Origin of the sequence: Kocuria salina, from assembly GCF_013368965.1 — a bacterium.
Classification (GTDB): Bacteria; Actinomycetota; Actinomycetes; order Actinomycetales; family Micrococcaceae; genus Kocuria; species Kocuria rosea.
This window is the reverse complement of the sequence record NZ_SSSF01000001.1, coordinates 392,155-503,216: the sequence shown is the minus strand read 5'-3', so window position 1 is coordinate 503,216 and position 111,062 is coordinate 392,155. Positions and strand designations below refer to the sequence as shown.

Below are 111,062 nucleotides of genomic sequence, written 5' to 3'. Positions count from 1 at the left end.
CCGCCCGCCGCACTCCGGCCGGAGCCGGGCGGGTCTGCCCGGTGGCCGTCCCGCTGCGGTCCAGGAAGCTCCCGGGAAAGGTGTGCAGCAGGACGGTGGCGAGGGAGCGGGCGGCCTCGGAGCGGATCAGGGGGCTGCTCATCGCCCGGGAGTCGGGCAGGAGGTCGCGGGCGAAGTGGGAGACCGTCCCGCGCCAGTACTGGGTCATGGCCGGCGACACCGGGCGGGTCCCCGTGAACTCCAGCCGGAAGCCCTCGTTCCCCAGCAGCCGCCGGGCGTGGTCCTCCACCGCGGCAGGGTCCAGGGACACGGTGGTCGCCTCGAGGTCGTCCCACCAGCTGGTGAAGGTGCGCTGCGGGAACAGGAAGGGCCCGGTGCGGGGGAAGCGGTCGCCGGCGCTGGTGGCGCTCAGCACGCCCGCCGTCACGTGGCACACCCGCAGCACGCCGGCGCCGTCCGTGCGGCCGGTGCACGAGGAGCCCTTCAGCCGGACGCGCTCGTAGGCGACGAAGTCGATCCCGGTCGAGGCCAGGGTCATGTCGAAACTGCCGTCCGGGGAGCGGCGCACGCCCCGGATGGCGAAGACCTCGTCGTGCACCGCGATGCCCTCGGCCGGGTCGCGGGTGCTGAACACGGCCCGCTGCACCTGGGAGTCCATGGTCCGCAGGCTACGCCCGACCGCCGAGGGAGTCGACCGCGGACCGCCGGCGGTCCGCCGGGACCCTTGCCCGCGGCGCCCGCCCGGGCGTACCTTGGTGGGCATGTTCCTGTCCTGATGCCCCGGCCCGCGTCCGCGGCCGGCACCGTCGATCCGAGCCCAGAGGGCTCCGCGCATCCGGTGCCGCACTCGCCCGGCGGGCCCGACCCCCAGCTTCGACAGGACCGCACCGTGACCACCACCGCCCCCTCGGCGGCGACCGCCGCCCCGCACCGTCCCGCCCACCTGCGCCTGGACGGCATCGGTGTCAGCCACCCCGGCCGCCGGGTCCTCACCGACGTGTCCCTGACCGTCGCCGCCGGTGAGCGCACCGGCCTGATCGGGGAGAACGGCGCCGGCAAGACCACCCTGCTGCACGTGGCGGCCGGGCTCCTGGTGCCGGGCACGGGCACCGTGCACCGGCCGGAGCGCACCGGACTGCTGCACCAGGAGCTCGACCTCCCCGCCGCCACCACCCTGGAGCAGGTCGTCGAGCGAGCCGTCCGAGAGGTCCGCGCCCTGGAGCGCCGGCTGGCAGCGCTCGCCGTCGGCATCGCCGCGGCGCCCGACGACCCCGCGACGGCGGACGCCTACGACACCGTGCTCCGGGACGCCGAGCGCCACGGGCTGTGGGCCCTCGACGCCCGCATCGAGACGGTCCTGAGCGGACTCGGACTGGCCCGGCTGCCGAGGAGCCGGGCGGTCGGGGAGCTGTCCGGCGGGCAGCGGCGCCGCCTCGCGCTCGCGGCGCTGCTGCTCGCCCGGCCCACGGCGCTGCTGCTCGACGAGCCGACGAACCACCTCGACGACGACGCCGTCGACTTCCTCGCGGCCGAGCTGGCCGGCTGGCGTGGCCCGGTGCTCCTGGCCAGCCACGACCGGTGGTTCCTGGACGAGGTGGCCACCGGGGTGGTCGACCTCGACCCCGCCCTGGGGCCCGACGAGTCCGCGGGCGGCCCGCCCCGGCAGGGCACGGCGTCCACGGGCGGCTACAGCTCCTACCTCCGGCAGCGGGAGCTCGCCCGCCGCCGCTGGGCCGAGCGCTTCGCCGCCCAGGGGCAGGAGCGGGAGCGGCTGCGGGAGATCGCCGAGGTCTCCGGCCGGGAGATCTTCCACACCACGGCTCCGAAGTCCGAGGGCCGGATCACCCGGAAGTTCTACAGCGACCGCGCCGCCAAGACCATCGGCGGCCGGGTGCGCTCGGCCCGCCACCGGCTGGCCGAGCTCGAGCGCACCGCGGTCGGCGCCCCGCCGGCGCCCCTGCGCTTCGCGGGCTTCCACCGGGGCACGGACACCGGGGCCTGCGCCGACGTCCCGCTGGTCCGGCTCACCGGGGCACGGGTGGACGGACGGCTGGCGCCGACCGACCTCGAGCTGCGCGCCGGGGACCGGCTGCTGGTCGAGGGCCCGAACGGCACCGGGAAGTCGACGCTGCTGGCCGTGCTGGCGGGGGAGCTGCGCGCCGACGGCGGGACCGTGGAGCGGCAGGGCCCCGTCGTCGTCGGCCGCCTGGCCCAGGACGACTCCTGGCCGGACCTGGCGTGCCCGGCCGAGGCGGCCTTCCGCTCCCGGCTGCGGGACGGCAGCGGCGCTCCGACGCTGGAGGAGCTCGGCCTCCTGCGCGCGGACGACGCCTGCCGCCCCCTCGGGGAGCTCTCCCCCGGGCAGCGCCGGAGGGTGGCGCTCGCGGCCCTGGTCGCGGAGCCGGCCCCGCTGCTGCTCCTGGACGAGCCCACCAACCACCTGTCGCTGGCCCTGGCCGAGGAGCTCGAGCGGGCCCTGGAGGACTTCCCGGGCACGGTGGTGCTGGCCACGCACGACCGGTGGGTCCGGCGGCGCTGGCGGGGCCGGGTGCTCCGGGTGCGGTCCGGGACGGACTGACCGCCCGGAGCGCCCGCCTACGGTGCCGCGGCCGGGCGGGGGGAGGTGCCGGTGTCCTCCCGCACGTACGCCTCGATCTCCCGCCCGGCGTCCCCGAACCAGGGCGCCGACTCCTCGTAGTCGGACCACCCGTCGGTCAGGACGGCGACGACGTAGTCGTGCCCGCCGAGCTCGACGATCCCGGCGTCGTGCGAGACGTCCACCAGCAGGCCGGTCTTGTGCGCGAAGCCGACGTCCGGGGAGAAGCCCGAGGAGAGGGCGTAGTCGAGGTGCTGCTCCTCGAGGAATCCCATGAGCAGGGCGGTGGAGGAGCCGGAGAGCAGCTCACCGCGGCGCAGCCGCTCCAGGAGGGCGGCGACGTCCGCGGGAGTGGTGGTCATCGCGACGACGTCCTGCGAGCCGGTGTCGGGGTCGAAGGTCGTGGCCGTGAAGCCCTGCCCGTGCGCGAAGGCCTCGACCTGCCCCCACCCGAGCCACTGGCCCAGTGCCGCACCGGAGGCGTTGTCCGACCAGCTGATCATCACGTCGAGGGCCTGCTCGACCGTGAGGCCCAGTCCCGGCACGACGTCCGAGAGGGCGAGGGCGCCCCGGTCGGCCCGGTCGAGGACCGCATGGGCCAGGAAGAGCTTGTAGAGGCTCGCGCTCGTGAACGGACGGTCCGCGTTGCGGGCCACGACCTCCCCGCCCTCCGGGTCGAGCAGCACGACCCCGAGCTCCCCGGGCACCTCGGCGGCGAGCTCCTCCAGGTCCGCCGCCAGGCCCGCGGCGGCGGCCTCGGCCGTCGGGGCGGCGACCGGCACGGCGCCGTCCCCGTCCCCGCCGCAGGCGCCGAGGAGGAGGGCGAGGGCGAGGCCCAGCGCCGCGGCGCGGCCGGATCGGGCCCCTCGACAGCTCGTGCGCACGGTGCGCCTTTCGTTCCCGGACGGGGACGCGGGCGGTTCGCCCCGGCGGCAGGCGCCGGTCCCGTTCCCGACCGTACCGGCGCCGTCCTGGATTTCTGCTGAGCATCTTCCGTCAATCCTGTCCCCACTGTTGCAACGGTTTGTGAAGCGTGCTTACCTTTGATGCTCATGCAGAAGCACGGAGGAGGGGTCATGACAGCAGCTGCGGGTGAGAGCTGGTGGCGCAGGACGCTGGCGATCGGGTTCCTGTCCTTCGCCGCCCTGGGACTCGCGGGGTGCGACGACCCCGGTTCCGGCGGCGAGGAGGGCACGGAGCAGGAGGCCCCCGCCGGAGGCGAGGAGACCGCCGAGGACGAGGCCACGGACGCCACCGAGGAGGAGAACACGACCGGGCCCATCAGCCCCACCGAGGGCGAGGGTCCCATGGAACAGGATGACGAGCAGGAGGACGGCTGATCCGGCGGCTCCCTGGCCGGCGGCGCCGGGGCTCCCGCGCCCCCACCTGATGGACCAGCGCTGGGAGGACGCCGTCTTCCTGCACTGGCGGATCCCCGTGTCCGCCGCGGCGGCGCGGATGCCGCCGGGCGTCCGGGCGGACGTGGTCGACGGCTCCGCCTGGGCGGGCCTCGTCGGCTTCCGGATGCAGCGGATCCGGCTCGGCGCCGCGGTGCCCCTGCCCTACTGGGGAAGCTTCCCCGAGATCAACGTCCGCCTCTACTCCCGCGAGCCGGACGGCACGCGCGCAGTGGTGTTCCTGTCCCTCGACGCCCCACGGCTTGCGGTCGTCCTCGGCGCCCGCGCCGCCGGCCTGCCCTACGTGTGGTCGCAGTGCCGGGCCGCCGCCCCCGACGGGCCGGATCCCGCTTACGGGTACGACGTCGTCCGGCGCCGCGGACGGACGACGTCCTCCTTCGCCGTGCACCCGGACCGCGCTGCCCGCGCCGACGACGAGCTGTCGCTGGAGCTCACCGCGCGGTTCGGCCTGCACAGCCGGTTCGCCGGCCGCACGGTGCACGTCCCCGTCTCGCACGAGCCGTGGCCGCTGCACCCCGCGGCGGTCGCGCACCTCGAGGACGGCCTGCTGGCCGCGGCCGGTCTCGACGTCGACGGCCCGCCCGAGTCCGTGCTGTTCTCGCCGGGCGTCCGGACCCGGATCGGGCAGCCCCGGACGGTGCCCGGCACCTGATCCGCGGATCCCGCACCGTCCGCCGGACCGCGCCTGCCCGCGCACCGTCCGCGGCCGTCCGGGTGCTCCGTCCCCCGGATCGCGCCGCCCGGTACCCGACAGCCCCACAAGAGTGGGCAGGCCCGGAGCGCGCGGGAGGTCCAGGATGGAACCAACTCCCGCAGGAGCGACCGGGGGGACTCCGGTCGAGGTCGCTCCCGGAGCCGCTCACCGCCGGGACCGTTCCACCGGGGGAGCCGCACGCGAAAGGCCCGCCGTGACCACTCCGCTCGTTCCCGAGCTGCCCCAGCTGCCCGACTTCTCCGGCCGGTCCTCGGCCGAGCCCGGGGCCGCCCGCCCCGGCCGCGCGTTCGAGTCCGCGGCCACGGGCGCCCTGCTCCTGCTCCTCGCGCTGACCGTGGTCCTGGCCGTCCTCGTCCGCGCCGTGCCCCTGGGGCCGCTGCTCACGGTGGTGCTCCTGCTGCTCGTGTCCGTCGGTGCGCTCGCGCTCGGCGCCCGGGGCGGCGGCGCCCTCCCGGCGGAGCCGCCGGAGGACCCCGCCGACGGGACACCGGAGACGCAGGGGGTCTACTACTACGACCGGCACGGCCGGCCGGTGGCCATCGACGACGCGTTCTGAGCGGCGCCCCGTCCGGCGCCCCGTCCGGCGCCTCCCGGTCCGGGCCGGTGCCCGGCGGCCGCGGTGGCACCGGCACCGTGTCCGAATCGTGTCCGTCATCTTCACGCACGGTGGCCGATGCACCCTGACCTGCGCCTACGTTGGTGACGTCGTACCAGACACGGGGCCCGGGGGCGTTCGGGGGAATGCGCTGCGGGCCGGCACCAGTCGCGAAGCGCTTCTCGCTTCTCCACCGGATGGGACAGAACCATGAGAAGAACCACCAGGGCAGTCACGGCCGCCGCCTTCGCGGCAGGAATCGGTCTCGTCGCCGCCGCACCGGCGCAGGCGATGGAGATCTACGAGATCAGCGACGCCACGCGGATCGCCGAGGGGGCGGCCGTCGAGGGCACCTACAAGGTCTCGTGCACGGCGGGGAGCAACATCTTCGTCTCCCTCAGCGTGACCCAGCGGGTCTCCGAGGGGCGGATCGCCAACGGCAGCTACTTCCAGCAGTGGGTCTGCGAGGGCGGCGAGGTCGAGCTGGACTACCAGGCCGTGGCCTTCAACATGGCCTTCGACGAGGGACCGGCCGTGCTCTCCGGGTTCATCCAGGAGTGCCAGGCGGAGTTCTGCGGGACCGGCACGAACCTGCCGCTGCAGGTCATCGAGATCGCCGACTAGCGGGACCGGTGGACGGGCCCGTTCCTGCGCCGGCGCAGGAGCGGGCCCGTCCCGCGTCCCCGGCTGCGGAACTCTGCCCGAAAGTCCAGTGACCGGCACCACCCCCGGTCCTATAGTCGAAGTCATCGACCGCACATCTCTCCCCCCACGCCCCCCGCAGCGGCTCCACGACCGCGCCGTCCCCGTCCTCCAGGAGGAGGTCCTCACGAGGCGGCCGGCGCGCGTCGACGTCGTGAGCGGCGCCGCCCCCGCCGTGAAGGGCTACCGCACGGTCTGCCGGGAGCTCCTCGAGCGGGCCGGGCTGTGAGCGCCCCCGCCGTCGAGCTGCGCCGCCCCGAGGGCCGGTGGCACCGCCACCGGGAGCCCGTCTGGGGCACCTCCGTGACCGTCGACGTCCGCGCCGGCGAGCAGGGGCTGCCCCCCGAGCCCGCCGTGCAGCACGCGCTGGACACGGCCGTGGCCAACATGCGGTGGGTCGACGCCGTCTTCTCCACCTACCGCCCCGACTCGCTCGTGACGGCGCTCCGCTCCGGCCTGCTCGACGAGCGCCGGCTCAGCCGGTGGGACGCCGCCCAGGGCGCCCTCCTGGACGTGCTCCGGCGCTGCCGCGAGGCCCGGGAGCTGACCGACGGCTGCTTCGATCCGTGGGCCGTGCGCGGCGGCTTCGACCCCTCCGGCTACGTCACGGCGTGGGCCGTGGAGCGGATCGCCGACGACCTCGTCCGCGCCGGGTGCGCGAACGTCTGCGTGGAGGCCGGCGGGGACGTTGTGACCCGCGGGTCCGCCGGACCCGGGAGGCCCTGGACCGTGGGCATCCGCCACCCCGACGACGCCGGCGCGGTGACCTGGACCGTGCTGCCCGGCAACGGCGCGGTGTCGACCTCGAGCACCGCCGAGCGTCCGGCGCACATCGTCGACCCGCGCACGGGGCGGCCCGCGGCGGGCGCCCGGTCCGCGACGGTCGTCGGCCCGGACGCACGGCTCGCCGGAGTGCTGGCCACGGCCCTCGTGGTCGCCGGCCGGGACGGGGCCCGCTGGTTCGCCGGCCTGGACGAGTGGTCCGCCTGGGGCGTGGACTCCGCCCCCGCGGACACGGCCTGGTCGATCGGCCGGGAGCACCACCTGGCCCGCTGAGTCCGCCCACGGCCCCGCCGGTGGCTAGGGTGGAGGCGGTGAGCACCCACCCCGACACCGCCCCGACCGCCGCCTCCGACACCACCCGTACCGGCATGGTCCGCGTCCGGGGAGCCTCCGAGAACAACCTGCGCCACGTGGACGTGGACGTCCCCCGCGACGCGATCGTCGCCTTCACCGGCGTCTCCGGGTCCGGGAAGTCCTCCCTGGCCTTCGGCACCATCTACGCCGAGGCGCAGCGGCGCTACCTCGAGTCCGTGGCGCCCTACGCGCGGCGCCTGATCCAGCAGGGGCACAACCCCGCGGTCGAGGGGATCACCGGGCTGCCGCCCGCCGTGGCCCTGCAGCAGCGGCGCGGCGCGCCCAGCTCGCGCTCCACCGTGGGCACCCTCACCACGCTGTCCAACTCGATGCGCATGCTCTTCTCCCGGGCGGGCACCTACCCGGACTCCGCCGCGGGGAGCCTGGACTCGGACGCCTTCTCGCCCAACACCGCCGCCGGCGCGTGCCCCCGGTGCTCGGGCCTGGGCACCGTGCACGACGTCACCGAGCCCTCCCTGGTCCCGGACCCGGGGCTCAGCATCCGGGACGGGGCCGTCGCGGCGTGGCCGGGCGCGTGGCAGGGCAAGAACCTGCGCGACATCCTGAGCCACCTGGGCCACGACGTCGACGTCCCCTGGCGCGAGCTGCCGCGGGAAGAGCGCGACTGGATCCTGTTCACCGAGGAGCAGCCCGTCGTGGAGATCACCCCGCAGCGGGACCGGGTGGCGAAGCCGTACAAGGGCCGGTTCTGGAGCGCGAAGAGCTACGTCCTGCACACCCTGGCGGACTCCGCGAGCCAGCAGATGCGCGAGCGCGTGCTGCAGTACGTGGTCACGGGACCCTGCCCCGCGTGCGCCGGCAGCGGCCTGCGCCCCGAGGCGCTCGCCGTGACCTTCGCGGGCCGGAGCATCGCCGAGCTCAACGGGGCGTCCCTCGGCGAGCTGGCCGAGGTGGTCCGGCCCACCGCCGCCCTGGAGCACGCCGGGACCGCCTCCCGGGCGGTGTCCTCGGGGGAGCGCAGCGAGGCCGCGGTGACCATTGCCAAGGACCTGCTCGCCCGGCTGCAGGTGCTCCTGGACCTGGGACTCGGCTACCTGAGCCTGGACCGGTCCACGCCCACGCTCTCCCCGGGGGAGATGCAGCGGCTGCGGATCGCCACCCAGCTGCGCTCCGGGCTCTTCGGCGTGGTCTACGTGCTCGACGAGCCCTCGGCGGGCCTACACCCGGCCGACGCCGAGCCGCTGCTGGCCGTGCTCGAGGAGCTGAAGGTCTCCGGGAACTCGGTGTTCGTGGTGGAGCACGACATGGCCGTGGTGCGGCGCTCCGACTGGGTCGTGGACGTGGGGCCCCAGGCCGGGGACCGCGGCGGCGCGGTGCTGTACAGCGGCCCCGTGCCCGGCCTGGCCGACGTGGCGGAGTCCGCCACGCGCCCCTTCCTGTTCCCGGACGGCCCCCCGCACGGCTCTTCCGACGGCTCGCCCGACGACCCTCCGGGCGGCACGACGGCGGAGCGCACGCCGCGCCCGGTCGAGCGGCGGCTGCGGCTGCGCGGCGTCACGCGCCACAACCTGGTGGACCTCGACGCGGAGATCCCCCTGGGCGTGCTCACCGCCGTCACCGGGGTCTCCGGCTCGGGCAAGTCCACGCTGGTCAGCCAGGTCCTGGCCGAGACGGTCGGCCGGCACGTGCACGGCGGGGCGGCGCCCGCCGACGCCGAGGACGACGCCGCGCCCGCCGCCGGGGCACGGGTGGCTGCCGTCGAGGGCCTGGAGCACCTGGACCGGCTGATCCGGGTGGACCAGCGGCCCATCGGCCGCACCCCGCGCTCCAACCTGGCGACCTACACGGGACTGTTCGACGCGGTCCGCAAGCTCTACGCCGCCACCGACGAGGCGCGGGCCCGCGGCTACGGGGCCGGACGGTTCTCCTTCAACGTGACCGGCGGCCGGTGCGAGACGTGCCAGGGCGAGGGCTTCCTGGCCGTCGAGCTGCTGTTCCTGCCCGGCACCTACGGGCCCTGCCCCGACTGCCAGGGCGCCCGCTACAACCCGGAGACCCTGGAGGTGACCCACCGGGGGCGGAGCATCGCCGACGTCCTGGGCATGCGCGTGGAGACCGCCGCGGAGTTCCTCGCGGACGTCCCGGCCGCCGCGCGCAGCCTGCGCACCCTGCTCGACGTGGGGCTCGGCTACCTGCGGCTCGGCCAGCCGGCCACCGAGCTCTCCGGGGGTGAGGCGCAGCGGATCAAGCTGGCCACCGAGCTGCAGCGGGCCCGCCGCGGCCACACCCTGTACCTCCTGGACGAGCCCACCACCGGCCTGCACCCGCAGGACGTGCAGCTGCTGCTGCGCCAGCTGAACCGCCTGGTGGACGCCGGCAACACCGTGGTGGTGGTGGAGCACGCCATGGACGTGGTGGCGTCCTCGGACTGGGTGATCGACATGGGCCCGTCCGGCGGCGAGGCCGGCGGGCGGATCGTGTGCGCCGGCACCCCGGCCGAGGTCGCCGCGTGCCCGGCCAGTCGCACGGCGCCCTACCTGGCCGCAGCGCTGGCCTGACAGGCCGCGGCCCCGCGCGCCGGGAGGCGGGCGGGGCCGCGGTCAGCGGGCGCGGATCAGTTCTGCTGCTGGTCCTTCTCGTCGGCGCCGAGGAAGCCGCCGGCCTTCTCCTGGGCCTGGTCCACCTGGCCCTCGTACTTGTTGCCGGTGCGCTCGTCGACGGCGTCGCCGCCCCGGTCGATGCCCTGCTGCACCTTGTCCGGGTGCTGGTCCGCAAGGTCCTTCGCCTTGTCCGCGAATCCTCCCATGTCCACCATGATCGTTCCTCTCGTCGAACGGTTCCGGCGGGCGCGGCCCACCGGGGGTACCCCTCCATCCTGGTCCCCGGACGGGGCCCCTGGCCACCCCGCGCCGAGGTTGCGGCTGACGGCGACGCGGCCGGGCGCGGTGCCCGTCAGCTGCCACCTCGCGGGTCGGTCCGGATCAGGTGCAGCCGGCGGTGCAGGTCGCGCACCGCCGGCGCCAGCTCGAGGCAGGGGCCGTCCACGGGCACCCCCGGGGCCACCTGGGTGATCGGCAGCGCCGCGACGGGGGCGGGCGGGGCGCCGAGCTCGTCCAGCCACCGGCCGAGCTGCGCCGAGGAGGAGGCGTGGACGATGCGGCCCAGCCCCACCCAGGCGTGGGCCGCCGAGCACATGGGGCAGTGCTCGCCCGAGGTGTAGACCGTGGCCGCGGAGCGCTGCTCCGGGGTCAGGTGGGCGGCCGCCCACCGGGCGATCTCGAACTCGGGGTGGCGGGTCGCGTCACCGCCGGCCACCCGGTTGCGGTCCTCGAACAGGACCTCCCCCCGCGCCGAGACCAGCACCGAGCCGAACGGCTCGTCCCCGGCGTCGAGGGCCTCGCGGGCCAGCTCCACGCAGCGTCGCAGGTGTCCGCGGTCGGTCTCCGAGATGCCCATGGGCCCAGCCTACGGGCGGGGGCGCCGGCTCACAGGAACGCGCGGGCGGGCGGGCGCCTGCGGGAGAGGTCCCGGGCCACCGGACGGTAGGCCAGGACCAGCAGCAGCAGGGCGACCGGCACCAGGAAGGAGAACCCCGCGGCCAGGTAGCCGACCGTCCCGGTCACGCCGCCCAGGAAGAACAGGCCCACGAGGGTGGTCAGGACCCGCAGCTTCCTGCGGTCCGCCCGGACCGGTTCCGGACCCGGTGTGCGGTGGGGGTAGAGCATCCTGCCGAGCTCGATCGCGATGTCGGTGACCATCCCGGTGACGTGGGTGGTGCGCACGGGGATGTCGGCGACCTTGCTGAGGAGCGCGTTCTGCATCCCCATGGTGAAGCACAGGACGGCGACGGGCACGAGGCCGCGGTGGTCGTCCTCGACGGCCTCGGCGGTCAGGCTGAACACCAGGATCAGCGCGCCCTCGAAGGCGAGCACGTTCGCGAACCGGCACCCGAGCCCGCGCCGCCGGCCCCAGGTGAAGAGCAGCGAGCACCAGATGCCGCCGAGCACGAACGCGCCCAGTCCCACCGCGCCGAGGGACAGCAGCTCCACGTCCCCGTCCACGAGGTGGTCGGCCATGGTCGCGGTCAGGCCGGTCATGTGGGAGGTGTAGAGCGCCACGGCCACGAAGCCCGCAGAGTTGAGCATGCCGGCCACGAGGATCAGCAGGCAGGCCAGGTGGAGGTCGTAACGGGGGCTCCGGCGGGGCCCCGAGACCCGGGACAGGTAGCCGGTGACGGGTGTGGCCATGCGCTCAGCCTAGGAACGGCGCGGCCCGGGCCCAGCAGACCATCGGCCAGATCAGGCGGTGTTCTCCGTCACGTCGACGACCCCCTCGAGCACCTCCACCACCACGGCGCGCGCCCGCGCCTCGGCCTCGGCCGCGTTTCCGGAGGCGACGGCGGCGGCCGTGGCCTCGTGGTCCTCGAGCGCGCCGGGGTCCGGGGAGCGGGGCATGAGCCCGAGCGCCGTGCGGCCGGAGAGCACCTCGGCCACCACGTCCTGCAGGGCGGCGAGCATCGGGTTGCCGCTCGCCTCCAGCAGCAGCGCGTGGTAGGCGGTGTCCACCTCCAGGTACTCGGGGTCGGTGCCGCGGCGTGCCTCGCCGAGCTCCCGCAGCCGGGCGGCGAGCTCCACCAGGCGCCGCCGGGTGGGCCCGTCGGCCCGGACCGCGGCCAGCCGGGCGGCCACGGGCTCGATGGCGGTCCGCAGCTCGGTCAGGCTCCGCAGCTGCTCGTCGCGCCCCGGGCCGCCGAGCCGCCACCGGATCAGCCGGGGGTCGAACGGGTTCCAGTCCCGCGGCGGGCGGACGGTGACGCCCACCCGCCGCCGGGACTCCACCATCCCCATGGACTCGAGCACGCGCACCACCTCCCGCACGAGCGTGCGGGAGACTCCGAACTCCTCCTCGAGGGCCGCGAGCGTCAGGACCGTTCCCGGCGCCCGCGCCCCGGAGGCGATGCTCTCGCCGAGCCGGTCCAGCACCCCGCTGTGCTGCTCCACCCCGTGCATGGACGCTCCGTCCGTCATGTGCGGCGCGGTCGCGCCCACCCTGTTGCCAAAAGTATGATCTTTCTGTCAGCCTAGCGTGTGTCGTGGCTCACGACGAGACCCCAGGGCCTGCCCGCAGGCACGAGATCAACGGAGAAACTCAGTGGAAGACTGGACACAGACCCTCGGCACCGCGCCGCTGCTGACGATCGCGGCAGCCGCCATCGCACTGATCCTGGTCCTGGTGATCAAGTTCAAGCTGCACGCCTTCCTCACCCTGATCCTGGTGGCGCTGCTGACGGCATTCGCCACGGGCATCCCCACGGGGATGATCGTGGACACCGCGGTCACCGCCTTCGGCGGCACGCTCGGCTCGGTGGCCCTGCTCATCGGCCTCGGCGCCATGCTCGGCAAGCTCGTGGAGCACAGCGGCGGCGCCCGGGTGCTCGCGGACAAGCTCGTGGACATCTTCGGCGAGAAGCGCGCGCCCTTCGGTCTCGGCATCGCCTCCCTGATCATGGGCTTCCCGATCTTCTTCGACGCCGGCCTCGTGGTCATGCTGCCGATCATCTTCGCCGTCGCCCGCCGGGTGAGCGGCAACAACGTGCTCCTGTACGGCATCCCCGCCGCCGGTGCGTTCTCGGTCATGCACGTCTTCGTGCCGCCGCACCCCGGTCCCGTGGCCGCCACGGAGCTCTACGGCGCCGACCTCGGCATGGTCCTGCTCATCGGCCTGCTGCTGGCGTTCCCGCTCTGGTACGTCTCCGCGTACCTCTGGGGCAAGCGCGTGGGCACCAAGTACGTCCTCCCCGTCCCGGGCTTCTTCGGCGACGTCGACGACGACCAGCCCGCCAACCCGCCGCGGGTCGGCACCATCATCGCCCTGCTGCTGCTGCCCCTGGTGCTCATCTTCATGAACACCGGCCTGGACTTCCTGCGCGCCGCCGGCGCCGTCTCCGAGGACGCCGAGTGGTTCCAGGTGCTCTCCGCCCTCGGCGAGTCCCCGGTCGCCCTGCTGATCTCGGTCCTCGTGGCCCTGTTCGTCCTCGGCACCCGCCGCGGCGAGCACGGCACCGCCCTGGAGAAGGTCATCGACTCCTCCCTGGGCCCGGTCGCCTCCGTCATCCTCATCACCGGCGCCGGCGGCATGTTCGGCGGCATCCTGCGCGCCTCCGGCATCGGCGACGCGCTGGCGTCCTCGCTGGACGGCATCGGGCTGCCCGTCATCTTCGCGGCCTACATCATCGCCGTGGTCCTGCGCCTGGCGCAGGGCTCGGCCACCGTGGCCCTCGTCACCGCCGCCGGGCTCATGGCACCGGCCGTGGCCGCGGGCAACTTCAACTCCGTGGAGGTCGCGGCCGTGGTCCTGGCCACCGCCGCCGGCTCGGTCTTCGCCGGGCACGTCAACGACTCCGGCTTCTGGCTCGTGGGCCGGCTCATGGGCATGGACGTCAAGACCACGCTGAAGACCTGGACGGTCCAGCAGGCCCTCGAGTCCGTCCTCGGCTTCGCCGTCGTCCTCGTCATCTTCTACATCGCCTGAGGCCCCGGATGCGAAACGTCTTCGACATCACCGGCCGGCTCGCCCTCGTCACCGGCTCCTCCCGGGGGCTGGGGCGGGCCCTGGCCACGGGCCTCGCCGAGGCGGGGGCCCGCGTGGTCCTGCACGGGCGCGACGCCGACGCCCTCGCCCGGGTGCGCGACGAGATCGCCGCCGGCACGGGCACCGCCCCGGTCACGGCGGCCTTCGACCTCACCGACGCCGAGGCCGTCCGGACGGGGATCGACGCGGTCCTCGCCGAGCACGGCGTCCCGGACATCCTGGTGAACAACGCCGGGATCCAGCGCCGCGCCCCGTTCGCCGAGTTCGCGGCCCACGACTGGGAGGACATCGTCGCGGCGAACCTCTCGAGCGTGTTCCACGTGTCCCGGGCCGTGGTCCCCGGCATGCAGGAGCGCGGCTCGGGCAAGATCGTCAACATCGGCTCCGTGCAGTCGGTGCTCGCCCGGCAGACCATCGCCCCGTACTCGGCCACCAAGGGCGGGGTGGTCATGCTCACCAAGGGCATGGCCGCGGACCTCGCCCGGCACAACATCCAGGTCAACGCGATCTCGCCCGGGTACTTCGCCACCGAGATGAACCAGGCGCTGATCGAGGACGAGGCGTTCAACCACTGGGTGGTCGAGCGCACCCCGGCCCGGCGCTGGGGGCAGGTCGAGGAGCTCGTGGGCACGCTGGTCTACCTGTGCTCGGACGCCTCCAGCTTCGTCTCGGGGCACAACGTCCTGGTCGACGGCGGCATGACCTCCGTCCTCTGACCCGGGTCCGCCGCACCACCCGCAGTCCCACCCGGCACGCGCCGCACCGCGGCGCCCGGGGACGCACCAGGAAGAGAGCTCATGAAGGCCATCGTGATCCACGGCAAGGACGACCTGCGCGTCGAGGAGGTGCCCACCCCGGAGCCCGCCGAGGGGCAGGTCCGGCTCCGGATCGCCTACGGCGGGGTGTGCGGGTCGGACCTGCACTACTGGGCCGAGGGCGCCAACGGCGAGTACGTGGTCCGGGAGCCCCTCGTGCCCGGGCACGAGGTCTCCGGGACGGTGGACCTGGACCCCGCCGGCGAGCTCGCCCCCGGCACCCCGGTGACGGTCCACCCGGCCACGTTCGGCACGCCCCAGCCCGGGATCGAGGACCGGCGCCACCTGTGGCCCGGCGGGGCCTACCTGGGCAGCGCCTCCACCCGGCCGCACACCCAGGGCGGGATGAGCGAGTACCTGCTGGTCCGCCGGGACATGGTCCGGGTGCTCCCGGCCGGCCTGCCGCTGCGCCGGGCCGCGCTCGCCGAGCCGCTGGCCGTGGCCCTGCACGGGCTCACCGTGGCCGGGGACGTGACCGGCCGGCGCGTGCTCGTCTCCGGGTCCGGGCCGATCGGCCTGCTCACGGCCGCGGCGGCCCTGGCCCGGGGCGCGGCCGAGGTCGTGGCCACGGACGTCCTCGAGGGCCCGCTCCAGCGGGCCCGGGCGCTCGGCGTGCACGCCACCGTCCGGGTGGGGGCCGAGCAGATCCCGTCCGGGGCGTTCGACGTGGTGCTCGAGTGCTCCGGCGTGCCCGCGGCCGTGAGCCCCGCGCTGGTGGGCGCCCGCCGCGGCGGCGTCGTCGTCCAGGTGGGGATGGTGCCGGACGAGGCGCGGCCCGTGAACCTGGCCCCGCTGGTCTCCAAGGAGCTCCAGCTGCGCGGGTCCTTCCGGTTCGACGACGAGATCGACGAGGCGATCGGGCTGCTCGCCGACCGCCCCGGGATCGAGGACGTGGTCACGCACGAGTTCCCCGCCGACCGGGCCGTGGAGGCGTTCGCCACGGCCCGCGACTCCGCGGTCTCCGGCAAGGTCCTAGTGTCCCTGGCCCCCGGGGAGCCGCGCTGATGCCGGGGCCGGCCGGCACCGGGCACCCGGAGCCCGTGGTGGTGGGCGTCGACATCGGCACCACGAGCACCAAGGCCGTGGCCTTCGCCGTGGGCGGTGAGCAGCTCGCCGCCGCCTCGGCCGGCTACCCCCTGGAGGAGCCGCACCCCGGCCACGCCGTCCAGGACCCCGAGCTGATCCTGCAGGCGGTGCTGGACACCGTCCGCGCGGTGGTCGGGGAGGTCGGGGCGGAGCGCGTGGCCGGGCTGTCCTTCAGCGCCGCGATGCACAGCCTGCTCGGGCTCTCGCCCGAGGGAGAGCCCCTCACCCCGCTCGTCACCTGGGCCGACACCCGGGCCAGCATCCAGGCGGAACGGCTGCGCGCGAGCGCGGGCGGCCTCGCCCTGCACCGGCGCACGGGCACCCCGGTGCACCCCATGTCGCCGCTGCCCAAGCTCGTCTGGTTCCACGACCAGGAGCCCAAGCTGTGCGAGCGCGTCGCCTTCTGGGCCGGCATCAAGGAGTTCGTGCTGCTGCGGCTGTGCGACGCGCTCGTGGTGGACCACTCGGTGGCCTCGGCCACCGGTCTGATGAACATCCACGAGCTGGCCTGGGACGGCGAGGCCCTCGCCCACGCCGGGATCCTGCCCGAGCAGCTGCCCGAGCTGGTGCCCACCACCCACGTCCTGCCCGGGCTCACGGACGAGGGCGCCCGGGCCACGGGGCTGCCCGCCACCGTGCCCGTGGTGGTGGGGGCCAGCGACGGCCCGCTGGCCAACCTCGGCCTGGGCGCGGTCCGGCCCGGGGTGGCGGCCTGCTCGATCGGCACGAGCGGCGCGCTGCGCGTCGTCGTCGACCGTCCCGTGGTGGACCCGCTGGGACGGGTCTTCTGCTACGCCCTGACCCCGGGGCGCTGGGTGGTCGGCGGGGCGATCAACAACGGCGGCGTGGTCCTGGGCTGGGCCGGGGACGCCCTCGCCCCCGACCTGGGGGAGGAGCCGGAGGAGGAGCTGCTCGCGCTCGCGGGGAGCGTCCCGGCCGGGTCCGGGGGGCTGCTCATGCTGCCCTACCTGCTGAGCGAGCGCGCCCCGCACTGGAGCTCCCTGCCCAAGGGCGCCTACGTGGGGCTGACCCGCGCCCACCGCCGCGCACACCTGGTGCGCGCGGCCCTGGAGGGGGTGTGCCAGCAGCTCGGCCTGGTCCTGCAGTCGATGCGCTCGGCCGGTCTGGCCGTGGAGCAGATCCGCGCCACCGGCGGCTTCGCCCGCAGCCCGCTGTGGCGGCAGCTGCTCGCCGACGTCCTCGGCACGGACATCTCCTTCGCCTCGGGCCACGAGGGCTCCGGGTTCGGCGCCGCGCTGCTCGGGATGCAGGCGCTCGGGCTGATCGAGTCCGTCGACGTGGCCGCGGACCTGGTGGAGGTCGAGTCCGTGGTGCGCCCGGACCCCGCCGACGCCGCGGTCCACGCGTCCCTGCAGCCGGTGTTCGAGCAGCTCTACGAGGCCCTCGTGCCCACGTTCACGTCCCTGCGCCGGCTGGCGCCCGCCCTGCCGCTCGAGCGCGACTGACCCTCCCCGCGGCCCCGCCCCGTTCCGGCCGTGCCTACCGGGCCGTGCCCGCCGGCGCCCCGTGACGATTCCGTGCACGGCCCGGAGGGCGCATCGGCGGGCCCGCGTGGGAGAATGGACCTGTTCTGCGGCGCCTGCGGGGCCCGAGCGGCCCCGCACCGCGGATCACCGGTGCCGAGGGGGCCCGCGATGATCTCGAGAACGGACGTGGAAGAACTCCACCGGCAGGTCCGCGGCCCGGTGCTGCTGCCGGACGAGGTCGGCTTCGCGCAGGAGGTCGCCGGCTTCAACCTGGCCGCCGTCCACCACCCGGACGCGGTGGCGGGCGTGACCGACGCCGCCGACGTGGTGGCCGTGATGCGGTGGGCCGCCGCCCACCACGAGCCCGTGGGGGTGCAGTCCACGGGCCACGGCGCGGACCAGCCCATGGAGGGCGGCGTGCTCGTCACGACCCACCGGATGCAGGAGATCGAGGTCGACCCCCGCCGCCGGACCGCTCGGATCGGCGCCGGCGTGCGGTGGCGCCGCGTGATCGACGCGGTCGCGCCCCACGGCCTCGCGGTCCTCACCGGTTCGGCCAGCGACGCCGGGGCGGTCGGCTACACCCTGGGCGGCGGGCTGCCGGTGCTCGGGCGGATCTTCGGCTTCGCCGCCGACCACCTGCTGGGCCTCGAGGTGGTGACCCCCGACGGGCGGCTTCGCCACGTGGACGCCCGGCACGAGCCGGAGCTGTTCGCCCTGCTGCGCGGGGGCAAGGGCAACCTGGGCCTCGTCACCGCGATGACCATGGGCCTCGTCCCCCTGGAGGAGCTCTACGGCGGCGGGATCTTCTACCCCGGCACCGACGCCCAGGAGGTGCTGAGCGCGTTCAGCCGGTGGGCGCCCACCCTGCCGGAGCGCGCCTCGACGTCCGTGGCCCTGCGCTGGATGCCGCACGACCCGACCGTCCCCGAGCAGCTGCACAAGCGGATGCTCGTGCACCTGCGCTTCTGCTGGGTCGGTCCGGAGGAGGAGGGCGCCCGGGTCCTCGAGCCGATGCGGGCGGTCTCCCGGCCGGTCCTGGACCTGGTGGGGCCCATGGACTACCGGGACATCGACCAGGTGCACATGGACGCCACCGAGCCGGGTCTCTACGTGCTCACCGGGGAGTTCCTGCGGGAGTTCGACGCCGCCGCGGTCATGACGCTGCTGCAGAGCGCCGGGCCCGGCAGCCGGTGCCCGCTGCCGGAGGTGGGGATCCGGCTGATGGGCGGAGCCTTCGCCCGGACCGACGGCGTCGAGGACGCGGTCTCGGGGCGGGACGCGGCGTTCTTCCTGGAGCTCATCGGCTGGCTCGCGCCCCACGTGGCCGCGGCGACGCCCCGGGCGCTGGCCGAGATCCTGCAGGCCATGGCCCCGTGGTCCACGGGCCGGGCCTTCGTGAACATGCACGGGGTCCCGGGCGGGGAGACCGAGCACGCCCGGGCGTGGTCCGAGGAGGTCTACGTCCGTCTGGTCCGGGCCAAGGCGCTCTACGACCCGGACAACCTGCTGCGCTTCCAGCACGTGGTCGGCCAGGAGCGCCGGCCTCCCGGCCTCGGCCAGCCGGCGGACAGCTCCGCGTGATGGACTGGCGGCAGCACCGCGGCGCTCCCGCGCGCGGTGACCACTCTCGGAAGGAGACGTGATGGTGAACTTCAAGGGGCTCACGGCCAAGGCCAAGCAGCTCGCCCAGCGCAACCCGGACAAGGTCGACAAGGTCCTCGACCAGGCTGGCAGCTTCGTGGACAAGCGCACCGGGCGCAAGTACGAGCGCCACGTGGACACGGTCCAGCAGAAGGCCCGCCAGTTCCTCGGCGGGGGCCGCGCCCCCGGCGACCGGACCTCCGGCGGCCCGGCGACCGGCGGCCCCAGCACGGGCGGCCCGGCGACCGGCGGCCCGACCACGGGCGGCCCCGCCGCCGGCGAGCGCCCGGACGGGCAGCCGGGGGGACCGGCCGGGACCGACCGCCCCGGTGACGTGCCCGGCCACGAGGGCCCCCGCCACTGAAAGTTCCCGGGCCCCGGGAACGGAGCGGACCCCGCCCGCCGCGCCTCGAGCGCACGGCAGGCGGGGTCCGTCGTCGTCCGGCGGAGGGCCGTCCCGCAGGGGGCGGGTGCGGCTACCGGGCGAGGAAGTCCAGCAGCGTCTCGTTGACCTCCGCGCCGTGGGTCCAGAGCAGCCCGTGCGGGGCGCCCTCGATCTCCACGTACTCCGCCTGCGGGAGGGCCTGGTGGAACTGCCGGCCGGTGGCGTCGATGGGCAGGATGTTGTCCGCGGTGCCGTGCACGATCAGGGCCGGCACGTCGATCTTGGGGATGTCGGCCCGGAAGTCGGTCAGCCAGGTGGGCTGGGCGGCCACCGACGCCACGGCTCCGGAGCGGGCGGCGATGTTCCGGCAGGCGTCCACGACCTCCTGGCTCAGCCGGTCCGTGCCCAGGAACGTGTCCGTGTTGAAGAAGTTGCCGAAGAACTCGGCGAAGAACGCGTAGCGGTCGGCGGTCACGGCCGCGGCCAGGCCGTCGAAGACGTCCTGGGGCACGCCCGTGGGGTTGTCCTCGGTCTGCAGCAGGTACGGCTCGAGCGAGCCCAGGAAGGCCGCCTTGGCCACCCGCGAGGATCCGTAGGTCCCGAGGTAGCGCCCCACCTCCCCGGTCCCCATGGAGAAGCCCACCAGGACCACGTCGTTCAGGTCGAGGGTGCTCAGGACGGTGTCGAGGTCGGCGGCGAAGGTGTCGTAGTCGTAACCCGTCGTCGGCCGGCTCGAGCGGCCGAAGCCGCGGCGGTCGTAGGTGATCACGCGGTAGCCGGCCCCGAGCAGGGCGGCGGTCTGCTTCTCCCAGGACGAGCCGTCCAGGGGGTACCCGTGGATGAGGACGACGGGCTGACCGCTGCCGTGGTCCTCGTAGTACAGCTCGATGTCGGTGCTGTTCTCGGTGCCGACGGTGATGTGACCCATGGAGGCTCTTCCTCTCGCTGGTGCGACCTCTCGCTGGTGCGACAGATGCAGAGAACGGTCGTTCTCTGCGCAGAAGCCTAGGGAAGGGTCGTTCTCCGCGCGAGGCCGGGGCGGTGCGCACCAGCGCTCGTTCCCAGGGCTGCGCCGCTCAGGGCACCAAGGACGCGTAGACCACGTAGTTGTCGTCGAACTCCCCGGTGGCCGGGTCGAAGCCGTCGCAGGTGATCAGCCGCAGCTCGGACCCCTCCGTGTTGCCGTAGACCTCGAGGGTGGGGAAGTCGTCCTTGCCGTACTGCTCCCCGCGGTCGACGGCGAAGACCGCCGTGGACCCGTCCTCCCGGGCCACCTCGATCGTGTCGCCGGGTTCCAGGGTCCGCAGCCCGGCGAAGACCCCGGGGCCGCCGCCGGTGGCGTTGACGTGGCCCAGCAGCACGGCCGGGCCGCGCTCGCCGGGGGTGGGGGACCCGGTGTACCAGCTCGCCGGGGAGCCGGGACCCTCGGGCGGGACCTCGAGCGAGCCGTCCTCGCGCAGGCCCAGGTGCAGCAGCTCGGACTCGGTGCCGGTGGCCGGGACGGACAGGGCGACCGGCTCCGACGCGCCCAGGACCGCCGGGCCGTCCGCGGGGCCGTCCGCTGGACTGTCAGTTGCGGCGGCGGTCGGCCTCCCCGTCGCGGACGGGGCCGATCCCGCGCCCGAGGGCGCGGAGGTGCTCGACGGCGAGGCGGTGCTCGAGGCCGCCGGCGGGGTGCTGCCGGCAGCCGGTGCGGCGCCGTCGTCGGACGCGGCGCAGCCGGTGGCGAGCAGGACGGCGGTCGTCGCGGAGGCCAGCAGGCCTCCGCGACGACCGGTGGTCGATCCCGTCACAGCAGGAACCGTCCCGTCGGATCAGCCGCGCGCGGCGCGGCGGCGCAGGGCCCACGCGGCGCCGGCCGCGGCGGCCAGGACGCCGCCGCCGAGGGCCGCGGCCTGGGCGGTGGACCCCGTCTCCTGGGCCACGCCGGTGTCGGCGCCGCCCTCCGGCATCGCGCCCATCTGCGAGGCGGTCAGCGTGCCGCACGCGGCCGGGAGGGTCGCGGCCGCGGGCAGCGCCGGGTCGAGGTCGCTCATCTTCTCGGCGGCCGCGGCGGGCATCTTCGCCGGGTCCACGCCGTGGACCACGACGACCGCGGTGCCGTTCTGCAGGGACTCGGCGGTGGCCTCGTCCAGCTGCAGGGTCCGCTCGTAGGTGTACGCGGAGCCGCCCGGGAAGCGCTCCACGGACAGGCCGGAGTCGGGGCTGGTGTCGCCCTCGGTGGTCAGCGAGGTGCCGATCATGCCGTAGAAGGGGTGGCCCTCGGTGGTGTTGACCACGCCGTCGCCGTCCGCGTCCGCCTCCGGGCCCGGGCAGGTGCCCTGGCCGTGGATGTGGATGTGCTGGGCGTGCGGGAACGGGCCGTCCATGAACGTCTCGGCCGCGCCGCTCACGTTCATCGTGACGGTGGCCTCGGTGCCGTGGACGTCGACCATGACGTCGCCGGTGGTGCCGGAGTTGTTCAGGGTGCTCAGCGCCGCCTGGGCGGACCACATGTCGGAGTCGTGGGCGGCGGCGGGCGCGGCGGCCATGGTGAGCGCGCCGAGGGCCAGGGTGGGGACTGTGAGGAGCATGGACTTGCGCATCAGATTCTCTCCTGTGTCGTACCGGGGGGTCGTGCCGTGTGCGCACTTTCGGTGTGCGCACGGACAGTTCGGCGCCGGAACGGGTCCGGACGGGTGCGGGGGCAGAAAAGTTCCCGGCGCGCCGGAACGGCGCGCGGACCCGTCCGGTGCCGGCCCCGCGACGAACAACGGTCATGGAGACGACGAGTGTGTCGATGGCATCACATCGACCCGGTGTGGCAAGGTGCAGTGCGACACTGCTCCCGCCCGGACCCCGGGCGGGGTGCCGCTCTCCGAGGGAACAGCGAGACCGCGTGAGCACAGGACCGACCGGCCGGAGCGGGAGAGCCGGGGCACCGGTCCCCGCTCCAGGGCGGACCGAACAACAGGTCGAGCTGCTGCGCCGCGTGGCGGGCGGTGACGAGGACGCCTTCGCCGAGCTGTACGACGCGACGTCGTCCACGGTCCACGGCCTGGTGCTGCGGCTGCTCCGCTCCCCCGAGCTCGCCGCGGAGGTGGTCCAGGAGGTCTACCTGATGGCCTGGCAGCAGGCGGAGCGCTTCGACGCCGGCCGCGGCACGGTCCTGGCGTGGTTGTGCACCATGGCCCACCGCCGCGCGGTGGACCGGATCCGGCAGAGCCAGCGGGAGCGGGACCGGGACCAGCAGTACGAGGTCCGGCGGGCCGAGACGCCCTCCGACTCCACCTGGAGCGAGGTGGAGCAGTCCCTGGACTCCGAGGAGGTGCGGGCCGAGCTCGGCGGGCTCAGCCCGCTCCAGCGGGAGGCCGTCTGCCTGGTCTACTACCGGGGGTACAGTCACCGACAGGTCGCGGAGCACCTGGACGTCCCGCTGGGCACGGCGAAGGCCAGGATCCGCGACGGACTCACCAATCTGAGATCGGCACTGGGGGTGCGGCAGTGAAGGACATCCAGGGGGACGACCGGGCCGGCGACGTCCACGCCGACGCGGCGCTCTACGCCGTGGACGCCCTCGAGCCCGGCGAGCGCGCCGCGTTCGAGCTCCACCTGCGCGGCTGCGCCGCCTGCCGGGAGGAGGTGGCCGCGTTCGGGGAGGTCGGGGCGCACCTCGCCGCCGCCGTGGCCGAGCCGCCGCCGGCGGCGCTGCGCGGGGACGTCCTCGCGGCCGTGCGCGGGACGCCCCAGGAGCGGCGGCCGGAGGAACGGGCCGAGGACCGGGCCGGGGACGCGCCCGTGTCCCTGGCCCAGCGGCGCCCGCCCCGGCGCCGCTGGCTGGCCGCCGCCGCGGCCGCCGTGCTCCTGCCCGGTGCGGCCCTGGGCGGCTGGGCCGGGGGCACGCAGGCCGAGCAGCGGGAGCAGCAGCTCGTGGCCCAGGAGCAGGACCGGCAGAACCGGCTGCTGAGTGCCCCGGACGTCACCACCCGCCAGCTCGACGTGGACGGCCGCCCGGCCACCCTGGTGGTCTCGGCGCAGGCGGACGCGGCGCTGTTCGTCGCCTCCGACCTCGCCGGACCGGGGGAGGGCCGGGAGTACCAGCTGTGGCTCGTGCAGGACGAGACCCCGGTGCCGGACGTGCGCTTCGGCGGCGGACAGGTGCAGGTCTGGCTGGACGGCGACATCGACCGGGCCGGGGCGGTGGCCATGACCGTGGAGCCCGCCGGCGGCTCCGAGACGCCCACCCTGCCGGTGCTGGCCGCCGCGGAGATCTGAGCGCGGCTCCTGCCAGAATGAGTTCATGACCGAGGCAGAACCTTCCGGCGGCGGCGCGGCCCGGGCGGCCCCGGCACGCCCGTCGTGAGGCCCCGGCCGGGCGGGAGGCGCCGGCACCCCCTGCGGTGGGTGCTGTCCCGGGAGCTGGTCCTCGACTGGCTGCGCTCGTTCCGCACCAGCCGCAGCGCCCTGCACTTCCGGCTCCGGAACCGCTTCTCGGACGCGCCCGTGCGGGGGGACGCGCCCGTGGTCGTGAGCCTCACGTCCTACGGGAGCCGGATCCGGGCGGTGCACCTGGCCGTCGAGTCGATGGTGCACGGCACCGTGCGCCCGCAGCGGCTGATCCTGTGGCTGCGCGAGGCCGACGTCGTGGCGGACCCGCCCGCGCCGCTGGCCCGGCTGGTGCGCCGGGGCCTCGAGCTGAGGTGCACCGAGGACTGGGGCCCCCACCAGAAGTACTACCCCTACGTCCGGTCCCGGGCGCGGCACGAGCTGCCGCTGGTCATCGCGGACGACGACGTGCTCTACGGCCCGGCGTGGCTCGAGGAGCTGCTCGCGGTCCACGCGCGGCACCCGCACGACGTGGTCGCCCACCGGATCCGCCTCGGCGGAGGACGGATCCTGCCCTACGCGACGTGGAGCCCGGCGCCCCGGCGGGAGCGTCCGTCCGCACCTTCGCCACGGGCACCTCCGGCGTGCTCTACCCGCCGCACCTGCTCGACGCCCTGCGCGAGCTCGGCACCGCGTTCACCGCGTGCGCGCCGATGGCCGACGACGTGTGGCTGCACGCCGTCGCCCTGCGCCACGGGACCGGCGTCCGGCCCGTCCGGGACGGCCGCACCGCCTACCGGCCCATCCCCAGGACGCTCTTCCGGGGTCTCAGCACCCGCGATGTCCTGCGCGGAGGCAACGACATGCAGATCGCAGCCACGTATTCGGCCTCGGACGTGGAAGAGTTGGAGCGTGCACGGGTGGCCGAGGGCCCCTGAGCACGTGGACGGGCAGTTCCCCCGCTTCCCGTCCGCCGGCCGTCCCCCCACGGCCGCTGTCCGCGCTCCCATCCCCCCAGGAGTTCCCATGCCGAAGAACTACCGCCGCCCGGACTCGCCGGACCACGTCGCAGCCGACGTGCCGGCGCGCGCAGCAGGGCACTCGATCGTCTTCGACTCGCCGGCCGAACTGGCCGCCTACACCCGCCACGACCGCCTGTCCGCCGACGGGCCCCTCCTGCTCGCCCGCCGCGCCGGGTTCCACCCCGACGGGTCCTGGCCCTGCTCGGCGCTCGAGTCCGCCCAGAACGTCCTGGCCACCCGGGCGCGCACCATGATCGAGATCGAGCTGCGCACCACGGTCGACGGCCGGTGCGTGGTCCTGCACGAGGCCGTCATGGGGCACGGGAGCACCGGCGCCGGCCCGGTGAGCGAGCAGTCGGCCGACTACGTGCTCAGCCAGCACCTGGTGGACAACTACGGCGAGGTCACCCGGTTCCCCATCCGGGAGGCCGGCGAGTTCCTCACCTGGGCGGTGCTGGCCGGGGCGGTGCTGTGGCTCGACGTCAAGAACGTGACCCCGGAGGCCGTCGTCGAGCTCGTCCGCACGCACCGGGCCGAGGGCCAGGTGGTGGTGAGCGTGCACGGGCTGACGGAGCTGGCCGTCTACCGCAGGATCGCCCCCGACCTCGTCTACTTCGTCCCGGCCCACCCGGACGGCCTGCCCACGGTCGACGACGTCCGACGGGAGGTGCCCGACCTCCGCCGGGTGATCGGCTTCGCCGGCCACTACGTCCCGGACATGGAGGAGAGCCTGCGGATGCGGAGCTGGAACGTGCCCATGCGCCTCGAGCTGCACCGCTACGACGAGAACCTGTCCGCCGACGCCCTGGACGTGCACTACTACCGCCGCGCGGTCGAGGCCGGCTTCGGGATCCTCTCCACCAGCCACTACCGCGAGGTGGCCGACCTCCTCGGCCTGTCCGCGTGGGCGCCGAAGAACGCCTCCGCCCGGGACGACCGGGGGCTGACCCGGCACTGATCCCGGGCGCGTGCCGCTCTCGGCGGGGCGCCCGGGGCCGTCCGGGCCGGGGATCAGTCGTCGCCCGGCGCGTCCTCGGGGGCGTCCCCCTCGGCCTGGGAGGGCTTGTTGTCGTCCGGGTCGACGGCCGACTGCACGCTTTGGTCCTCCGGCACGTCTCCCTCGGCCTGGGAGGGCTTGTTCCGGGCCGGGTCCGGGGTCGTCTCGCTCATGCCGCTCCTCGTGCGCTCAGCAGGGTGATGGTCCCGGCTCACGCTACGCCGGGCCCGGGGCCCCGACAAGAGGATCCCGCTACGCGGCCCGGCCGGCGCGGATCGCGGCGTAGAGCTGGGCGGGGATCAGCCCGGTCCGGTGGGCGCGCTCGACCGCGGCGAAGCCCTCCTCGGTCTCCTCGTACGGGAAGTGGATGAGGTCCGCCGCGAGCTCCCAGTGGTCGATCATCCCGCCGGCCCAGAGCTGGCAGATCGCCCACGGGGTGTCCGCGGAGAAGGCGGGGGCGTCCGGCAGGACGTACTCGTCGGCCGGCACGCGCCAGGCCTCGAGGCTGTCCAGGTCCGCCGCGAGGTCCTCGAGGGTGTCGTAGTGGCCCGCGCGGTCCGGGTCCACGGAGCCGTTCGGGTTGGCCAGCTCGACGTCGTAGCCGCCCTCGGCCGCGGCGAACACGGTGGTGGGCCCGGGCTCCCCGCCCACGCCGGCGTCGAGGGGCAGCTGGGACGGCAGCCACTCCCAGCCGTCGCCGAGCTGGTCCATCTCCAGGTCCCGGTAGGCCACCCAGCCGCGGGCGACGAGCAGCTCGTGGGCGTCGTCGTCCCAGGTGCCCTGGGCGGCGCCCTCGATGTCGACGGCGCGGGCGCCGGCCGCGGCGTGGAACTCCCGCCGCTGCTGCTTCTTCTTGGCGGCGGCCTTCTTGCGGGGCTTGCTCTTGGGCACGGATCCTCCTGACGGGCGGGGACGGACGCGTGCGCGGTCCCTCGGACCTCCCATGATCGCGCATCCGGCGGGATCCGGGGACGCCGGGCCCGCTCCGCCCGGCCGGGACCCCGCGGGGCTAGTCTGGCCGGGACCGTCCGTCCCGACCGCGAAGGATGCCCCCATGACCTCTCCCCGGACCGCCCCCTCGACGAACGGCCCCGTGCGCTACGCGGTGGTCGGGCTCGGCCAGATCTCCCAGCAGGCGTTCCTGCCCGCCATGGCCCGGGCCGGCAGCTCCGTGCTGGCGGCCCTGGTCACCGGCACCCCGGACAAGGCCCGGGAGCTCGCGGCCGAGTACGGCGTGCCCGCGTACTCCTACGAGGACTACCCCGCGCTGCTGGCCTCCGGCGACGTGGACGCGGTCTATGTGGCCACGCCCGTGTTCCGGCACCGCGAGTTCGCCGAGCCGGCGCTCGAGGCGGGCGTCCACGTGCTGGTGGAGAAGCCGATGGAGACGTCCGTGGAGGACTGCCGGGCGATGATCGACGCCGCCGCGCGCGGCGGGGCCCGGCTGATGGTCGCGTACCGGCTGCACCACGAGCCCGGCACGCTCGAGCTGATCACCCGGGTCCGGGACGAGGGGCTGGTGGGCGACCCCCGGCTGTTCACCGCCGTCTTCACCCAGGACATCGACGAGGCCAACCACCGCGGGCACTCCGGGTACTGGGGCGGGCCCATCCCGGACATGGGCAGCTACCCCCTCAACGCGGTGCGCCACCTGTTCGCGGCCGAGCCCCTCGAGGTCCACGCGATGGGGGTGCGGACCCCGGGGCGCGGCTTCGACTTCGACGACACCGTGGCGGTGACGCTGCGCTTCCCCGGGCAGCGGGTGGCGCAGTTCACCATCAGCTACGCGGGCGAGGCCACCGAGCAGTTCACGGTGGTGGGCACCGGGGGCGTGGTCGCGGCGCAGCCGTGCTTCGGCTTCGGCCCCGAGGTGGGCATCAGCTGGACCGTGACCCGTGACGGGCGCAGCGAGACCCGTGCCCACGACCCGGTGGAGCAGTTCGCGGGCCAGACCGAGTACTTCTCGGACTGCATCCTCACCGGCACCGATCCCGAGGCCGGCGGGGAGGAGGGGCTGATGGACATCCGGGTGCACGAGGCGGTGCTCACCTCCCTCGAGACGGGCCGGACCGTGCGCCTGGAGCCCGCGGACCGCGCGGTGCGCCCCGTCGCGGAGCAGGCCCGGACCCTGCCGCCCGTGACGGAGCCCGGCGACGACGAGCTGGTGGCCCAGGTCCCGCAGAACGGCTGAGCCCCGGCCGGCGGACCGGGCCCGGTGCTTGTCCCGCACCCCGCCCGGGAGTAGCTTGCGGGCATGACCAGCAGCAGCACGGACGTCGTCCGGCGGCTCTTCGCCGCCTACCTCGCGCAGGACGAGGCGGCGGCCCGCGGGCTCGTCGGGGACGGGTTCCGGTTCACGTCCCCGCAGGACGACCACATCGACCGGGCCGCGTACTTCGAGCGGTGCTTCCCCACGGCGCAGCGGGTCTCCCGGCAGGACCTGCTCCAGGTGGTCGAGGCGGAACCCGGCCTGGTGCTCGTCCGGTACGAGTACGAGCTCCGGACCGGGGGGACCTTCCGGAACATGGAGGCGATCACCGTGCGCGACGGGCAGGTGGTGGACGCCCAGGTCTATTTCGGCGGGCCGCCGCGACCGTAGACTCCGAGGACCATCCGACGCCCAGGAGGCTCGCCATGAAGCACTACCTGCTCAGCATCGAACAGCCCGACGGCGGACCGGCGGCCCCGGAGGTCCTCGAGCCCGTGATGCGGGACGTCGCCGCGTTCAACGAGGAGCTCAGGGCGGCCGGGGCGTGGGTCTTCGCCGGGGGCCTGGACCGGGCGGAGGCGTCCGTCGTCGTGCGCTTCCACGGCGAGGACGTGGTGACCACGGACGGTCCGTACGAGCGCGAGGACGAGCACGCCGGGGGCATCTGCATCGTGGCCGCCCCGGACTACGACGCCGCCATCGAGTGGGGCCGCAAGCTGGCGCAGGCGACCACGCTCCCGGTGGAGGTGCGCGAGTTCCAGGGCGAGCCGGAGGAGCACCTGGCGTAGGGCCCGCCCCGGTCCCGGCGGCTCACCGGCCGATCTGCTCGGCCTGCGCCTCCCACGCGGCGTGCGCGTCCCGCGGCCGGGCCGGCCGGCGGGTCTCCCGCAGCGCCCGGAGCGCGGCGTTGCGCTCGCGCGCCAGGGAGTCCGCGGCGGCCCGGGCGGCCGCGTCCTCGCGGACCTGGGCGCGGACGGCGGTGATGGTGCCCATGATGGCCTCGACGCCCTGCGAACCGCCCGCCAGGTAGGCGGCCCGGACCTCCCGGTCCGGGTGGTACAGGTAGCGGTCGTCGATCTGGCCGCGGTGGGTGTCGAACTCCTCGTCGGTCAGCTCCGAGAGCATGGCGGCCACCCGGTCCAGGCGGGCCTCGACCTCCCCGTGCAGGGGCGTCCTGGCGGCGGCGTCCCGGACGGACCACAGGGCCTGGCCGTGCCGCCGCAGCCGGGTCGCGTCCCAGTCCGCGTGCGGGACCTCGGCCAGCCGGACGGCGATGAAGCTCGCGTCCCCGTGCCGCTGCTGCGGCGGCAGGACGCCGAGCTGCCAGCGGATCCACGCGGTGCGCATGTCCTCCGCGGCCGTCAGCCGGGCCTGCTCGGCGGTCCTCACGATCGACTTCCCGCTGTTCTTCCGGGGGCTCTTGCCCGGAATCCTCGCGGTGGCCCTGCAGGCCGTCCGCGCACCGGACGCGGCAGGGCTTCGCGACGTGCCGTGCAGCCGCTCCCGCGCGCGCTCCGTCAGGGAGCGGGCGAACTCCCGCACGAACATGCCGAGCAGCCACAGGACGGCCCCGGCCAGCAGGAGGAGAAGGATCGTGCCCAGGTTGACGAGGACGAACGAGACCACCGACAGGACCACCGCCCCGGCGATCAGGAGCACGATCCCGGAGACGTCGTTGTTCTCGGTGTTCTGCACGGCGGATCCTCCCGAACCCCTCACACCACTGGACATCCACTCTAGCCGCCGGGGCGGGATCTGTGACCGGTCCCACAGGAAACTCCCGGCATCCCGGGGCGGCCGCGGAGGGGCCGGCGACAGGGGCCGCCCCGATATCATGGACCCATGCGATCCGCCGTGCTGTCCGTGTCCGCCGCCGTCCTCCTCCTCGTCTCCGGCTGCGCCGGCGGGGGCTCCGAGCAGGACGACCTGCTCCGGGCGCACGGGCTCGAGGGCGCGAGCACGCAGGAGGTCGTCGAGCAGCTGGACCGCACGCACGAGGACCGCGACGCCGGGCTCGCCGGCTCCGTGACCTACGACGAGGTGGTCCTCGACGACGGCACCGCCGAGACGACCCTGCCCATGCCGGAGGACCGCTTCTACCTGGCGGTCGCCCCGTATGCCACCACGACCCACGAGTGCTTCTTCCACAGCCTCTCCGGGTGCCAGGGCGAGCTCGTGGGCGAGGACTTCGACGTGCGGATCACCGACGGCTCCGGGGCCGTGCTCGTGGACGAGAGCGTGACCAGCTACGAGAACGGGTTCGTGGGCTTCTGGCTGCCCAAGGACATCACCGGCACGCTCGAGATCAGCTCGGAGCGGGGCCGGGCGGTCCAGGAGTTCGAGACCTCCCCGGACAGCCCGACCTGCCTCACCACCCTCCAGCTGGCCTGAGCCCGGCGCGAAGGAAGGGTGACCGGATGAGCATCAGCATGGCCCTGACCTCCCAGGCGGTCCGGCTGCGGGCGCGCCTGCAGCCGTGGACCCCGGTGGAGCAGCTGCACGGGCGCCGGTACCCGGAGCCGGCCAGGATCCCCGCCGACCTGCGGCGCTCGCACGCCGTGGAGCGCACCGAGGTGGCCGGGCGCCCGCTGCTGCGCCTGACCCCGCGCGCCGGGGCGGACGGGTCCCACCTGATCTACCTGCACGGCGGGGCGTTCGTGAACCCGCTGCTGCCGGCGCACTGGTGGATCGTCCGCGAGCTCGTGAAGGACACCGGGACCACGGTCACGGTCCCGCTGTACCGGCTGGCCCCGGAGGGCCACGTGGACGAGGGCTACGACTTCCTCGCCGCGGCCTGGGCGGACCTCGTGGCCCGGCCCGCCGCGGACCGGATCGTGGTGGCGGGGGACTCGGCCGGTGGGTGCCTGGCGATCGGGCTGGCCATGCGCCTGCGGGACGCCGGGCAGCGGATGCCCGACCACGTGGTGGGCTTCTCCCCGGCGGTGGACGTCTCCGCCACGCACCCGGCCGTGCGGGAGATCGATCCGCACGACCCCATGCTGAGCACCGACCGGGTGGTGCCCATGGCCGCGGCCTGGGCGCGGGACCGCGAGCTCACCGACCCGCTGGTCAGCCCGCTCTACGGGGACGTGGCCGGGCTGCCGCCGGTGCACGTGGTCCAGGGCGGCAAGGACATCCTGGCCGCCGACGTCCTGGCCTTCGCGCGGGACCTGGCGCGGGCAGGCAACCCGGGGAAGCTGATCTACGAGCCCGGCGCCTTCCACGTCTACGTGGGCGCCTGGTGGACGCCGGAGGCCCGGCGGGCGGTCCGGCACGTGCGCTCCCTGCTCGGGGAGCACGCCCCGGCGGCGGGGCGGGCCCAGGAATAGCTCGGCACCCCCGGCCGTTCCCTGATTGGTGATACATCAACCAAAAAGGGGAGCGGGCATGAAGGTCGTGGTCATCGGGGCGGGACAGGCCGGGCTGTCGGCGGCCCACCACCTGCGGCGCCGGGGACTGGTCCCCGAGGAGGACTTCGTGGTCCTCGACGCCAATCCCGGCCCCGGGGGAGCGTGGCGGCACCGCTGGCCCTCGCTCACCTTCGGCGGCGCCCACGGGATCCACGACCTGCCCGGGCTGCCCCTCGGGGTGCCGGACCCGGCCGAGCCGGCCTCCGCCGTCGTCGCGCGCTACTACGGCGAGTACGAGCGCCGCTTCGCGCTGCCGGTCCACCGTCCCGTCGCGGTGCGGCGGGTCGAGGCGGCGTCCGACGACGGGCTGCTCGAGGTGGTCACGGACACCGGCACCTGGCGGACGGAGCTGGTGATCAACGGCACCGGCACCTGGGACCGCCCCCACTGGCCGTACTACCCCGGGCGGGAGTCCTTCCGCGGGCGGCAGCTGCACACCCACGACTTCCGCTCGGCGGAGGACTTCCGCGGCCGGCACGTGGTGGTCGTGGGCGGCGGCACCTCGGCCGTGCAGTTCCTGCTCCAGCTCGCCGCGGCGGGCGCCACCACCACGTGGGTCACCCGCCGGCCCCCGCGCTTCACGGACCGGGAGTTCGACCCGGACTGGGGGCGGGACGTCGAGCGCCGGGTCGACGAGCGGACCCGCGCGGGCCTGCCGACGGCCAGCGTGGTCTCGGCCACCGGGCTGCCCCTGACCGCCCAGTACCGGGCCGGGATCGAAGCCGGGATCCTCGTCTCGGCCGGGCCGCTGGGGGCGGTGACGCCCGAGGGCGTCCGGCTCGCCGACGGCCGGGAGGTTCGGGCGGACGCGATCCTGTGGGCCACCGGCTTCCGGCCCGCCCTGGACCACCTGGCACCCCTGGGGCTGCGCGAACCCGGCGGCGGCATCCTGATGGACGGGGTGCGCGTGCTCCGGGATCCGCGGGTGCTGCTGGTCGGCTACGGCGCCTCGGCCTCGACCCTCGGCGCCACCCGCGCGGGGCGGGCGGCCGCCCGCGAGGCCGTGCGGCTGCTGTCCGCGGCTCCGGACGGGAAGCAGCGGCCCGCAGCACGTGTTGGCACTGTCAGCACCTGATCCGAGACCCTCGGGAGGGACCGCCATGGTCCGCATCGGCATCATCCTCGGCAGCACCCGGCCGAACCGCAACGGCGGGGACGTGGCCCGCTGGGTCCTCGCCCACGCCTCCGGGCGCGGCGACGCCCAGTTCGAGCTCCTCGACCTGCGGGAGCACCCCCTGCCGCACTTCGACGAGCCGGTGCCGCCCTCGGCCGGGAAGTACCAGAACGAGCACACCAGGCGGTGGGCGGCCACGATCGATCGCTTCGACGGCTTCGTGGTGGTCACCCCCGAGTACAACCACGGCGCGCCCGGGGTGCTGAAGAACGCCTTCGACTACCTCTACGCCGAGTGGAACAACAAGGCCGTGGGCTTCGTCTCCTACGGCACCGCCGGCGGCGTGCGCGCCGTGGAGCAGCTGCGGCAGGTGGCCGGGGAGCTGCAGCTGGCCGACGTGCGCCAGCAGGTGTCGCTGTCCCTGCGCACCGACTTCGAGCACTACCGCACCTTCGCCCCGGCCGAGCACCACCGGCGCTCGCTGGCCACGATGCTGGACCAGGTCGTGGCCTGGTCCACCGCCCTCGCGCCGCTGCGCGCCCCGGCGGAGGACGCCGGCTGAGCAGGGCGCCGTCGTAGTCTGGGGAGACCGCGCCGATGCGGCGCACGCCATCCCGACGAAGGAGCACCCCGTGAGCGAGCAGCCCACCTCCAGCCCGGACCCCATCGAGGACGCCGCCTCCAACGACGACGCCGACATGACCACCGAGATGACCCCGATCCCGCACGAGCACGGGGACGCCAAGAACGAGGAGTCCGAGCAGCGGGACTGAGCCCGTCCCCCGGCCCTCTGGGGCTCAGAGGTCGTCGGCCGAGGTCCGCACCACGATCTTCCGCATGGCCAGCCAGTGAAACAGCCCGCCGAGGGCCGCACCGATCACCCAGGCGAAGCCGCTGAGCTGCGCCAGCTGCGGCAACCACACGGCCAGGACCGAGAACACCGCGGCTGTGGCGAACGCGACCACTGCGCGCCGGTTCCAGCCGCGGGTGAACCAGTAGGCGCCCTGCGGGTCGGCCGAGTACAGGTCGTGCAGGTGCAGCCGCTGCTTCCGCACCACGTAGTAGTCGGCCACGATGATCCCGTACAGCGGCGCCAGTACCGCGCCCAGGGTGTCCACGAACGCCGGCAGCCCGATGGTCGAGATCACCGCGACCCACAGCGCCCCGATGACGAAGCCCGCCGCCGCCGTTATCGTGCCCGCGGTGCGGAACGAGATCCTCGCCGGGCTGATGTTGGACAGCGAGTAGGACGGCGGGATGAAGTTCGCGACGACGTTGATGCCCAGCGTCGCCAGCAGGAACGTCACCGCGGCGAGGACCGTGAGCGCGGTGTTGTCCACGAGCCCGACGATCTCCGCGGGGTTGGTCAGCGGCTCGCCCTCGCCGTCCTGGTAGAGCAGGTACGCCCCGGCCGTGATGAACACCGACAGGAACGTGAACAGGGCGAGGCTCAGCGGCAGGCCGGTGAGATTGCCGAGGCGCATGGCCCGCTCGGTGCGGACGTTGCGGGCGAAGTCCCCGAAGTTGATCACCACGGCGGCGAAGTAGGCGATCATCGTGCCGGTCACCCCCGCGAACGCAGAGACCGCAGCCCAGCCCGTGACCTCCGAGGAGGAGAAGACCGTTCCGACCGCCCGCGGCAGCGCGGAGCCCAGTTGCACCCAGATTGCCACCAGGAGGGCGATCATCACGAGATAGACCGCGGGGCCCACCACGTTGAGGAAGGTGGCGATCCGCTCGATGCCGCCGAGGAACAGTGCCACCTGCAGGACGGAGGCCAGCACGTAGGAGAACCACGCGACCCCGTCCATCCCGAGGAGCAGCGGGCCGCCGGGGGAGTCGAGCAGGGCGTTGAGGGCGAGCGCGATGGCGGTCGAGGCGAAGTAGGTCTGCGCCCCGTACCAGAAGACGGCGACGACGGCGCGGACGATCGCGGGGAACTGTGCCCCGCGCACACCCATCGAGGCCCGGGCCAGCACCGGGTAGGGGAAGCCGTACTTCACGCTCGGCCGGCCGCTGAGGTCCACGAGCACCTTGATGATGAACCCGGCCAGCAGGATCGCGGCGAACACGAACCAGCCGTTGATGCCCGCCGTGATGAACAGGCTCGCCGCGAGGGTGTAGCCGGCGAGGCTCTGGATGTCGTTGGACCACACGTTGAAGACGGCGAACCATCCCCACGTGCGCCGTGATGCCGGCAGGGGCGCGAGGTCCTCGTTGTGCAGGGACGGATCGGGGTTGCGGACGGTCAGGTCGGCGTCCCCGAGATCGTGCTGCTGGGCGGTCATGGCCGTCGCTCTCCCGCGCCGGTGAGCCGGCACGTCTGCCGTGGCGCGGGGCGGTGCCCCGCGCCGTGTCCGTGGGATGCATGGCACCCCGTCGATGACGGCAAAGGTATGAAACACGCATTGCAGCGACGTTTCGTGACGGGACGTGTCGTCCCGCGGCGGTGGAGCGCGGTGACCGCTGCGGTTAGGCGGCCGTTCCGAAGAGCGAGGCGCGAAGAGCGGACAGGGGCGGGGCGTGCTCGGCCAGCTCCTGGAGGTAGCCCAGGTCGTCCAGGTCGCCCAGGGCGGCCGCGAGCTCCGCGCAGGTGAGCTGGGCGTCCTCGGCGACGACCTCGAGGGCGGGGGCCTCAGCGGCCGTGACGTGCTCGGCCAGGGCGTCGAGGACGACGACGGCGTCGACGCTGACGTGCTCGTCGTGGATGGCCTCGACGAGCAGCCGCTCGGCGGCGTAGACGGGCGCGGCGAACATGTGGGGAACGGGGGACTGCATCGGTGACATCACTGCCGGAACACTACCCCCGGTTCATAAGAATTCTCTGAGACCGGACGGCGGGCCGGGGGGTCACCGGGAGATCGGCAGGTCCTCGTCGCGGCGATCGCGGCGGGCCCGGCGTCGCGCGCGGATCCTGTGGCCGAGCAGCAGGAGGAGCACAGCGACGACGAGCGGCGCGACCACCCACGGCTGCTCCAGCCACGCCCAGACGACCGCCATGCCCACGGTGCCGTAGATGACGCCCCAGATGAGGGTGCCCACGAGCATCGCGGGGATCCAGCGGCGCAGGGGCATGCCCGTGACGGCCGTGGTGAGGATGACGGCGGTCTGCAGGCCCACGGTCAGGAAGCAGGCCGGGACGGCCAGGACGCCCCAGCGGTGCACGAGCCGCTGGGCCCGCCGGTAGACGGCGGTGTCCATGAGCTCGCGGACGCGGTCGGAGCGCCGGCTCCCGCCGGTGGCGGCGGCGCGGCCCAGGGCGAAGATGGTGGTGGTCCGCACGACGGCCCCGGCCCAGAAGAACAGAATCGCGGCCCCGAGGGGGAGGGACTCCAGCCAGGCCTGCACCCGTCCAGTCTAGGGAGCAAGCCTGACAACCGCTGACGACAGGGTGTCACTCCGGCACGAGGTGTGCCCGCCCGGGTGGCGCGGATCCGGCCGGCAGAGGGTCTCCTCCGGTCCTGCCGTGCCGCCCGGGGGTACTCTCGCCGTACGGCCGGCCCGCTCCGGAGGCCGGAGCCCCGACCGAGGAGGACGCATGAGCGTGGAGATCGACGAGCGCGGGACCGTGACCGCCGACGGGCGCCCCGTGGACTACGCGACGGCCTACGCCTGGTGCGTCGACTCGCCCGAGACGATCACCGAGCTCGTCCACGACACGAAGGCGTTCGCCACGGTGATCGCCGCCGCCGAGCACGCCGGTCCCGAGGAGCAGGCCGAGGCCGTCCGGCAGGCCTTCGCCGCCGGGACGCCCCGGGAGCCCGGCGCCTCCTGGACCGAGGCGGCGTCGGCGGAGCCGATGACCGAGGAGCCGGCCGCCGAGGAGCCCACGACCGAGGAGCCGTTGACCCAGGAGCCGCCGCTTACCGGGGAGCCTGCCGCCGAGGAGTCGGTCACCGAGGAGCCGGCCGCGGGCTGAGACCGCGGGATCAGCCCCGCACCAGGTTGACGGCCAGGGCGAGCATCACCACGCCGATCACCAGGTCCACCACCCGCCAGGTGCGCGGGCTGCTGAGCACCCCGGACAGCGCCCGGGCGCCGTAGCCCAGGGCGGAGAACCACACCACGCTGCCCACCACGGCACCGAGGGCGAAGATCCACCGGGCGTCGGTTCCGTGCTGGTTGGCGAGGCTGCCCAGCAGCACCACGGTGTCGAGGTAGACGTGGGGGTTCAGGTAGGTCAGGGCCAGTGTGGTGGCGATGACCGATCCGCGGGAGCGCGGGGCCTCGGCGGTCAAGGAGGACGGCTTCAGGGCCGAGGCGAAGGACCGCACGGCCCACCACGTCAGGTAGGCGGCCCCGCCCCACCGCAGCACGTCCAGGGCCTCCGGGAACCGGGAGACCAGCGCCCCGATCCCGGCCGTGCCGCCGAGGATCAGCACCGCGTCGCTGACCGCGCACAGTGCCACCACCACCCCCACGTGCTCGCGGCGGATGCCCTGCCGCAGCACGAACGCGTTCTGCGCGCCGAGGGCGACGATCAGCGCCAGCCCGCTCATCAGCCCGGTACCCCAGATGCTCCACATGGCCTCGACGGTAGCCAGCTCTCGCGATGCAGACAAACGAAAGAATTGACGGGTGCGTTAGCTTTGCTTCATGAACTTCGAGCATCTGCGCGCCCTGACCGCGATCGTCGACGAGGGCACCTTCGAGGCCGCAGCGGACGCCCTGGGGATCACCCCGTCGGCCGTCAGCCAGCGGATCAAGGCCCTGGAGGCCTCCGTGGGCCAGGTCGTGGTGCGCCGCGGCGCGCCCTGCACTCCCACCGAGGCCGGGGCCGTGCTGCTGCGCACCGCCCGCCAGGTGCAGGTGCTCGAGGCGGAGGCCCTGCACTCCCTCGGCCACGGGGTCTCCTCCCGGACGGTGACCCCGGTGGCCGTCAACGCCGACTCCCTGGCCACCTGGTTCGTGCCCGTCCTGCAGGAGGCCGCCGGCTGGTCGGACACCACCCTGGACCTGCACGTGGAGGACCAGGACCACAGCAGCCGGCTCCTGCGCCAGGGGGACGTCATCGGCGCCGTCACCGGCGACCCCGCCCCCGTGAGCGGGTGCCGGCTCGAGCGGCTGGGCTTCATGCGCTACGTCCCGGTCGCCACCCCCGCCCTGCGCCGGCGGTTCACCACCGAGGCCGGCGTCGACTGGGCGGACATGCCGGTGCTCCGGTTCAACGCCAAGGACGACCTGCAGCTGCGCGCACTGCGCGCCCGCGGCGTCGACCGGTCCCCGCCCACCCACACCGTCCCGTCCGCCGAGGGCTTCCTCGCCGCCGTCCGGGCGGGTCTGGGCTGGGGCATGCTCCCGGAGCTGCAGCTGGGCACGGACCTCGCCGACGGGTCCCTGGAGCTGCTCGAGGACCACGCGCACCACGACGTCGCCCTCTACTGGCAGAGCTGGGCCCTGGACTCCGAGCGGCTGCACCGCATCACCGAGTGCGTCCGCCGGGTCGGCCGGGAGCACCTGCGCGCCACGGCGCAGGACGGGCCCGGGGCCGGCCCGCCGGCGTAGGGCCCCCGGCCGGTCAGCGCGCTCGTGGTGCGGGGAAGGGGCCGGTGCTCGACCGCCTGTTGAACAGACGGTCTGCGGACTAGTGTGATGTGCGTCTCGTTGCAGCCTGCCCAGGAGTCCTGATGTCCTCTCGAGAACGTCCCGTGTCGCGTCGTACGGTGCTCGGCGGTCTCGCCGCTGCCGGTGCTGTTCCCCTGCTCGCGCCGGCCCCCGTGGCTGCGGCGGCGGCCGGCACGCCGTTGCGTTCCGATGCACGGACTAAGATCGTCCTCCTGGGCACCAGCGGCGGCCCGGGCTGGGGCGCCACCGAGCCGCCGCGCACGGGCATCGCCAGCGCGCTGGTCGTCGGTGACCGCTACTACCTCGTGGACACCGGCGAGGGCGTCGGATTCCGGCTCATGGACGCCGAGCTCGGGAACTGGCAGGCCAGGGCCGCGCTGAGCGATCTGCGCGCAATCTTCCTCACCCACCTGCACTCGGACCACATCAACGACCTGTCGAACATCCTCAGCCTGGGCGCCTACAACGGTCTGGTGGCCGCGGACCGACCTGTCCCGGTGTGGGGCCCCGGCAACCGCGGGATCCTGCCGCCGAAGACCGGCACCCATCCGATGCCGCCCATCACCGCCCCCGACAACCCCACCCCGGGCACCGCGGAGATGGTCGGGCTGCTCGTGCGTGCCTTCGCCACGGACTTCAACGATCGCGCCATCGACGGCGGCATGCCCGCTCCGCAGGACATGTTCGCCGGTCACGACATCCCGCTGCCGGAGCGTCTCCTCGACGACCCGAACGGCGATCCGCACCCGCGGATGAAGCCGGTGGTCTTCTACGAGGACGACCGGGTGAAGGTCTCCGCGACCCTGGTCCAGCATGCTCCGGTCTTCCCCTCCTTCGCCTTCCGCTTCGACACCGAGGACGGCAGCGTCGTCTTCTCCGGCGACACCGGACCCAGCGAGAACCTCGTCCGGATGGCACGGGGCGCGGATGTGCTGGTGCACGAGGTGATCGCCACCGAATGGGCGGCCCAGCGCTATCCGGAACCTCGCAGTTCCGAGGACGAAGCGGCTTTCCAGCACCTCATCAAGTCCCACACCCCTGTCGAAGAGGTGGGCGCCATCGCCGAGAAGGCCGGCTTCCCGACGCTCGTGCTCAACCACTTCGTGCCCGGCAGCTGGCCGCTCGAGAAGTGGCAGGCGGCGCAGCAGGGGTACAGCGGTCGGCTGATCGTCGGGGCCGACCTGGACGAGATCGGTCTGTAGCCGCCTCCCACGCGTTCCTCCGGGCGCTCCTGGTACTCCCGGACCGGTCTTTTCGTGCTGCGCCCCGGCCTCGACCTCCTCGGTCCCGCCGGGCCGTACGCCCGTTGACCCGGGAACCTGCTCCGGGAGATCAGCGTTCCATGAGGGCGAAGACTCCCCAGCCGAGGTGCTCACGCGTGGAGCGCGCGTAGCGGGCGGGCTCCGTGGTGAGTTCTTCGCGTACCTCGGTAGCCAGATCGTCGTCCGGGTTCTGGTCGAGCCAGCGGCGCAGGTTGAGCCACTGGGCCGCGGCGTAGCGGTCCCAGCTGTCCTGGTCGGCCAGCATCATCTCCACGACGTCGTATCCGAGCTGCTGGAACTGCTCGATCAGTTCCGCCAGGAGCAGGAAGTCGGCGAGGCCGGTGGCGTGGCATGCCCGGGCGGTCTCCTCGTCCGGAGGAGTCCGCCGCCAGTAGGGCTCGCCGATCAGCATCAGTCCTCCGGGGCGGAGGCTGCGCTCGAGCAGCTCGGCGGTTCCGGCGACGCCGTTGCCGATCCACGTGGCGCCGATACAGGCGGCGAGGTCGACCGGCTGGTCCGCGACATGGCCGGCGGCGTCACCGTGGACGAACTCGACCCGGTCCGCGACGCCGAGTTCGACGGCGCGGGCCCGGGCCTGCTCGGTGAAGACCGTGCTGATGTCCACCCCGGTGCCCGTGAAACCCAGGTCACGCGCCCAGGTGCACAGCATCTCGCCCGAACCGCTGGCCAGGTCGAGCATCCGTGTCCCGGGGGCGAGGTGGAGCGCCTCGCCCAGGGCCGCGAGCTTGCCCGCGGTCAGCGGGTTGTGGATCCGGTGGGTGCTCTCGCGGATGGTGAAGATGCGGGGGAGGTCCATCACCAGATTTTTCTCCGTCCTGCCGTGCGATGGGAAGATCCGGGGGATCGCCGCGCCACCCGGTGCCAACTGATCCTGCCCCAACGCCCTTCCGCTTCACACATGGCCGGTTTCGGGACACTGACCCACGGGAGTTCTCGCGCCTGGTTTCTCAACTGCTCCGATCAGTTGTCCAGTAGCCGCTTGGTGTGAAGTGCGGCGATGACCGTCGCGGCGTCCTGCGGACTGGCCGGATCGTATCCGGTGAGCTTCGCGAAGCGGGCAAGCCGGTTCAGCACCGTGTTCCGGTGGCAATACAGCTCTCCAGCAACGTCGGACACCGACCCCGAACGGAGATACGCCTGGACCGTTTCGATCAGCCGCTCCTTTTCATGCGCCGAGATGGTGGTGAGGGGCCCGAGTACCGAGTTCGCCAGAACCGTTCCGTACTCTCCCAGCCGGGTGGCCGCCACATGTCCCCATGTGTGCCCCACGGTCCGCTGGCCTGGTGTCTCGGGCGTGATTGCCGGCAGCGACTCCAACGCGATCCGGAGCATGAGAGGCACCTCGGCCAAGGACTGCGCGCGGGGTGCCACGAAACAGTCGAGTGGGGCGAGCCAGGGGCGCCCCTCTGCTGGCTCCTGTCCGGGCCGGGCCGGAGTGTCCTCGAGAATGAGAATCAGCGCGCCGTCGCGCTCGTGCAGAAATTGGTCGGCGCCGGCGCGATGAACCCCGGTCCTGAAGGATTTCTGCGCGTGTTCAGCCGCGACGGCGACAACGAAGCTGCTCTCCGGATTCACGCCCAGCGCACGGGCGGCCTGGCCCAGCAACTGCGAGTCCTTGCCATCCGAGTTCAGAAGCCGTGACAGGAGGAATGCGCGCTGCGCTTCCTTCTCCTGGGCCATGGTGGCCAGCTCATCGAGATAGCCCGCGTGCACTCGGATGGTGTGGAACTCCACTGCTTCCCACACCCGGACCGCGTCCTCGGTGAATTTCGGCAGGGACGCAACGGGGACCTTCTTCAGCATCGCGGTCCACAGGATGCGGAAGTCCATGCGCACCGCGCGCAGCAGGGACTCGAGCGGAATTCCCTGTTGTGCGCGGCGGTGGCCCAGAGCCTCAGACATCCCTGCCAGCCGGTCGGGTATCGGGAGATCCCCCACGAGCCGCAGCAGCAACTCCATCGAGGCCACCGCGGTCTCCTGCAGGTCCTGGGCTACTACGGCGGAGCTCGAGTAACCCTCGATCTGCTCGACTTCCAGCAGGAAGTCCTGCGCGATCTGGTCGATGTCGGCCAGGCAGCCGGCCACTACATCCGCCACGACCGACCGGGAGTCCGGCCCCTCGGCAGGGTCTCCCGCATACACCGCTTCCTCATTGGGCATTTGCCCATTCTAGGGCCATAGTGCGCTGTCTTCATCCATTGTCTGGAGTCGTGATCCGGGCCACGATGGGAAGGGATACGCCTATCTGGTCATCAAACTGTGGAAGAGATCCCTGGAGGATCATGCTGGATCTAAAACTTGTCAATGCCCGTATCTTCACGATGATCGACGGGGCTCCCGTGGCGCACGCCCTGGGCGTGCTGCACGGACGAATCATCGGTCTCGATGAGGACGTCCTCCAGCTCCCCGCACGGCGCACATTCGATTGCGAGGGCGCCGTCGTGGTCCCCGGTTTTGGCGATTCACACAATCACATGGCCTGGTTCGGACAATCTCTCGCCGAGCTGGACCTGTCCGGCTGCCGGACGTTGGACGAGCTGTACGACGCTGTCACCGGATTCGCGTCCGGCCTCGCTGAAGACGCGTGGGTGGTGGGGTCTGGCTATGACGACACGGTCATGGGTGGACATCCGCACCGGAGCGATCTTGACCGGTGCTCGAATGGCCGTCCGGTCTGGCTCAAGCATCGGTCGGGACACATGTGCACCGTCAACACCGAGGCGCTCGAACGCACGGGCGTGCTGGACGGTTCGGCGCCCACCCCCGAAGGCGGCACCGTGGTCCGAGATTCTGAAGGGCCAACGGGTCTGCTCGAGGAACAGGCCCAGAAGCTGGTCACCGCGCTGATGGTGCCCTACCCGGTGGCGGACCTGGTCGAGGCGATCGGAGCGGCCAGCTCGGTCTATGCCTCGGAGGGCTTGACGCATGTGGTGGAGGCGGGCATCGGTGCGGGGTGGATCGGACGCAGCGCCGTGGAACTTGCCGCCTACGTGGAAGCCCGGCGCCAGGGTCTGCTGAGAACTCGGGTCCAGCTGATGGCCTCCAGTGATGCCCTGCACCCGCTGCATTGCCATGCCGCGGACCGGAGGACCTTCGGCTTGGACCTCGGTATCGCATCAGGATTCGGTGACGATCGTGTCCGGCTCGGCGCCATGAAGATCTTCATCGACGGTTCCCTGATCGGTCGCACGGCTGCCGTGACGGAGCCGTTCTGCGACCACGACCACGGCACCGGCAGTTTTCAGCTCTCCATCGAGGAACTGACCCAACGAATCGTGGACGCGCACTGCTCGGGCTGGAACATCGCAGCACACGCGATCGGGGACTCCGCCGTCGATGTCGCCCTGGACGCCTTCGCGGCTGCCCAACAGGACCTGCCAAGATCTGAGGCACGACACCGCATCGAGCACGCCGGCATGGTGCGGCCGGACCAGCTGCACCGGTTCGCCTCCTTGGGGGTCACCCCGGTTCCGCAACCGCACTTCCTGTACGAGGTGGGTGACACGATGGCCGACGCTGTCGGCGCGGAGCGGGAACCGTGTGTGTACCGTCACCGGTCCTTCCTCGATCTCGGGGTGCGAGTACCTGGCAGCTCGGACCGGCCGGTGGCAGCCGGGGCGCCGTTGCTGGGCATGCAGTCCATGGTGCTGCGCCGCACCTCCGGTGGAGCAACGATGAGTCCCCAGGAACGCGTTGACGCCGAAACGGCCCTGCGTGCCTATACGGTCGACGCGGCGTGGGCCGCAGGAGAAGAAGACCAGCGGGGAACCCTGGAACGCGGAAAGCTCGCCGATCTGGTCTTCCTCTCGGCGCATCCGGCAGAAGTGCCACCCGAAGACATCAGCCGAATCACTGTGCTGGCCACCTTGCTCGACGGCGTCTGCATTTTTGGGCAGGACTATGTCGATGAACTGCAGACGACTAACCACACCGCCCAAACCCCGTCCCACATCGAAGGATCGAGAGACTGAACATGGAATCACATGAGACAACGCCGGAAGTGGACACGGCGGTGCCCGTTGTCAGCGGAGCCGATGCCGGGAAGATCGCCCGCGCGGCCTTCGTCGGCACGGCTCTTGAGTGGTACGACTATTTCCTTTTCGGCACTGCTGCCGCCATCGTGTTCAACCGACTGTTCTTCACAACACTCGATCCGACGGCCGCGACGCTGGCAGCGTTCGCCACGTTCGGTGTCGGCTTCGCTGCCCGACCGCTCGGCGCCGTCCTGTTCGGGTACATCGGTGACCGAGTAGGCCGTCGACCAGCGCTGCTGATTACCATCGTGTCGATCGGCGTGGCTACCGGACTGATCGGCCTGTTGCCCGACTTCGGCAGCATCGGCCTCGCCGCACCCATCATGCTGGCAGTCCTGCGTCTGGTGCAGGGTCTTGCGGTGGGCGGTGAATGGGGCGGTGCCATGACCATCGCGGTGGAGCACGCCCCGCTCGAGAAGCGCGGTCGGTATGCGGCGCTGGTGCAGGTCGGTTCGCCGGTCGGCACCCTGATGTCCTCCGGCGCCTTCGCCCTGGTGCTGCTCCTGCCCTCTGACGCTTTTGATTCGTGGGGTTGGCGCCTGCCGTTCCTGGCGGCCTTCCCGCTGCTGCTCATCGCGCTGTACATCCGGTTGCAGGTCGAGGAATCACCGATCTTCCGTGAACTGGTCAAGCTGGAGGAGCGCGCCAAGATCCCGGCAGTCGACGTTTTCCGCCAAGCCTGGGGCCGGTTGATCGTTGCCATCATGGCCGCCTTTCTGGGCGTCGGTGGCTTTTACATCATGACCACCTTCGTCATCAGCTACGGTACTGAAACGCTCGGCATGGACCGTGGACTCATGGTCAACGCCACCCTGATCGCCGCTGTCGTCCAGATCGGCGTCATCGTGCTCGTGGGCCGTGTCAGCGAACGGATGGGGCCCGGGCGCATGACCGTGTTCGGCGGCATCGCCACCGCGGTGGCCGCGTTCCCGCTTTTCTGGCTGATCGACTCCCGCAGTCCGGCGGCCATCATCCTGGCGGTAACTGTCGGTATCGCCCTGCTCTCCTTGGCCTACGCGGTCACGGGCGGTCTGTTGACCGAACTGTTCCCACCGCATCTGCGGTACAGCGGTGTCGCGCTCGGCTACAACCTGGCCGGTGCGCTGAGCGGATTCCTGCCTCTGATCGCCGTGGCCCTGCTGGGATTCTCCGGAGGTGCCTCCTGGGCCCCAGCCCTGCTGCTGATTGCCGTGTCCCTGATCACTGCTGCCGGTGGATTCTTCGGCGAACGTCTTCGCGTCAAGGACAAGTCGATCGTTCGATAAGGAGGAACCATGCTGGATCCCGATACAGCGCGCCGGATCACCGACGCGGTAGACGCTGCTTTCGACCGGCAGCTCCAGTTCACAGCGGAGCTGGTTCGCCACCCCTCGTTGAGGGCCGCTGAGGCCAGCGCCCAGGACCTCATGGCCGCCCAGTTCCGGGAACGCGGCCTCGCCGTGGATCGGTGGACGCTCGACGGCGAAGCCCTGAGTGCGCATGTGGGATACGGCCCCACCACTGTTGCCTTCGAGGACCTCACCAACGTTGTGGGCACCTACACCGCCTCGGAGCAGCGGGGACGTTCACTCATCCTCAATGGGCACATCGATGTCGTCCCCACCGGACCTGAGGAGACCTGGGAGCACCACCCCTGGGATGCCGTGGTCGAGGACGGGTGGATGTACGGGCGAGGGGTTGGCGACATGAAGGCCGGCCTGGCCGCGAATCTCTTCGCCTTCGACGCTGTCCTGGCTGCCGGATTCACGCCGGCGGCGACCATCCACCTCCAGTCGGTCGTGGAGGAGGAGTGCACTGGCAACGGATCACTGGCCGCGCTGCAGCGCGGCTACACCGCAGATGCCGTCGTCATCCCCGAACCTGAGGAGAACATGCTGGTGCGGGCGAACGTCGGAGTGATCTGGTTCCGGGTCCGTGTGTCCGGCAAACCCACCCACGTGCGGGAGATGGCCTCGGGGTTCAACGCCATCGACGCGGCCTACACGGTCATGGGCGCACTGCGGGAATTGGAGACGAAGTGGAACTCCGACCGAGGCAACCACCGGTACTTCGAAGACGTTGATCGTCCGATCAACCTCAACATCGGCATGATCTCCGGCGGCGACTGGCCCTCGAGCGTGCCCTCCTGGTGCGAGTTCGACGTGCGCGTGGCACTTTATCCCGGCATCTCAGCCGCTGACGCATGGGAAGAGATCCAGGAGTGCCTCCGGACCACGGATTCCGGGGCTGCAGTATCCGCGGAGCGGACGGGGTTCTTCTCCGAGGGCTATGTCCTGGAAGAGGGCTCGGACGCCGAGGCGGTTCTGGCGGCTGCGCATGAGAAAACCTTCGGGTCGGCGCTGCAGAGCTTCACCACCCCGGGATACCTGGACGGCCGGGTCTTCGCCTTGTACGCCGGGATACCGGCGCTGGTCTACGGGCCAGTGTCCGAGTCGATCCACGGTTTCGATGAGCGCGTGCACCTCGAGTCCGTGCGCAAGGTGACGAAGACTATCGCTCTGTTCATCGCCGACTGGTGCGGCGTGACCGAGCCGGCGTAGCAACGCCGGAAACGCGGAAGGCGCCCTGCCGTTGGCCGGGCGCCTTCCGCGTTGTCGCGACTATCGGGGGTCGAGTTCCCCGAGGCAGAGGTTTCGGACAACGTCGGTGAGCACGTGCAGCCCGGTGACGGCGTCCCGGTCGGTGGTGTACTCGTGCTCGTTGTGCGAGATGCCCTCCACCGACGGAACGAACAGCATCACTGTGGGAACGATGTCCTTCAGATTGGTGGAGTCGTGTCCGGCCAACGTCTTGACCCGCGTGTACGTGAGGCCTCGGTTGGCGGCGGTCTTCTCTGCCAGCTCCACACCTTCGGACTGGTAGGGAGTGACCGGCCAGCAGTGGGACCCCGTCCTGCTGATCCCGACCCGGGCCGCGTGCTCGATCCGTTCGATGCGCTCATGCAACAGCTGATCTGCCTCGGCGAGGAGCTGCTCGTCGGCGGACCTCAGGTCCAGGAGCAGAGTGACCAGCGAGGGCACGACCACGGGCGAGTTGGGATAGACGTCGAGCTGGCCGACCGAAGTGTGAACGGCTCCGTCAGGGAAGTGATCCGCGATCTCCCGGGCGGCGACGACGAGCATCGACGCGCCGAGCAGCGCATCGCGCCGGTCAGCGATGACTGTCGACCCCGTGTGCGACTGCTCACCGCGGACCTCGAACTCGTACTTGTTGGCCGCCCAGTTGGAGTCGACGACTCCGATGGCGATGCCGTCGCGTTCCAGGCTGCGGCCCTGCTCGATGTGGATCTCCGCGGCGTAGACGGCGGTCGGTCCGTCGCCCTGCCCCAGAGCATTGGTGGCCTCCAACGACTCTCGGACGGTGATGCCCGCCGGATCTGTGGTGGCCAGAACGTCCTCGGGCCGCATCTTTCCGGTGTAGACGGAGCTGCCCATCATCGACGGCTTGAAGCGAGCGCCTTCCTCGTTGAACCAGTTCACGACCGCCAGGTTGTAGCGGGGAGCCGTCCCATCGGCCCGCCACTCCGCTGCGAGGCGGAATGCAGCGTGGGCGGCGGCGAGGACGCCGTACGCGCCGTCATATCGTCCAGCTGTCGGTTGGGAATCGAGGTGGGAGCCCACCAGCACATAAGGCGCACCAGAGTGCAGTTCCAGCATGCCGAACTGGTTCCCGACCTGGTCGAACTGGACGTCGAAGCCCTTGTCCTGCAGTGTCCGAGTCAGCCAGGCACGCTGCTCGCCGTCTGCGGGGGACCCGGCCTGCCGGTCCACTCCGCCGCCGGGTGTAGCACCGAAGGTGCACAGGGTGGCGAAGTCCTCCAGGAAGGCGGCGTCGGGTCCGGTGAACTGGGTGGGATCGGGTTCGGGCACGGCACCGTTGAGCATGACTGTCCGTCCTTGCGCTGGATTGATGGTTTCCACAATCGTCGCAGGACAGCGGGGTGCAGGCACTAGTTCCCAACAACCAGTTCAGCCGGTGTCATTGTGCACTTGTACAGTGAGCCCCGACGACCACGACGTCAGTGGTCGCGTGGCGGGTGACCGTGTCGTTGCTCAGGTCGCCTTGCGGTTCTCGCTGTCGTGTCGCTGCTTGCCTGGTGGGACACGGGTCAGGTCTCGGGGAGATCGGCGAAGGCTTTCTGCATGTCGCGGTACCAGCCCAGCGATTGCTTCGGGTGCCGCCAGCGACCCTTCATCGCGTCGCGCGCCTCCTGGTGCGCGGCATCACCGGCCTTCACCGCGTCCTTGAGGTGGCGGTCTTGGGCCGTGATGACGTCATCGGCGGTCTCGCCGCGGTGCTCGAGGTCGCAGGGTCCTCCCAGCTGCCGGCAGGTCATGGTCTTCATGTGCGGTTCCCTTCCTGTGATCTGTTCGGTGTGTTGATGTTCGACTGTTCGACGATCGGCGCACGGGAAGTGTGACCACCGGCGGGATCAGCCGCGTCGTTGCTCCCCATCGCGTCGCACCACCTGTGCCAGCACCTCGGGCTCGGCGCGGAACGTGATGTGCCCGACGAGACCGTCGACGACGGTGAAGTCGTACAGGACCCTGGCCTCGCCACGGTGGTGCCACGCGGCGGCGTCCACCGTCACTCGCAGGCCAGGCCCTCGGCCCCGCCCCGGTCCAGCTCCGGGCGGTAGCCGGGCTGGTCCGAGCGTAGGGGCGCCGCACCCGCGGCGCGGACCGCGGCGCAGTCGGCGTAGTGGACCTCCTGCGCCGGTGACGGCCCCGCGGCGGTGTTCCCGGCCGGCGGGACGTCGGTGGGCACGTCCTGGTCCGGGCACCCGGCCAGCACGTCCGCCATGGCGTCCCGCTCGGGAGCCGTCACGAACAGCTCGTAGCGGGTCTTGACCGCGATCTGGGTGGCCACGTACTCGCACCGGAAGGACTCGTTCGGCGGCAGCCACCCGGCGGCGTCGGAGGCGGACTTCTCCCCGTTGGTCGGCCCGTCCACGGCCCGCAGGTTGAGCGGGTCGTTGGCGAGGGCCGTGCGCTCGTCCCGGGTGAGCCGGTCGGCCCCGGAGATCCAGGCGTTCTTCAGCGCCACCACGTGGTCGATCTGCACGTCGGCGGAGGTCAGCGGTCCGCGGACGAACTCGATCGTCCGCCCGGTGTAGGGGTCCTCGAGGGTCCCGGAGAGGACCCTGCACCCGTCGTCGTGGAGGACGTCACCGGTCAGGTCCCGGGCCAGGACGTCGTTGCGGGCGTCGCAGCCGTTGCCGTCGGGATCGGCCCAGTCCCCGAACTGGGCGAGCCGGTCGTAGTCCTCCCCGCTGCCGGCGTTCTCGACGGGCAGGGCTGCGAGCGCCCGTGCGGCGGGGGAGGTGGCCTCCACGGCCTGCGGCGTGCAGCCGGTCAGGACGCCCAGGGCGACCGCGAGCGGGACGAGCACCGTCCGCCGGGCACGGGTCTGCGGTGGCTCGAACCTGCGCACGGTGTTCCCTCCGCTCCGGCCGGTGGTGTCGGGACCCCTATTCTCGCAGGTCAGCCGTTCAGGGTAGATTGCGGCACCGGAGGAAGGCAGACATGAGACGGTGCTTCGCCGCGGCCCGCGTGCTGATGGGCCTGGCCCTGGTCGTGGCCGTGGCCGGGCGGCTGCAGGCGTACCTGCGGTTCTGGATCGAGCGCGGGGACCGGGCCATCGCGGTCGACGTCGCCAACTTCTTCAGCTACTTCACCATCCAGACGTCGCTGTTCCACGCCGTGGTGTTCGGGTTCGGCGCGTGGTCGCTGCTCGCCCGGCGGGGCGCCGACCCGCCGTGGTTCGGGGCCCTGCGCGCCGCGGCCACGACGTACACCGTCACCACCGGGGTGGTCTACAACGCGCTGCTGCGCGCTCTGCCGCAGGAGGCGGCCCTGGAGCAGCCGTGGGCCAACGAGGTGCTGCACACGATCGTCCCGGTCTACGCGCTGCTGGACTGGCTGCTCGCCCCGGGGCGGAGCCGGATCCGGTGGCGGACGGTCGGCGGGATCGTGGTCTATCCGGTGCTGTGGGCCGGCTACACGCTGGTGCGGGCGCCGTTCGTGCTGGACGAGGGCACCGGCAACCCCTGGTGGTACCCCTATCCGTTCCTGGACCCGCACGAGGCGGCCGGCGGCTACGGGTCCGTGGCGGTCTGGATCGCGGTGCTCGCGTTGGCGATCACGGCGACGGCCTCGGTCCTCGTCGGGTTCTCCCGGCTTCGCACCAGGGCTCCCGCCGACGACGACGGGGCCGAGCGCCGCCGGTGACCGGCCGGGCCGCGCAGGGGCCGCCCGGTCCGGCCCGGGCGGCCCCTGGAGCGCCGTCGTCAGGACGGGGCGCCGGAACGGGTCGTCAGGACCGGTCCTCGAGGGCCGCCACCGCGAGGTCCGGGTGGTCGGAGAAGAGTCCGTCCATGCCGGCCTCCACGAAGGCCCTGATCTCCCCCGCCAGGTCGCCGTGCGCCCGCGGATCGGCGCCGGCGCGGTGCTCGGCGGGGAGGAAGAAGTTCTCCGCCCGGAAGGTCCAGCCGTGGACCTCGAGACCCGCGGCGTGGGCGTCGGCGATCACGGCCGTCGGCTCGCCGAGGGTGTCGTCGGCCTCCCGCGGGATCATGACGTCCTTGCAGGCGCCGAGGATGTCGGCGTAGGACGCGATCTCCGCCAGGCCCTCTGCCGTCGTGAGGTCCGCGTAGCCGCGCGGATCGCCGGCGGCGGCGAGGTCGAACGGCGCGCCCGAGCAGTCGACCAGCTGGGCGAGGCGCACGTCGGTCATCCCGTCGAGCTCGCGCAGGTTGGCGGTCTCGAAGCTCTGGAGGACCACCGGGTCCGTCTCGTCGCCGTAGCCGTCGGCCTCGAGCACCTCGACCGTCCTCTCCTCCAGGGACAGGCCGATCGAGTCGAAGTACGTGGGGTGCTTGAGCTCGGGCGCGATCCCCACCGGCTCGCCGTCGCAGGTGCGCGAGCGGCGGGCGAGGTCCACGACCTCCTCGAAGGTCGGGATCGGGTACAGGCCGTCGAAGGCGGTGCCGCCCGGGCGCAGCTCCGGGATGCGCTCCTCCGCGCGCAGGGTGCGCAGCTCGGCCAGCGTGAAGTCCTCGGTGAACCAGCCGGTGACCTCGGCGCCGTCGACCACCTTGGTGGTGCGCCGCTCGGCGAACTCCGGGCGGTCCTCGACGTCCGTGGTGCCGCCGATCTCGTTCTCGTGCCGCGCCACGAGCTCGCCGTCCTTCGTGGGGACGAGGTCGGGTTCGATGACGTCGGCGCACTGGGTGATGGCCAGCAGGTAGGAAGCCAGCGTGTGCTCGGGACGGTAGCCGGAGGCGCCGCGGTGACCGATCACCTCGGGGCCCGTCCCGGCCGCGGGCTCGAGGCGCTCGCGGTCCAGCACGATGAGCTCGGTGTCGTCCGGGGTGCCCGGGACGCGGGCGTCGTTGCCCGGGTAGTTGTTGTCGTTGCCGACCAGCAGGCGGCCGTCCCGCAGCTGCAGGACCACCTCGACCGACTGCTGGGGGAAGGAGAACTGCTCGCCCACGCCGTAGGCGCCGGGGGAGGTCCCGGTGCCGATGCCGGCCGGGTTGTCGATGGCGAGCAGATCGGCCACCAGCTCCTTCTCGAGGTGGCCCGAGTCCTCCGTGCGGCGGAGGTCGACGGCGTAGACGCGCTTGGTGACCGCCGCGGGGCCGTCGAGGTCGTCGCGCTCGAGGACCAGGAGCCGGTTCTGACCCGTCAGGAACGCGTCGCCCACGAGGTTGGCGTCGGTGTCCGTCTCGTAGTCCCACGTGCGGCCGGTGTACTCCCGCGTCCTGGTGTCGAACTCCAGGACCAGCCGGCGGCGCGGATCGTCGTCGTCGGCGAGGGCGCCCTCCAGGATCGGGTAGAGGTAGCGGCCGTTCCGCGAGCCCGCCATGGCCTCGAAGCCCTTGCTGGCGCCGACGGCGGGCCGCTCCCCGTCCTCGAGGTAGGGGCTCTGCGGCGACTCGAGCGTGCCCGTCCCGCCGTCGCGGACGTCGGCCAGCGGCACGGGCTCCTCGAGCACCACGCCCTCGGCGTCCACGTGCAGCAGGAAGGGCCCGAACTCCTCGCCGATCCAGAAGGTGCCGTCCGGCTGGCGGACCACGGACTCGACGTCGAAGTCGTTGCCGGTCAGCAGCCGCTCCTCGGTGTCCTCGTGCACCACGGGGAAGGGGATCCGGTGGTGCGGGTCCCGCAGCGACACGTGGTCCTGGACCTCGATCTCGCCGCTCCCGCCCTCGGCGGTCTCCCACTGCGGGGCGATGCGGTAGAGCCGCAGCAGGAAGTCGGCGGAGTTCTCCTGGTTGCCGAATCCGTTGTCCGGCATGGCCCAGAACGTGCCGTCGCCGTTGTCGACCATGGCGGAGAAACCCGGGATCACCTGGCCGCCGAAGGGGCCGGTGCGGCCGTTCGCCGGCGTGGCCGCCGCCCCGGAGGGAGGGCCCTCGGCGAGGTGGTCGGCGGAGAGGGTGGCGCGCTGCTCGAGCACGTGCGCGCCGGCGGGCCCGCGGCTCGGATCGCCGCTGTGGGCGAGCGCCCCCGGCGTGGAGGTGAGGAGGACGGCCGCGGCCAGTGCGGCGGCTGCTGCTGGGACTCTGCGCATGCGCCGAGCGTAGGACCGGGGCGTGGCCGGACGGTGGCGTCCGGGGAACATGTCGGCGAACGACGCCGCGCCGGTCGTTCACCCACCGGGCGTCCGCCCACCGTGCTCCGACCTGCGGCTCCGCTCCGGATCCGGGCGGTATGCCGGCGCGGTCCGGGTCAGAGCCGCGGCACGCACGGCGCGGCGCCCAGCTTCGCCAGGCCGGCCCGGTCCCCGGCCGAGAGCACCGTGGCCCCGCCCGCCGGGTGCATCATCTGGGTGGGGTCGTCGACGTGGGCGAGCCCCACCACGTGCGCCAGCTCGTGGATGATGGTCGCGCGGACGTGGGCCGCCCCGTCCGGGTGCTCCAGCACCGGCGCCAGACCGGGGGCGTCGAGGGCGACCTGACCGGTGACGTAGGCGAACGGCCCCCCGGGCGCCTGCCGGGCCGTGCTGCCGCCGAGGCCCACCACGTTGCCGGCCAGCCCGGGCACCTCGGTCTCGTCGGACCACGCGATGAGCACGGGCGCCCACTGCCGGCCGTACCGGTCCGGCTGATAGGGCGTGCGCTGCTCGGCGGGCGCCTCCGTCGTCGTCCCCACGGGGACGAACCGCAGACCGGTGGCCGCGGAGATCTCGGCGACCGCCTCCTCGACGAGCTGCCGGCCGCCCGGCGGGGCGCCGTCCGGGCGCACGACGTAGTGCACCGGACGGCACGGGTCGTAGGCGACCATCGGCTGGGCGGGGTCCGGGGAGTCCATGAAGCGGTGGCCGCCGACGTCCTCGACCGCCGGGGGCGCCCCCAGCGGCGCCGGTGCGGCCCCGACCCCGGGCGGGGGCGCCGACGCGTTCGGCAGATAGGGGCGGATGACCGGCAGCGCGTAGTCCTGGAAGAGCCCGGGCGTGAACCAGAGCATCAGCAGCACCACGACGCCCACGGCCGGGGTCCCCCGCCACGCCGGGCTGCGCCTGCGCGGCGCCCTCGCCCAGCGGCGGGCGGATGCCCCGGCGGCCCGGGCGGCGCGCCGGTCCCGGCGCCGGCGCGCGCCCGGGCCCAGCAGGGCCTCGCGCTGCTGCTCCAGCGCCTCCTCGAGCACCCACTGCGGCGTCCGTCCGCTCGGGGACCGCGGGAGGCGCGCGGCGGCGGCGTGCTCGTCGCGGGTCCGGGGCGACGCTCCCCGCTGCGGCGTGGTGCCACCGGGCTGGTGCATGGTTCCTGGCTTCTGTGCTGGATCGGGCCGTCACGCGGCCCACACTGAAGTGTACGAAAGCAAACGTGCCAAGGAGTCCCGCACCTGCCCTGTGACGGGGGATCGCCTGTCCACTCTCCTGCCTACACTGGCCCGACGCAGCCCCGACCCGAAGGAGCACCGCAGTGGAGACCACCCCGCACCAGAACGTCACCTTCCCCTCGGCCGGGGGCCGGGCCCACGGCTACCTGGCGCTGCCGGCCGCCGGCCGCGGTCCCGGCGTGCTCGTGATCCAGGAGTGGTGGGGGCTCACCGACCACATCCGGGACGTGGCGGACCGGCTCGCCGCCGAGGGCTTCGTGGCCCTGGCCCCCGACCTCTACGGCGGGTCCATCACCCACGACGGCGAGGAGGCCGCCGAGATGATGTCCCGGCTGCCCGAGGAGGAGGGCGTGCGGCTGCTCGCCGGCTCCGTCGACTTCCTGCTCGGCCACGAGGCCGTCACCAGCTCCACGGCGGGGGCGATCGGCTTCTGCATGGGCGGCGGGTTCGTCCTGGCCCTCGCCGCCGACCAGGGCGGGCGGATCGGCGCCGCGGTGCCGTTCTACGGCGTCGGCCAGGGCGTGCCGGACGCCTGCCACGGGGTGCGCGCGGCGGTGCAGGGCCACTACGGCCGCGAGGACTCGTCCTACCCGGTCGAGAAGGCGCAGGCGCTCGAGGAGCAGCTCCGCCGCGAGTCCTCCGCCCCCGTGGTCGAGTTCCACTACTACGACGCCCCGCACGCCTTCCACAACGACCGGAACCGGACGAATCACCGCCCCGACGCCGCGGCCGCGGCCTGGGAGCGCGCGGTCGCCTTCCTGCGGGAGCACGTCCGGTAGCCGACGACGACGGCGGTCCCGCCGGGCACCACCGCTCGGACCCGGGCCGACGCCCAGGCACCGCCGGTCGCGGTGACAGCTCCGGCACAGCCTGCCGTGCCAGGCTCGGCCCCGGAGCACGCCCCAGACCACCCAGGGAGAACCGATGACGCAGACGACCACCCGGACCATGACGCGCACCGCGACCGCCGTGCTCACCGCGGCACTGGTCGCCCTGGCGGTGGTGCTGCAGCAGCCGGAGCCCCTCACCGCGGCACTGCTCGTCGTCGTCCTCGGCACCGGGTGGGACCTGCGCCTGACCCGGGAACTGGCCCGGGTGCGGGTCCGCCCCTGACCCCACCGCCCCGAGCACGCCGGGCGCCCGAGCACCGAGGAGTCCCCATGACCGAGATGTGGCCCGTGGTCCACGCCGAGCGCCGGGCGCTGATCCGGGACCTGGAGGACCTCCCGGCGCGGCAGTGGGCGACCCCCTCGCTGTGCCCCGGCTGGGACGTCCACGACGTCCTGGTCCACCTCGTCGACGACGCGCGGACCACGCGCCTGGGCTTCCTCCGCCGCCTCGCGGCCGCCCGCTTCGACTTCGACCGCTGCAACGCCAGCGGCGTCGCGCGGGAGCGCCGAGCGGATCCGCGGGACACGCTGGCCGCGTTCCGCGCGGTGAGCGGCCGCACCACGAGTGCGCCGGCGGCGCCGGCCACCCGGCTGGTGGAGGCGTTCGTGCACGGGGAGGACATCCGGCGCCCGCTCTCGCTCACCCGGGACCGCCCGGCCGGACCGGTCGCCGAGGCCCTGCGCCACCAGCTGCGGACCAGCACGAAGCTCGGCGGCGGGAAGGAGCGGGCGGCGGGCCTGCGGCTCGTGGCCACCGACGCCGACCTCGACGCCGGGACCGGCCCGGAGGTGCGCGGCGGCGTCCTCGCGCTGCTGCTGGCGGTGTCCGGGCGCCCGGTCGGCCCGGAGGAGCTCACCGGCCCCGGAGCGGCGGCACTCGTCTCCTGAGTGCTCGCCGTTCCGGACGGCCCCCGATGCAGTCTTGTGACGGCCCCGCACTGTGATCCTTGACACCTCGCCCCGGATGTCTCTACTCTCCTAACACGTGTCAGGAACCTGACACGTGTTAGTTCAGCAGAGTGAGGACACGCGGATGACTGCAGCGAGCAGCATGACCCGTCGCGCGCTACTGGGGGTCGGGGGCGTCGCCCTGGCCGGGGCCACCGTCGGGGCGTGGCCGCGCCTGACCGCCTCCGACATCCCCGGTCGCGGGGATGACGTCCTGACGGTGGCGATCCAGGGCACGTCCCAGGACGCCGCGAAGCGCCAGCAGCTGGTGGACGAGTTCCGGGCCGAGCACCCGGACATCCCGGTGCGGATCCAGGCCGTCCAGAGCGCCGACTGGGGCGACTTCTTCTCCAAGATCCTCACCATGGTCGCGGCCGGCCAGGCGCCGGACCTGGTGTACGTGGCCACGGAGGGCACCCAGCTGTTCGCCGACCGGCTCGCGGTGCCCCTCGACAGCTTCGTCCAGCGGGACGCCGCCACGATGGGCGAGTACTTCCGCGACGTGCACCCCAGCCTCGTCGAGGCCTTCATGTACAAGGGGAACCTGTACCAGCTGCCGCTGGAGTTCAACGCGGCCAACATGTACCTCAACACGGCGGCGCTGCGCCGGGCCGGGGCGGAGCGGCCCGCCGACGACTGGACCAAGGACGACTTCACGGGGCTCATGCGCGCCATGCAGCGCTCCAACGAGGGCTCCTTCCGCCCCTACTACTGGACGAACCGCCTGTTCGGCGGTGTGGTCCCCTGGCTCTACGCCAACGGCACCAGCTTCCTCACCGAGGAGAAGGCGCCGGGCGGCGGATGGCTGTGGAACGGCTTCTACGGGGACCACCCGGCGGGTGCCGACCGCCGCGGCGGCTACCTGTGGACGGGCTCCAACGTCCGGGACGAGCGGGTCACGGAGACGTTCGACTACCTGCGGGAGCTCGTGCAGGAGGGCCTCGGCGTGCGCCCCGAGGAGGGCGGCGGCAACGCCCTGATCGGCCTGTTCGCCTCCAACCGTGTGGGCGCCACCCCGGCCGGCGGGTACTGGGCGCAGGGGCTGAACGAGGCCGGGATGGGGCCGGAGGCCTTCGACGTGCAGTTCTTCCCGCGCTGGCGCACGCAGCGGCACCAGTTCGGCGGCGCCGGCTACGCGCTGATGAAGACCTCGGAGCGCAAGGACCAGGCGTGGGAGTGGATCAAGTTCACGGCCCGCAAGGAGTCGATGCAGCTGGCCACCCCCCACCCGAACACCACGCCGAGCCGGCGCTCCATGGTCACCGCGGACTTCTACCGCGGGGCCGGTCCCGAGCACTGGCAGGTCTTCTACGACACGCTGGACCGCTTCCCCAGCACCGGTCCCATCCCCGCCCCGCCGCAGCAGGCCGCCGTCGAGTCCGCGCTCATGAAGAACGTGGCGGTCGCCATGGGCGGCGGCGCCGGCCAGATGACCTCGGCCCTCGACCGGCTCGACACCGAACTCGCTCTCATCCTCGGGGAGGACTCATGACCACCATCGCACCGGCACCGGACGTCGCCCGGACCACGGTCCCCGCACCGGCGCCGCCGCCGCGGCGGACCCGCTCCCGGGCCGAGAGGTGGATGACCGTCGTCTTCCTGGCCCCCACCGTCATCGGGATGGGCGTCTTCACGGTGCTGCCCATCCTGGCCTCCGTGGTGCTGGCCTTCTTCCAGTGGGACATCATCTCCGCGCCCGAGTTCGTGGGGCTGCGCAACTTCACCGAGCTCGTCACGGACCGGACCGTGCGGGTCTCCTTCCTCAACACGATCGTGTTCGTGGTGGTCGCGGTGGCTCTGCAGCTGTCCCTCGCGATGACCCTCGCGGTGCTGGTGCAGGGGAAGATGCCGAGCTGGTTGCGGCTGTTCTTCCGCTCCACGTTCTTCTTCCCGCTCATCCTCTCCGCGGCGAGCGTCTCGATCTTCATGCGCTACATGTTCAACGAGCAGTTCGGCGTCGTGAACTGGCTCCTCACCAATGTCGGCCTGCCCGCGGTGCCCTGGCTGACCACCACGACCGGGGCCTCGCTCGTGGTGGTGCTCGTCTACGTGTGGCAGAACTTCGGCTTCACGTTCCTGATCCTGCTCGGCGGGATCGCGTCCATCCCCAAGGAGCTCTACGAGGCGGCCGACCTCGACGGCGCCAAGGGCTGGTCCAAGTTCCGCAACGTGACCCTGCCCCTCGTCAGCCCGACCCTCCTGGTGGCGTCCGTGACGGCGATCATCACGGCGCTGCAGGTCTTCGACCAGCCCTACGTGCTCACCCGCGGCGGCCCCGGGGACTCGACCCGCTCCGCCGTGATGGTCGTCTACCAGACGGCGTTCCAGCAGCTGGAGTTCGGCAAGGCGTCCGCCATCGGCCTGGTGCTCATGGTGCTCATCATGCTCGTCACCCTGGCACAGTTCCGCCTCTCCCGGCGCTACGTCCACTACCAGTGAGCTCTCCCGACCGACGAAGGACCACCTCATGTCTGCACCTGCTCACACCCCGTCCCGGACGGCCGGCCCCGCGCCCCGCCGTCGTCGCCGCCGGGGACTGCCCAGCCCGGGACGCGTCGCCGGCTTCCTCTTCCTGCTGGTCGCCGCCGTCGCGGTCCTGGGACCCGTCATGTGGACCCTGTCGACGTCGCTGCGCAGCCCCAGCGAGGCCTTCGACCTCCCGCCCAAGTTCTTCCCGACCGAGCCGGACACCACGGCCTACGCCGAGGTCGCCCGGCAGATCGACCTGGTGCGGCTCGTCCTCAACAGCGCGCTGGTCACCGCCCTCATCGCCGCCGGGCAGATGCTGACGGCGGCCATGGCCGGGTACGTCTTCGCCCGCATGCGCTTCCGGGGCTCCGGGCTGATGTTCGGCGTGGTCCTGGCCACCATGATGGTCCCGGTCCAGGTGACGATCGTGCCCGTGTTCATGCTGGTCCGCGGCATGGGCCTGGCCGACACCCTCCTGGCGCTGATCATCCCGGCCATCCCCACCGCGTTCGGCACGTTCCTGATGCGCCAGTACTTCATGGGGCTGCCGAACGACTTCGCGGAGGCCGCCGCCCTGGACGGCGCGAGCCCCTGGCGGACCTTCTTCTCCATCTACGCCCCGCTGTCCCTGCCGGGTATGGCCATCGTGGGCATCCTGGCCTTCAACTACCACTGGAACGAGTTCTTCCGGCCCCTCATCCTGACCATCTCGGAGCAGAACTTCACCCTCCCCCTGGGCCTCGTGTCCCTGCAGGGGAACCTGGGCACGGGCTCCATCTCCGTGGTCCTGGCCGGCGTCGTGATCTCCATGATCCCAGCACTCATCGTCTTCGTCTTCGGGCAGCGCTACCTGCGCGAAGGCCTCACCGCAGGAAGCAGCAAATGACCCTCTCTCCCAGCACCGCCTCCGCCGTCCTGCCCACGAGCCGGGCCTTCCCCCGCACCCACCCCCGGCCGGCCCGGGGCTGGCTCAACGACCCCAACGGGCTGTGCCGGGTCGACGGCACCTGGCACGTGTTCTTCCAGTACAACCCCGGCTCCGCGCGCCACGACGCCATCCAGTGGGGGCACCTGTCCTCACCGGACCTGGTGACGTGGCAGGAGGAGCCGGTGGCCCTGCGCCCGCAGCAGCACGGCCCCGACGCGTTCGGCTGCTGGTCCGGGGTGCTCACCGTCGACGAGGGGCGCCCGGTGGCGGTCTACAGCGGTGTCGAGGCCGGCGACGACCGGTCCCGGGTGACGCTGGCCACCGGCTCGGAGGACCTGCGGTCCTGGCGGCAGGAGGGCGTCACGGCGGCGGAGATGCCCGCGGACCCTGACGTCGTCGCGGTGCGCGACCCGTTCCTCTTCCGCTGGGCGGGGCGGCGGTACGCCCTCCAGGGCGCGGGGCTGGCCGACGGCCGGGCGGCGATCCTGCTCTACGACGCCGCCGACCTGGAGCACTGGACCTACCTGGGCGTGTGGCTGACCTCGGACCACCCCGTGCTCAGCGCGGACCTCGACGCCTCGATCTGGGAGTGCCCCCAGCTCTTCGAGGTGGTCGAGGATGGGGTGTCCCGCTGGGTGCTGATCGTCTCCCGGTGGATGCGCCAGGAGGACGGGTCCGGCCGGCTCCAGGACGTGCGCTACGTCGTCGGGCGCATGGACGCGGACCCCGACAACGACAACGACAACGACGACGGGGGCCGGGCCCGGGGAGCCGCCCCCCGCTTCACCCCCGAGGCCTGTGGTGCCGTGGACACGGGGCCGGCCTTCTACGCGCCCCAGGTGCTGGCGCTGGAGGACCGCACCCTGCTGTGGGGCTGGTCGTGGGAGACGCGCCCGGAGGACGTCAGCGACGAGGAGGGGTGGGCCGGTCTGCTCACCTGGCCGCGCGAGCTCCGCCTGGACGGCGACGTCCTCGTGCCGGCACCCGCCGCCGAGTGCGCGGGGCACCGGCGCGAGCACCTCGAGCCGGCGTCCGCGGACGGGACGGTCGAGCTGCCGGACGCCGCCGAGCTCCGCGCCACGGGCCCGGACGCCGCCGTGCGCCTGCTGCTGCGCGGTCCCGCCGGGGAGCGCGAGGTCTGGTCGGGGCGCGCGGGGACGGTCGTGGTCGACGGCTCCCTGGTGGAGGTCTACGCGCAGGACGGGCCCTCCCACACCCTCCGGGCCTATCCGCAGGACGGCGAGACCTGGTGCGCGGCGGTCGAGCCGGGCGCGGTCACCGGGTGGGCGCTGGGCCCGTCGACGCCCTGACGATCAGCGGGCAGTCGATGCGCTCCACCGCAGGCGGGACCTCGAGGCCGTGGAGCTGCTCCAGGAGCAGCTCCACGGCGCGCGCCCCGATCCTCAGGTGCGGCAGGGCGACGGTCGTCAGCGCGGGGACGAGCTGGTCGGCCACGCTCTGCTGGTCGTCGACCCCCACGAGGGAGAGGTCCTCCGGGACCCGCAGGCCGGACGCCGCCGCGCAGAGCAGCACGCCCGTGGCGGTGCGGTCGTTGGACGCGAGGACCGCCGTCGGCGGCTCGGGCAGGGCGAGCAGCCGCTGCGCCGCCCGGTAGCCGTCCTGGATCTCCCAGCCGGTCGGCTCGACCGTGAGCCGCAGGCCCTCGCGGCCGAACTCCTCGCAGGCCGCCTCGAAGCCCTGCCGGCGCAGCGGCGTGGCCGGCGAGTCGGACGTGCCGGTCAGCAGGGCGATCCGGCGGTGCCCCAGACCCAGCACGTGCTCGGTGGCACGGCGCATCCCGGTCACCTCGTCCGGGATCACCGCGGCGAGCCGCTCCTGCGGGTCGTAGCAGTTGGCGAGCACCGCGGGGCGGTGCAGCAGCGGCTCGGGCGGGTCCAGCTCCACGAGGCCGCCCGTGGCGTAGACCAGCCCGTCGACGTGCCGGTGGATCAGGGCCTCGGCGAGCTCGAGGTCGCGCCCCGGCACCCCTTCCGTGTCGGCCACGGTCAGCACGTAGCCCGCCGGGCGGGCGACGGAACCTGCGCCGCTGATGATCCGGCCGGCGAAGGGACTGGTCACGATCTCGTCGGTGATCACGCCGATGGTGTTGGTGCGCTGGCTCTGCAGGGCGACCGCCACCGCGTTCGGCACGTAGCCCAGCCGCTGCACGGCCTCCCGGATCCGCTGCTGGGCGGTGGGCGAGACGTTGCCGTCGGCGTTGTTGTTGAGGACCATCGAGACCGCGCTCCGGGAGACCCCGGCCTCGCGCGCGACATCGGCGGCAGTGGGGTTGCGGGCCATGTTCCTCCGGCGGTAGCACCGGTCTGGAACCGGGTCGGTGTGCGGCCCCCAGTCTATCGGGGACGCCCCGCCCGGGGCCGGGGGCTCAGCGGACGAGGGTGAAGAGGATGCCGCTGATGGCCACGAGCCCGGCGACGGTCACGAACACGTTGGAGAGCTGCCCCCGGTAGGGCGCCAGCGCCGGGATCCGGCGCACGGCGTACATCGGCATCAGGTACAGGATCACGGCGATGACGGGCCCGGCCAGGGACTCGATGAGGGACAGGATGCTCGGGTTGAGCACCGCGGCCGCCCACGTGGTGAGGAAGATGAAGACCGCGATCCCCCGGCGCAGCGTCCGGTCCTGCGGCTGCCGGATCCGGGCGGGGAGCATGCTGCGCACGATGCCCGCCGCGCCCTCGCTGGCGCCCAGGTAGTGGCCGAAGAACGAGGAGACGATCGCCACGACCGCCACGGCGGGGCCGAGGTAGCCGATCCAGGGGTTGTCCTGCACGTTGGCCAGGTGGGAGAGCACCGGGAGGTTGGCCTCCCGGGCCTCCTGCAGCCCGGTGGCGCCCAGGGACAGGACGCAGGACCAGACGAAGCCCATGGTGAACAGCACCAGCAGGACCGTGGTGCGGCGCAGCACGCGGGACGCCGCCGCGGGCGCGTCCGTCCCGTGCTCGCGCTGCATCGCCAGGGAGAACTGCGAGATCGCGGGGGAGTGGTTGAACGCGAACACCAGCACCGGGATGATCAACCACACCGACAGCGTGAGCTCGCCGGCGGACGGCACCACGGCGAGGTCACCCACCTGCCAGGTGGGGACGAGGTAGACCGTCACCCCCAGCAGGGCGAGGATCAGCGGGTAGACCAGCCACCGGGTCACCGCGAGCATGAGGCGCTGACTGGCGACCATGACCAGCATCATCAGGGCGATCAGCACCCGGGAGAGCAGCACGCGGGGCACCGGCGGCAGGCCCAGCTGGTTGACCAGCAGGCTCTCGACCGTGTTGGTGATGCCCACCCCGTAGATCAGGACGATGGGGTAGATCGCGAGGAAGTACAGGACGGTGATCACCCGCCCGGCGCCCTCCCCGAAGTAGTCGCGGGCCACGACCGTGATGTCCTCGCCCTTCCGCGGCGAGGCGCAGACGAAGCGTGCGAGGGCCCGGTGGGACAGGTAGGTCATCGGCCCGATGAGGACGGTCACCACGAGCAGCGGCCACAGGCCGCCGGCCCCCGCGTTGATCGGGAGGAAGAGGATGCCCGCGCCGATGGCGGTGCCGAACAGGCCGAGCATCCAGCCGGTGTCGACCGCGGAGGGCCGGCTCCGGGCACCGGGTGCCGTGGCCGAGCGGTCCGGGGCGGGGTTCGTGGTCGTCGGCGTGGTCGTGGGGGAGGGAACAAATTCTGCGTCGGCGGAGATCGTCCGCGGGGCAGGGGAGCGCGACATGGTGGTCCTCGCTGGGTGCACATGGGGTGGACCTCAGGGACGATACCAGCCGGACCGCGTCCCTCCGGGCCTCGGGCGGCGTCACTCCCGGGCAGCGGCACCCGCGCCCCGGAACCGCCGCCGGGACGACGACGGAGCGTCGGCCCGGCACGACCGGCGTGCCGGGCCGACGCTCCGTCGGTGGGTCAGGACCGGCACCTCGGTGCCGGCGGGTCAGTGCTGTCGCAGGGGGCGTCCCACGATCCCGGTGGACACCGCGAAGTACGCGGCCGCCGCGAACAGCAGCGTGGCCCAGCCGTAGGCCTGGGACCCCAGGGCCAGGACGGCGCCGTTGGCGACGAACAGCATGACGGCCGCGACCGTCAGCCACTGCGCCACCTGATTTCCGCGAACCTCTCGAACCCCTGCCACTGTCATCCCCTTCGTCGATCGCCTCCCGCCTGCGACCGCAGCCGGGATGAGGCCAAGTTAGGTGCCTTTCGGGACATATGTCAGTCGACTTAAGTCCAGACCTCGTGGGAGCCGCGCCAACATCGGGCCTGGTCAGGGGCAACAGGCGAACATGACGAAAGATGGCGCGGCCTGCGTCCAGGAACAGGGGCCGGCACACGAAGGGGCGGGGACGTGGTGTCCACGTCCCCGCCCCGGTCCTTCCGGTGTGCTGCCGCCTACGGCGCCGCGGGCACCGCACCGGCATCGGCGCCCGGCACGGCCTGCTCGGCGGCCGCGCCGGCGCCCGGCTGGACGGTGTCGGTCTGCCCGCTCTCCGACTCCTGGCCGCTCGTGTCCGGGAGGGTGCCGCCGGTCGTGGTGTCGTCCTCGGTCACCGCTCCGTCCGTGGGGGCGACCTCGCCCGGAACGACTCCACCCGGGGCCACGGTGACCTCCGCGTCGGGGACGGTCCCCTCGGCAGGGGCCACCTCGCCGGTGCCGGCGGCCGGGTCCTCGGCCGGGGCGGGGGCAACGTCGCTGCGCACGGAGACCGACTCGCTGCCGGTCACGGTGCGCTGGATCGTGCCCGTGCCCCCGGAGAGCTCGGTGCCGGTGAGCGCCTGGATGCCGAAGATCGCCGCGACCGCGAGGCCGAGGACGGCACCGGTGCTGACCAGGATGGGCTTCAGCCGCGGGCGCAGGGCGCTCCAGCGGCTGCCGGCGGCCACGGCGGTGCTGCCATCCGACTCGGAGGCGTCCAGGCCGGGGCGGGCAAGCACGCGCTGGGCCACGGTGGTCTTCACCTTCTTCAGGCCCCGGCGGCTCTTCTCGAGCGAGGCCGAGTAGAGCACGATGGCGATGCCGGAGACGATGCTGGTCAGTGCGGCGCCGAGGACGGTGCCGACGACGCTGAGGTGGCCGCCGATCACGGACATGGTCGCGGCGGTGGCGGCGCCGGCGAGCAGGCCCGGGATGTTCAGGGCCGGGCTCTTCTTCTCGGGCTGCTCCTCGGCCGGTGCCTGCGGATGGTCCTCGGCCGCGGGAGCCTCGGTGCGTGGTTTTTCCAGAGTCATGCTGTCCTGCTTCGGTTGCGGGGAAGGGGGTGCTGATCCCCGCGACGATGCTCGGGCCAGCCTTCCCCATTATCCGGACCCACCCGGGAAAGCACAGGCCGAGTGGGAACTCTCACACCTCGCGGTCCCCTGCGGGCGCAACGTGGCGTCAAAGGCCCAGGTCACCGTCCGGTCCGCTCCGGGCGCCCGGACCGCCGGGGACCGGGGGCGACCCGGCCGCCGTGGCCGGCGCGGCGGGCGGGCCCAGGTGCCGCCGCCCGTACGCCTTGCCGGCCTGGACGACGGCGACCAGCAGCACCAGCAGCAGCGCCGCGGCGGCGGCCGGGACCGCGTCGACGGGCAGGGTGTAGGCCATGACCGCGCGGGCGCCGGTCGCGATCAGGAAGGCGGCTCCCCACCCCGCCGTCATCGCCCGGAAGATCCGGCGGAACACGGGGTCGTGCTCCCAGTCGTGCCTCCAGCGGGCGGCGGCCTCGGCGGGCATCAGGGCCACGGTGGCGTCGAAGAGCGCGGACCGGCCGCCGGCGAGACTCGTCAGCAGCCACGCGCCCAGCAGCGCGGTGAGCCAGCCACCCAGGGCCATCAGCAGCCGGGCGTCGGCCGTGATCAGCCCCACGGCGGTGTTGAGGGCCAGCACGGACAGGGTGAAGGCCCCGAGCCGGTCCAGCCGGCGGGTGCGGGCCGCGGCGCCCAGCACGCGCAGCAGCGGGGCGAGCCCGCCGAGCACCAGCGCCACCCAGGGCTCCGCCCCGGCCAGCCGCAGTCCGTAGTACAGGGCGAAGGGCAGGACCAGGCCCGCGCCCAGCAGTCCCACCAGCGGATGGCGCCGGCAGCGCGCCGGCGTCCCGGCCGGCGCCCCGCCGGCCGGCGCCGGGTGCCGGTCGGGCGGCGCCCCGGCAGGTGGAACGGTCGGCCGCGGGGTGGGGTCCGGGACGCTCACAGCGCTCTCCTCAGGGTCTCTTCCGGGTCGCGAGCCCGACCACGGAGACGAGCTCGCGGGTGTAGGTGCCCAGGTCGAAGTCCGGGTCGGTGACCAGCCGCCCGGAGGCGGTGTCGATCGCCCCGCGGACGAGGATCGCCAGGGCGTGGGCGTCGAAGTCCCGGAAGACCCCGGTCTCCTGCCCGTCGCGCAGCAGGCGCTCCAGGTGGGCCAGCACCGGGTCGGCCCCGGACGGGGCGAACCGGGGGGCGCCGTCCGGGGCGCGCAGGTTCATCACGATCTCGGTGACCGCCCGGATGTCCGTCGGATGCCGGCCCAGGAAGGCGAGGTTCGCCTCCACGTAGGCGGTCAGCACCGCCGAGGGGTCGGTCTCGGCGTCGGTCCGGGCCGCGATGGCGGCCCCGGCGCGGCGGTAGACGTCGACCACCACCTGGGCCAGCAGCTCGTCCTTGGACGTGAAGTAGTAGGAGACCACGCCCTTGCTCACGCCGGCGCGGCGGGCGATCTCGGCCAGGGAGGCCCGTCCGTACCCGGACTCGGCGATGGCCTCGATCGCGCACGCCAGGATCTGGGCCCGGCGGGCCGTCTCCGTGAAGGTCGGGGAGTCACCCGACGCCTCGTTTGACCGCATGGTCAAAATATAGGCTGCGCGGTCAATCCGGGGAAGGGGAGGGCCGAGTGTGACGCTCCGCGGTCGAGGCAGGACTCGTCACACCGTCTGCGAGGACGGGGAGGGAAGAGGGCGTGTCCCGAGCAGGGTGAACGCGGTGGGCCGCCGGGCCCGCGCGAGGGCAAGGGGCGACTCGCCCGCGAAGCGCCGCACCTCCCGGGTGAGGTGGCTCTGGTCCGAGAGGCCGTGCCGGACGGCGAGCGCCCCGAGACTCCGGCTCCCCAGCTCCGCGTGCAGACGCTCGAACCGGATGACCTGTGCTGCGACCTTGGGCGGGACGCCGGTCACCTCGTCGAAGCGCGCGCGCACGTGCCGCACGCTCCAGCCCGAGCGCCGTGCCAGCTCCGCGATCCGCGCCTGTCCGCCCGTCCGCTGCAGCTCCGACCACGTCCACTCCACCAGGGCATCGGCCGGTGCCCCTGCCCCGGCGAGCCGCACCAGTTCCCCGACCACGATCGCGAAGCACTGGGGCCAGCCCGGCGCCTCGGCGAGCCGGTCGGGCAGGTCGTGGCCCCACCGCGGCACCAGGTCCGCCAAGGGCAGGACGTGCCCGGCGGTCTCCCGGCCCGGCATGCCCAGCAGCCGGCAGGCGCCCGGTGGGGTCAGATAGATCTGCACGGACGCGTGCCGGTCGAAGAAGACCGTGCGCACCGGACCGGGCATCAGCCCGGCGAGGAAAGCGCCGTGGGCCGTCTCCGCTCCGGTGGGAAGCGCCCGGACGTGCAGCGGTGAGGTGAAGGAGATCTCCAGCACCAGGAAGCTGCCGGCCGGCTGCACCCGGGACCGCCCTCCCGGCGGAGCGAGTTCGTCGAAGCCCACGATCCCCGCCACCAGCCCCCGCAGCCGAGGCGGCACGGCGTGCCGGAGGACCGTCGGCGCGGACCCGCTCACGTCTGCCCTCTGTGCCGTGCCGCTTTCTTCAAGACACCCTCGGCCCCGGAGTCCTACCGTCGGAGGAGGACGAGGAGAGGACCCCACGATGGGCGCGCTGGTCATGATCGAGTTTCTGACGGTCGACGGAGTCATGCAAGGGCTGGGGTCACCCGGGGAGGACCCGGAGGGCGGGTTCGTGCACGGCGGCTGGGGCGCCCCCTACGCCGGGAGCGTCCACCAGGTCACCGCATCCGCGGGGTTCGCGAGGACCTCGAGCTACCTCTTCGGGCGCCGGACCTACGAGAAGATGGCCGCGTTCTGGCCCCACCAGCCGGCCGACGACCCCGTGGCCGCGCATCTGAACGCCACCCCCAAGTACGTGGCCTCCCGGACCCTGACCGAGGCCGCGTGGCCGGGGACACGGATCCTCTCGACGGACGTCGTCGACGCCGTGCGGGGGCTGAGAGCGGGCGAGGACGGGGACATCGCAGTGCTGGGCAGCGGCGTGCTCTGCCGGGAGCTGCTCGCGGAGGACCTGGTCGACGAGATCCGGCTGTTCGTCCACCCACTGCTGCTCGGATCCGGCAAGCGGCTGTTCGGCGAGCTGCCGGTCCCGCGCCGGCTCGCGCTGAGATCGGTCGCCAGGACGCACCTCGGGACCGTCGCGCTCGTCTACGGCACACGGGCGTGAGCGGCCCGTCATGATGGGGACGTGGGGCCGGTCGACCTCACCTGTCCATGGGGAAGAGCTGACACAGGAGGAACTCATGATCACGAACGTGGCGGCGGCGGTGCTGTACGTCGGCGACCAGGACGAGGCCCTGGCGTTCTACCGGGACATCCTGGGGTTCGACCTCGTGACGGACGCCGACATGGGCGGGGGCGCTCGCTGGATCGAGGTCCGGCCCCACGGCGCGCAGACGTCGATCGTCCTGTCGGCGGCCTCGGCCTCCGGCAAGGACCCCGGCGAGGGCGCCCACCTGACCTTCACCGCCGACGACGTCGCGGCGACCGTGGCGGAGCTGTGCTCCAGAGGTGCCACGGTGTCCGATCCGGTCAGCGAGCCGTGGGGGACCTACGCCACCGTCGACGCGCCGGACGGGCACCGGCTGCAGTTACACGAGCGTCGGGGCCGCTGACGGCCGCCCCGTCCCGGTCCGGACCGGGACGGGTCCGCCGGGCGCGCTCGGCCGCGGCGAGACGGTCCCGGTGCTCCATCAGGACGAGGTCAGGGGTGATGAGTGTCGTCATCGGGACTCCTGCGGGGAGGCGGCGGTCCGCGGTGTGACGTGCGCGCACCGGGTGTCGTGGCCCCGAGGGACCGGTGGTAGGCGACCAGCCGGTCGGCCAGTTCCGCGGGGTGCCCGAGCATCGGGCAGTGGTCGCCGGGCATCACGTCCGGTTCGAGGCGCAGACGGTCCCGGGTAACGCGACGCATGAACTCCAGCGGCAGGAACCGGTCGCCGCGGCTCAGCAGCACCCGGGTGGGAACCGCCGGCCAGGAGGCCAGCGGCCAGGGCGCCTCGAACGGGGTGGCCGACTGCTCGCGCTGGTGGCGGAGGAGCTCCTGGGCGAGCCCGGCCGGTGTGTCGTGGAGCATGAGGTCCAGCGGATCCACCGGCGCGGCGGGGTCCCGCCCGTCGAGCGCGTCCTGCCGCTGCCGGGCCTGGGCGTGGCCGGTGTTCCCCCACCAGTCCCCGGGGGCCTCGCCGGGAGCCGGGATCTGCGCCTGGAGCATGACCAGCAGAGCGGCCGAGACCCGTGCCGCCACGAGCGGCGCCGTGAACCCGCCGAACGAGTGCCCGACCAGCACGGCGTCCCGGCGGGTGCCCAGCGCCTCGACCACGGTCGCCGTGTACTCGGACAGCCCGGCGGCGTCGTCGTCGACCGGCAGATCGGCCGCGACCACGTCATGACCACGGGCCCGGAGCTCGGCGCTCAGCAGGTGCCAGTACCAGGCGTCCACCGCCGCGGCGTGGACCAGGGCGAAGACAGCCACCGGGCTCATCCGGCGAGGGCGAGAGCGAGGACGCCGACCCCGAGGGCGAGATCGAGGGCACCGCACCACTCGGCCAGCGACCGCGAGACCACCTCGTGGCGGTGCCAGTGCACCAGGTCCCACGCGGCGTGGCCGATCAGGCCAGCAGCGACCAGCACGCGCCCGGCCTCCGGGGAGAGCCAGAGCGCACCGAGTCCGAGCGCCATGAACCCGACGGCGGCGAACGGCTGCCAGCGATAGGCCCCGGGCCGCGAGAAGGTGCCCCGGACCGCGCCGACGACGACGGCGCCCAGCACGACCGCGGTCATGGCGGCCAGTTCGACGACCGGCCCCGCCCCGGCGAGCCGGGCCGTGACCACGAGGACGACCAGGACGGCGAGCACCGGCCAGGACCAGCGGGGACGGTCGAGCACGGCGATCACCACGTACCCCGTCGTCGCCAGCACCAGCACCAGGAGCACGGCTGTGACGCTGCGCGGGTCGTCGGTGGCGAGGTTGAACGCGGCGAACGCCAGGCCGAGGATCGCGGGCCACCGCCGTGCGATCGCCAGGACGGGTCGGGGCGCCGACGATGTCGGTGCCGGAGCGGAGAGGGTTGCGGACGGAGACCGGTGGTTCATGCCACGAGGGTAGGAGCGGCCGGACGTCACTCTTCGGACCCGTCCTCCGCTGCGTCCGGAATCCTGGGATACTCGTCCCACACCGGGTGACAGGGGAACCTGATGGCTGATCGTGCCACGGCGGTGATCGCCTACGACGGGGCGGAGCTGCTCGACATCGCCTGCATCACCACGCCCCTGGCCCTGGCCAACATGATCGGCCGGCCTCGCGACCCCTACCGGGTGCAGGTGCTGAGCCTGCGCGGGGTCCCGATCCGCTGCGAGACCGGTCTGACCCTGCAGGCGGACGGCGCCCTCGAGCACGTGCTCGGACCGGTCGACACGATGATCGTGACCGGCGGCCTCGGCCACCACCGCGCCGCCGACGCCGAGCCCCTCCTGCGGCACGTGCGGCGCCTCGCGGCCACGAGCCGGCGGGTGGCCTCCGTGTGCACCGGCGCCAGCGTCCTGGCCGCCGCCGGGCTGCTCGACGGGCGGCGCGCCACCACGCACTGGCGCTTCGCCGCCGACCTCGCCCGCCGCTATCCGCAGGTCGAGGTCGACCCGGACCCGATCTACATCCGCGACGGGCGGATCGCCACCGCCGCCGGGGTCACCAGCGCGCTGGACCTGACCCTGTCCTTCATCGAGGACGACCACGGCGTGCCGCTGGCCCGCCAGGTGGCCCGCAACCTCGTGACCTACCTGCAGCGGCCGGGCAACCAGGCCCAGATGAGCCTGTTCACCGGCGTCTCCGGAGGAGGCAACGACGTGGTGCAGCAGGCGATCGGGTTCATCACCACCCACCTGGACGCGGACCTGTCCACCGCGGCCGTCGCCGACCACGTCGGGGTCAGCCCCCGCCACCTCACCCGCCTCTTCGACGCGCACCTGGGCCTGCCGCCGGCCCGGTTCGTGCGGGAGGCCAGGACCGACGCCGCCGCCCGGCTGCTGGAGTCCAGCTCGTTGCCGGCGGCCGCGATCGCCCAGCGGTGCGGGTTCGGCTCCGCCGAGGCCCTGCGGCAGAGCTTCGTGGGCCGGTACGCGATCTCGCCCACCGACTACCGGGCCCGCTTCAGCCGCCCGCCCCGGGCCGCGCCCGCGTCCTGACCGCGTGCCCGGTGCGGGCCACGCTCAGGCCCCGCTCACCGCAGCGGCAGCCGCATGAGGATGCGGGGGAACCCGTTGAGGACCGAGGTGGTGTCGGCGGTCTTGGTGAAGCCGGCGCGCTCGAACATGGCGCGGGTGCCGACATAGGCCATCGTGGTGTCGACCTTCCGGTCCCCGTTGTCCACCGGGTAGCCCTCGACGGCCGGCGCGCCGTGGCTGCGGGCGTGCTCCACGGCGCCCTCGAGCAGGGCCTGGGCCACACCCCGGCCCCGCTGGCCGCCGCGCACCCTGAAGCACCACACGGCCCAGACCGGGAGGTCGTCCACGTGGGGGATGCGCCTGCTGTGGGCGAAGGAGTGCAGCTCGGCCCGCGGGGCCACGCCGCACCAGCCGACCACCGTCCCGCCGTCGTAGGCGAGGACGCCCGGCGGGATCGGCCGGGCGCACAGCTCCTGGACCCTCTGCGCCCGTTCCCGGCCGGTCAGCGCGCGGTTCTCCTTGGAGGGGAGCCGGTAGGTGAGGCACCAGCAGACCGCCGAGTCGGGGTTGCGGGGGCCGAGGACGGTGGCGACGTCGTCGAACCTCTCGCTCGTCGCCGGTCGGATCGTGAACGCGGTGGAAGTCATGGTCGTTCCTCGCTGCTGGGCGGAGTGTCGCCGGCCGTTCTCTTCACCGAGGGAGAACCCGCCGTCCTGACCACCCTACGGGCGGCGGTCCCAGGTCAGGACCACGTGGCCGCCCTCGAACGTGCTGACGTCCGTCAGGTCGAACCGGGCGGGCGAGAACTCCCCGGCGTCGAAGGCCGGCCGCCCGGCCCCGGCGAGCACCGGGTAGAGCTTGACGACCACCCGGTCGATCTCCGGGAGCACCGCCGCGGCCAGCGACGCACCGCCGACGAGACAGACGTCGAACGGCGAGTCCTCGGCCTTGAGCGAGCGCACGAGCCCGGCCGGGTCCTCGCGCACGACCGTCACCTCCGGGGTGAGCTCCTGCTGCGTGGTCGACACGACGTACTGGCGCAGGTGCGCGTACGGACTGACCACGCCGATCGCCAGGGCTGGCTCGTAGGTGCGCCGGCCCATGACCACGGTGTCGAAGTGCCGGTGGGGCGCGTCGTCGATGCCGAGGTGGGTGCGGACGTGGGTCGGGAGGGTCTCAGGGAACTCCTCGCCCAGCCAGGCGCCGTAGGCGTCGGAGAGCGGGAAGAAGTCGGTCTCGTCGTGCGGGCCGGCGATCCGGCCGTCGATCGAGACGCCGATGAAGTAGGTCAGTCGTCGCATGCTCCCATTCTCGGCCGGTGCACCGGGCGACGTCACGGCAGTCCCGGACGACGACGGGCGCGGTGCCGCGCGGCAACCGCCGAGGGACGGCGCCGGGTCCGCCTCACCGACCGCGCCGGACACGGTCGAAGGTCTCCCGGGCGACCTCCCACGTGGTCTTGCCGACGTCGAAGTGGTCGGTGAGCATGTACACCCCGATCCAGCGCTGGTAGGTCCAGGCGCGGTCGAGGAGCCCGGGGTCCCTGGGCCCGGTGTAGCGCTCGTGCACCGCGCGGACGAAGTCCTCGCCGTACTCGTGCAGCTCCGCGAAGTCCACGGCCGGGTCACCGACACACATGTCGCTGAAGTCGATCACGCCGAGCCGGGCGTCGTCGTCGTCCCAGAGCAGGTGCCGGCTGTAGACGTCGTTGTGGACGACCACCTCGGGGAGGTCGGCGGCGAGGAGCGCGTCGACGTCGGTCAGGATCCGCTCCACCTCGTCCAGTTCGGCCGGAGTCAGCACAGCGGGCAGGTGCGCGGCGGCCGCGCTGCGGACGTCGTCCTGGTCCTCGGCCAGGAAGGACGCCGGCACCTGCTCCAGCGGGGTGCCGGGGACGGGTGCGGTGTGCAGGGCAGAGAGGAAGCCGGCCAGCTGGTCCACGAGCGCGTCGCGCGCCGTTCCGTCCAGGGAGGCCAGCACCTCCGGCTGGAGCGTGCGGCCGGGCAGGAGCGGGTACCCGGCGAACGAGCCGTCCGGCGCCACGCGGTCGTAGCGCGGGATCCGCACCGGCAGCCGCGGGGCGAGGTGGGCCAGGACCGCGACCTCCCGGCCGAGCGCCTCCGTGTACGGCGCCTCCTGCGGGAAGCGGAACACCAGGGCCTCGTCCAGGACGACGATGACGTGGTCCCAGCCCTCGGTGATCCGCCGCGCCCTCGACCACGTCAGTCCGGGGAACGCCGCGTCGATGCGCTCCAGCTCGTCCATGCCGCTCCTTCGTCGTCCTCCGGATCCGTCCGGCGCGGGCTCCTTGCGCGCGGTGGTGCCGGTGCCGAGCGCGCGGGTCACGTCGGGCCGCAGTGCTGGGCCGGCGGGCGGATTCCGGTTCGTCGCCCACCGGCCGGTCCCGTCGACCTCTCGTGCCCCGGTGCGCGGGGGTGTTCTCGGGACCGCGGTGCTCGACGGGCTCAGCCCGGGTGCGGGGCAGGCGCAGCACCATTTTTCCACCCCGCCCGCGGGCAGGCCAGAGCGCACGGAGGGCGTTCGGGCCGCGCACTGCACATCGGGACATCAGAGGTCTTCATGAAGGGATGTTGCTTGGCTCCGCCCGCCGGACGGCGCCGACCGCATATGGTGCCTTGCACTAGGACAAACTTTCGATGTGGCAGGGAGTTGACGGCAATGGCGCCGAAGACTGTATTTCTGGCGTTCGCGGAGCAGGACGAGCTGTTCCGGAACCTTTTCACCGCGCAGTGGGACCGGGCCGGGGACCAGGCGCGGTTCGTGGAGCCGCCCGGGAACGGGGCGAGCGCGGACGAGTGGAAGCAGGACGTGCGGGACCGGATCCGCCGCAGCGACGGCGTGATCGCGCTGATCGGCGGCGGCACGCCGGCATCGGACGCGGCGCGGTGGCAGATCCGGTGCGCGGTGGCCGAGGACAAGCCGCTACTGGGTCTGTGGGTGGAGCCCGAGGCGCGGAAGAAGCCGGCCGAGATGGGCCCCGCCCGCTGCGAGACCTGGACGTGGGAGAACATCGGGAACTTCCTGGACCGCCTGTAGTCCGGCCGCCTGCAGCTCGACCGCCCGGGGCACGTCTCGGGACCGGGACCCGCCGACCACAGGAGGAGCCGTGCGCGGATCGGCCGTCGTCATCGGTGCGGGCATCGCCGGCCTGGCCACCGCCCGCGGCCTGCTCGGCGCGGGCTGGTCCGTCCGGGTGCTCGAGCGCTCCTCGGGCCTGCCCGGCGCCGGCACGGCGCTGGGCATGTGGCCCGAGGCGATGCGGGCCCTGGACCGACTGGGGGTGGGCGAGCAGGTCCGGGCCGCCTCCGTGGAGCAGCGGGGGGCGCGGCTCCTCCGGCCGGACGGCACCGAGATCGCCCACCTCGGCCCCGGGCGCACGGCCCGGCTGGTCCCCCGGCCGGCGCTCCTGGCGGCGTTGGCCCAGGGCCTGCCCCCGGACGTCATCGCGTGGAACGCCCCGGTGACGGACCACGGCGCCCTGCCCGCGGCCGACGTCGTCGTCGCGGCGGACGGCGTCCACAGCCCCGTCCGCGCCGCGCTCTTCGGCGTCGCCCCGCGGCCGCTGGGCACGGTCGCCCTCCGCGGCACCGTCCCGGGCCCGGCGGACGGCGTCACGGAGACCTGGGGGCCGGCGCGGCTCTTCGGGATCACCCCGCACGACGCCGAGCGCACCAACTGGTTCGCGAGCGTCCACGCCGACGTGCTCGCCTCCGCCGCGTCCGAGCGCGACGACGCCCAGGCCCTCCACCTGCTCTACGGCGACTGGCACCCGGCCGTGCGGCGCGTCCTGGCCGCCCTCGGGGGCACTCCGATCGACCGGCGCACGCTGCTCGACGTGCCCCCGCTGCCGTCCTATGTCCGGGGGCACACCGTGCTCCTCGGCGACGCCGCCCACGGCATGGCCTCCAATCTCGGCCGGGGCGCCTGCGAGGCCCTCCTCGACGCGACGGCGCTCGTCGAGGCGCTGAGCGCGGCCTCCGACGTGCCCGGCGCCCTGCACCGGTACGACGCCGTACGCCGCCGGCCTACCGTCCGCACGGTGCGTCTGGCCCGTCTGGCGAACCGCGTGGGCACGGCGCGGCACGGGCTGGCCGTGCGCAACGCCGTGGTCGCCGCGGCGGCCCGCCTGAGCTGACCGGGTCAGGCGCTGGTCCCGACCCCGTCCGTCACGGTGCGGAGGACGACGACGCGGCGTCGGCCTCGGCCACGCGCTTGAGCCGCTGCAGGCTCTCCCGCAGACCCTGGCGCATCGTGGTCATCCGGTCCCGGTCCCGGCCCAGGGTGCCGATGATGAACCAGCCGATGCGGCCGACCGGGCGGGCGATCTCGTAGGACTCCGTCACTCGGGTGCCGGTGCCCTCCGGCTCGAACCGGTAGCGCCACACGAGGGTGCCGGCGAAGCGCTCGGTGCGGGCGAAGGCGAACTCCCGGCCGGGCTCGGCGGCCATGACGATCGGCGTGTTGTGCCACGGGAACCGGGAGTCGGGCGGCACCCGGTTGCGGGCCCGGAAGCGTGCGCCGACGCGGGGTCCGCCGTCGTCGAGCCAGACGACCTCGTCGACCTCGGGACTGTACTCGGGGGTGCGGGTGACGTCGGCGACGAGGTCGTAGACCGTCCGCGGCGGCGCCTCGACGTGGATGGAGTCCTCGGCGCGGCCCAGTGTCTGCATGGTGGTCCTCCGTGCGGTGTCCGAGTGACGGGGCCTGGGCACCCCGGGGGGAGCGGCGGGCCGGGTGCTCCCACGGTAGGACCCCGGTGCGCCGGGGCCGCCCGGGTGAGACCGGATCGTTGCTCGCCGCGGCTGCGTGTCGCCGCGGCCTGCGCGCGTCCCGCCGACCGGGCGCCCGCACCGGTCCATGAATTCGCACAAGCGGTGCTGTGTCCCGGCTCAGCCGCGGCACAGCACCCGTTCCTAGCGTGGAGGCCGACAACGACCCGTACCGATGGAGGACCCATGGACCGCAGCACCCCGCACGAGACGGCGCTCAGCTACGAGGGCCGCCGGCTGCCGCGCCCCGAGGAGGAGGTGGTGGACCAGGGGCTGGGCTTCGACATCGGCACCCTGATGAACCGGCGGAAGGTGCTGACGGTCTTCGGTCTCGGCGCCTCGGCCTTCGGACTCGCGGCCTGCGGGGCCGGGGCGGGCGGCAGCGGCGCGAGTGCGTCGTCGTCGGCCTCCACATCGCCCTCGCCCTCGGCCACGGCCCTGGCGGTGGACGAGATCCCGGACGAGACCGCCGGGCCCTACCCTGGGGACGGCTCCAACGGCCCCGACGTGCTCGAGCAGAGCGGAATCGTGCGCAGCGACCTGCGCTCCAGTTTCGGGGACGCCGGCGGGACCGCCGAGGGCGTGCCCTTGACGCTGGAGCTGGCCATCGCCGATCTCGCCAACGGCGGGGTGCCGTTCGCGGGAGTGGCCGTCTACGTCTGGCACTGCGACCGGGAGGGCCGCTACTCCATGTACAGCGAGGGCGTCACGGAGGAGAACTACCTGCGCGGGGTGCAGATCGCCGACGACGACGGGAAGGTCCGCTTCACCAGCATCTTCCCGGCCTGCTACACGGGCCGGTGGCCGCACATCCACTTCGAGGTCTACCCGGACCAGGCGTCCATCACCGACTCCACCACCGCGATCGCCACCTCGCAGGTCGCCCTGCCGAAGAACGCGTGCGACGCCGTCTACGCCACCACCGGCTACGAGTCCTCCGTCAGCAACCTGGCCCAGCTCACCCTGGCGAGCGACAACGTCTTCGGCGACGACAGCGGGGCCAGCCAGCTGGGTGCCGTCACCGGCAGTGTCGCGCAGGGGTACACCGTCACCCTGACCGCCGGGGTGGACACGACCACCACGCCCACCGGCGGAGGCATGGCGGGAGGGTCGGGCGGACCGCCCCCGTCTCGCTGAGCGATCCAGCGGTCGGTCTGCTTCTGGGGATCCCCTGGCAGACGGGATCAGGTCCCGGGAGACCGGTACTTGATCTGCTCGGCCCGGCGCAGGGCCTCCAGTGTGTCCTCGACGCTCATGAGCACCGTGGTCTCCCGGGAGCTCAGGGCGCCACCACCGCTGATGGCCAGGACGACCGCGGCCATGGACACGTTGTCGGGCGCCTCCCACAGGTTGTAGCCGTCGTGCTCGCCGAACGCGTACCAGAAGCCGTGCAGCTTGCCGCCGACGGATTCGATATAGTCCTGGGCGGCCTGGCGACGGTCCTCCGGGTGGGCGATCAACCGCGCCCAGGTCTCCGGGGTGTAGCTGAACTTGGACAGGTAGAGCGGCATCGTCTCGTCCCCTCGTGTGGTGGTGTCCGTCCGGCCGGTTCCGAGCAGGCGTGTGCTGACCGTAGGCCCCCGCACGGGCGCACTCCAGGGGATCACCCGGATCGTCGCCGGCCCGTGACTCATGTCGCCTCCGTGTCGGTGGAGGCGGCGTCCGCTCAGGCCGGGGCGCCGTCCCGGGCTCGGTCCGTCCACGGGCCGTCGCCGAGCTTCGCGTACGAGGCGGCGACGATCTGCTCGAGGACGTCCAGGTCCACCGCGTCGAGATCCTTGAGGTAGATGCAGCCCACTCCGGTGGTGTGCGGGCCCAGGCGCGCCAGGTTCTCCCGGTGGGCGTCGACGCCGTCGTACACGTAGACCGTCGTCGCCGCCTTCCGGGCGGCGAAGCCCGCCGCGGGGGCGTCGCCCTCGTGCCCGCTCGCGTACTTGTAGTGGTACTGGCCGAAGCCCACGATGGTGCCCCACATCTCCGCCGGCTGACCGGTGACCCGGGTGAACAGGGGGAGGAGGCGCTCGGCGTCCGCCCGCCGCTTCGCCGGCGTGACCCCGGCGAGGTACTCCTCGACCGGCTGACCTGTCTTCTCCACGGTGAGCTCCTCGGGGTCGCTGGGACGTCGATCGTCTCAGGCCCCAGGGTCCTCGGCCGGTCCGACACGGCAGCGGGGACTCCGCTCGGATCATGGGTGACGACGACGCGGGCCGGTCACCGACGGCTCAGGCGCGGCGTCCGGTCCGTCCTGGACCAGCCTGATCCTGCGGGTCGTGGTCTTCATCTTCGTCTTGGGGTTCTTGAACCGTTCGGTGTTCTCCGGCGGCGACTTCCTGGCGCATGCGGCGTTCCTGGGGGATTTTTCATCTTGGAGCCGGCACCACTTCCGTGACCAGATCCTGTCGCCGGGATCAGCAGGGCTTGAAGAACTTCCCGCCGGGCGCGTAGCAACGAGGTCCCGTGTAGCCGGGAATGTCCGCGTAGTAGCCGGGAGGGGCCTGGTTGACGATGTTGGCGCCCGGGTTCGGGGCGGGCTTCGGCGCCGGCACAGGGGCGGGAGCCGGCGCGGGCCTCGGCGCGGGGGCGGGAACGGGGGCCGGATTCGGCGCGGGCGCCGGCGCGGGTGCGACCGCCCGGCGTGCGGCGTCGGCCGCTGCCTGCCGTGCCGCTTCCGCCTGGCGGTCGAGCTCGGCCTGCCGGGCGGACTCCGCCTGACGGGCCGCGTCCGCCTCCGCCTGTCGGCGCTGGTCCTCGGCCGCTCTGCGCTCCGCAGCCTTGGCCTCCGCCGCGCGGCGCTGCTCGGCGGCGCGCTCCTGGAGGGCCGCGACGTCCTGGCGGACGCCCGAGATCCCGCTCGTGAGCGATGGCAGCCCGGCCAGATGGCGGACGTGCGGGTGCGCGTCGCCGTCGACCGCGTCGAGCGCCGCCAGGAACGCGACGGCGGCCGCGATCTCCCCGGCCGCATCGGCCAGATCCGCCGGTGCGGCGTCGGCGAGCGCGCTCGTCGCCTGCTGCACCTGCGCCGGGATCGTGCAGCCGTGGGTGGGGTCGAGCAGGCCGGCCTGCTGCTGCTCCGCCTCGGCGAAGGCCTCCTCGACCGGCGGCAGGAACCGGCCGTTGGGCGCGATGTAGAGCGGCGTGCCCAGGCCCTGGCGGGCGATCTCGGCGTTGACCAGCGTGCCGTCCTCCAGGAAGACCCCGGCCAGGGTGCGGTCGTAGCGGTCGGTGCGCTCCTGGTCGTACTCCAGGCCCACCACGGTGCCCGGCGGCAGGAGCTCCTCCAGCAGCGCGGTCGCCTCCGGGCCGAGGCACTCGACGACCTCGTTCGGGTCCTTGGTCTCCGGGGTGTCGATGTTGAGCAGCCGCACGCGCACCACCTCACCGTCCCGCCGGACGTCGACGGTGTCGCCGTCGATCACCCGCTCCACCACGGCGCGCTCGCCGCGCAGTTCCGGGGCGGCGGAGGTCTCGGGGGAGGCGGCGTTCGACGACGACGTCGTGTCGCTGGAGGCCGCCGACCCGCCGCAGCCGGTCAGGAGCGCGAGGACGAGCGCGGAGGCGCCCAGTCGGAGCAAGGTGGGAGAGGAGGGGGCCACGGAAGTCCTGTCAGGAAAGCGTCAGTTCCCCTCCAGCCTATGGATGCATCTGCAATCACCCGGGAAGCTGGTGTCCCCAGTTCTGCGGCCGCGGGCTCAGGCGCGGCTCTCTGCATCTCGGATGGTCTCCGGCACGACCTGGCCGGTGGCGTGCTCCGACGCGAGTGTTTCGAGGGCTGCCAAGGTGCCGGTGAGCGCCGGGAGCGCCAGGCAGACCATGCCGCCAGGCCGCTGGACCCAGCAGTCACCGGCAGGGAGCAGAGCCGACACCGGCAACGAGGCCCGGTCTTAGCGCAGGGGTTCCGGTGCCGCGGCGAACGCGGCGGCGATGTCGACCGTCACCGCGGCCGGCGGCTCCCCGCTGTCCAGGGGCACTCCATGGGTGAACTGCCGAGTGCTGTTGGCGACCTGGATCCGCGCGGTTGCCCCGTCCCGGTGCACGGAGACCAGCTGCAGATCGGGATCGGCGTGGGAAAGGTCGGGGAGGTAAGCACCTAGGTCGTCCAGGAGTTCGCTCCACAGTTGCTGGGGGGCGGGGGTGTCCGGGTAGGTGTCGGGATCCTGCGCGGCCGGCGGGGTGATGGGTCCGGCAACCTCGCTCAGCAGCTGTGCGATGCGAATCCGCCCGGCCGTCAGCGGCACGGTCACCGACGGTCCCGTCACGCACTGCACGTCGGCGGTCTCCTGGGCCAGCGTGACGCCGGTGATGAGGCTGTGGTGTTGGGCGCGTTCGACCATGGACAGCTCGTGCAGGAAGGTTCCACCGGTCACGGTCACGTCCATCAACCCCTCAGATGTTCAGAGCGTTCTTCACGAAGTCAGGGCACGCTCCTGCGTATCCCTGACAGTACGTCGTCGTCACTCCGAAGGGGCGGCCGTCACTGGTGTTGGTGCGGAAATCCACCCCCGCCATCACCGTGACCGTTCGCACCACCTTGCACGTGCGCCACCACAGGATGCCGGAGCACCTGACTTCGTTCACCGGGGTGCTGTAGTTGTACTTGGAGCCGGAGACGAACCACTTGTACTGGGGATACTTCGTCGTAGCTCGCGCGACCCGGTAGTTGACGTTGTGGGTGTTCACGATCTTGGTGTTGATGTTGCTGCGCAACGTCACGGTCCTGCTGTCACGATCCAGCCAGCTGTAGAGCACGGGCGCGTTGGCGGCGGCCACCATCACCCGGGGAGCCGCGACTGTCGAGGCCACGAAGTGCTGCTGAGACTGCAGAACGGGCTGATCCGATGGCAGAGCGGCCTCCTCCGGCAGCAGCAGTTCGGGCACCGTCTCCGGCTCCTCGAGCACCGCCTCGGCGACCCCATCCTCTACGCCGACCTTTTCCAGGTCGGTGGCCTCCACGGTCTCGCCGACCGCCACGTCCATGTCGCCGACCACGGCGAAGGACACCTCGGCGAACTCCTGGCCGATCTCCGGTGCAGGAATCGGGGTCTCGATCCTGGTGGCGGCTGCGGGAGTGCCCAGCAGACCCACCACTAGGACGGTGGCGATCGTTCCTGTGGTGATGCTTCTGAGCCTCATGGACCACTCCTTGCGCCGGGACGACCCTGTGACCGTCGTGGATGACGCTGACGCTATCCACTGTGTTTGCAATCGACATCATCCGAAAGGAGGGAGGCACCACGACGCGGAAGTATCTCGTCGGTCGTAACATGCTGGCCTGCGCCGAGGTGCTGCGGAGCAGGGGGCCGCACTGCGGGTGCTGATGGCGTCACACAACGGAACGAAGGCGCTGCTACTTGCCGTGTACTAAAGCAAAGACATGAGATGCAGGGAGACCTTCTCGTCCCGTTCGAAAGCTGACCATCATGACGCCCTCCGTCGACCCTGCGCTGCCACCTCCTGCGCCCATCCGCACCGCGGGATTCGCCGTCTTCCGGCTGCTCGGGCCGCCGGCGGAGGCGCGGGCTCCGACGCCGGAGTCGAATCTGGCGAACCGACGAGCTGGGCAGGCGGTGATGGCCGAGACGCTGCGGATCCACGACGGAGATCCGCCCCGATCGTGGTGGCGACGTCTGGTCGGATCCAGCCCGCTCAGTGCCGACAGCCGGCCCTGGTTCCAGGGAGCGCTGGGGGAGATCGCAGTCGGGCAGATCCTCGGCCGCCTGGGCCCGGAATGGACGGTGCTCCACGCCGTTCCGGTCGGCGCCGGGGTCTCGGACATCGACCACGTGCTGATCGGTCCGGCAGGCGTGTTCACGCTCAACACGAAGAACCACGCGGGCAGAAATGTCTGGATCGGCGAGCGCGCGATTCTGATCGACGGGCACAAGCAGCACTACCTGCCCCACGCCCGGCACGAGGCGGCCCGAGCGGCGAAGCGGCTGAGCGCGGCAGTGGGGGAGCCGGTGTCGGTCACCCCGGTGCTGGTGCTGATCGAGCCGGGAAGGCTGACGATCAAACGGCGTCCCGCCGACGTTGGAGTCGTCACGGATCGTGAGCTGCTGCGCTGGCTGAAGCGTCGTCGTCCCGTCCTGGCTCCCGAGCGGATCGCCCGGATCGCCGCCGCAGCCGTGGTTCCGGGGACCTGGCACCACCATCCCGCGCCGCCCGAGGATCCGGTCGCTCTGCAGGAGCGCTTCGCGGAGTTGATGCAGATCGTGCGGAGCGCGCGACGCCGGCGCAGGTTGTGGAGCTTCGGGCTTTTCATCGGTGCAGGTGCAGCCATGGTCAACCACGGTCCGAACGCCCTGACGGCACTGCTCAGCACCGGGCTGTCCTGAGCGGCATGCGCACATCGGTCAGGAGTGCAGCACGGCGCGGGTGACGAGGCGCCCTTCCAGCTTTCGTGAACTCTGGCATGGGAGATCCACTCGGTCCGGTCCCCGCCACGTCAGATGTCGGCAGCTTTGCGGGGGAGGCCGGTTCCCTCTTGCCGGTGGCTGTCCCGAGGCGCACAGTTCTCATATGAGAACGACGAAGTCGTTGTTCGTGGTGGCCGTGGTGATCGCGGCCCTGGCCCAGCTGGTGGTCGGGTTCTTCTACATGGCCAGCGGTCTGATGGCTCCGCTGTGGGCTATCGTGCTCCTCGGCGTGTGGTGGGTGTTCCTCACCTACATCGGGGTGCGGCTGGTGCAGCGCCGGTCCTACCTGGTGCTGCTGGTCCCCGTCGTGGCTGTCGCCACATGGTTCGGCGTCATGACGTTCGGGGAAGCGGTCCTCGGCTGGACTCCCTGAGGTCCATCAGCTCGTGCCGCATGCGCCGCCGGAGGGTTCACACCGCTGCCCACGGTGTTCTACAGCCGGCTGCTGTAACGCCTGTCGAGGCGTTGCCCTCGTCCGGCAGGAGGCGCTGAACCTGCCTGCCGGACGAGGGCTCCTTCCAGTCGCTATTCACGAGCAGGTTGTGGGCCCGGACAGGGGCCGTGCGTTCCTCGGGATGTCGTCAGCCACGACGGCCTGCCAGGCCGACGACGCGGCGACGACGTTCGACGGACTCGCCGCGTGACCGGCGCCCACGCGCGGGGCCACGTCGCCCAGGAAGACCAGGCTGCGTCGCAGCGTGTGGACCCAGCCGTCCCAGCCGAGGTCGCGCCACGGCACCCGCTCCTCCGGGGGTGCGGCCAGACGGCCGATCACTGTGTACACCGACAGCACGGCGGCTGCGGCCAGCACCAGGAACACGAACGAGATCATGATGAGCTCCTTGCCCGCGGTGTGCCGGCCGATCCGGCTCACCCTCACGCTGACAAGCCTCGTCGGCCGGAGTCTCTCGCACGAGTGGCAGAAATGACTACCTCCGGTTGTTTGCTGCCAAGTCTGTCGGTGCCTTGTCGCGGAGTCCCGGATGGGCGGAACGCTCGCTCGGGACCGCGGCCATGACAGAGCACCTCGGCTTCGCTCTCGCGGCCGAGCCGGTGCTCACATGGCGGGGCTCAGGAGGTCGTCGCGAAGCGACGGCGGTACTGCTGCGGGCTGAGCCGGCGGATCCGGGTGAAGTGGTGGCGCAGTGTGGCCGCGTTGCCGAAGCCCACGTCCGCGGCGATGCGCTCCACGGGCAGGTCGGTCTCCTCGAGCAGCTGCTCGGCCCGGTGCAGGCGCCGTGCGATGATCCAGGCGTGCGGGGTGGTGCCGGTCTCGTCGCGGAAGCGGCGGGCGAAGGTGCGCGGGGACATGGCGGCGCGCCGGGCCAGGGCGTCGACGTCGAGCGGCTCGTCGAGGTGCCCCACGATCCAGGTGAGCAGCGGGTCCAGCGTCTCGGCCCGGCGCTCGGGGACCGGGTCCTTGATGAACTGGGCCTGACCGCCCTGGCGCTGCGGCGGCACGACCATGCGCCGTGCCACGGTGTTGGCGGCCGCCGAGCCGAACTCCTGGCGCCACAGGTGGAGGCAGGCGTCGAGGCCCGCGGCGGTGCCGGCGCTGGTGAGGATGCTGCCGTCCTCCACGTAGAGGACCTCGGGCACCACATGCGCGGCGGGGAACCGCTCGGCCAGCTCCGCGGTGTGCATCCAGTGGGTGGTGCAGCGGCGGCCGTCGAGCAGGCCGGCGGCCCCCAGGACGAAGGCGCCCGAGCAGATGGACAGGAGCCGGGCGCCACGGTCGTGGGCCGCGCGCAGCGCGTGGATCACCTCCTCCGGGACCGGGATGTCCCGGGACATCGCCGGGAGGACCACGAGATCCGCCGCGGCCACCCGGTCGAGGCCGTGCTGGACCGCTATGTCGAAGCCGGCGATCGTGCGGACCGGTCGCCCATCGGGGCTGCATACAGCGAAGTCCATGACGGGCAGGCCGTCGCCCGAGCGGTCGATCGCCCAGGCCTCGCAGGCCACCCCGAGCTCGAAGGGGGAGACCTCGTCGAACACGATGACGGCCACGTTGCTGATCATGGGTCCATGCTCCCAGCCCCGTGGCAGGAAGTCGACGACAGACAGAAAGGTGACGCTCGCGGCAGGGCCGGTCGGCGAGGAGAATCGAGGCCAGCAGCACCGAGGCACGGACGGCGGGAAGAGGACGGTGGGCCATGGAGAGCACGGGCGAGGGCGAGCGCCGGAAGGTGGCGGTCCTGGGAGCGACCGGGCAGCTGGGCGCACGGGTGGTGACACATCTGCGCGAGCGCGGCGTCGACGTCGTCGAGGTGTCCCGTGGGCAGGGCGTCGACGTCTGTTCCGGTGAAGGCCTGGACGTCGCGTTCGAGGGGGTCTCCACCGTGGTGGACTGCCTGCACCTGGCGACGCTGTCCCGCAAGCGCGCCGTCGACTTCTTCACCACCACCGCACGCAACGTGGCGGCGGCGGCACAGCGGGCAGGAGTGTCCCGGATCGTGTGCGTCACGATCCTCAACGCCCGGGAACCCGAGGTGCACCAGTGGATGGGCTACTACGCGGGCAAGGCCGCTCAGGAGCAGACCTACCGTGCCGGGCCCGTCCCGGTCACGTTCGTGGCCTCGGCGCAGTGGTACGAACTGGCCGAGACCCTGCTGTCGCAGATGCGCATCGGCCCGCTCTCCGCGGTGCCGGGGATGCGCTCCCGGCCGCTGGCCGCCGCCGAGGCCGCCGCGTTCGTCGCCGAGCGTGTCCTGGAGTCCGGCGGCCCCGCGACCTCCGACGACGCCGTCATCGCGGGGCCCGAGGTCCGCGACATGGCGGAGCTGGCCCGCGCGATCGACCAGCACCGTGGAGGACGCCGGAAAGTCCTCCGGGTGCCGGTGTCCGCCACCGCTCTCGGCAACGGCGGCCTCCTGCCCCGAGGTGACTTCACGACCGCCCCGACCCGGTTCGAGGACTGGCTCCGCGGCACCTCGTAAGGGATGCGTTCGATGGCGCATCAGGCCGCGGCGCTCCGGGCGGCACGATCGGCTCGAGTGGTTGTCATCGAGCGGCCCAGTGCGCCGCCTCGTCCGGGCGGCGCCGCCCGTGGATCGTTCCGCGCCGCGTCGCAAACCTTCACCCGGCGGCGTCGACCAGGTCGTCCAGGACCCGGTCGAGTCGGGCCACGAGGGAGAGGTGTCCCTCGTGCTCCAGCAGGTGCGCGCGGGCGCCCGGCACGCGCGCGGCGAGCCACTCACCGTGGGCCACGGGGACGGTGCGGTCCTCACGGCCGTGCCAGATCCGGGTCGGCACAGTGATCCTCTCGACGGCGAAGCCCCACGGGCGGTCCACCGCGAGGTCGTCGTCGCGCCAGCCCACGATGCCCTGGAGCAGGGAATGCTCGGCCGCGCTCAGCACGTATCCGGCGAAGTCCCCGGTCATCACCGCCTGGTCCACGGGCGGGAGCATCACGCGCAGGAGTGCCACGACGTCGCCCCCCGGCGCCGAGGCCGCCGCGCTCATGGCCTTCATCCGCTCCTCGAGGTAGGCCTCGAGCGCGCTGCGCCCCTTCCGGGCAGCGGTGAACTCTGCCGCGCTGTCCTCGTCCATCCCGGCGACCGGATCCAGCCCCTCGAGGCGCGGCGGGGCGTAGCCGGCGAGGGAGGCGGCCGCGCGGCACCGATCTGGGAGCAGTGCAGCGCAGGCCAGGGCGCGCGGGGCACCGCTGGACCAGCCGAGGGAGAGAAAGTCCGCCACTTCCAGCGCGTCCAGGACGCACCGGGTGTCGGCCACGGCGTCGGTGACCGTGCCGGGTGCCGTCTCCTCCGGGAGCGGGTCCGAGGCGCCGTACCCGGGGCGCGAGACGGTGACCACTCGCAGCCCACGGCCCGCGGCCGCGCGCTCGAGTGGCCCGAACGGGACAGCGGCACCGGGAGCTCCGTGGTGGAAGACCACCGGCAGGCCTTCCGGTGGACCGGTGAGCCGGAACTCCAGGCGGCGCCCGTCCGATGTGGTGACGCTGCGGTTGCCCTGGTCCTCCGGCTGCGCGCTCATGCGTTCCCCCGCTGTCCGTGGGCCGCTCTCGTGCTGCCGTGGCGGCCTGGTGACTCCACGTTAGGACGTCGAGGCACCCGCGACCAGGGCGGCGGCGGGACGGGGGGAGGAAGGGGCTCACGGCGCTCCTGTTACAGCTCGGTGCTCACTGCGGCGTCCAGCAGCCTCATCCGGTCGACGACCGTCTGACTTCCCCGACAGCCGGCGGTGCGGACAACTGTCCCTGGCCGAGAGCGGGCAGATCCCACTCGCGCCGGACCCGGGCGTGCGAGTCGACGGGCGGTGGCGATTCGTGGTCGACGGGCTCATGGCACAGGTTCGTAGCGCGTGGAACGGCCACCCCCCACCTTCCGCAGATCCGTCCCCTCGAGGTCCTGCAGCGCCCGTTGTGCCGTTCCCCGGGCGACGCCGGTCAGTTCCGTCAGGTCGCCGCTGGTGATGGCGGGGTGCGCGCCGAGCCAGGCGTCCACCACGGCGCGCAACCGATGGGAGTCCGTCGAGGCATGAGGCAGGATCTCCGGGCCCGACGTGGACGCACGGCGAACGGCAACGAGCCGCCACGAGGAGCGGCCGAAGACCCACACGTCCTTGTAGGAACGGATGAGCGCCTCCCCGTCGACCGTCGACTGGGTCGCGGCCTGGAGCGCCACGTCCGCGGAGGCGGCATCCGATTGCAGGGCGTCGGCGACGTCCTGCAGGGCGAGGAAGGGGCGGTGCAGCAGGGCGTCGACGATGATCGCGATCCGGTAGTCCTTCTGCCGCGCCGTGGGCCGGATCCTGTCCACCAGCTCCATGACGGGGCGTACAGGAGGCCCACCGACGAGGGTGCACGTGACGCGGTCCCCGGCCTCCTCGGCGATGATGGGCGGTCGGTGCCCCAGCGAGATCATCGTTTGGTACATGCGGTCGACCCCGAGTCCCTGTTTCTCCACCAACCCCATGGCGCGGAAGAGGTCTGCGAGGGCCGGATAGCGCGCGTGGCGGTTGCTGAGGACGTTGTCCGCAGAGATGCCCCCGGTGAAGCCCCCAGGGTTGCGCACCACAAGCGTGCTGTCGTGCTCGATCCACCGGACATCGGTCGGCTCGGACCGGTTCCAGTCGCGGTGGATCAGTCCGTTGAGCACGGCCTCGCGCACCGCGTTCGGCGGGACCTTGCGCACGGACTCCGCAGCGAAGGAGTCGGTGTGGACGACGAAGTCGTTGAGCGTCTCGAGCGCTTTCTCGATGTTGTCCAGTTGTTCGAGCAACGACGAGGAGGAGTCGGGCACCACGCGATTGATCACGTTGCCGCCGTGGACGTCGAGAATGGTCAGTTCGATGAGCGGACGCGCGGCCGGGGTGAACAGCAGGCGCCCCGCCTGCGAGAGTCTGTTGTCACTGCGCACTGCCCCCAGGCGGCGCAGCAGGTCCTCGTCGGTCTCCATCGGATCCGTCCCTGTGTGGCTGCGCACCAGTCGGAGAGTTCCTTGGGTGACATCGTCAGGCGTCACTCCCGAAGATGCGGCCATGGGGTCGGTTTCTCGAGCCCTCTCCCGGTGCTGCCACCACTCGGATCGGTCGATCCGGGCGCATTCGTCTCCCACCCGCCAGCGCAGGCGGTCGCCGGTGTCATGGACCGGTTCGGGGGATTCGGCGACGTAGAGGACCAGCACTCTCTGACCGGCCACGTACTGGACGACGATGTCCGGCGCGACGCTGACGGCACGATTGATGCGTTGGCGCAGCCAGTCGATATCGAGCTCCGTGCCGAGGACCTGGCCGGTGCGGTCCTCGACGCCGAGGATCAACGCGCCTCCCCCCGGCGAGTTGGCGAGGCACGCTACTTCGTCTGCCAGTTTCGTGGCGGCCTCCGGATTCTGAGCGAGGCCGGGCTCGAGCTGTGGCCCGTTGCGCCGCCCTGCCTCCTCCTTGAGGTCGACGGCAGCGGTCTCCTCGGTGGACAGCAGTGCGCCGTCCTGCTCCGAGGCGAGCAGCGCGGCGACCATGGACTCCAACTCGGTACGGCGCTCAAGGCCAACTGGTCGCAACGCAACTCTCCAATCTGACACTCTTCCCCGAATAATCATTATCTTGTCAGATTACAGGGCTCTTAATCTGGCAAGATTCTCTGGGTGTGCGAAGGGATGACAGCAAAGGCGACGACGTCTGCTGGAGGGGGCTCTCCGAGACCCCCGGAGTCCGGAGCTGGGGTCCAGCGGCGGGACCTTCAGGCGCAGCACGGAGGGACTCGCCCCGGGTGACTACGGACGCCGAAGCACCGCCTGTTCTGCCGCCCGGAATCCTTCCTTCGCCATGACCCGCCGGCGCCGTGCGTACATGCGTTCCAGGAGTGGCACGTCCTTGTCGCAGTAGTCGTGGACGACTGCCGAGAGGGAGGCGTCCGACGGCCCGCGGGTGATGCGTCCGAGTTGTTGGATCACACGGCCTCTGAAGGAGACAGGGACCGCGAGGAACAGCGTGTCGAGGGTCGGGAGGTCGAGGCCTTCGCCGGCGATCTTGTCGATCGCGACGAGCACGAACGGGTGCTGTTGAGCGTCCGCTTCTCTGAGTTCTTTCCGCACCGCACGACGTTCAGCAGCGGCCATGCGCCCGTGGAGCCGGAAGACCGGTGCGTCGCATCCCTCGATGGCGTCAGCGAGCGCGTCGAGATGGCTGAGCCGGTTCGTCAGAACGAGACAGGTGCGGCCCCGGTCGACGGCGTCCCTGATGTCTTGCGCGATCATCGCGTTGCGTTCGACATCGGTCGCGAGCTCGGAGTAGATCGCCTGGATGGACGGCCCGTCCGTTCCCGGTTCTTCGGTGGTGAATGTGGTCTCGTGCGTGATCAGCTCTCGAGGAGCGCGATCAGCGGGGTCGATCACATGCCGGATGGGGCCGCACTGCATCGTGATCAGGCCGTTCATCTGATCGGCGCGGTAGGGAGTCGCCGTCAGTCCTGCCCAGTTGCGGACGCTCACGGCGCGCAGCGCAGCCTCGGTCGCGGGCGCTGCGACGGCATGGCATTCGTCGATGATGATCTGACCGTACTCCTCGAGCAGAGCGGGATCCGCGTTCCGGTGCGAGACGGACTGCATCATGATGAGATCCACGGTCCCGTACCGCTTTCTCCGTCCAGCACCAAGCTGGCCGATCTGCTGGTCCGTCAGGTCGAGGAATTGCTTCAGGCGCTCCCGCCACTGTGTGAGCAGTTCGGCGCGGTTCACCAGGATCGCTGTGGGCACGGCACGCTGAGCGATGAGCGCGCAGGCGATGACCGTCTTGCCCGCACCCGGAGGCGCGACCAGGACGCCGGTGTCGTGCGCGAGGAGCGCATCGACTGCAACTCTCTGCTCCTCACGGAGATCTCCCACGAACGCCAGCTCCAGGTGCGTGTGAGTCTCCGAGCTGGTGCCGATGATGACGCGAAAACCGGCTTCGCCCAGCAACGCCACTGCTTCGTCGGTGAGGCCGCGCGGCAGGCGCAGTTCGTGTTCGTCGTGCTCGAAGCCGGTGACGAGGCGCGGTGTGCCGAAGGTGCTGAATCGCTGGGCCTGCCTGCGATAGAACTCGGGGTTGGGCACCGATGCCATGTGCTTGAGCTCGGTGATCACGACGCCGGGAAGGTCGCCTGCCGGGACGTGCAGGACGGCATCACGGCGCAGCTCAAGTACTTGCCCGGCTGTTGCGCGAGCGAGCGCTGTGATGCTTGCTCGCCGCGGTCGCACGCCCAGCGTCTCCGACGGACCGACGCGCGAGTCGGCCGTGGTCGTCGTCCCGAGTCCTGCCACGCGCTCGACAGGCACGGGAGTCGTCGTCGCCAGCACGGCGAACTGGTCCTCGTGCGGGTCCCAGGTCGCAGGGTCGGCGAACACGGTTGTTTCGCGACGCCGGCAGTCCCCCTGCAAGGGCAGTGCGATGAGGTTCCCGAGACGTGCCCGGCCCGTTGACCGATCCGGCAACGTGTCCTGCGAGGGGAAGAAGCGATCGTAGCTGCGGAAGTCCATCCCGGGCCGTTTTGCCATCGCGGCGCGAAGCAGCGACATCCCCGCCGACCGCGCGGTGGCGGCGGGCACCGGCGCGGCGAAGAACATCCAGACGTGCGCGCCCTCGCCCGACCGGGAGATCTCGGCGAGAACATCAATTCCGGCACGCCTGCATTCCTCGACAAAAGCTGCGGCATCCAACCGCCAATCCGCGTCGTCGAAGTCGCACACCAGCAGCCGGCAGGTGTCATCTGCGAGCATCGGATAGATACCGACGTGGAACTCACGATCCCCTGGACGAGTGCCCCCACGCAGGTGCCGCTCGAGCACGGCACCGTCGAGTGCCAAATGGTCCGCTGCGGTCTCCGACCCGGTGTAGAAGCCACCACGGACCGCGGGACTCCAACCGGACTTGCCCGTGCGGCTACTGGTCCATCTGACCGCGTAGACGTCGTTCCTGCCGGCGAAGCGAGCGCTGAAGAGGGCAAGCTTCTCGGCGCTCGATGATGTCGCCGTGACGCTTGAAGACTCGCTGGAACGAACGTCCGAGAAGATTCCGGTGCTCCCTGGCCCTGCCCGATCACTCTCCAGCTTGCGGAGCGCAGTGCGCGCCTCCGCCAGTTCTCTTTCGAGGTCGATGATCCGCGATCGCAGCGCCTCGACCTCGTTTCCGAGCTCCCGATCCCCCACGGGCATCAGGCTACCGATGCGGTGACGAACCTCGAAGACCTGGCCTTCCGACGCAAAGGTTGTGTCCGTCGACATGGATGGTCAGATGCCGCGTTGAAGCCATCCCCGTGCTCGTCCGACCTCGACAGGCCAGCGCTCCTGAACGCTGTGGAGTCGGTCGATGATGACGTCCCGGTCGACGAGCTCATGTTGGAGCAGGGCTCCGACGAACGCCCGGTCCTTTTCCTAGTAGGCCAGCAGCTTCGTCGTCGTGTCGTCCACGCCATCCAGGAAGAAACCCTGCGTCTGCTCGAAGTCCGACCACTGGGTGCTTGAGCTGGTAGCGGTGCACTCAGCGTCTCGGCAACGACTTCAGGATGGACAGCCGCTCCTCCTGGCCAATCAGGCCGCCCATGGGGGAGACCTCACGCATCTCGATGCTGCCGGGGTCGGTGGATTCCAGGGCCGTCCGCAGGGTCTCCACGTCGCGGTTCGCCACGATGCGGCGCCAGCGGTCGAGGTTCTCCACGTGCGGATGCCCTTGCACCGAGCTGCTGAGTCGCTCGAGGTTCTGGAGGATCCGCGGTGTCCAGGAGGACAGGGTCTCTTCGTTCAACTTGGGGACCAGCGACCGGTGAAGGAGCAGGGTGCGCAGGCTTGACCGGTTCATCGCGGTGTCCTGGGACATGGCTCCTCCTCTCGTCCTGGTGACCGATTCTACCGTTGCGCATGGTGTCCGAGCGGACTGGTGGCTCATCTCTGGTGCCCAGGTGAAACGTCCCCAGGCGTGGCCATCAGAGCATCACGTTGGCCCCGCTCTGGGAGAGATCAAGGTTGGGCTGATCCTCGCGGTCCTGCCCCGATCGACGGATGCCCCTGCTGCTATCCGATCGGTGTCGGCGGCCGTTGCCCGCCGAGCACGGCGAGCACGTTCTCGGCGGCGAGCACCGCCATTGCGGTGCGCGTCTCCACCGTGGCGGAGCCCAGGTGCGGCAGGAGCACCACGTTGTCGAGCTCCCGCAGTTCGGGATGCACCCGGGGCTCGTGCTCGTAGACGTCCAGTCCGGCGCCCGCGATCCGGCCCTCGCGCAGCGCGGACGCGAGCGCCGCTTCGTCGACGATGGGTCCGCGTGCGGTGTTGACGAGGTACGCCGAGTCCTGCATCGCCGCCAGCTGCTCGGCGCCGATCAGGTGGTGCGTGGCGGGCCCGTAGGGGCAGTGCAGCGACACGACGTCGGAGACGCTCAGCAGCTCGTCGAGCTCGACCCGCCGGGCGCCCAGCTCGGCGGCGATCCCGGCATCGATCTCGCTGCGCGACTGGTAGACGATCTCCATGCCGAAGGCCCGGGCCCGGGCCCGGCGCGCGGTCGCCTGCCCGATGCCGCCCATGCCGACGACGCCGAGGGTCTTTCCCTGCAGACCGCTGCCGAGCAGGAAGAACATGCCCCACTTCCACTCCCGGCCGGAACGGATGAGCCGTTCCCCCTCGCCCAGCCGGCGGGTCGCCATGAGGATCAGGCCGAAGGCGATGTCGGCGGTGGCGTCCGTGAGCACGCCGGGGGTGTTCGTGGCCACGACGTCGCGTTCGCTGCAGGCGGGCACGTCGATGTTGTCGTAGCCGACGGCGACGTTCGCAACCACTTTCAGCTGCCGGCCGGCGGCGTCGAGCAGTTCGGCGTCGATGCGCTCGGTGAGCAGACTCACCACGGCGTCCGCCCCGGCCACCCGGCGCAGGAGCTCCTCGCGGCCGATCGGCTCCGGATCCGGCCACATCTCGACCTCGTGGGCGGCGCGGAGCTTCTCGATCGCGGCGTCGGGAATCCGTCCCGTGACGACGACCCGGCTCATGCCGTCTCGATCCACTCGCGCAGGCGGCCGAGGCCCTCGCGGATGTCGGGGACGTCGATGCCCGAGTAGGCGAGCCGGATGTACTGCCGGTCCTCGCCGGGCTGGCGCCGGCCGAAGTGCTCCCGCGTGCAGAAGGAGACGCCGGTCTGCTGCAGGGCCGCCGTGGCGAAGTCATCGACCGCGGTATGGCCCGTGCGCTCCATGGCCGCGGTGACGTCGGGGAACAGGTAGAACGTCGACTGCGGTACGGCCACGTGCATGCCGGGGATGGCGTTCACGAGCTCGCAGGCGGCGTCCCGGCGCTCACGCAGGACGTCGAGCGTCTGCTGCACCGGTTCCTGAGGGCCGCGGAGTGCTGCGATGCCGGCCCACTGCACGTAGTGCGTGGTGCAGGACTCGTCGTTGGTGTTGAGCGTGCCGAGCACCGTGGTGATCTCCAGCGGCGCGACGGCGCAGCCGAGGCGTGAGCCGGTCATCGCGAACTTCTTGCTGAACGTGTAGAGGATGACGGTGCGCTCGGCCATGCCGGGGAGCGACGCGATCGAGCTCGAGACCCCCTCGTAGCGGGTCTCGAAGTAGGCCTCGTCGGAGAGCACCCAGAGATCGTGCTCCTGGGCGAGCTGCGCGACGGCCTCGCGCTCGGCCGCCGTCGACTCGGCCGAGATGGGGTTCTGCAGGTCGTTGTAGATGATGGCGACCGTGTTCGGGGTGATCGCGGCGCGCACCTGGTCGAGGTCGATGGCGAAGCCGTCCTCCGTGGGGAGGTAGCGGTACGGCACCGCCGTGCCGCCGAGGTACTCGATCTGCGACTCGTAGATCGGGAAGCCGGGATTCGGATAGAGCACCTCGTCGCCGGGGTTCATGACCGCCTGCAGGAACTTCGTGATGACGGGCTTGCCGCCCGTCATTACGACGATGTTCTCGGGGCTGAGACCGATGCCGCGGCGCGAGCCGATGTCCTCGGCGAGGGCCTCGCGCAGCTGCGGGATGCCGGGGCCGGGGCAGTAGCCCGTGTGACCGTCGGCGACGGCCCGGTCCATCGCCTCGATGATGTGCGGGGCCGTCGGGATGTTGATGTCGCCGAGGTGGAAGGGATACACGCGGTTCCCCTTCGCCGTCCAGGCGGCCGCGGCTTGCGCGACGCTGAAGGCGGTCTCGGTGCCCAGCCGGTCGAGCCGGTGCGCGAGTTGGCGCATGCTGTCCCACTCCTCGTCGAGTTGGCGATCGGTCCGCTGGTGGATCCGGGTCGAGCATACGACTCATATATCAGACTGGGAAGAGCGGCTTCAGGATGATGTCCTACGGGCAGGCAGCGAGCGCCGGCACGGCGACCGGAAGCGTCATTCAGGAGTTCACTCTGACATTCATTCCTCATTCAGGCTCAATGAGTGTAGTGACGAGTGAATGACAGAGTGAAGGAGTTCTGTGAGTGTGGAAGCCGCCCCAGTACGAGGTCACTCAGCTTCTCGCCAACCAGGGCCAACCCACCGATGATCAGCAGCCGGTCAGGGAGGCTGCGCTCGCTGACCTCGACCCCCAAGCGGTCTCCGCACTGCTCGCCCGCGTGCGGGAGCGCTCCCCTCGGGCCTTCGCCGCAGTGCCCGACGACGTCGCTCTCACCCGCCTGGGCGTACTGGTGCGGGACGGTGAGAACCTCGTTCCGTCACTGGCGGGCCTGCTGTGCCTGGGCATCTACCCGCAGCAGTTCTTCCCGCAGCTCAACGTCACCTTCGTGGCGCTGCCGGGAACCACCATGGGCGAAACTACCCAGGACGGACGACGGTTTCTCGACAACCAGACCGTCGACGGTCCGCTGCCGGTCATGGTGCAGGACGCAGTGGCCGCGGTGGAGCGCAATATGCTGCGTGGCGCCGTCATCCAGGGGGCTGGGCGGTCGGACCGGTACGAGTACCCGCTCGAAGCCGTGCGCGAGCTCGTGGTCAACGCCCTGATGCACCGGGACTACGGGCCCTTGGCCAGGGGGACCCAAGTGCAGATCGAGCTCTATGCGGATCGGCTCGTCGTCAAGAACCCGGGTTCGCTTCACGGCGGCGTCGAGGTCGGGGGGCTCGGCGCGGACGAGATCACGTCCTCGCGCAACGGTCTGCTGGCTCGTCTGCTCTCCGACGTCGAACTCCCGGGCCGGCGCGAGGTGGTCTGCGAGAACAGGGGGTCGGGCATTCCCAGGATCATGGCGACGCTGCGCGCTGCAGGCATGACCCCGCCCGAGTTCGAGGCCACGCTGAGCCACGTCAAGGTCACCGTTCCCCGGCATGCCCTTCTCGACACCGACACCGTGGAATGGATCGCCTCCCTGGGCGTCACCGGCCTCACCGATGCCCAGCACATGGCCCTGGCGATGCTCCACCACGGCACCGAGGTGTCCAACGAGCGGTTGCGCAGTTGGGGACTCGACAGTCGGGAAGCCACCGCGGCACTCACTGACCTCGTGGACCGGGGGCTGGCCGAACGTTCTGGCGGGAGACGTTATGCCCGGTATCAGCTCTCACCGGACGTCGCGCTGTCTTCCCGAGTGGCCGGGCCCGATGTCGACCCATCGAGCCCACCCGAAAGGTCGGCGCCTCGACCCGGCGGGACGATCGTCCTGGACGAAGACTTGGAGTCCGTATTGCGTGCTGTGGGTGCGGAGGGCCTGGACGCCACGCGACCGGTGGCCGCCCACCTGGGATGGACCTACAGCCGGACGCTGAGCCGGATCAACGAGCTCATCGGCCGTGGCATGCTCGAGGCTACGGCTCCTCCCACCAGTCGCAAGCGCCGGTACAGGGTCACGGCTGAAGGAGTCCGACGCCTCTCGGTGTCCTGAGGCGCCCCGTAACGAGACGCGGGTGTGCGGTTCCCGTCGGGACGGGAACCGCACACCCGCATCCTGCGTGGAGTGTCAGCGCACTCGGATGTAGACGGGGCCGGAGCCGACGTTGACGGTCTGGATGACCGTCTGGTTGCCGTTCCAGCCGCCGTGGACGGCCTTGCCGCCGCCGATGTACACGGCGATGTGGGCGAAGCCCATGCCGCCGTTGGCGTAGTAGACCAGGTCGCCGGGCTGGGCCTGGGCGGCGGAGACCCGAGTGCCGAGCTTCAGGTAGGAGGCCGGCCACCCGTGGTGGTTGATCCCGGCCGCGCGCAGGGACTTGGTGACCAGGGCGGTGCAGTCCTGGCCCACGCCGAGCTGGTTCTTGGCCGCCGCGGCGATGGTCGCGGCCTTGCCGGACTGGGACTGGATGCTGATCAGCTGCTGGGGGGCTGCCGCGGGGGCCGCCTGGGCCGGGGCCACGCTGCCGAGCGCCAGGGCGCCGCCGGCGACCGCCAGGATCGCGGTGCGTCCGAGTCGGAACGAGTTCTGGGCGCGGTGGCGGGGCATGCGGGACTGGAAAACGGGCATGATTGATGTCCTCCCTCTTGCCTGCGAGGTGAGCTGTCGGATGCGGGTGGGAGACACCCGGTCGTCAGGATGGGGGCCCTGACGACTTAACCCCTAGGTCCCGGGGGAGGGACCGTTCATGGTTCCCCCGCTTCTGCCGAGCGATATGTCTGGGGGCCCCGGGCACCGGCAGAATTCGGCGATGTGCACGGGGATGTCGATCGGTGAGGCGACCGGCACGGAGAGAACACTAATCGAAAGATAACGGAAAAGTCTCGCTTTGATCACGGGCGTGTCTCGACGTTTGTTGTCGACCCAGTGGTGGACCTCCGCATCCGGACGAGGTTGCCTGTCGAGGGCGCCGATCGGGACCGTTGGGGAGGCTCAGTTCGAGACGAAAGTGCTCTTGACCTGGAGGTCCATCGAAGTGAAGACGATGGGTGAGCACGCTCGGGTGTGGATCAGAACGTTCAGTGATGGGGCCCGTGTCGGGGCGCGACAAATGAGGAGTAAAGCCCCACAAAGCCTGTGGCTGTCCGCGCTCAGTGCTTTTCCTTCAGGAGGACAAGGGCGTTTTCTTCGGGTGTTTCAGGGCTTGATCAAGAATTCACAAAAGGAAAATTGTTGGTGCTGTGGTGATTCTCGGGCACAGCCGGACTCCTCTGCGGACACTGCCGCAATGCGTGCCGGACGTCGCATGCCAGGGGGCCGCTACGTTCGTCGCGGTGCGTGCCCCGGAGCTCCCTGATGCGACGACAGCCGGCGACGCGGCTGCCGCCGCACCCGAGATGCGGGACATGGCGGAGCTGACCCGTGCGGTCGCCGCTCGGGCCAGCTCGTCGGCGCCGCGGAGTTGAGCTGCCGGCCGGTGCTGCGGTGCCGACCGGATCAGCCGATGGCGATGGCGTCGAAGTCCTCGCTGATGACCAGTTCACCGGAGAAGTTCTCGGCGGCCTTCTCCCACTTCTCGACCGGCCAGTTGCCCGGCACGAGGTGGTTGAGCACGAGCTTCTTCACCCCGGCGCGCTCGGCGATGCCCCCGACATCCTCGATCGTGGTGTGCGCCCCGATCAGGTGCTGGTACTCGGCCTCGGCCGCGGCGTCGCGGGGCTCGGGGTGGCGCTGGGCCACCCACTCGGCGGCGATGGCCTCGTGCACGAGGACGTCCGAGCCCTTCGCCAGTTCCACGAGGTTCTCGCTCGGCCCGGTGTCCCCGGAGAAGGTCACGGAGCCGGTGTCGGTGTCGAAGCGGAACGCGAACGCCGGGAACACGGGAGCGTGCTGGACCAGAGTGGCCGTCACCTTCACCCGGTCGTCCTCGAAGACCTCCACCGGGCGCATGCGCGGGTGCGGGTCCCCGTTGGGGTCGTCGATCAGCTCGGCCGGCAGCTGGATGTCGTGGCCGGCGAAGAAGTCCTTGGGCGGCGGGTAGCCCGAGTCGATGATGCGGTCGTTGAAGTCGGTGGCGAAGGTCTTGATCATCGCCTCGATCGTCTCCCGGGTGCCCGGGGTCGGGTTGCCCGGGTTGACCACCTGGTCGGACGGGATCTGCGCGCCCTGGTAGCTGATCGGCAGGGCGCCGCGGTTGCCCGGCCCGTAGATCTCCAGGACGCGGTCGGGGATCGCCACCCCGTTCTGCAGGCCGGTGCCGAGGATGTTGTAGAGGTCGGAGATGTGGTCCGAGTGCAGGTGGGTGAGGAACATCGCCACGAGGGCGTCCAGGGGGCCGCGCATGTCCTTGTCCCAGGTGCCCAGCTTGGCCTTCTTGATCTGCTTGCCGACCCCGTCCCCGGCGTCAACCAGGTAGTACTTGTCGCCGACCACGACCGCGGAGGCCACGCCCTCGCGGTGGGAGTCGTTCCACCACGGCGGGCCGCCGCTGGTGCCCAGCAGCACGATCCGGTTCGTGGCGTCGGTGGTCAGCGGGGCCCGCCCCGGGGCGCGGCCGGGGGCGGACGCCACAGCGGAGGCGGTGCTGGAGGCTCTCAGCGTGCCAGACGACGCCGCGCTTCCCGATGCGCAGGCGGTGGCGGCGAGCGGCGACAGCCCGAGTGCGGACGCGAGGCCCAGGGCGCGACGGCGGGAGATCCCCGACGAGGAGCGCGGCGTGCGGTCGGATGCGGACATGGTGATCCCCCAGGTGTGGTGCAGGACGTGGATGAACGTCCAGTATGGCGGGCGTCCGCGCAGGTGACAGGGGATTTGAGGGTTCTGATCAGACCCGGTCGAACCGCATTAGGACTTGTTGCAGATCAGTCGGGGAGGCTAGTGCCGTGGACGGGACGAGCGACCTGCCGTGCGAGTGCCGGGCAGTCCGGAGCGGTGCGTCCGAAGGACAGGTGCCGGTGCCTCAGTCCGCCGGCGACAGCGGCGCCTGCCCCGGACCCGGCCGCTCGCCGAAGGCATGGTTGATGTCGAGCCAGGCGTCGGCGTCGGGGCCCTCCGCGACGAGGCTCCCGTCCTGGCGGTGCCGCCGCCGGGTGGCGAGCAGGGCGAAGTCCAGGGCCGGTCCGTGGATGCGCTGAGCCGCCTCTGCCGGTCCCCAGGTCCAGGTCTCGTCCTCGTGGGTGAGCTCGACGCGGAACGGCTCGGCCGGCGGGTCCAATCGGCGCTGCATGAAGGCGTAGTCGCGGGTGGCCACGCTCAGGTGGGCGACGTGCCGCAGTCGGTGCGAGGCGACTGGGGGAAGGCTGAGAGCGTCGCGGACGTCCTAGCAGTGGGCGAAGGTATCCATGATCGAGGCGCTGGCCATTATGGGCGCCCTCATGGGCGGACCGATTCACGGCATGCGCTCGCCCTCCGGCACGGCGGCGAACCGCTCGAGCACGCCGCGCTCCGTCCAGGTGAGGTGGGCGATCTGGTGATGGATCGTCTACTCCTGCGCCGGAGTGGGAGGCCTCAGTCCTCGGCGGACAGCGGTGGCAGCAGCTTCTCCTCGGAGATTATGCCGGTCGAGTTGCGGGGCAGGTCTTCGAGGAACTCTAGGTCGGTGGGCGCCTTGTAGGCGGCCAGCCGGTCGCGGCGCAAGCCCCGGAGCTGGCCGGCCGTCATCGTGGACTCGGAGGAGAGAATGACGAACGCCTTGGCGGTCTCTTCCCACCGCCGGCGGGTAACTCCGACGCCGGAGGCCAGCAAGACCTCCGGGTGCTGGTAAAGCACGCTCTTCACCTCGGCCGGGTACACGTTGTCCCTGCCGGAGATGCGAGTATCGCTCCTAGCGATCGGCGATGTAGAGAATCACGTCGCCGTCGACTTCGGCGGCGTCACCGGTCTTGAGCCAGCTCTCGCGTGTGATGGCCTTCGCCGTCTTGGCATTGCTCCAGTACCCCTGCGTGAGCAGTGGGCCGCGCACCCACAGCTCGCCGATCTGCCGGAGGGGACCTCTGTGCCGTCGAGATCGCGGACACCGCACTCTGCGTGGGCCACCGATACGTCGATGGCCAAGGGATCATCGCTGCCGCGCGGGGCATGGTGAGGGGACTGATGCACCGATAAGTCAATATGTCGCCTATGGGTGCGTCAGTCCCTTTCGACCCGCTCACTCGCTGTCGCGGCGCGGCCGTCGAGGCCACCGTTCTCTGTGTATTCGTTTCAAAATCCAGGCCATCGTGGGGCTCAGTTTTTTTCGAAGCCGGAGCTGGGGTCGAACTTGAGGACGCGTGCGTTCTCACCGATGGTGCGTACCTCGGCCTCATCGAATCCCTCGGGCTTGGAGGCCTGGATGTCAATGGTGATTTCGAGCTTTGCTCCTGCACCCGCGAGTCGATCAATGACCTCGCGAGTCACGTTGCCGATGTCGCGTGCGTACCGCTCGGGGTCGACCTTCACCGATCCGAAGTAGCGTGCGACCGCTACTTCCAGCACCGACTCGGCACCCGACTGCTGGCCAGCCTCCGTAGCAGATTTATCCGAACCGCCACCGCTCCATATAACGTCAGCAGGGCCGACACTTGTGCCGTCAGAACCATCGGGTTGCGTCGTAGTGCCCGAGTTTGACGCCGCTTTTGCGGCCTCTTTGGCCTCCCGACGGGCCTGCTCCTGATCAGCATCGATCTGGGTCTGCGCTCTACCAGCCTCCACGAGTAGCACACTGTCGGTGACCTGAACGGAAGCATCATGCTGCGGAGGAAATATCAAACCGCTGTACCGACCAGATGATTCGTCCTTGCCGCGCGCGATGGCGAAGCGTTCACCTTCGACGAGAACGGTGCCCAACGAGTTTTGGATCGCCGTATCAAGCACGTCACGGCTCACCAAACGCGGCAGGTAGACGTAGCGAGTGAAGTAGCCCCATAGCTCACCGACCGTGATCTCACCTTTATCACGCCACATCGCAACGAGTTCCTGCTGGAGCGTCGTGCCAAGGATCTGCGCACCGAAGTCGGTGACAAGTTGGTCTTCGCGACTAAGCTTCGCTGAAACGCGTTCGGCAAGCGATCTCCCGGCCTTGTCCGGCACCTTGTCAGCGATCAACGCAAACGGCTTCGTCGGATCGAATTGCTCGGGGTACAGCGCCCACGCAAACGTTCCGCGGACGCGGTCGGCCACTGTCTGATTGAGACGGGTCACCCAGTCGTCGGTCTGCTTGCGTTGCTGCACCGACAAGTTCAGCGAGTCGCTCGTTGACTGAACGCGCTTCCACCCAAGGTAGCTACGGGTCGCGGCTTCGAGGCTCTCTAGCTCGCTCTTTTCCGCCATTAGGAAGATGAGCGTGTTGCGGTGGATGCGCTGACTCGCCCCCTTCGAATCGATCGCATCATGCACCCACTGATGAGCTGCGGAATCCGCGCCATCTTGCTTCCGGCGAGCGTGGCGGGGGTGAACAATCACAAGGCGCGTGTTTTCCAAGTCGGGTATGTCCGCGCTCGACTCGGGCGCGATGTGGACACGGTCAAACACGCCGCGCGAGCGTTCCTCGCCGCGCAGTCGCTGAACGATCTCATTCCACACCGTCTCTACGTCTTCGCGGAGTCGCTCGGCATAGTCGCTCGCAGTCTTCGTTACCGATGGCTGAGTGTCGAACCAGTAGTGGCCCTGCTCTTCGTAGAAGTACGTTGACCGCTGGGCGAGCTGGTCGATTGCACTACCAAAGTTGCCGAGCGTGTCACCAGGAGTGCCCGTACCGAGCCATACGTACTGCTTGTCGAGGCCCTTACGGCTGGACTTGCTACGAGGCGCGGCCCCCATGAAAATCGTGCGGGCGATGCGCTGCGTGACATGACGCGTTTGAAGCGCCGGACGACTTTTATCGATCTCAGCGGCTGTCGACCCGGGACCGTCGATGTCAGAGTCGATAATCGGCTTCCACTGGTCTTCGAGATACTGTGTCAAATCCGTGTTGACCGTGCTTGCGTCGAGCGGCACATACCCTGGCATGATCAGCGGCGCGGCATCGTCGGAGACCCACAGCTCGTGGACAATCGAGGACACCAGTTTCAGCACCCCGCGGGTACGTTGGAAGCGTTCCAGTGTTGACCAGTCTTCGTAGAGCCGGTCGAGCAGTTCAGGGTGCAACGGGTACGAAGCGCGAATACGGTTCTCGTATTCCTCGCCGGGGGTAGTCGCATCGCGCGGAAACAGTTCCTTGTTCGTACGGTACATCGTCACGAAGCTACGTGCGGTGGCCGAGATCGCAGTGAGCCCCTCGGCGTTCGGCGCCTGGAAGAGACGGCGGCGCACGATCTCGAAAGACTCGTCCTTACTCGACGGACGCCACTGGTCGGCGACGCGTCGGATGACATTTTGCAGCCGCTCCAGTGCAAGCTGGCCGTTTGCGCCACCGATTTCGATGTCGCTTCCGCTGCCATCGGCTCCGGTATCGGATGCCGGGATTGAGACGATCAACATGACGCCGGGCACCGACTTGACGATCTCGGTAAGCGATTGGGCAAACGTGAACTGGGTCTCAAAGGATCCGGCCGGGAGCTCCTTGTCTGTGACGAGCTGCCGTGCGTACGCCACCCATTCATCGATGAGAATCAGTGCGGGACCGTACTTTTGAAACAGCGTGAGCAATGAGTCACCGGGGTTCGTACCCGCAACATCATCCGCGGCGATGAGGTCGTAGGCCTCGCGTCCCCCAAGCTGCCACGCCATTTCGCCCCAGAGTGTGCGGACCTCAGTGCCGTCAGTCTTAACTATCGGCGACCCCGCCTTAAGGTACGTGCCGACGAGCGCAACGCGCTTTACATTCAGAGCGCCGAGGTCGGGGTTGCCCGCTTCGGCGACCAGCTCCTGCAACTCATTCGGCAGACGCTTCGCGTCGGTGCCGCTGAAAAGGTGGTATAGCGCGAGCATAGAGTGCGTCTTACCGCCGCCGAAGTTCGTTTGAAGGTTCACCACCGGGCTGGCGTTGCCGTCGCCGTTGAGACGACGGAGTGCGCGCGAGAGCAGGTCGCGCAAACCTTCGGTGAGATACGTACGGGTGAAAAACTCGATCGGGTCGCTGTACTCGGATCCGAGCGTCTGACCAGTACGCACAAGATGCAGGTCAGCCGCGAACTCAGAGGCAGTGAACTCGCCACGAGCGACATCGTCGTGCGGACGGATTACCTCACGCCACGGACGAAGTCCCGAATCCGGAGTCATCGAAACTACGCTCCGCTTGACCTGCTTACGAGTCTGGTCCTCAAAAACTGTGCGTTGAAGATCAATGCGCAACCCGCGGACGTCCTTTGCCGAGTCGACAGCCCCCACCGCCGTCAGAAGTCGTTCCATCGTGTCGAGGGCACGCGCAGTGTCGTCAGAGCTGATCTTGCCTGCCTGGCCGTGCATCACTTCATTGCGGATCTCGCGCAGCTCTGAACCGAAACCCTGCTGAGCACGAGACAGGACCTCCTTGAAGTAGTAGCCCTTCTCGGTGATAGCACGAAGCTGTACCTGGACATCGTCCTTGGCGAGGGTCTTGGGGACGCGGCCATTCTTGGCAGCGTCCTCCGCCGCCCACTTGGTTGGCCAGTCGGAAGTGCCGAGGGCCTGCATCATGACTTCATCGACGGTGTCTTCGAGTCCCTCAGCCAGAAGTCCAAAGGCTTTAAAGAGTCGTTCCTGGTTGTTGAGTGCCATTGATTAACCCTCAATATGGTCGAAGTCGAATGTCTGCTGTGAGCCCATGCGTGGTGCTGTTGCCGCCAACTTACGGGCCTGCTCGTTGAGGTCGCCCCAGGCGCTTACGAGCCCGTTGAAGAGGATCGCGTCCTTCGTGTCCTTCTTCTTCTCAGCCTCGTGGAAAAGGAGGAAGCCCAGCTCCTTAACCGCCTCAAGGCTCACGCGGGTCTGCACCGTCGGAAGCAGCTCAGCCACCCTGTCGGCACCGTCTTTTGACATCACCGCGGCGAGGCGAACCGTAGCCTCCCACACGCTGACACGACCGTCGACCGCGGCGTCCCAGGCACCGTCAAGGCGCGACGGAGCAAGCAACCGCGCCTTCCCGCCCTTCGCCTCGAAGATTCCCCCACGTTCAAGGGCGCCAATCGACGTGTCGGACGACCGAGCAAGCTGGTCTGCGACACCCGAGTCCTCCTGCTCCCACCCATACTGGCGGTACCACTTGACCGCGAAGCGTGTGTCTGAATCGAAGTCAGACTCCTGGTCGCCGATGACCTCGTCAAGTGTCGAATTGACGAGGATGAGAGCGTCCTTTACTGACATATCCGATCCATCGGCTTCTCGCACCCTGGAGTAACGAGAAAACACTGCTATTCCCGGGCCAATCGAGGCCTGCGCAAGGTCGACTGGGGCAATGGTTCCTTGCATGAGGGTGCGTAGAGCCTCAGGCAGTTCCGACTTAAGCGCAGCAACGAATGCACGGCGAGTAGTGTAAGGGGCGTCTTCTGGTCGAGGGCGGCAAGCGAGCACGATAGAGGACGCGAGCGCATTCGCATTTGATCCAATCAAGCGCCCCGCCATCTCCGTTCGTAGCGGCCACGTAGCGGTAATTTCCCATCCCGCTTCAATAAGGCCGTCGAGGAGCGTATGCCAACCAGTAGACGACGTTCCAGCGTCTCGCGTGTCTTGTTGTTTATACGCGTAGTAAACCGTCAAGGGAACCGATATATTCGCGCTCTCTCGAATCTTGCCAAAAACGGAGTTGAATCCGTCGACGAAAAACTTTTCAGCTCCCGCCCTGCCGTCGTGACGGTATGGATTTGCAACGAGTTCTTCCGCTTTTGGTGTGAGCATAGTAGCAACGGTCTCGCCATGGATGCCGCTCAGCGTTCGGCGCAACCAGACATAGAAAAAATCGGAAAGGTCAGAGTACCCGATGTTGTCGTAATACGGCGGGTCAGTGGAAATGACGAGATTGGAATACTCCCGGGAAGCCGCATCTGCTTGTTCTGCGAAAGACAGGCCGTTTGCGGGCAGGCGGTCAAGAGAGTCTGCCATCCCTGAAGTCTGCGTGACGAAACCACCCGACCACGTCGAAAAGACATTCGCTTCGGCGTAATCCCATGTCATGGGAATTGCCTGACGAGAGAAGACGTTTCGGATCTTATTGAGGCTACTGTCCCATCCGCAAATAGACGATGACGCGTTTGATTCTCTGCTTACTGCGAGCGCCATGTAAGTAGCAATTGAGTCGGCGTATGCCTCGGCCCCGGTCCCCCCATTTTCGAGGCGGTCACCGCTGGGCAACCCGGCGGCAAGCGCGTCTGCAAGCACCCTTTCGCGCGTCTTGGAAACAAGATCGCTCAACGTAGTCAACGCGACGAGCTGCCGGTTGGTGAATAGATCCGACCACTGAGTCATACCATAGCGATAAACATTGATACGGCCAGGCCAGTCGAAGATGTCACCTGCCGGGACATCTTCTGGCGCGGAAACATCTGCTGAGGTGATATGTAGATCCTGGGGGGAAACATACAAGCGACCGCGATTTCCTTCAGCGACGATCGCCATCAAATGAGCCCCAATGCGTCCGGCACGACCTTCGGCTCGGATGTATTTAAAGTCGATAGGCGTGCCGTCAGCGATTGAAATTCCACCCTTACGACTAACAGTTCCATCTTGATCTCCCTTCGGGCCATTCGAATCGCGCCTGACCTCATAGCGGAGCTCGCCATCGACCACCGATGCGTGAATCCACGCTTCCTGACCCTTCTTCTTACTTAGCCACCAAGAGCGCACCAGCGGTACTTCAATCGGGTTGGCTGGGTTAGGGTTTTTCACGGTCCGCGCCCAGATCCAGGCGATAACTGTGTGTTCGGTGCCACCTTCGACCTTCACCTTTGGATACAGATGACCGATGCGCTTCCAAGCTTCGTCCCGCATCCACTCGCCGTAACGGCGCACGTCTTCCGCCAGACCTTCTGCACGACGCCACCCAGTCTGGGAGCCCTCAACGCCCGGAAAAACAGGGGCTTTGCATGCGAACTTTGGTGGGATCTCGATGATTGCTTTGTTGATTAGCACAGCGAGGGGGTTTAAGTCGCTTGCGTGTGCTTCCAGCCCAAGTCGCTGCGCCTCGAGGGGAATCGCGCCACCACCGGCGAACGGGTCGAGGACGGCCGGCAGGTCGCCGTTGTTTGATTTCAGAATCTCCTGTCGAGCCTGCGCAAATAGCTTCTCGTCGTTGCTGTTTTCCCAGACGATGAGCTGCTCCATCAGCGCGTGCAGACGTGCACGCTCGGTATCTTGCGCCTCGACTGTCGGGAACTCTTCCGGACGTGACGCAGGATCGTCGACAAGTTGCGCAAAAAGCACCGCACGTGCTGCCGCAATCGGCCGACGTGCCCAATACAGATGAAGCATTAAGGGCAAGCCCTTACGAATTGACTTCTTTTCTCGTGCGGACGCAAAATTAATCGCTTCGAGCGGAAGCGAGGTCTCGATAAGCTTCTTCTTGGGAGTGCTGGTCATCTGAGCTCTTTCGGCAGGGCTGGCTGAGTGTTGGGTGGACCGGGTTGCCGTGGACATCTGCCGCGGTCCCAGTAGTCGCGCCACTTCTCGTTGAGGGAACGCGTGGTGTCGGAGGGTTCCATGTGGTCGAAAGCGCCAGTCACATAACGGAGCTGATCGCGCTCTGGCCCGTAGGTTGAGACACAGACGAGTGCCAGTCGGTGGCGCTCGCCTTGGGTCTGGGCGAAGGTGACTTCGTTTGTGGTGATAGTGAACGTGTCGGAACCTTCGATGCGACCTTTAACCTCGATATAGAACACTCGACCGTCCGTGTCGGTGGATTTAATGTCGTAGCCGGAATTGTTGCGGGCCATCTCGACAGGGTTTCGCCCGAGTGCGCGCTCAGCGGCAAGCGTGGCGTCGACCGCTCGGCGCTCGACTACTTCAGTGTTGTGCGCGAACATTTGCGGGTGCTGCTCGGCAGCAGCGAGCATGTTGCTGGGAACGACGAATACCACACCGCGGATCAAGGATGGCACGGCAACGACGTTAGTGGCTTCGTCCAGTTCGCGCATCCGCTGCTCGAGCCGGTCGTCGAGCTGGCGTGCACGGGCTAGTGCTGTTTCAGCGCGGAGACGTCCGATTGTGCCGACCCGTTCGAGGGCTTCGAGTCGAGTGTGTTCGCGGTCCCAATGGTTGATCTCAGCGAGGAGCCGTTCTTTGATCTGGGCACGGGTGCGTGCGGTGTCGATCTCTAGCCGGGCCTTCACCTCGTCGATGCGGGGTTGGAGCCCGTGTCGGAACGCCTGCGCTCGGATGAGTTTCTCGTGATTTTCCTTCGCCCAGTCGCTCACCACGATCTCCCTAATCTGACCTGCCTCGGCGGGTTGGGGCCTGTCGTAGTCGAGGAACGGCGGAGTCGGTGACACCGTGACGGAGCCGTCGTGCGCGAACTGCAAGTAGTCGAAGTGGTGTGAAATCGTGTCGGGCTCGGTCGCGGTGTTCTGGATCCGCTGCTCCACGGTATACATCAGCGCTGGCTCGGAGGATTGCTTTTCACGGCGGTCGACGAGGATCGTACCGCGCTTCAGTGCCGCCCCGAGATCCTCAATGGTTGCTTCGATTACGGCGTGCAGCAACGGGTGGCCGGGGGCGATAAGTGCGGCTTCGACGTGCCCGTCGGGGTGCTTCTTGTCGAGGTCGAAGGTGATCCGCTCGTACTGTTCTGCGACCGGCGCCCACCGGCTTAGCCGACGGGCGGCGTCGACGACGCGACTTGGGACGCGGGTGATCTCGTAGCGTCCCTTCTCGCGGCGGCGGATCCGTCCGCCGAGGCGTTCGAAAGCAGGAATGAAAAACGCGGCGATATAGCCGGGTTGGAGCTTGCGTTCGCGGGCATTCTCCATACGGACGCGGACTTCTTTGAGGCTCAGCGCACTGAACATGTCTGAGTGGAGTGCGCGTTCTTCGAGCATGTCGTCGAGCCCGTGGGACACGCCGGCGTCGATGATGCGGTCGAGTTTCTCTTTGACTGTTGGCTGGTCGCCGTATCGGATCGCCTCGATCAGCAGGTCGCGGAGCGAGCGCTCCTGAAAGGCATCCGTATCACCAAGGACGTTGAAGAGGTTGCCGTTGTAGGCGATCGACATCTGGTCGATCTTCGAAAGGAGCCGGGTGAAGACGTCGCCCTCGCGGGTGTCTTTGGCGACCATGTTCCACAGGTGGCACACCTCGCGCTGGCCGATGCGATGGATTCGGCCGAAGCGCTGCTCGATGCGGTTCGGGTTCCACGGCAGGTCGTAGTTCACCATCAGGTGTGCGCGTTGAAGGTTGAGACCTTCACCGGCAGCATCCGTCGCGAGCAGCACAACGGTGTCGGGGTCGTGGGTGAACTGCTCCCGCGCCGCCTTGCGATCCTCGCGCCGCGTGCCTCCGTGAATCGTGATCACCGAGTCGGCGCGGCCGAGCAGCGAGGAGACTTTCGCCTGGAGGTAGTCAAGGGTGTCGCGATGCTCGGTGAAGATGATGATCTTGCGAACCTCGCCGGAACCGGCGTGAGTGAGAAGCTGCTCGTCGAGGATAGTGCGCAACTCGACCCATTTCTTGTCGTCGTCTTGTAGATGGACGCGACGGGCGGTGCGGATGAGATCTTCGAGGATCGCTATCTCGGCACGCAGCTCAGGGATCGTCTGGGCTGCAGTAGCGAGGTCGACGACGGTCTCAACTCGCTCTTCGAAACGTGTGCGCTCTTCCTCGGTGGTCTCGTCGTCGAACTTCTCGAAGTCGTCGATGGAGAATCCGACCATCGTGTAGTCGCCGAAGTCGACGGGCAGCATGTCGAGCGACATCAGTGGGACTCTCTGCTGCGTGACTCGTGCGCCCGGGCCTTTTTGTTCGGCTGCTCGTTGCATCTCGCGGAGCTTGGCCTCGAGGCGTTGCTGTCGGCGTTCAAGAGAACGGAGGATCGCTTCCGGGCTAGATGCGAGGCGGCGCTGGAGCACTGTAAGCGCGAAGCCGACGTTGTTGCCGCGCTTCTTGTCGCCTTCTGCGGCGATACGTTCGGCGCGCCCCATCTCAGTACGGACGTAGTCGGTGACCTGCTCGTAGAGATCCCGTTCAGCCGGGCTGAGCTCGTACTCGACCGTGTAGGCGCGGCGCTCAGGGAAGAGTGGCTTTCCTTCGAAGGTAAGGAGGTCTTCCTTTACCATGCGCCGCATCAAGCCCTCGGTGTCGGTCCTGTGCACACCCTGGCGGAACTGGCCCTCGAAGCGATCACGGTCGAGAAGTGACATGAATAGCTGAAAATCTTCTTCCTTGCCTGCATGCGGGGTTGCCGTCATTAGTAGGAAGTTGTGCGCGGTCGCCGAGAGCAGCCGCCCGAGCCGGAAGCGCTTGGTCTCGTCGACCTCGCCTACCCAAGACGAATAGTGCGCTGACATGCGGTGAGCCTCGTCGACGATCGCGACGTCCCAGGTCACATCTGAAAGCTGTTCCATCAGGTCATCGCTGCGGGAGACTTGGTCCATCCGCACGATCAGGTACGGATGCTGGGCAAAGACATTGCGCCCTTGGGCGTCGTCGACCATTTGGCGGTTGAAGACTTCAAAGCGCAAATCGAACTTCTGGGAGAGTTCTTCGCGCCACTGCTCAGCGAGTCCACCTGGCGCGACGATGACGGCTCGCTCGCAGTCCGATCGCAGAATCAGTTCTTTGACGTAGAGTCCGGCCATGATCGTTTTGCCCGCGCCGGGGTCGTCGGCGAGGAGGAAGCGGAGCGGGATCCGAGGAAGCAGCTCTTCGTAGACGGCACGGATCTGGTGTGGCAGTGGGTCAACGTCGGAGCTATTGACCGCGGTCATCGGGTCGTAGAGTGCTGCGTACTTGATACGTAGCGCCTCGGTTGCGAGACGGAACTCGTCAGGGTCGCCATCAAACGGCGGTGCAGAATCCAGGTCCCCAGCGATCTCGAACCGTGCTGCGTCGTCGTCGGTGATGGTGCGGGCTCCGCTTCGGCCGGCGTCGTCGCGGTAAAACACTTCGAAAAGTTCCGCGTCGATCGTGTCGATCGCGATAAGCGTGACGGTTCGGCCTGGCACAAGCCCGCGAAGGCGCTGACCCGACCGCAGGTTGCCAAGCGTCATTCGCGTGTCAGCCACAGGCTCCTCCTTCAAAATTTTGACCAGCAAATAAGACGATCTGGAACCATCGACATTTCTTACAATGGCTCTGTTTCTGGGGCTCACTCTTGGCTTGCTACGCCTCCGCTGCGAACCCATGCATCAACCTCGCTGGCCTGGAACTTCCAGAGTCGCCCAACCTTGTGCGCGGGCATGTCTTTCTCGGCGATCCAGGTGTATACGGTGTCCTTCGTGACGCCAAGATGGGAGGCGATGTCGTCAGCTGAAAGCCACTGCTCGGTCACTTTTGCCCTCCCTCTCAGCCCACACGGGGCATCATTCCGATGATATCGGAGTCACTCCGGGTTAAGTACCGTTTTTCCGGGTATGAGCTGGTTGAAAGAATTCACTTCGAATGTGTGCGACGGTCCACACAGTCGGGCGCATCGAGAGTCATGCGCGGACCGTTGATCGCCGCCGCTGCGGATCGGAGAGTCACGCCAGTGTGTGCCTTGCATTGAAGACCGCTGACTCCAAAAGGCCGGGGCGCCTTCCAGCAGACGCCTCGAAACATTTAGCGGCACCGCGACTCCTTCGGCATGCGCAACCCAGATAAAGTCGTGTTGCGGGCTTCCACTTGGGAGTACATCTAGGCACGCGAATGGGGTGATGGGATTGATGCACGGATGGGTGTCTGGGGCGACTACCCATCCTGCTCGAGGATCCTGGTCCAGGCCATCCATCCCTCCCTGCCGCCTGCAGAGTCCTTTCGGAGCGTGATGATCCCGCTCGGTCGCGCCCATGTCGTTGTGTTCTTGTCCTTCGCCGCCGGGACGAGGCGTCGAGGAGGCGGTGATTACGTGCAGCTCGGGAGCGGGGCGGTCTGCCGGGCCCGGCCCAGCGGCGGTGCAAGGATGAGCGGATGTGGAACACATTCTGGCCCGATCTGCTGATTACCGTCATAGGGGCGGTGCTGACGGTGTTGATCGCGTGGGTCACCTACGTGCTCCAGCGCCGAACCAACGAGAAACGGGCCCTGCGCTTCCTCGTGGAGGAAATTCATCGTCGCCGGGCGCTGGCCCCGATGTCGCCTGTCGGTGAAGTGCCGGGCGCGGGTGCATCAAACGACTTCAGCCGGGTGAACGCCAGCATTCTCGACATCAAGGACCGCATCCGGTTGGCCCGCGAGCAGTCCCGTCCGGAGTCGCCGGCGCAGCCGGCCCTGTCGGACATGACGAGGGCCTGCAACAGATACCTCGAGGGTGCGGCCCAGCGTCCGGAAAGGTATCTGCACGAACTCCTGGCGTTGCGGGACAGCCTGACCGGTAGCATCACGCGGATGGCTGAGGGCGTCCATGGCGTTGAGCCCCTCGAGCCTGGTGGGTCAGCCTTCTAGCGCTGCCATCCGTCGCCCTCCGGGGTTGGCTTGTGCACTCCGAGACCGCCTGGGTGCGCAGTGTAGTGAACTGGCGGCCAGCGCGCTCGGCGGGGGCAGAGCGCGTCGTGGGGATGGTCTCATGGGCGATCAGTGATCGAGCAGTGGGCATGCGTCGACGGGCAGCCCCTCGACGAACCGGCTCTTGCGTTCGGTGAGCCTCCGTCCGTGCTCGGTGCCGTCGGTGTTGAGCGCCGGCTGGTGCAGCTCGATCCACTGGGCCTCGGGGGCGTCCGTCTCGTCCTTCGATGCGCACCGCACCCCATCCAGTAGCAGGTGATCGGCCACCCATGCGGTGAGCCGGTCCTCGGCGTGCGCGGCCAGGACCACCCTGCGGCGGCTGTCGAGCGAGGCGCCCTCAGTCCATTTGCCGTCGCCGGTCAACAGGACCGCCAGCAGCGTCCGGCGCAGCGCCGAGGAGCGGGTGCGACGCAGGCGCTGCCGGAGAATGCGCTGGTGCAGGTTCTTGCGGGCCCGCCCGACGTGGAGGAGCGCGGCTTGTTCCGAGTGGTGGGTAGGACAAAGCACCGCAGGCAGATCGACCAGCCCGGCCGACTTCGGCGTGGGGAAGCGTGCGGTGTCCAGCCATCACGAGTACACGCCGGACGCCCGCGGCGGGCCGGCCTGTGCTGGGCGAACCAGTGGTGTGGCGGCGAGGTCGAGGTGCTCCGGGAACTCCGTTATTTTGCAACAGTAAATGCAGGTGGAGGTGATGATGAGGAGGCCGGAAACGGACGCTCTGATCTCCACCTCAAAGCGCATCAGCGCGAGCCGGACTCCTCGCCCGCTGACGGCGCCGGTCCACCGCTGTGCTCGACCGGCTCCGGCGTGCGCTGCCGCCCCAGTGCCTGCCACAGCAAGAACCCGCCGCCGGCGATGAGGGCCAGCGGCCAGAGGTAGTTGAAGACGCTCAGCAGGGCGGTCGCCTCGAGGGCGACCAGTACGGCCAACATCGCCAGCGCGCCGGCGGGGATCCATGCCCAGCGGCGCTGGCCCTGGCCGCCGGGCAGGACCGCGACGAGCACGAAGGTCACGGCGAAGCCGACGAAGAACAGCGACCCGGACGCCCGAGCCCCGGCCTCGGAGGCGCCGCCGACGGCGGGCAACGCCAGGGTCAGCATCACCCCGGCGGGGATGATTGCCCACCACCGTCCGTGGTCGCGCAGGTACACCGCGGCGAAACCGATCCCGAGCGCCCCGAGGAACAGCGAGCCGCCCCAGGTCTCGGCGCCGGGCAGCCCGGTCTCGTCGGCGAGCGCCGACAGGCCCAGGCCGAGCAGCGCACCACCGGGGATCGCGGCCCACCAGCTCTGCCGGTCCGAGGCGAACAGATACCAGAAGACGGCGGAGGCGGCGAGAAACAGCACGCCCCAGAACAGCCCGGTGGCCACCGGGGCGCCCACGGCCTGGAGCAGCAGGAGAACTCCTGCGAGGAGCAGGAGCGCTCCGAACAGGGCGCCGACGGCTCGCTGCGTTCTCATTCCGCTCACCTCTCCCGGTTCCAGGGTAGGACTCCGCCGGCCAGGGGGAGCAGTGTTGCCGGGCCGG

The 111,062-nt window shown here is 71.1% G+C and carries 112 protein-coding genes, 1 pseudogene and 1 riboswitch (1 of these 114 running past the window's edge); of the genes and pseudogenes, 52 read left to right on the top strand and 61 right to left on the bottom strand.

The window, feature by feature from the left end:
• Positions 1–658 carry the 5' portion of an AraC family transcriptional regulator gene (locus E7Z53_RS02340; RefSeq protein ID WP_017835023.1) on the bottom strand. It extends 302 nt beyond the left edge of the window, so only the first 658 of its 960 coding nucleotides appear in the window; it begins with the start codon at positions 656–658; its stop codon lies beyond the left edge, outside the window.
• Positions 659–889: 231 nt separating this feature from the next.
• On the opposite strand from E7Z53_RS02340, the gene E7Z53_RS02335 reads away from it, so the two are divergent.
• Positions 890–2,578, top strand: coding sequence for an ABC-F family ATP-binding cassette domain-containing protein (locus tag E7Z53_RS02335; RefSeq protein ID WP_052132776.1), 1,689 nt, complete (start codon positions 890–892; stop codon positions 2,576–2,578).
• A 17-nt stretch (positions 2,579–2,595) separates the two neighbouring features.
• Here the strand turns inward: E7Z53_RS02335 and E7Z53_RS02330 are convergent, their stop codons facing one another.
• Entirely contained in the window at positions 2,596–3,480 is an 885-nt protein-coding gene (locus tag E7Z53_RS02330; protein WP_035924422.1) for a serine hydrolase, read from the bottom strand.
• A 192-nt stretch (positions 3,481–3,672) separates the two neighbouring features.
• Between E7Z53_RS02330 and E7Z53_RS02325 the strand changes: the two genes are divergently transcribed.
• From E7Z53_RS02325 to E7Z53_RS02295, 7 genes are all read left to right on the top strand, one after another.
• Complete coding sequence (locus E7Z53_RS02325) at positions 3,673–3,936, top strand: hypothetical protein (RefSeq protein WP_017835020.1); 264 nt, start codon at positions 3,673–3,675, stop codon at positions 3,934–3,936.
• A 49-nt stretch (positions 3,937–3,985) separates the two neighbouring features.
• Positions 3,986–4,666, top strand: a complete 681-nt coding sequence (locus E7Z53_RS02320) for a YqjF family protein (protein ID WP_176337083.1) — start codon at positions 3,986–3,988, stop codon at positions 4,664–4,666.
• Positions 4,667–4,922: 256 nt separating this feature from the next.
• Entirely contained in the window at positions 4,923–5,285 is a 363-nt protein-coding gene (locus E7Z53_RS02315; RefSeq protein ID WP_017835018.1) for a hypothetical protein, read from the top strand.
• Positions 5,286–5,534: 249 nt separating this feature from the next.
• On the top strand, positions 5,535–5,948 hold the full coding sequence (locus tag E7Z53_RS02310; RefSeq protein ID WP_126349613.1) for a hypothetical protein: 414 nt from the start codon (positions 5,535–5,537) through the stop codon (positions 5,946–5,948).
• An 88-nt stretch (positions 5,949–6,036) separates the two neighbouring features.
• Positions 6,037–6,255, top strand: coding sequence for a hypothetical protein (locus tag E7Z53_RS02305; RefSeq protein ID WP_017835016.1), 219 nt, complete (start codon positions 6,037–6,039; stop codon positions 6,253–6,255).
• Complete coding sequence (locus E7Z53_RS02300; protein WP_176337082.1) at positions 6,252–7,082, top strand: FAD:protein FMN transferase; 831 nt, start codon at positions 6,252–6,254, stop codon at positions 7,080–7,082. The genes E7Z53_RS02305 and E7Z53_RS02300 overlap by 4 nt, the downstream gene beginning before the upstream one ends.
• A gap of 95 nt (positions 7,083–7,177) precedes the next feature.
• A complete protein-coding gene (locus E7Z53_RS02295) occupies positions 7,178–9,682 on the top strand; it encodes an ATP-binding cassette domain-containing protein (RefSeq protein ID WP_115163642.1) in 2,505 nt (834 codons plus the stop codon).
• 56 nt (positions 9,683–9,738) lie between these two features.
• On the opposite strand, the gene E7Z53_RS02290 is transcribed toward E7Z53_RS02295, so the two are convergent.
• From E7Z53_RS02290 to E7Z53_RS02275, 4 genes are all read right to left on the bottom strand, one after another.
• Positions 9,739–9,939: an antitoxin gene (locus E7Z53_RS02290; RefSeq protein ID WP_017835014.1), complete on the bottom strand. Its 201-nt coding sequence runs from the start codon at positions 9,937–9,939 to the stop codon at positions 9,739–9,741.
• 137 nt (positions 9,940–10,076) lie between these two features.
• Positions 10,077–10,580 carry a nucleoside deaminase gene (locus tag E7Z53_RS02285; protein ID WP_109221561.1) on the bottom strand — a complete coding sequence of 168 codons (504 nt, stop codon included), beginning with the start codon at positions 10,578–10,580 and terminating at the stop codon, positions 10,077–10,079.
• A 29-nt stretch (positions 10,581–10,609) separates the two neighbouring features.
• Positions 10,610–11,371, bottom strand: coding sequence for a YoaK family protein (locus E7Z53_RS02280; protein ID WP_017835012.1), 762 nt, complete (start codon positions 11,369–11,371; stop codon positions 10,610–10,612).
• 51 nt (positions 11,372–11,422) lie between these two features.
• Positions 11,423–12,151 carry a FadR/GntR family transcriptional regulator gene (locus E7Z53_RS02275; RefSeq protein WP_051063850.1) on the bottom strand — a complete coding sequence of 243 codons (729 nt, stop codon included), beginning with the start codon at positions 12,149–12,151 and terminating at the stop codon, positions 11,423–11,425.
• Between the two features lie 124 nt (positions 12,152–12,275).
• On the opposite strand from E7Z53_RS02275, the gene E7Z53_RS02270 reads away from it, so the two are divergent.
• From E7Z53_RS02270 to E7Z53_RS20105, 6 genes are all read left to right on the top strand, one after another.
• Positions 12,276–13,655: a GntP family permease gene (locus tag E7Z53_RS02270; RefSeq protein WP_017835010.1), complete on the top strand. Its 1,380-nt coding sequence runs from the start codon at positions 12,276–12,278 to the stop codon at positions 13,653–13,655.
• A gap of 8 nt (positions 13,656–13,663) precedes the next feature.
• On the top strand, positions 13,664–14,431 hold the full coding sequence (locus E7Z53_RS02265) for a glucose 1-dehydrogenase (RefSeq protein WP_115163304.1): 768 nt from the start codon (positions 13,664–13,666) through the stop codon (positions 14,429–14,431).
• Positions 14,432–14,512: 81 nt separating this feature from the next.
• A complete protein-coding gene (locus tag E7Z53_RS02260) occupies positions 14,513–15,535 on the top strand; it encodes a zinc-binding dehydrogenase (RefSeq protein WP_176337081.1) in 1,023 nt (340 codons plus the stop codon).
• Positions 15,535–17,082: a gluconokinase gene (locus tag E7Z53_RS02255; RefSeq protein ID WP_109269057.1), complete on the top strand. Its 1,548-nt coding sequence runs from the start codon at positions 15,535–15,537 to the stop codon at positions 17,080–17,082. Before E7Z53_RS02260 ends, E7Z53_RS02255 begins: the two co-directional genes overlap by 1 nt.
• Before the next feature lie 189 nt (positions 17,083–17,271).
• Complete coding sequence (locus tag E7Z53_RS20605; protein WP_217905335.1) at positions 17,272–18,687, top strand: FAD-binding oxidoreductase; 1,416 nt, start codon at positions 17,272–17,274, stop codon at positions 18,685–18,687.
• A 61-nt stretch (positions 18,688–18,748) separates the two neighbouring features.
• Positions 18,749–19,111 carry an antitoxin gene (locus E7Z53_RS20105; RefSeq protein WP_017835005.1) on the top strand — a complete coding sequence of 121 codons (363 nt, stop codon included), beginning with the start codon at positions 18,749–18,751 and terminating at the stop codon, positions 19,109–19,111.
• Between the two features lie 112 nt (positions 19,112–19,223).
• On the opposite strand, the gene E7Z53_RS02240 is transcribed toward E7Z53_RS20105, so the two are convergent.
• From E7Z53_RS02240 to E7Z53_RS02230, 3 genes are all read right to left on the bottom strand, one after another.
• The gene (locus tag E7Z53_RS02240) at positions 19,224–20,060 is read right to left on the bottom strand and encodes an alpha/beta fold hydrolase (protein ID WP_176337080.1); all 837 of its coding nucleotides are present in this window, start codon (positions 20,058–20,060) and stop codon (positions 19,224–19,226) included.
• 148 nt (positions 20,061–20,208) lie between these two features.
• The gene (locus E7Z53_RS02235) at positions 20,209–20,925 is read right to left on the bottom strand and encodes a class F sortase (protein WP_176337079.1); all 717 of its coding nucleotides are present in this window, start codon (positions 20,923–20,925) and stop codon (positions 20,209–20,211) included.
• A gap of 21 nt (positions 20,926–20,946) precedes the next feature.
• Positions 20,947–21,717, bottom strand: coding sequence for a hypothetical protein (locus tag E7Z53_RS02230; RefSeq protein WP_176337078.1), 771 nt, complete (start codon positions 21,715–21,717; stop codon positions 20,947–20,949).
• 293 nt (positions 21,718–22,010) lie between these two features.
• Between E7Z53_RS02230 and sigK the strand changes: the two genes are divergently transcribed.
• From sigK to E7Z53_RS02210, 4 genes are all read left to right on the top strand, one after another.
• The gene (gene sigK, locus E7Z53_RS02225) at positions 22,011–22,619 is read left to right on the top strand and encodes an ECF RNA polymerase sigma factor SigK (protein ID WP_095650086.1); all 609 of its coding nucleotides are present in this window, start codon (positions 22,011–22,013) and stop codon (positions 22,617–22,619) included.
• Positions 22,616–23,386: an anti-sigma factor domain-containing protein gene (locus tag E7Z53_RS02220; protein WP_176337077.1), complete on the top strand. Its 771-nt coding sequence runs from the start codon at positions 22,616–22,618 to the stop codon at positions 23,384–23,386. Before sigK ends, E7Z53_RS02220 begins: the two co-directional genes overlap by 4 nt.
• Positions 23,387–24,021: 635 nt before the next feature.
• Complete coding sequence (locus E7Z53_RS02215; RefSeq protein ID WP_176337076.1) at positions 24,022–24,375, top strand: hypothetical protein; 354 nt, start codon at positions 24,022–24,024, stop codon at positions 24,373–24,375.
• An 88-nt stretch (positions 24,376–24,463) separates the two neighbouring features.
• Entirely contained in the window at positions 24,464–25,417 is a 954-nt protein-coding gene (locus E7Z53_RS02210; RefSeq protein WP_176337075.1) for a hypothetical protein, read from the top strand.
• A gap of 53 nt (positions 25,418–25,470) precedes the next feature.
• Here the strand turns inward: E7Z53_RS02210 and E7Z53_RS02205 are convergent, their stop codons facing one another.
• Both E7Z53_RS02205 and E7Z53_RS02200 read right to left on the bottom strand, forming a co-directional pair.
• Positions 25,471–25,629 carry a hypothetical protein gene (locus tag E7Z53_RS02205; protein WP_154676755.1) on the bottom strand — a complete coding sequence of 53 codons (159 nt, stop codon included), beginning with the start codon at positions 25,627–25,629 and terminating at the stop codon, positions 25,471–25,473.
• 79 nt (positions 25,630–25,708) lie between these two features.
• A complete protein-coding gene (locus tag E7Z53_RS02200) occupies positions 25,709–26,347 on the bottom strand; it encodes a hypothetical protein (RefSeq protein ID WP_176337074.1) in 639 nt (212 codons plus the stop codon).
• Between the two features lie 163 nt (positions 26,348–26,510).
• Here E7Z53_RS02200 and E7Z53_RS02195 point away from each other — a divergent pair, with 163 nt between their 5' ends.
• The 3 genes from E7Z53_RS02195 to E7Z53_RS02185 all read left to right on the top strand — a co-directional run bounded on the left by E7Z53_RS02195 (position 26,511) and on the right by E7Z53_RS02185 (position 28,453).
• Positions 26,511–27,647: a Gfo/Idh/MocA family protein gene (locus E7Z53_RS02195; RefSeq protein ID WP_176337073.1), complete on the top strand. Its 1,137-nt coding sequence runs from the start codon at positions 26,511–26,513 to the stop codon at positions 27,645–27,647.
• Positions 27,648–27,710: 63 nt separating this feature from the next.
• Positions 27,711–28,055, top strand: a complete 345-nt coding sequence (locus E7Z53_RS02190) for a nuclear transport factor 2 family protein (RefSeq protein WP_017834994.1) — start codon at positions 27,711–27,713, stop codon at positions 28,053–28,055.
• 35 nt (positions 28,056–28,090) lie between these two features.
• Complete coding sequence (locus E7Z53_RS02185) at positions 28,091–28,453, top strand: YciI family protein (protein WP_035924466.1); 363 nt, start codon at positions 28,091–28,093, stop codon at positions 28,451–28,453.
• Between the two features lie 22 nt (positions 28,454–28,475).
• On the opposite strand, the gene E7Z53_RS02180 is transcribed toward E7Z53_RS02185, so the two are convergent.
• Entirely contained in the window at positions 28,476–29,360 is an 885-nt protein-coding gene (locus E7Z53_RS02180; protein WP_176337072.1) for a hypothetical protein, read from the bottom strand.
• A 147-nt stretch (positions 29,361–29,507) separates the two neighbouring features.
• Between E7Z53_RS02180 and E7Z53_RS02175 the strand changes: the two genes are divergently transcribed.
• From E7Z53_RS02175 to E7Z53_RS02155, 5 genes are all read left to right on the top strand, one after another.
• Positions 29,508–30,056: a CueP family metal-binding protein gene (locus E7Z53_RS02175; protein WP_035924472.1), complete on the top strand. Its 549-nt coding sequence runs from the start codon at positions 29,508–29,510 to the stop codon at positions 30,054–30,056.
• A gap of 26 nt (positions 30,057–30,082) precedes the next feature.
• Entirely contained in the window at positions 30,083–30,994 is a 912-nt protein-coding gene (locus E7Z53_RS02170; RefSeq protein ID WP_052132782.1) for an alpha/beta hydrolase, read from the top strand.
• Positions 30,995–31,052: 58 nt separating this feature from the next.
• Positions 31,053–32,150, top strand: a complete 1,098-nt coding sequence (locus tag E7Z53_RS02165; protein WP_035924474.1) for an FAD-dependent oxidoreductase — start codon at positions 31,053–31,055, stop codon at positions 32,148–32,150.
• A gap of 25 nt (positions 32,151–32,175) precedes the next feature.
• The gene (locus E7Z53_RS02160; protein ID WP_035924477.1) at positions 32,176–32,751 is read left to right on the top strand and encodes an NADPH-dependent FMN reductase; all 576 of its coding nucleotides are present in this window, start codon (positions 32,176–32,178) and stop codon (positions 32,749–32,751) included.
• A 70-nt stretch (positions 32,752–32,821) separates the two neighbouring features.
• Positions 32,822–32,962 (top strand): hypothetical protein, encoded by a 141-nt coding sequence (locus E7Z53_RS02155; RefSeq protein WP_017834987.1) that lies wholly within the window; start codon positions 32,822–32,824, stop codon positions 32,960–32,962.
• A gap of 24 nt (positions 32,963–32,986) precedes the next feature.
• Here the strand turns inward: E7Z53_RS02155 and E7Z53_RS02150 are convergent, their stop codons facing one another.
• The 3 genes from E7Z53_RS02150 to E7Z53_RS02140 all read right to left on the bottom strand — a co-directional run bounded on the left by E7Z53_RS02150 (position 32,987) and on the right by E7Z53_RS02140 (position 35,537).
• Positions 32,987–34,477 carry an NCS1 family nucleobase:cation symporter-1 gene (locus E7Z53_RS02150; protein WP_176337071.1) on the bottom strand — a complete coding sequence of 497 codons (1,491 nt, stop codon included), beginning with the start codon at positions 34,475–34,477 and terminating at the stop codon, positions 32,987–32,989.
• Positions 34,478–34,661: 184 nt separating this feature from the next.
• Positions 34,662–34,979 carry a hypothetical protein gene (locus E7Z53_RS02145; RefSeq protein ID WP_160291626.1) on the bottom strand — a complete coding sequence of 106 codons (318 nt, stop codon included), beginning with the start codon at positions 34,977–34,979 and terminating at the stop codon, positions 34,662–34,664.
• A gap of 60 nt (positions 34,980–35,039) precedes the next feature.
• Positions 35,040–35,537 (bottom strand): DedA family protein, encoded by a 498-nt coding sequence (locus E7Z53_RS02140; protein ID WP_035924487.1) that lies wholly within the window; start codon positions 35,535–35,537, stop codon positions 35,040–35,042.
• Between the two features lie 190 nt (positions 35,538–35,727).
• Here E7Z53_RS02140 and E7Z53_RS02135 point away from each other — a divergent pair, with 190 nt between their 5' ends.
• Positions 35,728–36,108, top strand: coding sequence for a hypothetical protein (locus E7Z53_RS02135; protein WP_176337070.1), 381 nt, complete (start codon positions 35,728–35,730; stop codon positions 36,106–36,108).
• A 10-nt stretch (positions 36,109–36,118) separates the two neighbouring features.
• Here E7Z53_RS02135 and E7Z53_RS02130 read toward each other — a convergent pair whose 3' ends face one another.
• Positions 36,119–36,715, bottom strand: a complete 597-nt coding sequence (locus E7Z53_RS02130; RefSeq protein WP_031283834.1) for a LysE/ArgO family amino acid transporter — start codon at positions 36,713–36,715, stop codon at positions 36,119–36,121.
• A 70-nt stretch (positions 36,716–36,785) separates the two neighbouring features.
• On the opposite strand from E7Z53_RS02130, the gene E7Z53_RS02125 reads away from it, so the two are divergent.
• Complete coding sequence (locus E7Z53_RS02125; RefSeq protein ID WP_176337069.1) at positions 36,786–37,694, top strand: LysR family transcriptional regulator ArgP; 909 nt, start codon at positions 36,786–36,788, stop codon at positions 37,692–37,694.
• Between the two features lie 122 nt (positions 37,695–37,816).
• Positions 37,817–38,956: an MBL fold metallo-hydrolase gene (locus tag E7Z53_RS02120; RefSeq protein ID WP_176337068.1), complete on the top strand. Its 1,140-nt coding sequence runs from the start codon at positions 37,817–37,819 to the stop codon at positions 38,954–38,956.
• Positions 38,957–39,086: 130 nt separating this feature from the next.
• Here the strand turns inward: E7Z53_RS02120 and E7Z53_RS02115 are convergent, their stop codons facing one another.
• Both E7Z53_RS02115 and E7Z53_RS02110 read right to left on the bottom strand, forming a co-directional pair.
• A complete protein-coding gene (locus tag E7Z53_RS02115; protein WP_176337067.1) occupies positions 39,087–39,833 on the bottom strand; it encodes an SAM-dependent methyltransferase in 747 nt (248 codons plus the stop codon).
• Positions 39,834–39,997: 164 nt separating this feature from the next.
• A complete protein-coding gene (locus tag E7Z53_RS02110) occupies positions 39,998–41,197 on the bottom strand; it encodes a PucR family transcriptional regulator (protein ID WP_081994233.1) in 1,200 nt (399 codons plus the stop codon).
• A 122-nt stretch (positions 41,198–41,319) separates the two neighbouring features.
• On the opposite strand from E7Z53_RS02110, the gene E7Z53_RS02105 reads away from it, so the two are divergent.
• The 3 genes from E7Z53_RS02105 to E7Z53_RS02095 are packed head-to-tail and all read left to right on the top strand — an operon-like array spanning position 41,320 to position 45,611.
• A complete protein-coding gene (locus E7Z53_RS02105) occupies positions 41,320–43,008 on the top strand; it encodes an amidohydrolase (protein ID WP_176337066.1) in 1,689 nt (562 codons plus the stop codon).
• Between the two features lie 2 nt (positions 43,009–43,010).
• Positions 43,011–44,336: an MFS transporter gene (locus E7Z53_RS02100; RefSeq protein WP_035924508.1), complete on the top strand. Its 1,326-nt coding sequence runs from the start codon at positions 43,011–43,013 to the stop codon at positions 44,334–44,336.
• Positions 44,337–44,345: 9 nt separating this feature from the next.
• Positions 44,346–45,611: an ArgE/DapE family deacylase gene (locus tag E7Z53_RS02095; RefSeq protein WP_035924511.1), complete on the top strand. Its 1,266-nt coding sequence runs from the start codon at positions 44,346–44,348 to the stop codon at positions 45,609–45,611.
• A gap of 60 nt (positions 45,612–45,671) precedes the next feature.
• On the opposite strand, the gene E7Z53_RS02090 is transcribed toward E7Z53_RS02095, so the two are convergent.
• From E7Z53_RS02090 to E7Z53_RS20100, 4 genes are all read right to left on the bottom strand, one after another.
• Positions 45,672–46,955 carry a M20 family metallo-hydrolase gene (locus tag E7Z53_RS02090; protein ID WP_035924514.1) on the bottom strand — a complete coding sequence of 428 codons (1,284 nt, stop codon included), beginning with the start codon at positions 46,953–46,955 and terminating at the stop codon, positions 45,672–45,674.
• 224 nt (positions 46,956–47,179) lie between these two features.
• A complete protein-coding gene (locus tag E7Z53_RS02085) occupies positions 47,180–47,416 on the bottom strand; it encodes a DUF1059 domain-containing protein (RefSeq protein WP_136340992.1) in 237 nt (78 codons plus the stop codon).
• An 87-nt stretch (positions 47,417–47,503) separates the two neighbouring features.
• Positions 47,504–47,662, bottom strand: coding sequence for a hypothetical protein (locus E7Z53_RS02080; protein WP_217905334.1), 159 nt, complete (start codon positions 47,660–47,662; stop codon positions 47,504–47,506).
• The gene (locus tag E7Z53_RS20100) at positions 47,659–48,504 is read right to left on the bottom strand and encodes a GmrSD restriction endonuclease domain-containing protein (RefSeq protein WP_369597941.1); all 846 of its coding nucleotides are present in this window, start codon (positions 48,502–48,504) and stop codon (positions 47,659–47,661) included. The genes E7Z53_RS02080 and E7Z53_RS20100 overlap by 4 nt, the downstream gene beginning before the upstream one ends.
• Positions 48,505–48,596: 92 nt before the next feature.
• Here E7Z53_RS20100 and E7Z53_RS02070 point away from each other — a divergent pair, with 92 nt between their 5' ends.
• On the top strand, positions 48,597–49,301 hold the full coding sequence (locus E7Z53_RS02070) for a Pr6Pr family membrane protein (protein ID WP_176337065.1): 705 nt from the start codon (positions 48,597–48,599) through the stop codon (positions 49,299–49,301).
• 85 nt (positions 49,302–49,386) lie between these two features.
• Here E7Z53_RS02070 and E7Z53_RS02065 read toward each other — a convergent pair whose 3' ends face one another.
• Together E7Z53_RS02065 and E7Z53_RS02060 are read right to left on the bottom strand one after the other, a co-directional pair.
• A complete protein-coding gene (locus E7Z53_RS02065) occupies positions 49,387–51,648 on the bottom strand; it encodes an esterase-like activity of phytase family protein (protein WP_176337064.1) in 2,262 nt (753 codons plus the stop codon).
• A gap of 158 nt (positions 51,649–51,806) precedes the next feature.
• Positions 51,807–52,838, bottom strand: coding sequence for a peptidase (locus E7Z53_RS02060; protein WP_255219366.1), 1,032 nt, complete (start codon positions 52,836–52,838; stop codon positions 51,807–51,809).
• 164 nt (positions 52,839–53,002) lie between these two features.
• Here E7Z53_RS02060 and E7Z53_RS02055 point away from each other — a divergent pair, with 164 nt between their 5' ends.
• The 7 genes from E7Z53_RS02055 (at position 53,003) to E7Z53_RS02025 (ending at position 59,464) form a co-directional block, all read left to right on the top strand.
• Entirely contained in the window at positions 53,003–53,698 is a 696-nt protein-coding gene (locus tag E7Z53_RS02055; RefSeq protein ID WP_017834967.1) for a dienelactone hydrolase family protein, read from the top strand.
• A 145-nt stretch (positions 53,699–53,843) separates the two neighbouring features.
• Positions 53,844–54,032, top strand: a complete 189-nt coding sequence (locus E7Z53_RS02050) for a hypothetical protein (RefSeq protein ID WP_017834960.1) — start codon at positions 53,844–53,846, stop codon at positions 54,030–54,032.
• Positions 54,033–54,079: 47 nt separating this feature from the next.
• Entirely contained in the window at positions 54,080–54,697 is a 618-nt protein-coding gene (locus E7Z53_RS02045) for a maleylpyruvate isomerase family mycothiol-dependent enzyme (RefSeq protein WP_176337063.1), read from the top strand.
• Between the two features lie 145 nt (positions 54,698–54,842).
• A complete protein-coding gene (locus E7Z53_RS02040) occupies positions 54,843–56,249 on the top strand; it encodes an extracellular solute-binding protein (RefSeq protein ID WP_165440208.1) in 1,407 nt (468 codons plus the stop codon).
• Positions 56,246–57,196, top strand: a complete 951-nt coding sequence (locus E7Z53_RS02035) for a carbohydrate ABC transporter permease (RefSeq protein ID WP_052132784.1) — start codon at positions 56,246–56,248, stop codon at positions 57,194–57,196. Before E7Z53_RS02040 ends, E7Z53_RS02035 begins: the two co-directional genes overlap by 4 nt.
• Before the next feature lie 28 nt (positions 57,197–57,224).
• On the top strand, positions 57,225–58,112 hold the full coding sequence (locus E7Z53_RS02030) for a carbohydrate ABC transporter permease (RefSeq protein WP_035924547.1): 888 nt from the start codon (positions 57,225–57,227) through the stop codon (positions 58,110–58,112).
• Positions 58,109–59,464, top strand: coding sequence for a glycoside hydrolase family 32 protein (locus tag E7Z53_RS02025; protein ID WP_176337062.1), 1,356 nt, complete (start codon positions 58,109–58,111; stop codon positions 59,462–59,464). Before E7Z53_RS02030 ends, E7Z53_RS02025 begins: the two co-directional genes overlap by 4 nt.
• On the opposite strand, the gene E7Z53_RS02020 is transcribed toward E7Z53_RS02025, so the two are convergent.
• The 7 genes from E7Z53_RS02020 to E7Z53_RS20680 form a co-directional block, all read right to left on the bottom strand.
• On the bottom strand, positions 59,430–60,455 hold the full coding sequence (locus tag E7Z53_RS02020) for a LacI family DNA-binding transcriptional regulator (RefSeq protein WP_176337061.1): 1,026 nt from the start codon (positions 60,453–60,455) through the stop codon (positions 59,430–59,432). The two genes, E7Z53_RS02025 and E7Z53_RS02020, sit on opposite strands and share 35 nt — an antisense overlap.
• A gap of 85 nt (positions 60,456–60,540) precedes the next feature.
• The gene (locus E7Z53_RS02015; RefSeq protein WP_176337060.1) at positions 60,541–61,890 is read right to left on the bottom strand and encodes an HAAAP family serine/threonine permease; all 1,350 of its coding nucleotides are present in this window, start codon (positions 61,888–61,890) and stop codon (positions 60,541–60,543) included.
• Positions 61,891–62,103: 213 nt separating this feature from the next.
• Positions 62,104–62,268, bottom strand: coding sequence for a hypothetical protein (locus tag E7Z53_RS02010; RefSeq protein WP_017834952.1), 165 nt, complete (start codon positions 62,266–62,268; stop codon positions 62,104–62,106).
• A 290-nt stretch (positions 62,269–62,558) separates the two neighbouring features.
• Entirely contained in the window at positions 62,559–63,395 is an 837-nt protein-coding gene (locus E7Z53_RS02005) for a hypothetical protein (protein WP_126346715.1), read from the bottom strand.
• Positions 63,396–63,543: 148 nt separating this feature from the next.
• Positions 63,544–64,335, bottom strand: a complete 792-nt coding sequence (locus E7Z53_RS02000; RefSeq protein WP_126346714.1) for a VC0807 family protein — start codon at positions 64,333–64,335, stop codon at positions 63,544–63,546.
• Between the two features lie 10 nt (positions 64,336–64,345).
• Positions 64,346–64,966 carry a TetR/AcrR family transcriptional regulator gene (locus E7Z53_RS01995; RefSeq protein ID WP_017834949.1) on the bottom strand — a complete coding sequence of 207 codons (621 nt, stop codon included), beginning with the start codon at positions 64,964–64,966 and terminating at the stop codon, positions 64,346–64,348.
• A 78-nt stretch (positions 64,967–65,044) separates the two neighbouring features.
• Entirely contained in the window at positions 65,045–65,896 is an 852-nt protein-coding gene (locus tag E7Z53_RS20680) for a helix-turn-helix domain-containing protein (protein ID WP_176337059.1), read from the bottom strand.
• A gap of 88 nt (positions 65,897–65,984) precedes the next feature.
• Between E7Z53_RS20680 and E7Z53_RS01985 the strand changes: the two genes are divergently transcribed.
• Both E7Z53_RS01985 and E7Z53_RS01980 read left to right on the top strand, forming a co-directional pair.
• Complete coding sequence (locus E7Z53_RS01985; protein WP_176337058.1) at positions 65,985–66,569, top strand: dihydrofolate reductase family protein; 585 nt, start codon at positions 65,985–65,987, stop codon at positions 66,567–66,569.
• 76 nt (positions 66,570–66,645) lie between these two features.
• Entirely contained in the window at positions 66,646–67,017 is a 372-nt protein-coding gene (locus tag E7Z53_RS01980; RefSeq protein WP_176337057.1) for a VOC family protein, read from the top strand.
• Between the two features lie 89 nt (positions 67,018–67,106).
• On the opposite strand, the gene E7Z53_RS01975 is transcribed toward E7Z53_RS01980, so the two are convergent.
• Positions 67,107–67,886 carry an alpha/beta fold hydrolase gene (locus E7Z53_RS01975; protein ID WP_217905333.1) on the bottom strand — a complete coding sequence of 260 codons (780 nt, stop codon included), beginning with the start codon at positions 67,884–67,886 and terminating at the stop codon, positions 67,107–67,109.
• Entirely contained in the window at positions 67,883–68,497 is a 615-nt protein-coding gene (locus E7Z53_RS01970; protein ID WP_035923711.1) for a hypothetical protein, read from the bottom strand. Before E7Z53_RS01970 ends, E7Z53_RS01975 begins: the two co-directional genes overlap by 4 nt.
• A gap of 102 nt (positions 68,498–68,599) precedes the next feature.
• Between E7Z53_RS01970 and E7Z53_RS01965 the strand changes: the two genes are divergently transcribed.
• On the top strand, positions 68,600–69,586 hold the full coding sequence (locus tag E7Z53_RS01965) for a GlxA family transcriptional regulator (RefSeq protein WP_035923709.1): 987 nt from the start codon (positions 68,600–68,602) through the stop codon (positions 69,584–69,586).
• Between the two features lie 35 nt (positions 69,587–69,621).
• On the opposite strand, the gene E7Z53_RS01960 is transcribed toward E7Z53_RS01965, so the two are convergent.
• The 3 genes from E7Z53_RS01960 to E7Z53_RS01950 all read right to left on the bottom strand — a co-directional run bounded on the left by E7Z53_RS01960 (position 69,622) and on the right by E7Z53_RS01950 (position 71,830).
• Positions 69,622–70,212, bottom strand: coding sequence for a GNAT family N-acetyltransferase (locus E7Z53_RS01960; protein WP_176337056.1), 591 nt, complete (start codon positions 70,210–70,212; stop codon positions 69,622–69,624).
• A 75-nt stretch (positions 70,213–70,287) separates the two neighbouring features.
• Positions 70,288–70,866, bottom strand: a complete 579-nt coding sequence (locus E7Z53_RS01955) for a dihydrofolate reductase family protein (protein ID WP_109221531.1) — start codon at positions 70,864–70,866, stop codon at positions 70,288–70,290.
• 103 nt (positions 70,867–70,969) lie between these two features.
• Complete coding sequence (locus tag E7Z53_RS01950; protein ID WP_176337055.1) at positions 70,970–71,830, bottom strand: phosphotransferase family protein; 861 nt, start codon at positions 71,828–71,830, stop codon at positions 70,970–70,972.
• A gap of 414 nt (positions 71,831–72,244) precedes the next feature.
• On the opposite strand from E7Z53_RS01950, the gene E7Z53_RS01945 reads away from it, so the two are divergent.
• Both E7Z53_RS01945 and E7Z53_RS01940 read left to right on the top strand, forming a co-directional pair.
• Complete coding sequence (locus E7Z53_RS01945; protein WP_109221529.1) at positions 72,245–72,622, top strand: TIR domain-containing protein; 378 nt, start codon at positions 72,245–72,247, stop codon at positions 72,620–72,622.
• Positions 72,623–72,692: 70 nt separating this feature from the next.
• Positions 72,693–73,721 (top strand): FAD-dependent monooxygenase, encoded by a 1,029-nt coding sequence (locus E7Z53_RS01940; RefSeq protein WP_176337054.1) that lies wholly within the window; start codon positions 72,693–72,695, stop codon positions 73,719–73,721.
• A gap of 31 nt (positions 73,722–73,752) precedes the next feature.
• Here E7Z53_RS01940 and E7Z53_RS01935 read toward each other — a convergent pair whose 3' ends face one another.
• Complete coding sequence (locus E7Z53_RS01935) at positions 73,753–74,256, bottom strand: SRPBCC family protein (protein ID WP_095650125.1); 504 nt, start codon at positions 74,254–74,256, stop codon at positions 73,753–73,755.
• 285 nt (positions 74,257–74,541) lie between these two features.
• Between E7Z53_RS01935 and E7Z53_RS01930 the strand changes: the two genes are divergently transcribed.
• Complete coding sequence (locus tag E7Z53_RS01930; RefSeq protein ID WP_095650126.1) at positions 74,542–75,492, top strand: intradiol ring-cleavage dioxygenase; 951 nt, start codon at positions 74,542–74,544, stop codon at positions 75,490–75,492.
• Positions 75,493–75,539: 47 nt separating this feature from the next.
• On the opposite strand, the gene E7Z53_RS01925 is transcribed toward E7Z53_RS01930, so the two are convergent.
• From E7Z53_RS01925 to E7Z53_RS01905, 5 genes are all read right to left on the bottom strand, one after another.
• Positions 75,540–75,866, bottom strand: coding sequence for a GYD domain-containing protein (locus E7Z53_RS01925; RefSeq protein ID WP_095650127.1), 327 nt, complete (start codon positions 75,864–75,866; stop codon positions 75,540–75,542).
• 155 nt (positions 75,867–76,021) lie between these two features.
• Positions 76,022–76,450: a DUF1801 domain-containing protein gene (locus E7Z53_RS01920; protein ID WP_126349647.1), complete on the bottom strand. Its 429-nt coding sequence runs from the start codon at positions 76,448–76,450 to the stop codon at positions 76,022–76,024.
• Between the two features lie 313 nt (positions 76,451–76,763).
• On the bottom strand, positions 76,764–77,948 hold the full coding sequence (locus tag E7Z53_RS01915; protein WP_051063841.1) for a thermonuclease family protein: 1,185 nt from the start codon (positions 77,946–77,948) through the stop codon (positions 76,764–76,766).
• A gap of 288 nt (positions 77,949–78,236) precedes the next feature.
• The gene (locus tag E7Z53_RS01910) at positions 78,237–78,719 is read right to left on the bottom strand and encodes a hypothetical protein (RefSeq protein WP_176337053.1); all 483 of its coding nucleotides are present in this window, start codon (positions 78,717–78,719) and stop codon (positions 78,237–78,239) included.
• Between the two features lie 19 nt (positions 78,720–78,738).
• Positions 78,739–79,485, bottom strand: a complete 747-nt coding sequence (locus tag E7Z53_RS01905) for a hypothetical protein (RefSeq protein WP_176337052.1) — start codon at positions 79,483–79,485, stop codon at positions 78,739–78,741.
• Between the two features lie 287 nt (positions 79,486–79,772).
• On the opposite strand from E7Z53_RS01905, the gene E7Z53_RS01900 reads away from it, so the two are divergent.
• Positions 79,773–80,687, top strand: coding sequence for a nuclease-related domain-containing protein (locus E7Z53_RS01900; protein ID WP_255219365.1), 915 nt, complete (start codon positions 79,773–79,775; stop codon positions 80,685–80,687).
• A gap of 184 nt (positions 80,688–80,871) precedes the next feature.
• A complete protein-coding gene (locus tag E7Z53_RS01895; protein ID WP_255219364.1) occupies positions 80,872–81,141 on the top strand; it encodes a hypothetical protein in 270 nt (89 codons plus the stop codon).
• A gap of 156 nt (positions 81,142–81,297) precedes the next feature.
• On the opposite strand, the gene E7Z53_RS01890 is transcribed toward E7Z53_RS01895, so the two are convergent.
• Together E7Z53_RS01890 and E7Z53_RS01885 are read right to left on the bottom strand one after the other, a co-directional pair.
• A complete protein-coding gene (locus E7Z53_RS01890) occupies positions 81,298–81,648 on the bottom strand; it encodes a hypothetical protein (protein WP_176336866.1) in 351 nt (116 codons plus the stop codon).
• Between the two features lie 191 nt (positions 81,649–81,839).
• Entirely contained in the window at positions 81,840–82,790 is a 951-nt protein-coding gene (locus tag E7Z53_RS01885; protein ID WP_176337051.1) for a helix-turn-helix domain-containing protein, read from the bottom strand.
• A gap of 134 nt (positions 82,791–82,924) precedes the next feature.
• On the opposite strand from E7Z53_RS01885, the gene E7Z53_RS01880 reads away from it, so the two are divergent.
• The gene (locus E7Z53_RS01880) at positions 82,925–83,707 is read left to right on the top strand and encodes an SDR family oxidoreductase (protein ID WP_176337050.1); all 783 of its coding nucleotides are present in this window, start codon (positions 82,925–82,927) and stop codon (positions 83,705–83,707) included.
• Positions 83,708–83,846: 139 nt separating this feature from the next.
• Here E7Z53_RS01880 and E7Z53_RS01875 read toward each other — a convergent pair whose 3' ends face one another.
• The 6 genes from E7Z53_RS01875 to E7Z53_RS01850 form a co-directional block, all read right to left on the bottom strand.
• Positions 83,847–84,764: an alpha/beta fold hydrolase gene (locus E7Z53_RS01875; RefSeq protein WP_176337049.1), complete on the bottom strand. Its 918-nt coding sequence runs from the start codon at positions 84,762–84,764 to the stop codon at positions 83,847–83,849.
• Positions 84,765–85,069: 305 nt separating this feature from the next.
• Positions 85,070–86,749 carry a DUF5635 domain-containing protein gene (locus E7Z53_RS01870; protein WP_255219363.1) on the bottom strand — a complete coding sequence of 560 codons (1,680 nt, stop codon included), beginning with the start codon at positions 86,747–86,749 and terminating at the stop codon, positions 85,070–85,072.
• Between the two features lie 255 nt (positions 86,750–87,004).
• Positions 87,005–89,491 (bottom strand): DEAD/DEAH box helicase, encoded by a 2,487-nt coding sequence (locus E7Z53_RS01865; protein WP_217905332.1) that lies wholly within the window; start codon positions 89,489–89,491, stop codon positions 87,005–87,007.
• Between the two features lie 256 nt (positions 89,492–89,747).
• Positions 89,748–90,083, bottom strand: a complete 336-nt coding sequence (locus tag E7Z53_RS01860; RefSeq protein WP_176337047.1) for a hypothetical protein — start codon at positions 90,081–90,083, stop codon at positions 89,748–89,750.
• A gap of 194 nt (positions 90,084–90,277) precedes the next feature.
• Positions 90,278–91,243, bottom strand: a complete 966-nt coding sequence (locus E7Z53_RS01855; protein WP_176337046.1) for a 2-hydroxyacid dehydrogenase — start codon at positions 91,241–91,243, stop codon at positions 90,278–90,280.
• Complete coding sequence (locus E7Z53_RS01850; RefSeq protein WP_176337045.1) at positions 91,240–92,439, bottom strand: pyridoxal phosphate-dependent aminotransferase; 1,200 nt, start codon at positions 92,437–92,439, stop codon at positions 91,240–91,242. The genes E7Z53_RS01855 and E7Z53_RS01850 overlap by 4 nt, the downstream gene beginning before the upstream one ends.
• A gap of 233 nt (positions 92,440–92,672) precedes the next feature.
• Here E7Z53_RS01850 and E7Z53_RS20675 point away from each other — a divergent pair, with 233 nt between their 5' ends.
• Positions 92,673–94,070 (top strand): ATP-binding protein, encoded by a 1,398-nt coding sequence (locus E7Z53_RS20675; RefSeq protein WP_176337044.1) that lies wholly within the window; start codon positions 92,673–92,675, stop codon positions 94,068–94,070.
• A 75-nt stretch (positions 94,071–94,145) separates the two neighbouring features.
• Here E7Z53_RS20675 and E7Z53_RS01840 read toward each other — a convergent pair.
• From E7Z53_RS01840 to E7Z53_RS01830, 3 genes and pseudogenes are all read right to left on the bottom strand, one after another.
• Positions 94,146–94,538: pseudogene (locus E7Z53_RS01840) on the bottom strand (NlpC/P60 family protein); the annotation flags it as partial.
• A 113-nt stretch (positions 94,539–94,651) separates the two neighbouring features.
• Positions 94,652–94,837: riboswitch (cyclic di-AMP (ydaO/yuaA leader) on the bottom strand.
• Between the two features lie 676 nt (positions 94,838–95,513).
• A complete protein-coding gene (locus tag E7Z53_RS01835) occupies positions 95,514–96,752 on the bottom strand; it encodes an MBL fold metallo-hydrolase (protein ID WP_176337042.1) in 1,239 nt (412 codons plus the stop codon).
• A gap of 223 nt (positions 96,753–96,975) precedes the next feature.
• Positions 96,976–97,266 carry a hypothetical protein gene (locus E7Z53_RS01830; protein ID WP_176337041.1) on the bottom strand — a complete coding sequence of 97 codons (291 nt, stop codon included), beginning with the start codon at positions 97,264–97,266 and terminating at the stop codon, positions 96,976–96,978.
• Between the two features lie 91 nt (positions 97,267–97,357).
• Between E7Z53_RS01830 and E7Z53_RS20085 the strand changes: the two genes are divergently transcribed.
• On the top strand, positions 97,358–97,489 hold the full coding sequence (locus tag E7Z53_RS20085) for a hypothetical protein (RefSeq protein WP_255219362.1): 132 nt from the start codon (positions 97,358–97,360) through the stop codon (positions 97,487–97,489).
• A gap of 34 nt (positions 97,490–97,523) precedes the next feature.
• Here E7Z53_RS20085 and E7Z53_RS01825 read toward each other — a convergent pair whose 3' ends face one another.
• The 6 genes from E7Z53_RS01825 to E7Z53_RS01800 form a co-directional block, all read right to left on the bottom strand.
• Positions 97,524–97,784 (bottom strand): AMP-binding enzyme, encoded by a 261-nt coding sequence (locus E7Z53_RS01825; RefSeq protein WP_176337040.1) that lies wholly within the window; start codon positions 97,782–97,784, stop codon positions 97,524–97,526.
• Between the two features lie 55 nt (positions 97,785–97,839).
• A complete protein-coding gene (locus E7Z53_RS01820; protein ID WP_176337039.1) occupies positions 97,840–97,977 on the bottom strand; it encodes an AMP-binding protein in 138 nt (45 codons plus the stop codon).
• A gap of 263 nt (positions 97,978–98,240) precedes the next feature.
• Positions 98,241–101,690 carry a DUF499 domain-containing protein gene (locus E7Z53_RS01815; RefSeq protein ID WP_176337038.1) on the bottom strand — a complete coding sequence of 1,150 codons (3,450 nt, stop codon included), beginning with the start codon at positions 101,688–101,690 and terminating at the stop codon, positions 98,241–98,243.
• A gap of 3 nt (positions 101,691–101,693) precedes the next feature.
• Positions 101,694–104,483 (bottom strand): DUF1156 domain-containing protein, encoded by a 2,790-nt coding sequence (locus E7Z53_RS01810; protein WP_176337037.1) that lies wholly within the window; start codon positions 104,481–104,483, stop codon positions 101,694–101,696.
• Positions 104,480–108,118 carry a helicase-related protein gene (locus tag E7Z53_RS01805; protein ID WP_369597940.1) on the bottom strand — a complete coding sequence of 1,213 codons (3,639 nt, stop codon included), beginning with the start codon at positions 108,116–108,118 and terminating at the stop codon, positions 104,480–104,482. The genes E7Z53_RS01810 and E7Z53_RS01805 overlap by 4 nt, the downstream gene beginning before the upstream one ends.
• Positions 108,119–108,201: 83 nt before the next feature.
• Positions 108,202–108,384, bottom strand: a complete 183-nt coding sequence (locus E7Z53_RS01800) for a helix-turn-helix domain-containing protein (RefSeq protein ID WP_176337036.1) — start codon at positions 108,382–108,384, stop codon at positions 108,202–108,204.
• A 617-nt stretch (positions 108,385–109,001) separates the two neighbouring features.
• On the opposite strand from E7Z53_RS01800, the gene E7Z53_RS01795 reads away from it, so the two are divergent.
• The gene (locus E7Z53_RS01795) at positions 109,002–109,475 is read left to right on the top strand and encodes a hypothetical protein (RefSeq protein ID WP_176337035.1); all 474 of its coding nucleotides are present in this window, start codon (positions 109,002–109,004) and stop codon (positions 109,473–109,475) included.
• A 129-nt stretch (positions 109,476–109,604) separates the two neighbouring features.
• On the opposite strand, the gene E7Z53_RS01790 is transcribed toward E7Z53_RS01795, so the two are convergent.
• Both E7Z53_RS01790 and E7Z53_RS01785 read right to left on the bottom strand, forming a co-directional pair.
• Entirely contained in the window at positions 109,605–110,042 is a 438-nt protein-coding gene (locus E7Z53_RS01790) for a GIY-YIG nuclease family protein (protein ID WP_176337034.1), read from the bottom strand.
• Positions 110,043–110,275: 233 nt separating this feature from the next.
• On the bottom strand, positions 110,276–110,995 hold the full coding sequence (locus tag E7Z53_RS01785; RefSeq protein WP_176337033.1) for a hypothetical protein: 720 nt from the start codon (positions 110,993–110,995) through the stop codon (positions 110,276–110,278).
• Positions 110,996–111,062 lie beyond the last annotated feature (67 nt).

Coding starts and splice junctions, on each gene's coding strand:
- E7Z53_RS02325 (WP_017835020.1), top strand. CDS start 3,673: ATGACAGCAGCTGCGGGTGAGAGCTGGTGGCGCAGGACGCTGGCGATC.
- E7Z53_RS02320 (WP_176337083.1), top strand. CDS start 3,986: ATGGACCAGCGCTGGGAGGACGCCGTCTTCCTGCACTGGCGGATCCCC.
- E7Z53_RS02310 (WP_126349613.1), top strand. CDS start 5,535: ATGAGAAGAACCACCAGGGCAGTCACGGCCGCCGCCTTCGCGGCAGGA.
- E7Z53_RS02295 (WP_115163642.1), top strand. CDS start 7,178: ATGGTCCGCGTCCGGGGAGCCTCCGAGAACAACCTGCGCCACGTGGAC.
- E7Z53_RS02290 (WP_017835014.1), bottom strand. CDS start 9,939: ATGGTGGACATGGGAGGATTCGCGGACAAGGCGAAGGACCTTGCGGAC.
- E7Z53_RS02285 (WP_109221561.1), bottom strand. CDS start 10,580: ATGGGCATCTCGGAGACCGACCGCGGACACCTGCGACGCTGCGTGGAG.
- E7Z53_RS02280 (WP_017835012.1), bottom strand. CDS start 11,371: ATGGCCACACCCGTCACCGGCTACCTGTCCCGGGTCTCGGGGCCCCGC.
- E7Z53_RS02275 (WP_051063850.1), bottom strand. CDS start 12,151: ATGACGGACGGAGCGTCCATGCACGGGGTGGAGCAGCACAGCGGGGTG.
- E7Z53_RS02265 (WP_115163304.1), top strand. CDS start 13,664: ATGCGAAACGTCTTCGACATCACCGGCCGGCTCGCCCTCGTCACCGGC.
- E7Z53_RS02260 (WP_176337081.1), top strand. CDS start 14,513: ATGAAGGCCATCGTGATCCACGGCAAGGACGACCTGCGCGTCGAGGAG.
- E7Z53_RS02255 (WP_109269057.1), top strand. CDS start 15,535: ATGCCGGGGCCGGCCGGCACCGGGCACCCGGAGCCCGTGGTGGTGGGC.
- E7Z53_RS20605 (WP_217905335.1), top strand. CDS start 17,272: ATGATCTCGAGAACGGACGTGGAAGAACTCCACCGGCAGGTCCGCGGC.
- E7Z53_RS20105 (WP_017835005.1), top strand. CDS start 18,749: ATGGTGAACTTCAAGGGGCTCACGGCCAAGGCCAAGCAGCTCGCCCAG.
- E7Z53_RS02240 (WP_176337080.1), bottom strand. CDS start 20,060: ATGGGTCACATCACCGTCGGCACCGAGAACAGCACCGACATCGAGCTG.
- E7Z53_RS02230 (WP_176337078.1), bottom strand. CDS start 21,717: ATGCGCAAGTCCATGCTCCTCACAGTCCCCACCCTGGCCCTCGGCGCG.
- E7Z53_RS02210 (WP_176337075.1), top strand. CDS start 24,464: ATGCCGAAGAACTACCGCCGCCCGGACTCGCCGGACCACGTCGCAGCC.
- E7Z53_RS02205 (WP_154676755.1), bottom strand. CDS start 25,629: ATGAGCGAGACGACCCCGGACCCGGCCCGGAACAAGCCCTCCCAGGCC.
- E7Z53_RS02195 (WP_176337073.1), top strand. CDS start 26,511: ATGACCTCTCCCCGGACCGCCCCCTCGACGAACGGCCCCGTGCGCTAC.
- E7Z53_RS02190 (WP_017834994.1), top strand. CDS start 27,711: ATGACCAGCAGCAGCACGGACGTCGTCCGGCGGCTCTTCGCCGCCTAC.
- E7Z53_RS02185 (WP_035924466.1), top strand. CDS start 28,091: ATGAAGCACTACCTGCTCAGCATCGAACAGCCCGACGGCGGACCGGCG.
- E7Z53_RS02175 (WP_035924472.1), top strand. CDS start 29,508: ATGCGATCCGCCGTGCTGTCCGTGTCCGCCGCCGTCCTCCTCCTCGTC.
- E7Z53_RS02170 (WP_052132782.1), top strand. CDS start 30,083: ATGAGCATCAGCATGGCCCTGACCTCCCAGGCGGTCCGGCTGCGGGCG.
- E7Z53_RS02165 (WP_035924474.1), top strand. CDS start 31,053: ATGAAGGTCGTGGTCATCGGGGCGGGACAGGCCGGGCTGTCGGCGGCC.
- E7Z53_RS02160 (WP_035924477.1), top strand. CDS start 32,176: ATGGTCCGCATCGGCATCATCCTCGGCAGCACCCGGCCGAACCGCAAC.
- E7Z53_RS02150 (WP_176337071.1), bottom strand. CDS start 34,477: ATGACCGCCCAGCAGCACGATCTCGGGGACGCCGACCTGACCGTCCGC.
- E7Z53_RS02135 (WP_176337070.1), top strand. CDS start 35,728: ATGAGCGTGGAGATCGACGAGCGCGGGACCGTGACCGCCGACGGGCGC.
- E7Z53_RS02130 (WP_031283834.1), bottom strand. CDS start 36,715: ATGTGGAGCATCTGGGGTACCGGGCTGATGAGCGGGCTGGCGCTGATC.
- E7Z53_RS02125 (WP_176337069.1), top strand. CDS start 36,786: ATGAACTTCGAGCATCTGCGCGCCCTGACCGCGATCGTCGACGAGGGC.
- E7Z53_RS02120 (WP_176337068.1), top strand. CDS start 37,817: ATGTCCTCTCGAGAACGTCCCGTGTCGCGTCGTACGGTGCTCGGCGGT.
- E7Z53_RS02115 (WP_176337067.1), bottom strand. CDS start 39,833: ATGGACCTCCCCCGCATCTTCACCATCCGCGAGAGCACCCACCGGATC.
- E7Z53_RS02110 (WP_081994233.1), bottom strand. CDS start 41,197: ATGCCCAATGAGGAAGCGGTGTATGCGGGAGACCCTGCCGAGGGGCCG.
- E7Z53_RS02105 (WP_176337066.1), top strand. CDS start 41,320: ATGCTGGATCTAAAACTTGTCAATGCCCGTATCTTCACGATGATCGAC.
- E7Z53_RS02100 (WP_035924508.1), top strand. CDS start 43,011: ATGGAATCACATGAGACAACGCCGGAAGTGGACACGGCGGTGCCCGTT.
- E7Z53_RS02095 (WP_035924511.1), top strand. CDS start 44,346: ATGCTGGATCCCGATACAGCGCGCCGGATCACCGACGCGGTAGACGCT.
- E7Z53_RS02090 (WP_035924514.1), bottom strand. CDS start 46,955: ATGCTCAACGGTGCCGTGCCCGAACCCGATCCCACCCAGTTCACCGGA.
- E7Z53_RS02085 (WP_136340992.1), bottom strand. CDS start 47,416: ATGAAGACCATGACCTGCCGGCAGCTGGGAGGACCCTGCGACCTCGAG.
- E7Z53_RS02070 (WP_176337065.1), top strand. CDS start 48,597: ATGAGACGGTGCTTCGCCGCGGCCCGCGTGCTGATGGGCCTGGCCCTG.
- E7Z53_RS02065 (WP_176337064.1), bottom strand. CDS start 51,648: ATGCGCAGAGTCCCAGCAGCAGCCGCCGCACTGGCCGCGGCCGTCCTC.
- E7Z53_RS02060 (WP_255219366.1), bottom strand. CDS start 52,838: ATGCACCAGCCCGGTGGCACCACGCCGCAGCGGGGAGCGTCGCCCCGG.
- E7Z53_RS02050 (WP_017834960.1), top strand. CDS start 53,844: ATGACGCAGACGACCACCCGGACCATGACGCGCACCGCGACCGCCGTG.
- E7Z53_RS02045 (WP_176337063.1), top strand. CDS start 54,080: ATGACCGAGATGTGGCCCGTGGTCCACGCCGAGCGCCGGGCGCTGATC.
- E7Z53_RS02040 (WP_165440208.1), top strand. CDS start 54,843: ATGACTGCAGCGAGCAGCATGACCCGTCGCGCGCTACTGGGGGTCGGG.
- E7Z53_RS02035 (WP_052132784.1), top strand. CDS start 56,246: ATGACCACCATCGCACCGGCACCGGACGTCGCCCGGACCACGGTCCCC.
- E7Z53_RS02030 (WP_035924547.1), top strand. CDS start 57,225: ATGTCTGCACCTGCTCACACCCCGTCCCGGACGGCCGGCCCCGCGCCC.
- E7Z53_RS02025 (WP_176337062.1), top strand. CDS start 58,109: ATGACCCTCTCTCCCAGCACCGCCTCCGCCGTCCTGCCCACGAGCCGG.
- E7Z53_RS02020 (WP_176337061.1), bottom strand. CDS start 60,455: ATGGCCCGCAACCCCACTGCCGCCGATGTCGCGCGCGAGGCCGGGGTC.
- E7Z53_RS02015 (WP_176337060.1), bottom strand. CDS start 61,890: ATGTCGCGCTCCCCTGCCCCGCGGACGATCTCCGCCGACGCAGAATTT.
- E7Z53_RS02005 (WP_126346715.1), bottom strand. CDS start 63,395: ATGACTCTGGAAAAACCACGCACCGAGGCTCCCGCGGCCGAGGACCAT.
- E7Z53_RS01995 (WP_017834949.1), bottom strand. CDS start 64,966: ATGCGGTCAAACGAGGCGTCGGGTGACTCCCCGACCTTCACGGAGACG.
- E7Z53_RS01985 (WP_176337058.1), top strand. CDS start 65,985: ATGGGCGCGCTGGTCATGATCGAGTTTCTGACGGTCGACGGAGTCATG.
- E7Z53_RS01980 (WP_176337057.1), top strand. CDS start 66,646: ATGATCACGAACGTGGCGGCGGCGGTGCTGTACGTCGGCGACCAGGAC.
- E7Z53_RS01975 (WP_217905333.1), bottom strand. CDS start 67,886: ATGAGCCCGGTGGCTGTCTTCGCCCTGGTCCACGCCGCGGCGGTGGAC.
- E7Z53_RS01970 (WP_035923711.1), bottom strand. CDS start 68,497: ATGAACCACCGGTCTCCGTCCGCAACCCTCTCCGCTCCGGCACCGACA.
- E7Z53_RS01965 (WP_035923709.1), top strand. CDS start 68,600: ATGGCTGATCGTGCCACGGCGGTGATCGCCTACGACGGGGCGGAGCTG.
- E7Z53_RS01960 (WP_176337056.1), bottom strand. CDS start 70,212: ATGACTTCCACCGCGTTCACGATCCGACCGGCGACGAGCGAGAGGTTC.
- E7Z53_RS01955 (WP_109221531.1), bottom strand. CDS start 70,866: ATGCGACGACTGACCTACTTCATCGGCGTCTCGATCGACGGCCGGATC.
- E7Z53_RS01950 (WP_176337055.1), bottom strand. CDS start 71,830: ATGGACGAGCTGGAGCGCATCGACGCGGCGTTCCCCGGACTGACGTGG.
- E7Z53_RS01945 (WP_109221529.1), top strand. CDS start 72,245: ATGGCGCCGAAGACTGTATTTCTGGCGTTCGCGGAGCAGGACGAGCTG.
- E7Z53_RS01935 (WP_095650125.1), bottom strand. CDS start 74,256: ATGCAGACACTGGGCCGCGCCGAGGACTCCATCCACGTCGAGGCGCCG.
- E7Z53_RS01930 (WP_095650126.1), top strand. CDS start 74,542: ATGGACCGCAGCACCCCGCACGAGACGGCGCTCAGCTACGAGGGCCGC.
- E7Z53_RS01925 (WP_095650127.1), bottom strand. CDS start 75,866: ATGCCGCTCTACCTGTCCAAGTTCAGCTACACCCCGGAGACCTGGGCG.
- E7Z53_RS01905 (WP_176337052.1), bottom strand. CDS start 79,485: ATGAGGCTCAGAAGCATCACCACAGGAACGATCGCCACCGTCCTAGTG.
- E7Z53_RS01900 (WP_255219365.1), top strand. CDS start 79,773: ATGACGCCCTCCGTCGACCCTGCGCTGCCACCTCCTGCGCCCATCCGC.
- E7Z53_RS01895 (WP_255219364.1), top strand. CDS start 80,872: ATGAGAACGACGAAGTCGTTGTTCGTGGTGGCCGTGGTGATCGCGGCC.
- E7Z53_RS01885 (WP_176337051.1), bottom strand. CDS start 82,790: ATGATCAGCAACGTGGCCGTCATCGTGTTCGACGAGGTCTCCCCCTTC.
- E7Z53_RS01880 (WP_176337050.1), top strand. CDS start 82,925: ATGGAGAGCACGGGCGAGGGCGAGCGCCGGAAGGTGGCGGTCCTGGGA.
- E7Z53_RS01875 (WP_176337049.1), bottom strand. CDS start 84,764: ATGAGCGCGCAGCCGGAGGACCAGGGCAACCGCAGCGTCACCACATCG.
- E7Z53_RS01870 (WP_255219363.1), bottom strand. CDS start 86,749: ATGGTCGCCGCGCTGCTCGCCTCGGAGCAGGACGGCGCACTGCTGTCC.
- E7Z53_RS01865 (WP_217905332.1), bottom strand. CDS start 89,491: ATGTCGACGGACACAACCTTTGCGTCGGAAGGCCAGGTCTTCGAGGTT.
- E7Z53_RS01860 (WP_176337047.1), bottom strand. CDS start 90,083: ATGTCCCAGGACACCGCGATGAACCGGTCAAGCCTGCGCACCCTGCTC.
- E7Z53_RS01855 (WP_176337046.1), bottom strand. CDS start 91,243: ATGAGCCGGGTCGTCGTCACGGGACGGATTCCCGACGCCGCGATCGAG.
- E7Z53_RS01850 (WP_176337045.1), bottom strand. CDS start 92,439: ATGCGCCAACTCGCGCACCGGCTCGACCGGCTGGGCACCGAGACCGCC.
- E7Z53_RS01835 (WP_176337042.1), bottom strand. CDS start 96,752: ATGTCCGCATCCGACCGCACGCCGCGCTCCTCGTCGGGGATCTCCCGC.
- E7Z53_RS20085 (WP_255219362.1), top strand. CDS start 97,358: ATGATCGAGGCGCTGGCCATTATGGGCGCCCTCATGGGCGGACCGATT.
- E7Z53_RS01815 (WP_176337038.1), bottom strand. CDS start 101,690: ATGGCACTCAACAACCAGGAACGACTCTTTAAAGCCTTTGGACTTCTG.
- E7Z53_RS01810 (WP_176337037.1), bottom strand. CDS start 104,483: ATGACCAGCACTCCCAAGAAGAAGCTTATCGAGACCTCGCTTCCGCTC.
- E7Z53_RS01795 (WP_176337035.1), top strand. CDS start 109,002: ATGTGGAACACATTCTGGCCCGATCTGCTGATTACCGTCATAGGGGCG.
- E7Z53_RS01785 (WP_176337033.1), bottom strand. CDS start 110,995: ATGAGAACGCAGCGAGCCGTCGGCGCCCTGTTCGGAGCGCTCCTGCTC.